This is a genomic window from Burkholderia seminalis DSM 23518, assembly GCF_902832885.1.
Lineage (GTDB): Bacteria > Pseudomonadota > Gammaproteobacteria > Burkholderiales > Burkholderiaceae > Burkholderia > Burkholderia seminalis.
Genome location: NZ_CADFDK010000015.1, coordinates 1 through 113,802 on the forward strand (window position 1 = coordinate 1; position 113,802 = coordinate 113,802).

Genomic DNA, 113,802 nt, shown 5'->3' on the forward strand with positions numbered 1-113,802 from the left:
CGCGTCCGCCGGAATGTGCGCCATCTTGTTGTACGCGCCGCGCAGCTTGAACGAGAACACCGGCTGGTTGTCCTCGCGCTTCAGGTAAACGGCATTGCGCAGCCGGGCCGACAGGTTGCGGGCGGGTTCGAGTTCCGTCTCGATCGCGACGTCGTAGACGCGCGCGGTGAGGATTTTCTTCAGGTAATCGTGGGATGCCATGGACGCTCGCGTGCAGTGCGGATGCAGACGGTAAAGGATCAATGATAGCGCCAAGGGTCCGCCCGCATGCAAGCGGCATGCCGGGCGGGCGGCCGCGAAGGGGGGGGCGGGCCGGGCGTTCGCGGCGCCGGGCGCGCCTTCTCTGCCGGCTTAACCGCACGGTTACCGACCGGACGGACGGCGAATGATCGAGCCAAACCGCGCCGAGCCCCGTCCGGTGCGGCTCGCGGCGATAGCCCCACGACCTGTCCGGCGTGCCACGGACGGGCCGATCATGGGTTAGAATTCCGTTTTGAATCAAGGATCGGAAGATGCAGAGGCACCCTCGGATCGCACCGTTGAAGCCGACGCCGCGCGCAGCCAGCCCCGCGGCCGAACGGCATGCGCGCCGCGCGCGATCGTGCTGATCGTTCCGAGTGCCACCAGGCCCTGTCGCCGGCCAGGAGGGGCGAACCGCCCGCTCCGGCCCCATGAAGGACAGCCGCGCGCCTGGTAACAGAACAGATTTCCCCAAGATTGCGCCCACGCGCTTGCCGACGCCCGTGCACGGTGTATCGGCCCTCCGAGTCGTCCGAACATGAACGCACCACAAGTTTTCGATCCGCATGGCGCGGCCGCCGCCGTCGCCGCCGACCCCGCGCCCCGCTTGCGCGAGATTCCCTATAACTACACGTCCTTCTCGGATCGCGAGATCGTGATCCGCCTGCTCGGCGAAGAGGCGTGGTCGGTGCTCGACGAACTGCGTGCCGAGCGCCGCACGGGCCGCTCGGCACGGATGCTGTACGAAGTGCTCGGCGACATCTGGGTCGTGCGCCGCAACCCCTACCTGCAGGACGACCTGCTCGACAATCCGAAGCGCCGCGCGCTGCTGATCGAGGCGCTGAACCACCGCCTGACCGAGATCGGCAAGCGCCGCAGCGCGGATCTCACCGAGCACCGCGACGAGGCGGGCCGCGAGCGCGCATCGCGCGTCGAGATGCTCGAAACCGCCGCGCAGCGGGCGGTCAACGAGTTCGCCGACGAATTCGAGAAGATGGCCGACCTGCGCCGCCGCGCGACCAAGGCGCTCGGCCGCTGCACGGAGAAGGACAATATCCGCTTCGACGGGCTGTCGCGCGTGTCGCACGTGACCGACGCGACCGACTGGCGCGTCGAATACCCGTTCGTCGTGCTGACGCCCGATACCGAGGCCGAGATCGCGGCACTGATCAAGGCCTGCTTCGAGCTCGGCCTGACCGTGATCCCGCGGGGCGGCGGCACCGGCTACACGGGCGGCGCGGTGCCGCTCACGCCGTTCTCGGCCGTCATCAACACCGAAAAGCTCGAACAGCTCGGCGCGGTCGAGCTGACCGAACTGCCGGGCGTCGCGCACAAGGTGCCGACGATCTTCTCCGGCGCGGGCGTCGTCACGCGCCGCGTGACCGAGGCGGCCGAGGCGGCCGGCTACGTGTTCGCGGTCGATCCGACGTCGCTCGATGCGTCGTGCATCGGCGGCAACGTCGCGATGAACGCGGGCGGCAAGAAAGCCGTGCTGTGGGGCACCGCGCTCGACAACCTGGCCTGGTGGCGGATGGTCGACCCGGACGGCAACTGGCTCGAAGTCACGCGCCACGAGCACAACCAGGGCAAGATCCACGACATCGCGGTCGCGCGCTTCGAGCTGAAGTGGTTCGACGGCGCGTACGCGCCGGGCGAGAAGCTGCTCAAGACCGAAATGCTCGAGATCGAGGGCCGCCGGTTCCGCAAGGAAGGGCTCGGCAAGGACGTGACCGACAAGTTCCTCGCCGGCCTGCCGGGCGTGCAGAAGGAAGGCTGCGACGGGCTCATCACGTCCGCGCGCTGGGTGCTGCACAAGATGCCCGCGCACACGCGCACCGTCTGCCTCGAGTTCTTCGGCCAGGCGCGCGAGGCGATCCCGAGCATCGTCGAGATCAAGGACTACCTGTTCGAAACGTCGAAGCAGGGCGGTGCGATCCTCGCGGGCCTCGAGCACCTCGACGAGCGCTACCTGCGCGCGGTCGGCTACGCGACCAAGAGCAAGCGCAACGCATTCCCGAAGATGGTGCTGATCGGCGACATCGTCGGCGATGACGCCGACGCCGTGGCGCACGCGACGTCCGAAGTGATCCGGATGGCGAACGGCAAGAGCGGCGAAGGCTTCGTCGCGATCAGCGCGGAGGCGCGCAAGCGCTTCTGGCTCGACCGCAGCCGCACGGCCGCGATCGCGAAGCACACCAACGCGTTCAAGATCAACGAAGACGTCGTGATCCCGCTGAACCGGATGGGCGAGTACACCGACGGCATCGAGCGGATCAACATCGAGCTGTCGCTGAAGAACAAGCTGCAGCTCGTCGACGCGCTCGAGACGTTCTTCCGCGGCGGCAACCTGCCGCTCGGCAAGACCGACGACGCGAACGAGATCCCGAGCGCGGAGCTGCTGGAAGACCGCGTGCAGCAGGCGCTGGAGCTGCTCAAGCGCGTGCGCGCGCGCTGGGAATTCGTGCGCGACCGGCTCGACCAGCCGCTGCGCGAGGCGCAGCACTACCTCGTGCAGCTCGGCTACGAGGCGCTTGCCGAGAAGTTCGCGGATCGCGCGGACGAACAGCCGGGCGCGACCGTGTTCCACGTCACGCAGGACCGCACGGTCCGCATCTCGTGGAAGCAGGAGATCCGCGCGGAACTGCGCGCGATCTTCAACGGCGGCGCGTTCAAGCAGATCCTCGACGAGGCGCAGGCGATCCACAAGCGCGTGCTGCGCGGCCGCGTGTTCGTCGCACTGCACATGCACGCGGGCGACGGCAACGTCCACACGAACCTCCCGGTCAACTCCGACAACTACGAGATGCTGCAGGACGCGCACGCGGCGGTCGCGCGCATCATGAAGCTCGCGCGCTCGCTCGACGGCGTGATCTCCGGCGAGCACGGGATCGGCATCACGAAGCTCGAGTTCCTGACCGACGACGAGATCGCCGAATTCCGCGCATACAAGCAGCGCGTCGACCCGAACGGCCGCTTCAACAAGGGCAAGCTGCTCGACGGCGCCGACCTGCGCAACGCGTACACGCCCAGCTTCGGGCTGATGGGCTACGAATCGCTGATCATGCAGCAGTCCGACATCGGCGCGATCGCCGATTCGGTGAAGGACTGCCTGCGCTGCGGCAAGTGCAAGCCGGTGTGCGCGACCCACGTGCCGCGCGCGAACCTGCTGTACAGCCCGCGCAACAAGATCCTCGCGACGTCGCTGCTGGTCGAGGCATTCCTGTACGAGGAGCAGACGCGCCGCGGCGTGTCGATCAAGCACTGGGACGAGTTCAACGACGTGGCCGACCACTGCACGGTGTGCCACAAGTGCGCGACGCCGTGCCCGGTGAAGATCGACTTCGGCGACGTCACGATGAACATGCGCAACCTGTTGCGCAAGATGGGCAAGAAGAAGTTCAACGCCGGCAACGCGGCGGGCATGTTCTTCCTGAACGCGACCAATCCGCAGACGATCAACGCCGCGCGCACCGTGATGATGGGCGTCGGCTACAAGGTGCAGCGCTTCGCGAACGACATGCTGAAGAAGGTCGTGACGAAGCAGACGCAGCACCCGCCCGCGACGACCGGCAAGCCGCCCGTCGTCGAGCAGGTGATCCACTTCGTCAACAAGAAGATGCCGGGCAACCTGCCGAAGAAGACGGCGCGCGCGCTGCTCGACATCGAGGACAACAAGATCGTGCCGATCATCCGCAACCCGAAGTCGACGACCGTCGATTCGGAAGCGGTGTTCTACTTCCCGGGCTGCGGCTCCGAGCGCCTGTTCTCGCAGGTCGGCCTCGCGACGCAGGCGATGCTGTGGGAAGCGGGCGTGCAGACGGTGCTGCCGCCGGGCTACCTGTGCTGCGGTTATCCGCAGCGCGGCTCGGGCCAGTACGACAAGGCCGAGAAGATCGTCACCGACAACCGCGTGCTGTTCCACCGGGTCGCGAACACGCTGAACTACCTCGACATCAAGACGGTCGTCGTGTCGTGCGGCACCTGCTACGACCAGCTTGCCGGGTATGAATTCGACAAGATCTTCCCGGGCTGCCGGATCATCGACATCCACGAGTTCCTGCTCGAGAAGGGGATGAAGCTCGACGGCGTGTCGGGTACGCGCTACATGTATCACGACCCGTGCCACACGCCGATCAAGACGATGGACCCGGTGAAGCTCGTCAACGAGCTGATGGGCTCGGAGAAGGACGGCTACAAGATCGAGAAGAACGACCGTTGCTGCGGCGAATCGGGCACGCTCGCGGTCACGCGCCCGGACGTGTCGACGCAGGTGCGCTTCCGCAAGGAAGAGGAGATCCGCAAGGGCGCCGCGAAGCTGCGTGCGATTCCCGTGGTGGCCGGCGCTGCGCCGGCGCCGGCCGCCGCGGCCGCGGCCGCGAACGGGCCGGACGTGAAGATCCTGACGAGCTGCCCGTCGTGCCTGCAGGGCCTGTCGCGCTACAGCGAGGACGCGAATCTCGAGGCCGACTACATCGTGGTCGAAATCGCGCGCCAGGTGCTCGGCGAGAACTGGATGGCCGATTATGTCGCACGTGCGAACAATGGCGGGATCGAGCGCGTGCTGGTCTAATGCGGGCATGACGACCGCCCGACCGGGCCGGAAATGAGCGGGCGCCGGCGCAGTCATGCCGGCGCCCGTCCACATGGGAGCGACGATGGAATGCGTGTTTTGCCGTGAAGACGGCGGCGAGGTGCTCTGGCAGGACGACGTGCTGCGCGTCGTCCTCGCGACGGGCGAGCACGACTATCCGGGCTTCTGCCGGGTGATCTGGGGCACGCACGTGGCCGAGTTCTCCGATCTCGGCGAGCCCGAGCGGGCACATCTGATGCGCGTGGTCTACGCGGTCGAACGGGCCGTGCGCCGCGTGATGCAGCCGAACAAGGTGAATCTCGCGAGCCTCGGCAACATGGTGCCGCACGTGCACTGGCACGTGATCCCGCGCTTTTCCAACGACGCCCATTTCCCGCAGCCCGTCTGGGCGCCGCGCCAGCGCAGCGTGTCCGAGGCGCTGTTGCGCACGCGCGCCGCGCAGGCCTCGCTGCTGCACAATGCGGTGCGCGAGGAAATTCAACGCATGACCGATTCGAGGCAGCCATGAGCGGTTTGACTTCCACGACGCCGATTCCGTCCGGCGTCGTCGTGCACGCGGTATCGCGCGTGCTCGAATTGCAGTACCCGAACGGCGACAGCTACCGGATTCCGTTCGAGCTGATGCGCGTCTATTCGCCGTCGGCCGAGGTGCGCGGCCACGGGCCCGGCCAGGAGACGCTGCAGACCGGCAAGCGCGAGGTGACGATCACGGCGCTCGAGGGCGTCGGCAACTACGCGCTGCAGCCGACGTTCTCCGACGGCCATTCGACCGGCATCTACTCGTGGGACCTGCTGTACGAGCTGGCGACGCAGCAGGACGCGCTGTGGCGCGACTATTTCGACAAACTGAAGGCGGCAGGCGTCGAGCGCGACGCCCCGATGCAGGCGGCCTCCGCGTCGCACGGCCACTGCCACTGAAATCGACGGCGCCCGCTCGGCGCCGTCCTGCCATTTACTGAGGATCAACGCGATGAGCAAAACCCACTTCGGCTTCGAAAGCGTCGAGGAAAACGAAAAAGCGAAGAAAGTGGCGGGCGTGTTCCATTCGGTCGCGAGCAACTACGATCTGATGAACGACCTGATGTCGGCGGGCATGCACCGCGCGTGGAAGGCGTTCACGATCGCGCAGGCGAACGTGCGCCCCGGTTTCAAGGTGCTCGACATCGCGGCCGGCACCGGCGACCTGACGAAGTCGTTCAAGAAGGCGGCCGGCCCGACGGGCGAGGTGTGGCATACGGACATCAACGAATCGATGCTGCGCGTCGGCCGCGACCGGCTGCTCGACAAGGGGATCGTGACGCCGTCGCTGCTGTGCGACGCGGAGAAAATCCCTTTTCCGGACAACTACTTCGATGTGGTCACGGTTGCATTCGGGCTGCGCAACATGACGCACAAGGACGTCGCGCTGGCCGAGATGCGTCGCGTGACGAAGCCCGGCGGCCGCGTGATGGTGCTGGAATTCTCGAAAGTCTGGGATCCGCTGAAAAAAGCGTACGATCTGTATTCTTTCAAAGTATTACCGTGGCTTGGCGACAAGTTCGCGAAAGATGCTGAAAGTTATCGGTATCTTGCTGAATCTATCCGGATGCACCCCGATCAGGACACGCTGAAGACGATGATGGAACAAGCGGGCCTCGATGCCGTCAAATATTACAATTTGTCAGGTGGCGTGGTAGCTTTACACCTAGGAACCAAGTACTAAGGGGTTCTTTCCATACATTCGCCTTACATCTGGAGAAGCTGATGTCCGAAACGCGTCCGTTGTTCAACCGTAGCAAGCCGTCGAAGCCGTGGGCTCGACGGGTCGGCACGCTGCTGATGGTCGGCCTGCTCACGGCCGGCACGTTCGCATCGCTCGACGCTGAAGCCAAGCGCATGGGCGGCGGGCGCAGCATCGGCCGCCAGAACTCCACCGTCACGCAGCGCCAGGCCACGCCGCCCGCGCAGCAGCCGATGCAGCAGGCCGCGCCGTCGCAGGCGCAGCGTGCGAACCCGGCGGCGCCCACGCCGGCCGCGCAGCCCAACCGCTCGCGCTGGCTCGGGCCGATCGCCGGCCTCGCGGCCGGTCTCGGCATCGCGGCGCTGCTGTCGCACTTCGGCCTCGGCGGCGCGTTCGCGAGCATGATGGCGAACGTCATCGTGATCGCGCTGCTCGCGGCGATCGGCATCTGGCTGATCCGCAAGTTCATGAACCGCCGTCGCCCGCAGGAGCCGGCGTACTCGGTCGGCGGTTCGGCGTCGTCGTCGGGCGGCTACTCGCAAAGCCCGTCGTTCCAGCAGGGCAATGCCGGCGGCAGCTACGCGGGCAGCGGCAGCAGCTATGCGAACGAAGCGCAGGGCGTGTTCGGCGGCGGTGCGGCGGCCGCCGGCGCGGCAGCGGCTGCGGCGGCGCCGCTCCAGGTGCCGGCCGGTTTCGATACCGAAGCGTTCCTGCGCAGCGCGAAGGTCTACTTCGTGCGCCTGCAGGCGGCGTGGGACCAGGGCAACCTGGCCGACATCCGCGAGTTCACGACGCCCGAAATGTTCGCGGAGATCAAGATCGACCTCGATTCGCGCGGTAACGAGGCGAACCAGACCGACGTCGTGCAGCTCGACGCGGAGCTGGTCGCAATCGAGGATCGCGGCATCGAGCAGTCGGCGAGCGTGCGCTTCCACGGCCTGATCCGCGAATCGGCGAGCGCGTCGGCCGCCCCGTTCGACGAGGTGTGGAACCTGTCGAAGTCGGGCAGCCAGGGCTGGCTGCTCGCGGGCATCCAGCAGATCAACACGCACTGAGCGTGACCGGCGGCCCGCGCCGCCGGGCACCCGGGCACCCGGGCGACGGCCGCCGCACTGCGACCGCTTGCCGCCCGGGTGTACGGTCGGGCACGGTCTGCCGACGATCCGACGTTACAATAGAAACCCGCGTGGGCGCCCGGCCTGCGCGGGTTTTTTCTTTCCCAGCCCGATGACCTTTGCCGCCAAGCCTTTTGCTGCTGCCGTCAATCACCTGCTCGCGCGCGAATCATGGGCGCGCGATCGCCTGATTCCCTATGCGGGCAAGACTGCCCGGATCGACGTGCCTCCCGTCACGCTCACGCTGCTGGTGCAGCCCGACGGTTATCTGTCGGCCGTCGACGCGCACGATGCGCAACAGGTCGACGTGTCGATCGCGCTCGCGGGCGACACCGTCGCCGCGTTCCTGCAGGGCGGCCAGGCGGCCGTGATGAAGCACGTGAAGATCGAGGGCGACGCGGAGTTCGCGACGCAGATCGCGAAGCTGGCCGAGCACCTGCGCTGGGAACCTGAAGAAGATCTCGCGAAGCTGGTCGGCGACGCGGCGGCATACCGGATCGCGACGGTCGTGCGCGATGCCGGCGCCCGCGCGCGACGCACCGGCCGCAACGTGCTCGAATCCGTCGCCGAATACTGGCTCGACGAAAACCCGCAAGTCGTCCGGCGCGCGTCGCTCGGCGGCTTCGACGCCGATCTGGCGCGCGCACGCGATGCGCTCGCGCGGGTCGAAAAGCGGGTCGAGCGACTCGAACAAAAAATCGGCGCGCGCACGGGCCCAGGCCCGCGCGGCGCGCACTGAGGGCCGCAGGGCATGCGCATTTTCCGTTTCATCAAGATTGTCTACACCGTCATCCGCTTTGGCCTCGACGAAGTGATGCTGTCCCGGATCGACGACCGGCGCGTGAAGCTGCTGCTGCGGATCACGACGATCGGCCGCCGCTATTCCGATCCGCCCGCCGTGCGGCTGCGTCACGCGCTCGAGAGCCTCGGCCCGATCTTCGTGAAGTTCGGCCAGGTGCTGTCGACGCGCCGCGACCTGCTGTCGGTCGATTTCGCGAACGAACTCGCGAAGCTGCAGGACCAGGTACCGCCGTTCGATTCGGCCGTCGCGATCGCGATCATCGAGAAGTCGCTCGGGGCGCCGGTCGACGAGCTGTTCGACGAATTCGAGCGCGAGCCGATCGCGAGCGCGTCGATCGCGCAGGTGCATTTCGCGAAGCTGAAGCAGGGCGTGCACGCGGGCAAGGCCGTCGCGGTGAAGGTGCTGCGCCCGAACATGCTGCCGGTGATCGATTCCGACCTCGCGCTGATGCGCGACATCGCGACATGGACCGAGCGCATGTGGGCCGACGGCCGCCGCCTGAAGCCGCGCGAGGTCGTCGCCGAATTCGACAAGTACCTGCACGACGAGCTCGACCTGATGCGCGAGGCCGCGAACGGCAGCCAGCTGCGCCGCAACTTCGCGGGCCTCGACCTGCTGCTCGTGCCCGAGATGTTCTGGGATTTCTCGACGTCGCAGGTGCTCGTGATGGAGCGCATGACCGGCGTGCCGATCAGCCAGGTCGAGACGCTGCGCTCGGCCGGCGTCGACATCAAGAAGCTCGCGCGCGAAGGCGTCGAGATCTTCTTCACGCAGGTGTTCCGCGACGGCTTCTTCCATGCGGACATGCACCCCGGCAACATCCAGGTGAGCCTCGACCCGAACACGTTCGGCCGCTATATCGCGCTCGATTTCGGGATCGTCGGCGCGCTGTCCGATTTCGACAAGAACTACCTCGCGCAGAACTTCCTCGCGTTCTTCAAGCGCGACTACCACCGCGTCGCGACGCTGCACCTCGAATCGGGCTGGGTGCCGCCCGAGACGCGTGTCGAGGAGCTCGAAAGCGCGATCCGCGCGGTGTGCGAGCCGTATTTCGACCGTGCGCTGAAGGACATCTCGCTCGGCCAAGTGCTGATGCGCCTGTTCTCGACGTCGCGCCGCTTCAACGTCGAGATCCAGCCTCAGCTCGTGCTGCTGCAGAAGACGATGCTGAACGTCGAAGGGCTTGGCCGCTCGCTCGACCCGGAACTCGACCTGTGGAAGACCGCGAAACCGTACCTCGAGCGCTGGATGACCGAGCAGATCGGCCTGCGCGGCTGGTATGAGCGTTTCAAGGTCGAGGCGCCGCAGTGGAGCAAGACGCTGCCGCAACTGCCGCGGCTGATCCATCACGCGATGGCGGCGCGTCACGACGCACCCCGCGCCGCCAGCGAGGAACTGATGCGCCAGATCCTCGTCGAGCAGAAACGGACCAACCGGCTGCTGCAGGCGCTGCTGATCTTCGGCCTGTCGGTCGGTGTCGGGGCGCTGGTCGCGCGGGTGCTGTTCGCGCTCGCATACGGCGCCTGACCGAAAGGAGCACCGCGATGTCCGATCCGAAGCAACCGCCTGTCCCGACCGCCGCCGAGTTCGCGACGCGCGACCCCGGCCACGCGTCGTTCTGGGACGAGCGCTTCGAGCGCGGCGTGACGCCGTGGGAATTCGGCGGCGTGCCCGGCGGCTTTCGCGCGTTCGCGCACCGGCTCGAGCCGTGCACGGTGCTGATTCCCGGCTGCGGCAGCGCGCAGGAGGCGGGGTGGCTCGCGCAGGCCGGCTGGCCGGTGCGCGCGATCGATTTCGCCGCGCAGGCGGTGGCCGCCGCGAAGGCGCAGCTCGGCGCGCATGCGGACGTCGTCGAGCAGGCCGATTTCTTTACGTACCGGCCGCCGTTCGACGTGCAGTGGGTGTACGAGCGCGCGTTCCTGTGCGCGTTGCCGCCGGCCATGCGCGCCGACTATGCGGCACGCATGGCCGAGCTGCTGCCCGCGGACGGCTTGCTGGCCGGCTATTTCTTCGTGACGGCGAAGCCGAAGGGGCCGCCGTTCGGGATCGAGCGCGCGGAACTCGACGCGTTGCTCACGCCGTACTTCGAGCTGATCGAGGATTTGCCCGTGACCGATTCGCTGGCCGTGTTCGAAGGACACGAGCGCTGGTTCACGTGGCGCCGCCGCTGATGCGCGGGCGTCGCTGCGATTGCCGGAGCGCGCCGGGGTTTCAGCTATAATTCAAGGTTTTGCAAGCCGTTTCCAGTTTCTGCGGGAAAAATATCATGCCGATCTACGCCTATCGATGCGAAGCGTGCGGTTTCGCGAAGGACGTGCTCCAGAAGATGAGCGCCGCGCCGCTGTCGCAATGCCCTGAATGCGGGAAGGATGCTTTTCGCAAGCAGGTGACCGCCGCCGGGTTCCAGCTGAAGGGCTCGGGGTGGTATGTCACCGATTTCCGCGGCGGCTCGGGCGGCACCAGCGCACCGGCGACGGCGTCGGGCGACGCGGCGCCGGCAGCACCGGCGGAAGCCGCGCCGGCCGCCGCCGCACCGGCTGCGGCAAGCCCTTCCGCCAGTACGACGACGAGCGCGGCGCCGGCACCGGCTGCAGCGCCCGCCGCCAGCAGTTGACCGTCGCGGCCCGGCCGGGTCGCGACCAACCCGCGCCGCTGGCGCGGTTCATTGACGGCAGATGATGAAAAAGACGACCCTGAAAACGGTGTTTCTGACCGGCCTGCTGGTCCTCGTCCCGCTCGCGATCACGCTGTGGGTGCTCGGCCTCATCATCGGCACGATGGACCAGACGCTGCTCCTGCTGCCCGAATCGTGGCAGCCCGAGCGGATGCTCGGCTTCCATCTGCCGGGAATCGGCGCGGTGCTGACGATCGCGTTCATCTTCGTCGTCGGGCTGGCCACGCAGAATTTCATCGGCCAGAAGCTCGTCACGTGGTGGAATGCGGTCGTGCGTCACATCCCGGTCGTCGGGCCGATCTACACGAGCGTCAAGCAGGTGTCGGACACGCTGCTGTCGAGCAGCGGCAACGCGTTCCGCAAGGCGCTGCTGATCGAATACCCGCGCCGCGGCTCGTATACGATCGCGTTTCTGACCGGTACACCCGGCGGCGACGTGGTCAACCATCTGACGGAAGAGTACGTGAGCGTGTACGTGCCCACGACGCCGAACCCGACGTCGGGCTTCTTCCTGATGCTGCCGAAGAGCGAAGTCGTCGAACTCGACATGTCGGTCGATGCCGCGCTCAAGTACATCGTCTCGATGGGCGTCGTGGCGCCTCCGGCGCCGGTACCGGCGCCCGCCCGCCGCCCCGTCGAGCCGCCGCTGTAAGTAAAGAATCATCGCCCGGGCCGCGCGTTGCGGCGCCCGTTGATCAAACCGAACGAAAGCAAACATCATGTCGATGCGTACTGAATACTGCGGTCTCGTGACCGAACACCTGCTGGGCCAAACCGTGTCGCTGTGCGGCTGGGTGCAGCGCCGCCGCGATCACGGCGGTGTGATCTTCATCGACCTGCGCGATCGTGAAGGCCTCGTGCAGGTGGTGTGCGACCCGGATCGCGCCGAGATGTTCGCGACCGCCGAAGGCGTGCGCAACGAGTTCTGCGTGCAGATCAAGGGCCTCGTGCGCAATCGTCCGGAAGGCACGGTCAACGCCGGCCTGAAGAGCGGCAAGATCGAAGTGCTGTGCCACGAACTGAACGTGCTGAACGCGTCGGTCACGCCGCCGTTCCAGCTCGACGACGACAACCTGTCGGAAACGACCCGCCTCACGCACCGCGTGCTCGACCTGCGCCGTCCGCAGATGCAGCACAACCTGCGCCTGCGCTACCGCGTCGCGATCGAGGCGCGCAAGTACCTCGACGAGCAGGGCTTCATCGACATCGAAACGCCGATGCTGACGAAGAGCACGCCGGAAGGCGCACGCGACTACCTCGTGCCGTCGCGCGTGAACGCGGGCCAGTTCTTCGCGCTGCCGCAGTCGCCGCAGCTGTTCAAGCAGCTGCTGATGGTCGCGAACTTCGACCGTTACTACCAGATCACCAAGTGCTTCCGCGACGAAGACCTCCGCGCCGACCGTCAGCCGGAATTCACGCAGATCGACTGCGAAACGTCGTTCCTCGGCGAGCAGGAAATCCGCGACCTGTTCGAAGACATGATCCGTCATATCTTCAAGACGACGATCGACGTCGAGCTCGACGCGAAATTCCCGGTGATGCCGTATTCGGAAGCGATGGCGCGTTTCGGTTCGGACAAGCCGGACCTGCGCGTGCAGCTCGAGTTCACCGAGCTGACCGACGCGATGAAGGACGTCGATTTCAAGGTGTTCAGCACGCCGGCCAACGCGAAGGACGGCCGTGTCGCGGCGCTGCGCGTGCCGAAGGGCGGCGAGCTGTCGCGCGGCGACATCGACGGCTACACGGAATTCGTGCGCATCTACGGCGCGAAGGGCCTCGCCTGGATCAAGGTCAACGAGAAGGCGAAGGGCCGCGACGGCCTGCAAAGCCCGATCGTCAAGAACCTGCACGACGCATCGATTGCGGCGATCCTCGAGCGCACCGGCGCTGAAGACGGCGACATCATCTTCTTCGCGGCCGACCGCGCGAAGGTCGTCAACGACAGCCTCGGCGCGCTGCGCCTGAAGATCGGCCACTCGGAGTTCGGCAAGGCGAACGGCCTCGTCCAGGCCGGCTGGAAGCCGCTGTGGGTCGTCGACTTCCCGATGTTCGAATACGACGACGAAGACGCCCGCTACGTCGCCGCGCACCACCCGTTCACCAGCCCGAAGGACGAGCATCTCGAGTACCTCGAGACCGACCCGGGCCGCTGCCTCGCGAAGGCGTACGACATGGTGCTGAACGGCTGGGAAATCGGCGGCGGCTCGGTGCGTATCTACCAGGAGGAAGTGCAGAGCAAGGTGTTCCGCGCGCTGAAGATCGGCGCGGAAGAAGCGCAACTGAAGTTCGGCTTCCTGCTCGACGCGCTGCAGTACGGCGCGCCGCCGCACGGCGGTATCGCGTTCGGTCTCGACCGCATCGTCACGATGATGGCCGGCGCCGATTCGATCCGCGACGTGATCGCGTTCCCGAAGACGCAGCGTGCGCAGGATCTGCTCACGCAAGCGCCGAGCCCGGTCGACGAGCGTCAGCTGCGCGAACTGCATATCCGCCTGCGCCAGCCGGAGCAGCCGAAGGCATAACGCGTTCGGCATCCGGTCGCGTGTGCGGTCATGCCCACACGACGCAGATGAAAAAGGCGCAGCGATGCGCCTTTTTCGTTTTTTGCGGTACAGTCGCAGCACTTGCCGTACGTTCGGAGCACATTGCCGTCGCACGGCCCCGTGCCGCATGAAACAACGATGACGAAGCCGCCGAAAATCCCCGAATCCGTTCTTGTCGTGATCTACACGACCGACCTCGATGTGCTCGTGATCAAGCGTGCCGACCAGCCCGATTTCTGGCAATCGGTCACCGGCTCGAAGGACGCACTCGACGAACCGCTCGCGGTGACGGCCGCGCGCGAAGTGGCCGAGGAAACCGGCATCGCCGTCGGCACGCCCGGCGTGCCGGCCGCCGCGCTCGTCGACTGGCGTCACCGGATCGAATACGCGATCTATCCGCAATACCTGCACCGCTATGCACCGGGCGTCACGCGCAACGTCGAGCACTGGTTCGGCCTGTGCGTGCCGGGGCGCGTCGACGTCACGCTGTCGCCGCGCGAGCATGTCGACCATGCGTGGTTGCCGTTCCGCGAGGCGGCCGCGCGTTGTTTCTCGCCGTCGAACGCCGAGGCGATCCTGCAACTGCCCGCGCGCGTGGCCCTGTCGCGCGCGCCGCACGGCTCGTCCGCATGACGGCGGAGGCCCGCAAGCGCTTCGCGCAATTGCGGCAGATGTTCCTGCAGGAACGCGGCTCCGCATCGCGGCTCGCGTTCACGACCGGCAATACCGTGCGGCTGTGCGAAACCGGCGGCGAATTCTTCCACGCGCTGATCGAGCGGATCGATGCGGCGCGCGAGCAGGTGATGCTCGAAACCTACATCTTCTGCGACGACGCGGCCGGCCGGCCGGTGTCGGACGCGCTGATCCGCGCGGCGCAGCGCGGCGTACGTGTGCGCGTGATCACCGACGGCGTCGGCACCGCGCGCCTGCCGCTGTTCGACACGTGGGCCGAGGCCGGTGTCGAGCACTGCATCTACAACCGCTTCCTGTTCGGCCGTTTCGGCTTCTCGCGCACGCACCGCAAGCTCGCGGTGATCGATCATGCGGCCGCGTTCTGCGGCGGCATCAACATCGTCGACGACTACACGCAGGGCAGCGCGACGCTGCCGTTTCCGCGCTGGGATTTCGCGGTCGAGATGGCCGGGCCGGCGGTGTCCGACGTGCGCGCCGCGTTCGAGCTGCAGTGGCACCGGATCCAGTTCGGCCACAAGCCGTATGCGCAGTACGCGGCCGGCCTGCACGGCGGCGAGGCGTTTCCCGACATGTTCCGGCGCTGGATGCGCAGCCACCGGTGGATCAAGGCCGGCGCGCTCAGGGTCGTGACGGAGCCGAGCGTCGCGTTCGTCGCGCGCGACAACGTCGTGAACCGCCGCGCGATCGAAAAGGCGTATCTCGCGGCGATCGGCCAGGCGCGCCAGCGGATCCTGCTCGCGAATCCGTACTTCATGCCGGGCCGCAAGCTGCGCCGCGCGCTGACGGGCGCGGCGCGGCGTGGCGTCGACGTGCGGATCCTGATCGGCCGCAAGGAGTTCGCGGCGCTCGACACGGCCGTGCCGTTCCTCTATCACGCGCTGCTGCGCGCGGGCGTGCGGGTGGCCGAATACGACAAGACGATGCTGCACGGCAAGGTCGCCGTGATCGACGACAACTGGGCGACGGTCGGCTCGTCGAACCTGGACGCGCTGAGCCTGATGCTGAACAATGAAGCGAACGTCGTGCTGGTGCGCTACGATGCAGTCACGAACGAATTGCGCGACGCGATCGCCGCCGCGTTCGCCGATGGCCGGGAAATCGACGCCGCGCGTTTCGCGGCGCGCCCGCGCCTCGAGCGTCTGCTGAACTGGCTCGCGTACACCGCGTATCGTCTCGTGATGAAGGCGCTGACGGTCGGCGGTTACGACTGACGCAGACTAAGCATTCGCTTCAGAATATCTGTCCGCACGTTCGTGCGGAAAAGCCGCTCCGGTCCCGCCGGAATCGCGCAAAATAGCGGCTCGGTTAGACACCGGTTTCTAATAATTTCCTTGTTTCGCGAGCGGCCGCACTCAATAATAGTACGGCCGTTCGATTTTATTCGAACCCCCGAACGGTTACAGAAATAGCTATGCGAAAAGGCGAACAGACGCGTGCCGCGATACTTGAAGCTGCTTTGGACCTCGCCAGCCGTGACGGGCTGGAGGGGCTGACGATCGGCCTGCTGGCCGAGCGCATGCAGATGAGCAAGAGCGGTGTGTTCGCGCACTTCGGATCGCGCGAGGACCTGCAGGTCGAGGTCGTCCGCGAGTATCACCATCGTTTCGAAAACGAGGTGTTCTTTCCGAGCCTGCGCGAGCCGCGAGGCTTGCCGCGCCTTCGGGCGATGCTGGCCCGCTGGACGGAGAAGCGCATCCAGGAGGTGACGACGGGATGCATCTACATCAGCGGTGCCGTCGAGTACGACGACCGGCCTGACAGCCCCGTGCGCGAGCAGTTGATCGCGAGCGTGACGGCCTGGCGTGCCGCGATGCTGCGTGCCATTTCGCAGGCGAAGGAAGAAGGCCATCTGCGTGCGGATACCGATCCGGACCTGATGCTCTTCGAGTTGTACAGCTTCACGCTCGGCCTGCATCACGACGCGCGCTTCCTGCATTCGCCGGACGCCGTGCGCCTCACGTGGGCCGCGCTGGAAAAGACGATTGTTTCGTATCAGAGCGAGAGCCGTTAGCGGCGCGTGACCCGCCCGCCAGGAGCTCGAGCCGTTTTGCCCACCTTTGGAGAGAGTCATGGGACAGTACGCCGCGCCGCTGCGCGACATGCAATTCGTGTTGCACGAGCTTCTGAACGTCGAAGCCGAAGTCAAGCAAATGCCCAAGCATGCGGACCTCGACGCCGACACGATCAACCAGGTCCTCGAGGAAGCGGGCAAGTTCTGCTCCGAGGTACTGTTCCCGCTGAACCAGGTCGGCGACCGCGAAGGCTGCACGTATGAAGGCGACGGCGTCGTGAAGACGCCGACCGGCTTCAAGGAGGCCTACCAGCAATACGTCGAGGCCGGCTGGCCGGCGCTCGGCTGCGATCCGGACTACGGCGGCCAGGGCCTGCCCGCGTTCGTGAACAACGCGCTCTACGAAATGCTGAACTCGGCGAACCAGGCATGGACGATGTATCCGGGCCTGTCGCACGGCGCGTACGAATGCCTGCACGCGCACGGCGCGCCGGAACTCCAGAAGCAATACCTGCCGAAGCTCGTGTCGGGCGAATGGACGGGCACGATGTGCCTGACCGAGCCGCACTGCGGCACCGACCTCGGCATCCTGCGCACCAAGGCCGAACCGAACGGCGACGGCTCGTACTCGATCAGCGGCACGAAGATCTTCATCTCGAGCGGCGAGCACGACATGTCGAAGAACATCGTCCACCTCGTGCTCGCGCGCCTGCCGGACGCGCCGCAAGGCACGAAGGGGATCTCGCTGTTCATCGTGCCGAAGTTCATCCCCGACGCGGCGGGCGAGCCGGGCGAGCGCAACGGCATCAAGTGCGGCTCGATCGAGCACAAGATGGGCATCCACGGCAACTCGACGTGCGTGATGAACCTCGACGGCGCGAAGGGCTGGATGGTCGGCGAGCCGAACAAGGGCTTGAACGCGATGTTCGTGATGATGAATGCCGCGCGCCTCGGCGTCGGCATGCAGGGCCTCGGCCTCACGGAAGTCGCGTACCAGAACTCGCTCACGTATGCGAAGGAACGCCTGCAGATGCGTTCGCTGACGGGCCCGAAGGCACCGGACAAGCCGGCCGACCCGATCATCGTGCACCCGGACGTGCGCCGCATGCTGCTCACGCAGAAAGCCTACGCGGAAGGCGCGCGCGCGTTCACGTACTGGTCCGCGCTGCAGATCGACAAGGAACTGTCGCACGCCGACGAAGCGGTGCGCAAGGAAGCGGCCGACCTCGTCGCGCTGCTCACGCCGATCATCAAGGCGTTCCTGACCGACAACGCGTTCGAGTCGACCAACCACGCGATGCAGATCTACGGCGGCCACGGCTTCATCTCCGAGTGGGGCATGGAGCAGTACGTGCGCGACGCGCGGATCAACATGATCTACGAAGGCACGAACTCGATCCAGTCGCTCGACCTGCTGGGCCGCAAGGTGCTCGGCGACATGGGTGCGAAGCTGAAGAAGTTCGGCAAGCTCGTGACGGAATTCGCGGAAGCCGAAGGCGTGAAGCCGGAAATGGCCGAGTTCATCAACCCGCTCGCCGACATCGGCGACAAGGTGCAGAAGCTGACGATGGAAATCGGCATGAAGGCGATGCAGAACCCCGACGAAGTCGGTGCCGCCGCCGTGCCGTACCTGCGTACCGTCGGCCACCTGGTGTTCTCGTACTTCTGGGCGCGCATGGCACGCCTCGCGCTCGACAACGAAGCGTCGGGCGACCCGTTCTACAAGTCGAAGCTCGCGACGGCCCGCTTCTACTTCGCGCGCCTGCTGCCCGAGACGGCGTCGACGATCCGCGCGGCGCGCGCCGGCTCGAAGACGCTGATGGAAGTCGACGAATCGCTGTTCTGACGCGAGTCCGGGCGGGGCGCGCCGCGCGCCGCCCGAACGCAACGGTTCCTGGTACTCACTTCGCCGTGCAGCCCTCACATCCCGCGCTGCACGACACTATCCGGAGACATCCCGTGAGCAATTTCCTGATTCGCAAGGTCGCCGTGCTGGGCGCCGGCGTGATGGGCGCGCAGATCGCCGCGCACCTCGTCAACGCGCGCGTGCCGGTGCTGCTGTTCGACCTGCCGGCCAAGGAAGGCCCGAAAAACGCGATCGCGCTGAAGGCGATCGAGAACCTGAAGAAGCTGTCGCCCGCGCCGTTCGGCGTGAAGGACGACGCGAAATACCTCGAAGCGGCGAACTACGAGGACGACATCGCGAAGCTGGCCGAATGCGACGTCGTGATCGAAGCGATCGCCGAGCGGATGGACTGGAAGCACGACCTGTACAAGAAGGTCGCGCCGCACATCGCGCCGAACGCGATCTTCGCGACCAACACGTCGGGCCTGTCGATCACGAAGCTGTCCGAAGGGTTCTCGGACGAGCTGAAGTCGCGCTTCTGCGGCGTGCACTTCTTCAACCCGCCGCGCTACATGCACCTCGTCGAACTGATCCCGACCGCGCACACGCGCCCGGAGATCCTCGACCAGCTCGAGACGTTCCTGACGAGCGTCGTCGGCAAGGGCGTCGTGCGCGCGAAGGACACGCCGAACTTCATCGCGAACCGCGTCGGCATCTTCTCGATCCTCGCGGTGATCACCGAGGCCGCGAAGTTCGGCCTGCGCTTCGACGAAGTCGACGACCTGACGGGCAGCCGCCTCGGCCGCGCGAAGTCGGCGACGTTCCGCACCGCGGACGTGGTCGGCCTCGACACGATGGCGCACGTGATCAAGACGATGCAGGACAACCTCGCCGACGATCCGTTCTTCCCGGTCTACCAGACGCCCGCCGTGCTCGCCGAACTGGTGAAGCAGGGCGCGCTCGGCCAGAAGACGGGCGGCGGCTTCTACAAGAAGGAAGGCAAGGCGATCAAGGTGCTCGACGCGAAGACCGGCACCTACGTCGACTCGGGCGCGAAGGCGGACGAAACCGTCGGCCGCATCCTGAAGCGTCCGCCGGCGGAACGCCTGAAGCTGCTGCGCGAAACGGATCATCCGCATGCGCAGTTCCTGTGGTCGATCTTCCGCGACGTGTTCCACTACATCGGCGTGCATCTCGAATCGATCGCCGACAACGCGCGCGACGTCGACCTCGCGATCCGCTGGGGCTTCGGCTGGAACGAAGGCCCGTTCGAAGGCTGGCAGGCCGCCGGCTGGAAGCAGGTCGCCGAGTGGGTACAGGAAGACATCGCGGCCGGCAAGGCGCTGGCAAACGTGCCGCTGCCGTCGTGGGTGCTCGAAGGCCCGGTCGCCGAGAAGGGCGGCGTGCACACGGCCGAAGGCTCGTGGGCGCCCGCCGCGAAGCGCTTCGTGCCGCGTTCGGACCTCGCGGTCTACGACAAGCAGGTGTTCCGCGCGCCGCTCATCGGCGAAGCCGGCGCCGATCCGAAGACCTACGGCAAGACCCTGTTCGAGACCGATGCCGTGCGCGCATGGGTCGACGACCGTGCGGGTGAGGACGACGTCGTGATCGTGTCGTTCAAGTCGAAGATGAACACGATCGGACCGAGCGTGATCGACGGCCTCGTGCAGGCGATCGAGCTCGCGGAGAAGGACTACAAGGGCGTGGTGATCTGGCAGCCGACGTCGCTGAAGCTCGGCACGCCGGGCGGCCCGTTCTCGGCCGGCGCGAACCTCGAGGAGGCGATGCCGGCGTTCATGATGGGCGGCGCGAAGGGTATCGAGCCGTTCGTGAAGAAGTTCCAGGAAGGCATGCTGCGCGTGAAGTACGCGAACGTGCCGGTCGTCGCGGCCGTATCGGGCATCGCGCTCGGCGGCGGGTGCGAGCTGATGCTGCACAGCGCGAAGCGCGTCGTGCACGTCGAGAGCTACATCGGTCTCGTCGAAGTGGGCGTCGGCCTGGTGCCGGCGGGCGGCGGCCTGAAGGAAGCGGCGCTGCGCGCGGCGGATGCCGCGACGGCCGCCAACGCGACCACCGACATCCTGAAGTTCGTCACGAAGTCGTTCGAGAACGCGGCGATGGCGAAGGTCTCGGCGTCCGCGCACGACGCACGCGCGATGGGCTACGTGAAGCCGTCCGACACGATCGTCTTCAACGTGTTCGAACTGCTCGACACCGCGAAGAAGGAAGCGCGCGCGCTGGCCGCCACCGGCTACCGCGCACCGCTGCGCGCGAAGGACGTGCCGGTGGCGGGCCGCTCGGCGATCGCGACGATCAAGGCATCGCTCGTCAACATGCGTGACGGCCGCTTCATCAGCGACCACGACTACCTGATCGCGAGCCGCATCGCCGAAGCCGTGTGCGGCGGCGACGTCGAAGCCGGCAGCCTCGTCGACGAGCAGTGGCTGCTCGCGCTGGAGCGCCGCGCGTTCGTCGAGCTGCTCGGCACGCAGAAGACGCAGGAACGGATCATGGGCATGTTGCAGACCGGCAAGCCGGTGCGTAACTGAGCGAGCAGACAAGGAGTCTGAAATGAGCAAACAACTGCAAGACGCATACATCGTCGCCGCCAGCCGCACCCCGATCGGCAAGGCTCCGCGCGGTGTCTTCAAGAACACGCGCCCCGACGAGCTGCTGGTTCACGCGATCAGGTCGGCGGTCGCGCAGGTGCCGGGCCTCGACACGAAGGTGATCGAGGACGCGATCATCGGCTGCGCGATTCCCGAAGCCGAGCAGGGCCTGAACGTCGCGCGCATGGGCGCGCTGCTCGCGGGCCTGCCGCAGACGGTCGGCGGCGTGACGGTCAACCGCTTCTGCGCGTCGGGCATCACCGCGCTCGCGATGGCGGCCGACCGCATCCGCGTCGGCGAATCGGACGCGCTGCTCGCGGGCGGCTGCGAATCGATGAGCATGGTGCCGATGATGGGCAACAAGCCGTCGATGTCGCCGCACATCTTCGATCGCAGCGAAGACTTCGGCATCGCGTACGGGATGGGCCTGACGGCCGAGCGCGTCGCCGAGCAGTGGAAGGTGAGCCGCGACGACCAGGACGCGTTCTCGGTCGAGTCGCACCGCAAGGCGCTGGCCGCGCAGCAGGCCGGCGAGTTCAACGACGAGATCGCCGCGTACACGATCAGCGAGCGTTTCCCGAACCTCGCGACCGGCGAAGTCGACGTGAAGACGCGCGAGATCAAGCTCGACGAAGGTCCGCGCGCGGACACGTCGCTCGAAGGCCTCGCGAAGCTGCGCACGGTGTTCGCGAACAAGGGCTCGGTCACGGCCGGCAACAGCTCGCAGACGTCGGACGGCGCGGGCGCGCTGCTCGTCGTGTCGGAGAAGGTGCTGAAGGAATTCAACCTGACGCCGCTCGCGCGCTTCGTGAGCTTCGCGGTGCGCGGCGTGCCGCCGGAAATCATGGGGATCGGCCCGAAGGAAGCGATTCCGGCCGCGCTGAAGGCCGCCGGCCTGAAGCAGGACGATCTCGACTGGATCGAGCTGAACGAGGCATTCGCCGCGCAGTCGCTGGCGGTGATGCGCGATCTCGGTCTCGACCCGTCGAAGGTCAACCCGATGGGCGGCGCGATCGCGCTCGGCCACCCGCTCGGCGCGACCGGCGCGATCCGCGCGGCGACCGTCGTGCACGGCCTGCGCCGCCGCAACCTGAAGTACGGGATGGTCACGATGTGCGTCGGCACCGGCATGGGCGCCGCGGGCATCATCGAACGCCTGTAAGCGGGACGCGACGAAAGGCGACGACGGTGCGCGGGCCACGAGCTCTCGCACCGTTTTTTCATTCCGATAGAGGAAAGTCAAGGAGACGGTTGTGGCCGAAATTCAAGTGGAACGCGCCGAAGGCGTGATGACGATCACGATCGCGCGCCCGGCGAAGAAGAACGCGCTGACGGCGGCGATGTACCAGACGATGGCCGATGCGCTCGCCGACGCGCAGGAAGACAAGGCGATTCGCGTGATCCTGCTGCGCGGCAGCGACGGCAATTTCAGCGCGGGGAACGATCTCGAGGATTTCCTGAAGTCGCCGCCGAAGGACGACACCGCGTCGGTGTTCCAGTTTCTCGCGCGGATCAGCAGCGCGAGCAAGCCGATCGTGGCCGCGGTGCCGGGCCTCGCGATCGGCGTCGGCGTGACGATGCTGCTGCACTGCGATCTGGTCTACGCGGCCGACACCGCGACGTTCTCGCTGCCGTTCGCGCAGCTCGGGCTTTGCCCGGAAGCCGCGTCGAGCGTGCTGCTGCCGCGCCTGGCCGGCCATCAGGTCGCCGCCGAGAAGCTGCTGCTCGGCGAGGCGTTCGACGCGCTGGAAGCGCACCGGATCGGCATCGTCAACCGCGTGCTGCCGGCGGCCGAGCTCGACGCGTTCGCGGCGAAGCAGGCGGCCAAGCTCGCGGCGCTGCCGGCGTCGTCGCTGCGGGTGACGAAGGCGCTGCTGAAGGAGACGGGCGGCGTGGCGACGTCGGCGCGGATGGCCGAGGAAGCGGGCCACTTCGCCGCGATGCTGCGCGCGCCGGAAGCGCGCGAGGCGATGACGGCGTTCTTCGAGAAGCGCAAGCCGGATTTTCGTCAGTTCGACTGACGGAGCAGGCCGTGCCGGCGGCGGATCGCCGGCCCGCGCCCGCGCTTGCGGTCACGCCGTGCCGTAGTCGACGTAGCCGGTTTCGCGGCAGAAGCTGACGAGCCGCAGGCCGGCCGCCTTCGCGATCTCGATCGCGAGCGACGACGGCGCGGAGATCGTCGCGACCAGCGGGATGCCTACTCGCGCGGCCTTGCGCACCAGCTCGTAGCTCGCGCGGCTCGACAGGAACACGAAACCGTCGGTGGCGTCGGCGCGCGACAGCACGAGCGAGCCGATCAGCTTGTCGAGCGCGTTGTGGCGGCCGACATCCTCGAATGCCATCCGGATCGCGCCTGTTGCATCGCACCACGCGGCCGCGTGCAGGCCGCCGGTCAGTTTCGTGAGCGCCTGGTGCGACGGCAGCCCGTGCGCCGCGCGCGCGAGCGCGTCGGGCGCGAGGCGTGCCAGAAAGCCGGTGTCGGGCACGCGCTCCGGCGCGAGGTCGAGCAGGTCGATGCTTTCGATCCCGCATACGCCGCAGCCGGTGCGCCCGGCGAGCGCGCGGCGCCGGTCCTTCAGCGCGGCGAATGCCTGCTGGACGACCTCCAGATGCACTTCCGCATGCGGCAGCGGTGCATCGGCGTGCAGGATCACCTCGATGTCCTTGATGTCGCTGCCGCGCGCGACGATCCCTTCCGAGATCGCGAAGCCGACCGCGAACGCCTCGAGGTCGCACGGCGTACACATCATCACCGCGTGCGAAATACCGTTGAACACGAGCGCGACCGGCCATTCCTGGCCCACGTGGTCGTGCGCGGTTTCCACGGTGCCGCCGCGCGTGCGGCGCACGGGCAGTTCGATCGCGCCGCGCGGTTCGTCGCGCAGCGCGTCGCGCGGTTGATCGATCTTGGTCGGATTCACGAGCACTCCCGTTGATTCGAGGCACGGCCGGCGACAATCGTGCCGCCGCCCGCGCGCAGAGGTTCTAAAATACCCCAGGCAGGCCGGCCGCGCCGGCATCCGCCACGTCAGGTAACGACCATGGGACTCAGCGACGCTCCGTTGCTCTTCAACTTCGAACACGATTCGTCGGAAAACTTCACGTACATCCCGATGATCGTGCGTTTCAATCTCGACCGCTTCGGTCTGCGGATTTCGCTCGAACAGTGGCAATTGTTGCCGCTCGAGGACCGCAAGCTGCTCGCGCGCTTCCCGGCCGACGACGACACCGCGATCGAGCCCAACTTCGATCATGCGCTGTTCGAAATGCTGCGCACGCATGCGGATCTGGAACCGTCATGGTTCCAGCCGGACGAGCAGCCGGCCTGGCGCACCGTCGACGCGGTGCCGGAATCGCTCGTGCAGCAGAGCGCGCTGGCCGGGCTGACCGCGCCCGCGCTCGCGCAGTGGCAGCGGCTCGCGCCGTTCCAGCGCTACGTGCTGGTGAAGCTGTCGCGCAAGCCGAAGCTGAATCACGATTTCCTGCCCGCGATGCGGGAGTTCGGGCTGACGGCCACGCACTGACGCGGCCATGCGCCGCGCGGCCGCGGCGCGCGCCGGTCAGAGCGGCGGCAGTGGCCGCGGCTTGCGGTCCGTGCCGGTCGCGACGTACGTGAGCGTCGCTTCGGTGACCTTCACGACTTCGCCCATCAGGCGCATGCGCTGCGCGTACACCTCGACGTCGACCGTGATCGACGTGTTGCCGGTGCGCATGATGGTGGCATAGAAGCTCAGCAGGTCGCCGACGAACACCGGCTGCTTGAACACGAACGAGTTGACCGCGACCGTCGCGACGCGGCCGTTCGCGCGCTGGCTCGCGGGGATCGAGCCGGCGATGTCGACCTGCGACATGATCCATCCGCCGAACACGTCGCCGTGGACGTTCGCGTCGTGCGGCTGCGGGACGACGCGCAGCGCGGGCTGCTTCTGCGGGAGTTCGAGGGTCGAATCGGTCATGACGGGGGCTTTCATCCTGTAATAAATGGGCCGCCGCGCGCAGGCGGGCCGGCGAGGCCGCCGGCAGCGGCGCGAAGCGGCTTCTGCGACAATACAACGTTCGCAAATTGTACGAGAAAGCGCGCGAGCCGGCCGTCGAACCACGTGCCGTGCCTCGCCACAGAGACTCCCCCATGCGCCGATTTCCTGCTTCCGGCGAGCCCGCGCCGGCTTCGACCGGGCCTCGCAACGACTGGCAGACCATCCGGTCGCTGCTGCCGTACCTGGCCACCTACAAATGGCGCGTCGCGCTCGCGCTCGGCTGCCTGATCGGCGCGAAGGTCGCGAACCTCGGCGTGCCGATCGTGATGAAGCGCATCGTCGACCACCTGTCCTACGTGCAGCAGATCACCGCGCTCGGGCGCGCCGAGCAGTCGGCCGGCATCGTGCTCGCGGGCGGCGTCGGGCTGCTGGTCGTCGCGTATGCACTCGTGCGGCTGTCGACGTCGCTGTTCACCGAGCTGCGCGAGATCCTGTTTTCGAAGGTCACCGAAAGCGCGGTGCGCCAGCTCGCGCTGCAGGTGTTCCGGCACCTGCACGGGCTGTCGCTGCGATTCCATCTCGAACGCCAGACGGGCGGCATGTCGCGCGACATCGAACGCGGCACGCGCGGCATCCAGCAACTCATTTCGTATTCGCTGTACAGCATCCTCCCGACGCTCGTCGAGGTCGGGCTCGTACTCGGCTTCTTCGTGGTCAAGTACGAGGCCTATTACGCGTACGTGACGTTCGCGGCGCTGGTCACGTACATCGTGTTTACCGTGAAGGTCACCAACTGGCGCACGCATTTCCGCCGCACGATGAACGAACTCGATTCGCGCGCGAACTCGCGGGCGATCGATTCGCTGATCAACTACGAGACGGTGAAGTACTTCGGCAACGAGGAGTGGGAGGCGCAGCGCTACGACGAGAACCTCAAGCGCTACCGCAAGGCCGCGATCCGCTCGCAGAACTCGCTGTCGGTGCTGAACTTCGGCCAGCAGGCGATCATCGGCACCGGGCTGGTGTTCATCCTGTGGCGCGCGACGCAGGGCGTGCTCGCGGGCAAGCTGACGCTCGGCGATCTCGTGCTGATCAACACGTTCATGCTGCAGCTGTACATTCCGCTGAACTTCCTCGGGGTCGTGTATCGCGAGCTGAAGCAGAGCCTCACCGACATGGACCGGATGTTCGGGCTGTTGTCGGCCGCGAAGGAAGTGGCCGACCGGCCCGATGCGCGGCCGCTCGCGGTGGCCGGCGCGCAGGTGCGCTTCGAGCACGTGAACTTCGCGTACGAGCCGGCGCGGCCGATCCTGCACGACGTGACGTTCACGATCGATGCGGGCACGACGACCGCGGTGGTCGGCCACAGCGGTTCGGGGAAATCGACGCTGTCGCGCCTGCTGTTCCGTTTCTACGATCTCGACCGCCAGGCGGGCGGCGCGATCCGGATCGACGGCCAGGACATCCGCGACGTCACGCAGGATTCGCTGCGCGCGTCGATCGGGATCGTGCCGCAGGACACCGTGCTGTTCAACGACTCGATCTACTACAACATCGCGTACGGCCGGCCGACCGCGACGCGCGACGAGGTGGTCGCGGCGGCGCGCGCCGCGCACATCCACGATTTCATCGAAAGCCTGCCGAAGGGCTATGACACGCCGGTTGGCGAGCGCGGGCTGAAGCTGTCGGGCGGCGAGAAGCAGCGCGTCGCGATCGCGCGCACGCTGCTGAAGGATCCGCCGGTGCTGCTGTTCGACGAGGCGACGTCGGCGCTCGATTCGCGCTCGGAGCGCGCGATCCAGCACGAACTCGACCAGATCGCGCGGCATCGCACGACGCTCGTGATCGCGCACCGGCTGTCGACGGTCGTGCACGCGCAGCAGATCCTCGTGATGGATCACGGCCGGATCGTCGAGCGCGGCACGCACGACGAACTGGTGCGCGCGGACGGGTTGTATGCGCAGATGTGGGCGCTGCAGCAGCAGCGCGCGGCGGCCGGCGGCGAGGAGGCCGAGGCCGTGTAACAACGGGCGGCGCTGCACGACGCGCTGTCGTGCGGGGCGGCCCGCCGTCCGGTCAGCCCGCGGCGCGCAGCCGCGCGTCGAGCTCGCCGAGCTGCGCGGGCGTGCCGACGTTCTCCCAGATACCTTCGTACAATTCGCCGGTCGCGCGGCCGGCTTCGATCGCCGCGCGGTAGTACGGCGTCAGCGCGCGCCGCGTGCCGGGCACGAGATCGCGGAACATCCGCGTGTCGTACAGGCCGATGTTGCCGAATGTGACGCGCGCGGCGCCGTCGAGCGCGAGGCGGCCATCGCCGCCGAGCGCGAAATCGCCGGCCGGGTGGAACGGCGGGTTTGGCACCATCACGAGGTGCATCGCGGGCGTATCGAGCGTGGCCATCCGCGCGGCGTCCGGCGCGAGCGTCCGGTAGTCGAACGCGCAGTACACGTCGCCGCTGACCGCCGCGAACACGGCCGGCTGCCCGTCGCGCTCGATGAGCGGCAGCGCCTGCGCGATGCCGCCGGCCGTTTCCAGCGCGTCGCCCTCGGCGGAATACGCGAGCCGCACGCCCCAGCGCGAACCGTCGCCGAGCGCGGCTTCGATCTGCTCGCCGAGCCACGCGTGGTTGATCACGATCGTCTCGATGCCCGCGCGTGCGAGCGCCTCGATCTGCCACACGATCAGCGGCTTGCCGCCGGCTTCGAGCAGCGGTTTCGGGCGGGTGTCGGTCAGCGGGCGCATCCGTTCGCCGCGCCCGGCGGCGAAGATCATCGCCGTGGTCAGGGTAGTGCTCATGTTCGACTGGGCGTGAGGACGGTCAGAACGTATAGCCGACGTCGGCCGGCGCGTTGCCCTCGAGCTCGTCGAGCAGCTTCGCGAACGGCACGAGCGGGCGGTAGCGCAGCGCGACCTTGCGCGCATAGGTCAGGAAGCGCGGCAGGTCGTTCAGGTAGTGCGGCTTGCCGTCGCGGTAGTTGATGCGCGCGAACAGGCCGAGCACCTTGATGTGGCGCTGCAGCCCCATCCATTCGAGCTGGCGGTAGAACTCGCCGAAATCGGGATCGACCGGCAGGCCGGCCTTTTTCGCCTTTTCCCAGTAGTACGCGAAGCAGTCGAGCTCGAACTCCTCGTCCCAGCTGACGAACGCGTCGCGCAGCAGCGACACGACGTCGTACGTCAACGGCCCGTAGACGGCGTCCTGGAAGTCGAGCACCCCCGGATTCGGCTCGCAGACCATCAGGTTGCGCGGCATGAAATCGCGCAGCATGAAACCCTGCGGCTGCGCATGGGCGCTCGCGACCAGCAGCGCGAACGTGCGGTCGAGCGTGCCGCGCATCGCGTCGGTGACGGGCTTGCCGAGATGACGGCCGACGAACCATTCGGGCAGCAGCTCCATTTCGCGGCGCAGGAACGCTTCGTCGAACGGCGGCAGCACGTCGGGTTTCGACGTGAGCTGGAAGCGGATCAGCGCGTCGAGCGCGTCGCGCATCAGCGGCCGCGCGGCGACCGGGTCGGCCGGGTCGAGCACCGAGATGTACGACGTGCGGCCGAGGTCCGTCACGAGCATGAAGCCCGCGTCGAAATCGTGGGCCAGCACGTCCGGTACGTGGTCGCCGGCCGCGGCGAGCAGCTGCGCGACCTGGACGAATTCCCGGCACTTCTCGGGCGGCGGCGCGTCGACGGCGATCAGCGTGCCGCCGGGGCTCGCGGCCGAGGCGACACGGAAATAGCGGCGGAAACTGGCGTCCGACGACGCGGGCGCGAGGGTCGACAGGTCGAGGGCATAGCGCTCGGCGAGCGGTTGCAGCCACGCGGTCAGGGCGTCGAGGCGGGCGTCGGGCTGGGATGCGGCGGATGGGGGCGTCATGAAACTCGGCGGAGGGGGGAACGTCTTGCCATATAATACCCCACGACTTTTTTGACGCGCCCCGCGTCAGCTTCCGCCGTGCAGGCCCGCTGCCTGTCGCGCCGCCCGCCCGATCGCCTCCCCGGTTTGCGCTCAGCCGCAGTCGCGGTGCGACGGCGCGGCCCGCCGTGCGCGCATGTGCCGTGAAGGCGCGGTTGACAAGGGGCGATTCGCCAAACGATAGATGCCGCCCAAACCGCTATTCCCGAATGTTTTCCCCGGTGACGGGGCGCCGCGCAAACGGCGGCTCGCGCTCGCGCTCCTGGCCGTGCCCGGCCTCGTGCCGGCCGTGTCGTACGCGCAGCTGTCGGGTGCGGCCGCGCAGCCGCAGCCGCTCGACTCGCCGTGGGATCTGCGCCTCGCGCCCCAGCTCGAGGATCATCCGCTGAAGGACGGCGCGAAGCCGGCCGCCTTCGTGATCGCCGACCACACGAGCGGCACCGCCGAGCAGGACCTCGCCGCCAAGGGCTCCGCCGAGCTGCGGCGCGGCGACGCCGTCGTGAAGGCCGACGCGCTCCACTACGATCAGGATACCGACATGGCCGATGCGTACGGCCAGGTCAAGGTGATCAATGGCGGTACGTCGTTCGCGGGCCCCGAGGCGCACCTGAAGATCGAGGCGAACCAGGGCTTCATGACGGCGCCGAAGTACCACTTCAACATGACGGGCGGCTCGGGCAGCGCCGAGCGCGTCGACATGGTCGACAACGAGCGCTCGGTGTTCGTCAACGGCACCTACACCGCGTGCCAGTGCTCGACGAACCCCGCGTGGTACATCAAGGGCAGCCGCTTCGACTTCGATACGGGCGCCGACGAAGGCACCGCGCGCAACGGCGTGCTGTTCTTCCAGGGCGTGCCGATCTTCGCGAGCCCGTGGATGACGTTCCCGCTGTCGGGCGAGCGGCGCAGCGGCCTGCTGCCGCCGACGTTCTCGGTGAACTCGAGCAACGGCTTCGAGCTGACGCTGCCGTACTACTTCAACATCGCGCCGAACCGCGACCTGACGCTCACGCCGCGCATCATCTCGCGGCGCGGCGTGATGACCGAGGCGACGTTCCGCTACCTGTCGCCGTCGTATTCGGGCACCTTCACGGCCAACTACCTGCCGGACGACCGGCTCGAGCACCGCAACCGCTACGCGATCTACTGGCAGCACCAGCAGAACTTCGGCGGCGGTTTCGGCGGCTACGTCTACTACAACAAGGTCTCGGACAACACGTATCCCGAACAACTGGGTTCGATGAACCAGTTCATCAACGGGACGCAGACGTTGTACCAGCAGGAGGCGGGCCTCACGTACAACAACGGTCCGTGGTCGGTGCTCGCGCGCTACCAGCACTGGCAGACGCTGCCGCCGTCGATCGCGCCGTACAGCCGCGAGCCGCAGTTGAACGTGAAGTACACGAAGTACAACGTCGGCGGCTTCGACTTCGGCGCGGAAGCCGATTATTCGCGGTTCCGCATCACGACGGCCGACGCGACCGAAGGCGACCGCATCGTCTTCAACCCGTATATCGCGTACGGCGTGTACGGCCCCGGCTACTTCGTCGTGCCGAAGGTCCAGTATCACTTCGCGTCGTACGACCTGAACTACCTGTCGTCGACCACGCCGAACAACCCGAAGCGCTTCACCGAGTCGATCCCGACCGTGACCTTCGATTCGGGCCTGATCTTCGATCGTTCGGTGCGCCTGTTCGGCCAGGACTTCATCCAGACCCTCGAGCCGCGCCTGTACTACGTGTACACGCCGTATCGCAACCAGTCGAACGCGCCGCTGTTCGACACCGCGGAATCGGATTTCGGCCTCGCGGAGATCTACCAGCCGAACACGTTCGTCGGCAACGACCGGATCGCCGACGCGAACCGGATCACGGCCGGCCTGACGTCGCGCTTCATCGATCCGCGCACCGGCGACGAGCGCGCGCGTTTCGTGATCGCGCAGCAGTACTACTTCGCCGATCAGCGCGTCACGCTGAACCCCGGGCAGAGCGCCGTGCTGGCGCGCCATTCGGACCTGATCGTCGGCGCCGCGCTGAAGCTCGGCTCGGGCTTCATGTCGGAGACGGCGTTCCAGTACAACCAGAACAACAACCAGCTCGTGAAGTCGAGCGTCGGTTTCGGCTACAGCCCGGGCGAGCGCCGCGTGATCAACGTCGGCTATCGCTACACGCGCACGAACACCACGCTCGACAACCAGCCGATCAACCAGTTCCTGGTGTCCGCGCAATGGCCGCTCACGCGCCGCCTGTATGCGATCGGCCGCTTCAACTACGATCTGGCCGGCGATCGCGTGGTCGACGGTCTGGTCGGCTTACAATACGACGCGGATTGCTGGGCGCTCGGGGTCGGGGTGCAACGGGCGGCGAACGGCATCAATTCGTCGGGACAGCAGAACTCGTCGACGCGATTCATGATGCAGCTGACGCTCAAGGGCCTGTCGACCGTCGACAACGGCCTCGTGTCGGCATTCCGCGCCGGGGTACCGGGCTACACGCCGCTGCCGCCGCCGCCGCCGCCGATGTCCCGCTTCAGCAACTACGAGTAACGCCGGCTTGTCTGCACCGGTCAGCACGATTTCAATGGAGTTTCAGTGGCAATGAAGAAAAACCTTCGTTTCGCGGCAGTCGTGTCCAGCCTCGCCGCGTCCGCCGCGCTGCTCGCCGCCGCGCCGGCCGCGGCGCAGGCGCTCGGTTCGCCAGGTGCGCAGCTCGCCGACGAAGTCGTCGCGGTCGTCAACAACGACGTGATCACGGGCCGCGAACTCGACCAGCGTGCCGGCCTGATCGCCCGCCGGCTGCAGCAGCAGAACGCGCCCGTGCCGCCGACCGACCAGCTGCGCGCGCAGGTGCTGAACCAGATGGTGCTCGAGCGTATCCAGGTGCAGAAGGCGAAGGACGACGGCATCCGCATCGACGACGCGACCGTGCAGTCCACGCTGCAGCGTCTCGCGCAGGCGAACGGGATGACGCTCGAGCAGTACCGTGCGCGTCTCGAGGCGCAAGGCGTGCCCTGGAGCATCTTCACGAGCGATGCACGCACCGAGCTGATGCTGTCGAAGCTGCGCGAGCGCGAGGTCGACGGCAAGATCACCGTGTCGGACGCCGAAGTCGCGAACTACATCGCGAGCCAGCGCGGGCCGAACGCGTCGCAGCAGCAGGACCTGCGCTTCCAGCACATCTTCATCAAGGCGCCGACCAACGCGCCGCAGGCCGACATCGAGGCCGCGCAGAAGAAGGCCGAGGCGCTGCTGCAGCAGGCGAAGTCCGGCGCCGACTTCGAGCGCCTCGCGAAGAACAACTCGGAAGCGAACGACGCGAAGAAGGGCGGCGACCTCGGCTTCAAGGCGCCGAGCGCGCTGCCGGCCGACGTCGTCGACGCCGCCTCGAAGCTGCGCCCGGGCCAGGTCAACCCGACGCTGATCCGCGTGCCGGACGGCTTCGAGATCGTGCGTCTCGTCGACCGCCGCCAGAGCCAGGGTGCGACCGCCGCCGCGCCGAAGATCGTCCAGACGCACGTGCGCCACATCCTGCTGCGCGTCGGTGAAGGCAAATCGGAAGGCCAGGCGCGCCAGCAACTGGTCGACATCCGCAACCAGATCGAGGCCGGCGGCGATTTCGCGAAGTTCGCGCGCACCTACTCGCAGGACGGTTCGGCGTCGCAGGGCGGCGATCTCGGCTGGATCAGCCCGGGCGAGACCGTGCCGGAATTCGAGCGGGCGATGAACAGCCTGCAGGACGGCCAGGTCAGCCAGCCGATCCGCACCGAGTACGGTTACCACCTGATCCAGGTGCTGAACCGCCGCGAAGCGGAAGGGTCGGTGCAGCAGCAGATGGACATCGCCCGCCAGGCGATCGGCCAGCGCAAGGCCGAGCAGGCCTACGCCGACTGGCTGCGCGAACTGCGCGATTCGTCGTACGTTCAGTACAAGATCGGCGGCGTCGCCCCGGCGAACTGAGCGAGCTTCGGATGACCACGCCCGCGCTGCAGATCGCGATCACGACCGGCGAACCCGCGGGGGTCGGCCCGGAGCTGACCGTGCAGGCGCTGCGTGACGCCGCGCAGCGCTGGCCCGACGCGCATTTCACCGTGCTCGGCGATGCGGCGCTGCTCGACGCGCGTGCGGCGGCCGTCGGCGCCGAGCGCACCGTGCTGGCCGGCGGTGCACCGGTATCGGTCGCGCACCACGCGCTGGCCGTTCCCGCGCGGGCAGGTACGCTGGACGCGGCGAACGGCCGGTACGTGCTCGGGCTGCTCGACGCGGCGATCGACGGCGCGCTGGCCGGCCGGTACGACGCGATCGTGACCGCGCCGCTGCAGAAGAGCACGATCAACGATGCGGGCGTGCCGTTTACCGGCCATACCGAATACCTGGCGGAGCGCACGCATACGCCGCGCGTCGTGATGATGCTGGCGGGCACCGGCGACAAGCCGCTGCGCGTCGCGCTCGCGACGACGCACCTGCCGCTGAAGGATGTGTCCGCCGCGCTGACGATCGACGGTCTCGTCGAGACGCTCGCGATCATCGACCGCGACCTGCGGCGCGACTTCGGCCTCGCCGCGCCGCGCATCCTGGTGACGGGCCTGAACCCGCACGCGGGCGAGAACGGTTATCTCGGCCGCGAGGAGATCGACGTGATCGCGCCGGCGCTGGCCCGTGCGAACGCGCTGCGCATCGACGCGCGCGGCCCGTATCCGGCCGACACGCTGTTCCAGCCGCGCCATCTGGCCGATGCCGATTGCGTGCTCGCGATGTTCCATGACCAGGGCCTGCCCGTGCTGAAGTATGCGACCTTCGGCGAGGGCATCAACGTGACGCTCGGGCTGCCGATCATCCGTACGTCGGTCGATCACGGTACCGCGCTCGATCTGGCCGGCACGGGTCGCGCCGATCCGGGCAGCATGATCGCCGCGCTCGATACGGCCGTCACGATGGCGCGCCATCGCCGCGCGGCCTGACGCGGCCTCACCTCTTTCGTCGTATTTTTCGTCTTACTCAGTCGATGTCGAACAGCAGACAGCATCAAGGCCATTTCGCGCGCAAGCGCTTCGGGCAGAACTTCCTCGTCGATCACGGCGTGATCGATTCGATCGTGGCGACGATCGGCCCCGCGCGCGGCCAGCGCATGGTCGAGATCGGCCCCGGGCTCGGCGCGCTGACCGAGCCGCTGATCGAGCGCCTCGCGACGCCCGAGTCGCCGCTGCACGCGGTCGAGCTCGACCGCGACCTGATCGGCCGCCTGCAGCAGCGCTTCGGCGCGCTGCTCGAGCTGCATGCGGGCGACGCGCTCGCGTTCGACTTCCGTTCGCTGGCGGCGCCCGGCGACCAGCCGTCGCTGCGCATCGTCGGCAACCTGCCGTACAACATTTCCAGCCCGCTGCTGTTTCACCTGATGACGTTCGCCGATGCGGTCATCGACCAGCATTTCATGCTGCAGAACGAAGTCGTCGAACGGATGGTCGCGGAGCCCGGCACGAAGGCGTTCTCGCGCCTGTCGGTGATGCTGCAGTACCGCTACGTGATGGAAAAGATGCTCGACGTGCCGCCGGAATCGTTCCAGCCGCCGCCGAAGGTCGATTCGGCGATCGTCCGGATGATTCCGTACGAGCCGCACGAACTGCCGGACGTCGATCCCGTGCTGCTCGGCGAAATCGTCACCGCCGCGTTCTCGCAGCGCCGCAAGATGCTGCGCAACACGCTCGGCGACTATCGCCAGACGATCGATTTCGATGCGCTCGGTTTCGATCTCGCGCGTCGTGCCGAGGACGTGAGCGTGGCCGAATACGTCGGCGTCGCGCAGGCGCTCGCGGCAGTGCGCAAGGCCGGCTGACGCGCGGCGCGCGAAGCCGGACCGCAGGTGACGAAAGGGCTGCCCGACGGGCAGCCCTTTTCATTGCACGCGTGTATGTGGCCGGTCGCCTACGCCCGCCTGCGCGGCGGCGCGTTGACGAGCGCGATGCCGGCCAGCACGAGCGCGGCCGCGGACATGAAGCGCCAGCCGACCGACTCGCCGAGCAGCAGCACGCCGAACGCGACGCCGAACAGCGGCGACAGGAACGTGAAGACGGACAGCCGCGACGCACTGTAGCGCGTCAGCAGCCAGAACCACGACAGGTAGCTGACGAACGCGACGATCACCGACTGGTACGCGAGGCTCGCCACCGCGATCGGCGTCACGTGCGCGAACGACACCTGGCCGAACAGCGCGGCGAGCGCGACCAGCACGACCGCCGACACCGCGAGCTGGTAGAACAGCGTCTTGCTCGCGCTCGCCCGCGCGAGCGCCGTCGAGCGCACGACGACCGTCGTCGCGGCCCACATCGCGCCGCCGAGAATCCCGAGCGCGTCGCCGGCCAGCCCGGCCAGCACCGAAGCGCCGGGCGCGCGCGGCGTCAGGAAGCCGTCCGCGAACGCGAGCGCGATGCCGGCGAACGCGAGGCCGACGCCGGCCCATTGCGTGCGCTGCAGCCGCTCGCCCGGTGCGAACAGGTGCAGGCCGAGCGCGGTGAAGCACGGCGCCGTGTACAGGAAGATCGCCATGTGCGATGCGCTCGTCAGCGTGAGCCCGAAGAACACGCAGATGAATTCGCCGGCAAACAGCGCACCGGCCGCGAGGCCCGCGCCGAACGTGCCGTCGGCCCGGAACAGCGGTGTGCCGCGCGCGCGGGCCCAGCCCCACAGCAGCGCGGCGGCGATCACCGAGCGCAGCCCGGCCTGGAACATCGGCGCGATCGCGGCGTTCGTGTACTTGATCGCGACCTGCTGGAAACCCCAGATCGCGCACAGCAGCAACATCAGGCCGGCGGCGCGCAGGTCGAGCGCGCGGCGCACGTGGGCGGCGGCGAGTGGGGTCATCGGCGCGCCTCGCTCGATCGGGACGGCGGCAGCGAGGCCGGGCGGGCGGCGCGTCGGGCGCGCTCGAATTGGCGGTTTCGCACGGCAGTGTGGCGTCAGGGAAGGGTGGGTGGTCGCGTTCGGGTGGTGCGTGGCATGCCCGCTTTTGGTGCGAAGTGGAGGGATGTTACCCGATCGGCACGATCGACGGGGCGAGCCGGACCGTGCCGTTTTCCGCCATTGCGCGCGTGCCCCGATGCGCGGTATCGGCCGCCCGGTCTAGGCGCCCCCGGCTAGGCGCCCCCGGCGAGTTTCACCCGACTCTGGTAGAGTTTCCGGTTCTGGAAAGTCCCCACAGGAGTACAAGACATGCGTTTGCTGCATACGATGCTGCGAGTTGGCGATCTCGACCGCTCGATCAAGTTCTACACCGAATTGCTCGGCATGAAGCTGCTGCGTCGCGAGGATTATCCGGAAGGCAAGTTCACGCTTGCGTTCGTCGGCTACGAAGACGAACGCACCGGCACCGTGATCGAGCTGACCCACAACTGGGATACGCCGTCCTACGATCTCGGCAACGGCTTCGGCCACCTGGCCGTGGCGGTCGAGGATGCGTACGCCGCGTGCGAGAAGATCAAGGCGCAAGGCGGCAAGGTCACGCGCGAAGCAGGCCCGATGAAGCACGGCACGACCGTGATCGCGTTCGTCGAGGATCCGGACGGCTACAAGATCGAGTTCATCCAGAAGAAGTAAGCGCCGGACGAACGGGCCGCCGCGTGCGATGCGCATGGCGGCAAAAAGGGCGATGCGGGGTGACCCGCATCGCCCTTTTGCATCGACGGCGCTGCCGCGCGCGTCATGTCAAAGCGACGGCAGCAGCTCGGGCGGGTGGTGCTTGAGCGTGTGCCGCGCTTCGCGGAACTCGGGGAAGATCGATTCGACGGTCTGCCAGAAGGCCGGGCTGTGGTTCATCTCGCGCAGGTGCGACAGCTCGTGCGCGACGACGTAGTCGATGATCGACATCGGGAAATGGATCAGCCGCCAGTTCAGGCGGATCTTGCCGTCGCTCGAGCAGCTGCCCCAGCGCGTCGCGGCCGACGACAGCGCGTACATCGAATACGTGACGCCCAGTTTTTCCGCGTAGACCGGCAGGCGTTCGCCAAAGATGCGTTTCGCCTCGCCCTGCAGCCAGCCCTGCACGCGATCCTTGATCTGCTGCATGTCGGCCTGCACGGGCAGTGGCAGCGACAGCCGCAGCGCATCGGCGTCGAATGCGACGGCGCCCGCGCCGAGCGCGATCGTCACCGTCTTGCCGAGATACGGCAGCTGCGCGCCGTCGCGCCAGTCGATCTGCGGCAGCGCGCGCTGTTCGGTGCGCGTCTTCCACTCCGCGAGCTTCGCGAAGATCCAGCGCTGCTTCTCCGAGATCGCCGCTTCGATGTCGGCGAGCGTGACCCAGCGCGGCGCGGTGATCGACAGCCCGCTGCCGTCGATCGTGAAGCCGATCGTACGGCGTGCCGACCGCTTCAGCCGGTATTCGAGCACGCGGCTGTCGAGCGCGAACGTGCGCACGCGCGAGCGGTCGGGTGCCGCGCCCGGAGCGGGCGGGGCGGTGGGAGCGGCTTCAGGCGGCGCCGGCGGCGTGGCGGGCGCCGACGGTGCGGCGGCCGGCCCGTCGAAGAGCGGCAGATCCATCTGGCGATGATCGAGGGCCACGACGGCAGGCCGTGGCCGCGGACGCTGTTTCATCAGTTCGCTTCTTTTTGTCGTACGCAACGGCTGCAATCCGGGGGCTTCAGGCACGCGCGGCATCGCGCGTGCCGGCATTGCCCGCCTGGCGATAGGAATCGGGATCGATGCGGCGCATTTCCGCTTCGATCCATGCTTCGACCTGCGAGTTCAATGCATCGGGCGTCAACCCGTCGCTGGGGATCGGCTTGCCGATCGACACGGTGACGATACCCGGAAATTTCGTGAACGAGTTGCGCGGCCAGACCCGACCTGCATTGTGCGCGATCGGCACGACCGGCGTGCCGGTTTCGATCGCGAAGCGTGCGCCGCCCGTCTTGTACTTGCCCTGCTTGCCGACCGGCGTGCGCGTGCCTTCGGGGAACATGATCATCCAGGCGCCTTCCGACAGGCGCTTCTTGCCCTGGCGGATCACCGACGCGAACGCGTTCTTGCCTTCCTTGCGGTTGATGTTGACCATGTGCAACATGCCGAGCGCCCAGCCGAAGAACGGCACGTACAGCAGCTCGCGCTTGAACACGTAGCAGAGCGGCTTCGGCATCAGCGCCGGAAACGCGAGCGTCTCCCACGCCGACTGATGCTTCGACAGCAGCACGGCCGGGCCGTCGGGCAGGTTTTCCATCCCCTCGATCCGGTAGCGGATGCCGTTCAGCCAGCGCACGACCCACAGGGTCGACTTGCACCAGCCGGCGGCCATCCAGTAGCGCGCGTCGGGGCGCATGAACGGGAACGCGATGAAGCACGCGGTGGCGTACGGCACCGTGTACAGGATGAAGTAGATCAGCAGCAGCAGGGAGCGGACGAAGCGCATCGGCGTGAGTCTGGTGTGAGGGAGGATGCGCGCGGCTGCCGCATCACTCGTGTTCGTGTGAAAGAAAGTCGAGCGCGAACGCGCGCAGGTCGTCATGGACCTTCGTGCCGGGCGGCAGGTTGCCCGCGGCGAGCGTCTTCTTGCCCTTGCCGGTCAGCACGAGGTGCGGCTGGAAGCCGACCGCGACGCCGGCCTGCAGGTCGCGCAGCGAATCGCCGACCACCGGCGTGTGACCGGGATCGATCTCGAAGCGCTCGGCGACCATCTGCATCATGCCGGGTTTCGGCTTGCGGCAGTCGCAGTGATCCTCGGCCGTGTGCGGGCAGAAGAACACCGCGTCGATGCGCGCGCCGACCGCGGCCGCCGCGCGATGCATCTTCAGGTGCATCTCGTTGAGCGCGGCCATGTCGAACAGCCCGCGACCGATGCCGGACTGGTTGGTCGCGACGACCACGCGATACCCCGCGTGGTTGAGCCGGGCGATCGCCTCGAGGCTGCCGGGCAGCGCGATCCATTCGTCGGGCGTCTTGATGAACGCATCCGAATCGACGTTGATCACGCCGTCGCGGTCGAGGACGACGAGCTTTCGGTTGGGGCTGATCGGCATCGTGCGGCCCTTATGCGGCGAGCTTCGAGATGTCGGCGACGCAGTTCATCTGCTGGTGCAGCGCGGACAGCAGCGCGAGACGGTTGGCTCGCAGTGCCGGATCTTCCGCATTGACCATCACGTCGTTGAAGAACGTGTCGACCGGCGCGCGCAGCGCGGCGAGCGCCGACAGCGCGCCCGTGTACGCGCGCGCCTCGAGCTGCGACTGCACGTGCGGCGTGACGGCCGCGAGCTGTTCGTGCAGCGCCTTCTCGGCGGCCTCGACGAGCAGCGCCGGCTGCACCGTGCCGTTCGCGCCGCCTTCCGACTTCTTCAGGATGTTCGAGATCCGCTTGTTCGCGGCCGCGAGCGCTTCGGCTTCCGCGAGGCGCGTGAATTCGCGCACCGCGTCGAGGCGCGCGACGAGATCGTCGACGCGCGTCGGGTTCAGGCTCAGCACCGCGTCGATTTCGCCGGCCGAATAACCGCGCTCGCGCAGCAGGCCGCGCAGGCGATCCATGAAGAACGCGAGGATCGCGTCGGTCGATTCGGCGACGCCCGGCACGCCTTCGAAGCGCGCGTGGGCCGTGCGCAGCAGCGACACGAGATCGAGCGGCAGCTGCTTCTCGAGCAGCAGGCGCAGCACGCCGAGCGCGTGGCGGCGCAGCGCGAACGGGTCCTTCTCGCCGGTCGGCGCGAGGCCGATGCCCCAGATGCCGACGATCGTCTCGAGCTTGTCGGCCAGCGCGACGGCCGTCGACACGGGCGTGGTCGGCAGCGCGTCGCCGGAGAAGCGCGGCTGGTAGTGCTCGGCGCACGCGAGCGCGACGTCGTCGGCTTCGCCGTCGTGGCGCGCGTAGTACGTGCCCATCGTGCCCTGCAGTTCGGGGAACTCGCCGACCATGTCGGTCAGCAGGTCGGCCTTCGCGAGGCGCGCGGCGCGCTTCGCGTGCGCGGCGTCGGCGCCGATCGCGGGCGCGATCTCGCCGGCCAGCGCCTCGAGGCGCTCGACGCGCGCGAGCGCCGAGCCGAGCTTGTTGTGATACACGACGTTCGCGAGTTGCGGCACGCGGTCGGCGAGCGGCTTCTTCTTGTCCTGCTCGAAGAAGAACTTCGCATCGGCGAGGCGCGGGCGCACGACGCGCTCGTTGCCTTCGATGATCTCGCCCGGCGTCTTCGTCTCGATGTTCGACACGATCAGGAAGCGCGAGCGCAGCTTGCCGGCGACGTCGGTCAGCGCGAAATACTTCTGGTTCGTCTGCATCGTGAGGATCAGGCATTCCTGCGGAACCTGCAGGAATTCGTCCTCGAAGCGGCACGGGTAGACGACCGGCCATTCGACCAGCGACGTCACTTCGTCGAGCAGCGATTCGGGCATCACGACGGTATCGCCGTTCGCGTGTTCGTTCAGTTGCGTGCGGATCGTTTCGCGGCGATCGGCGAAGTGCGCGATCACGCGGCCCTTGTCGCGCAGCGTGTCGGCGTACGCGCGCGCATGCTGGATCGCGACGAGGCCGTCGGACAGGAAGCGGTGGCCGAGCGTGGTGTCGCCGGCATCGACGCCGAACGCGGTGACGGGCACGATGCGGTCGTCGTGCAGCACGGTCAGGCGATGGACCGGGCGCACGAACTTCACGTCGGAGCCGTCCGGGCGCTGGTACGTCATGAACTTCGGGATCGGCAGCTTCGCGAGCGCTTCGTCGAGCGCGGCCTGCAGGCCGTCCGCGAGCGTGGCGCCGGCCGCAGAGTAGTTGATGAAGAACGCTTCGGCCTTGCCGTCCTGCGCGCGCTCGAGATCGGCGATCGACAGGTTCGGGTGGCCGAGCGCCGCGAGCTTCTTCGCGAGCGGCGCCGTCGGCTTGCCGTCGGCGTCGAGTGCGACCGACACCGGCAGGACTTTTTCGCGGACCTGCTTGTCAGGCGCGACGGCGCGCACGTTCTGCACGACGACGGCGAGGCGGCGCGGCGTGGCGTAGCGTTCGAACACGAGTTCGCCTTCGACGAGGTCGCGCGCCGCGAGGCGTTGCGCGAGACCTTCCGCGAATGCGTCGCCGAGGCGCGCGAGGGCCTTCGGCGGCAGCTCTTCGGTCAGCAGTTCGACGAGCAGGGGGGCGGGATGATTGTGCGTCATGGTTGGAATGATTCTCGTCTCGTCAGTCCTGATCGATCTTGCGTTCGACCTTGAGCGGCGGCGCCCATGCCGGCTGCGCGGCGTCCTGGGCGTCGGTGGTGAGGCCCGGCACGCCCGGCGGGTTGCCGAGCATCGGGAAGCCGAGCTTCTCGCGCGAGTCGTAGTAAGCCTGCGCGACGAGACGCGACAGTGCGCGGATGCGGCCGATGTACGCCGCGCGCTCGGTGACCGAGATCGCGCCGCGGGCGTCGAGCAGGTTGAACGTGTGGCCGGCCTTCAGCACGAGCTCGTACGCGGGCAGCGCGAGCTGCGCGTCGATCATCTTCTTCGCTTCCGCTTCGTAGCTGTTGAAGAACGTGAACAGCAGGTCGACGTTCGCGTGCTCGAAGTTGTAGGTCGACTGCTCGACTTCGTTCTGGTGGTACACGTCGCCATACGACAGGCGGCGCAGCTCGGGGCCGTTCGGGCCCTGCTCTTCCCACTCGGTCCACACGAGGTCGTACACGTTCTCGACCTTCTGCAGGTACATCGCGAGGCGTTCGAGGCCGTACGTGATCTCGCCGAGCACCGGCTTGCATTCGAGGCCGCCGACTTCCTGGAAATACGTGAACTGCGTGACTTCCATCCCGTTCAGCCACACTTCCCAGCCGAGCCCCCACGCGCCGAGCGTCGGGTTTTCCCAGTCGTCCTCGACGAAGCGCACGTCGTTCTGCTTCAGGTCGAAGCCGAGCGCTTCGAGCGAGCCGAGGTACAGGTCGAGGATGTTTTCCGGCGCCGGCTTGAGCACGACCTGGTACTGGTAGTAGTGCTGCAGGCGGTTCGGGTTCTCGCCGTAGCGGCCGTCCTTCGGGCGGCGCGACGGCTGCACGTACGCGGCGCGCCACGGCTCGGGGCCGACCGCGCGCAGGAACGTGTGGACGTGCGACGTGCCCGCGCCGACTTCCATGTCGATGGGCTGGAGCAGGGCGCAACCCTGCTTGTCCCAGTAGGACTGCAGCGTCAGGATGATTTGCTGAAACGTAAGCATGAAGAGCCTTCGTGGCGCTGGCGCTCCGTTGCGGGCGGCGCTCCGGGCGGGGCCCGGAGGGTCGGCTCGCGCGGCGGCGCGGCTTGTTAGTGTGCTGAAACGCGTAATTTTACCGGATCGGCGAGCGGATGCGGCCGGAACGCGGGCGAGGCCGCCGCCGGCGCGCTTCCGGAAGGGGCGCACGAGCGGGCGGCGCGGTCCGTGCGGCCGCCCGCGGGGTTGTCGCGACGCGCATGCCGTGCCGCTTCGCGCGGGCGTTAAGATGCGCATATTGCGGCGCGCGCCACGCGTGCCGCGTCACCGCTTGCCGACGCCGATCGCATGGACGACCCGACCGACCTCCTCATTCCGCTGCTTCCGCCGCTGCTCGCGCTGCTCGGCCAGGCCGCCGACGCGCAGGCGCGCGGCGAGCGCGCCGCGCACGATCTGTGGCTCGCCGCTGCCGCCCATCTGCACGCGGTCGACGCCGATGCGCTCGCGCAGCTCACGACGACGCTCGTCGCGCGGCAGCGCACGGCCGATGCGCTCGCGCTCGCCGAATGCGCGGCGCGCGTGCGGCCGGGCGCGACCGCGTACTTCAATCACGGTTACGCGCTGCAGATGGCCGACCGCCACGCGGATGCCGTCGCGCCGTACCGCGCGGCGCTGGCGATCGATGCGGGCCGGCCGTCGTTGCGCAATAACCTCGCGATCGCGCTGCGGTTGTCGGGCGGCGACCGCGCGGAGGAGATCGCGCTGCTCGACGCGGCCGTGAAGCACGATCCGCAAGACGTGCAGGCGTGGATCAATCTGGTCGTCGCGCGGATCGCGGCGCACGACCTCGACGGCGCGCTCGCGTGCGCCGCGCGGCTGGCCGACCTCGCGCCCGGCAACGCGCTCGCGATGAACAACGTCGCGATGGCGATGAAGGAGGCGCAACGCTGGGACGATGCCGAGCGTTACGCGGCGCGTGCATGCGAGCTGGCGCCCGACGACGCGTCGTTCCGTTTCAACCTCGCGATCATCCAGCTCGTGCGCGGCAACTACGCGGCCGGCTGGCGCGGCCACGAGGCGCGCTGGGACGGCGCGGGCGAACTGCGCGGCCGCCGGCCGGCGCTGCCGGGTCCGCGCTGGCAGGGCGAGCCGCTGGCAGGCAAGACGCTGCTGGTATGGGGCGAACAGGGGCTCGGCGACGTGCTGCAGTTCTGCCGCTACGTCGCGCCGCTCGCCGAGCGCGTGCATCGCGAAGGCGGCCGGCTCGCGTGGAATACGTTCCCGCAGGTCGGCACGCTGATGCAGCGCAGTCTTGGCGCGCACGTGGACGTATTCGGTGCGGGCGGCGGCGTCGACGCGCTGCCGGCATTCGATTACGAGGTGCCGCTGATCGGCCTGCCGCTGATGCTCGGCATGGAGAACGAGACGCTCGGATCGTCGGTGCCTTACCTGCGGGCCGATCCGCACGCGCGCGATGCGTGGCGCGCGCGGCTTGCGGGCGAGCGCCGGCTGAAGGTCGGGCTCGTGTGGACGGGCAGCGCGGGCCACCAGCGCAACCCGTTCCGGCGCGTCGGGCTCGAGCGCTATGCGGACGCGTTTCGCGGGATCGACGGCGTCGCGTTTTATTCGCTGCAGCCGGGCGCGCACGCGGATGTCGCGGCGGCGCGCGCGGCCGGTTTCGCGATCGAGGATTTCACGGCGGAGCTGACGAGCTTCGACGATACGGCCGCATTCATCGGCGCGCTGGATCTGGTGATGACCGTATGCACGTCGGTCGCGCACCTGGCGGGCGCGCTCGGGGCGCGCACGTGGGTGCTGCTCGACGTGAATCCGCACTGGCCGTGGATGCTCGAACGCACGGACAGCCCGTGGTATCCGAGCGCGACGTTGTACCGGCAGCCGGCGTTCGACGCGTGGCAGCCGGTGATGGAGGCGGTGAGTCGCGACCTGCGCAGCCTCGTCGCGCAGCCGGATCGACCGGGTCAGCCGGCCCGGCAGGCCTGAACGGCCGGCAAGCGGTCACCGGCCGCCGCTTGCGTCATTCGGGTTGATCGCCGCCGTTGTTGCGGCCATTGCGCCGGCGCAGCCCCGGCCCGAACGTGAAGCCGAACGCGAGCAGCACGAACGACACCGCGAGCACGATGTTGTTGCCGCTCGTCACGTAAGGCGTGAAGCCGCTCGTGCCTTCGATCCGCACGTCGAGCGAGCCGATCGTGAACGGCTTCAATTGGCCGAGCACGCGCCCGTGCGCGTCGATCGCGGCGGTCATCCCCGTGTTGGTCGAGCGCAGCATCGGCCGGCCCGTTTCGAGCGAGCGCATCCGCGCGATCTGCAGGTGCTGGTCGAGCGCGATCGTGTCGCCGAACCACGCGAGGTTCGTCACGTTGACGAGCACGCCGGGCGGCTGCGGGTTGTCGCGGATCGTCGCGGCGATTTCCTCGCCGAACAAGTCCTCGTAGCAGATGTCGGCCATCACGGGCTGGTTGTGCACGAGGAACGGCTTCTGCACCGGCGCGCCGCGCGCGAAATCGCCGAGCGGCATCTTCATCAGGTCGACGAACCATCGGAAACCCCACGGGATGAATTCGCCGAAGGGCACGAGATGGTGCTTGTCGTAGTGATAGATATCGCGCGAGTTCGGCGTCACGCCGTACAGGCTGTTCGTATAGTCGACGTAGTGGCCGTCCTCGGTCACCGACGCGCCGACCGCGCCGAACAGCACGGCCGAGCCCGTCGTGTCGCTGAACTTGCGGATCGCGACGGCGAACGGCTCGGGCAGTTCCTGGATCATCACGGCGATCGCGGTCTCCGGCGTGACGATCAGGTCGGCCGGCTTCTCGATGATCATCCGCTGGTACATCTTGATCGCCGCGTCGATGCCTTCCTGCTCGAACTTGATGTCCTGCTTCACGTTGCCCTGCAGCAGCCGCACGGTGAGCGGCGCATTCGCGGGCACCGTCCACGTGACCTGCGACAGCCCGAGGCCGGCCGCGACGAGCGCGACCGCCGCGCCGGCCGGCGCGGCGATGCGCACGCGCGGGTTGCCGCCGGCACTCCCGGCGCCGTTGTCACGCGCGGGCGCCGGGCGCGCGGCGACGAGCGCCTGCACGACCAGCGCCGCGAACAGCGCGAGTACCCACGCGATCCCGTATACGCCGACCACCGGCGCGAAGCCCGCGAACGGGCCGTCGACCTGCGGGTAGCCGCTGGCGAGCCACGGAAAGCCGGTAAACAGCGTGCCGCGCAGCCATTCGCCGAAGGCCCACGCGCTCGCGAACGCGAACGCGCCGTGCCAGGTCGGCGAGAACGGACGTGGATCGGGGGTACGGCGATGCCACGCATGGCCCGCGCAGAACGACCACAGCCCGGCCGAGAACGCCGGGTACAGCGACAGGTACAGCGCGAACAGCACGAGCGCGCCGCCCGCGAGCGGCGCGGCCATCTCGCCGTACACGTGCATGCTGATGTAGAGCCACCAGATGCCGCTGATGAAGTTGCCGAAGCCGAATGCGCCGCCGGTGAGCGCGGCGCCGCGCCAGCTCGACGTGCGCGTCAGTTGCGCGAAAAACCAGACGAATACGACGAGTTGCAGCCAGCCGCCGTGCGGCGTCGGTGCGAAGCTGAGCGTATTGGCCGCGCCCGCGAGCAGCGCGGCCGGGTAGTGCCAGCGCGGCAGCGCGCGACCGGGCGCCGGCGCGAGGAGGCCGCCAGCCGGGCGGGACGGGATCGGATCGTCCATGTGAAGCGGAAGTGGGCGAGCGGTTGAAGGAAACGCGGCTGGCGCGGAACGGTCAGTCTTCGTGCGAGGTTTCGGCGCGACGGCTGGCGAGCGGGTTGCGGCGCACCAGCAGCACATGCACCTGGCGTGCATCGCCGCGCTGGATCTCGAACACGAGGTTGCCGAGCTGCAGCTTCTCGCCGCGATGCGGCACGCGTCCGAAATGATGGGTGATCAGGCCGCCGATCGTGTCGACTTCGTCGTCGGGGAAATCGGTGCCGAACGCCTCGTTGAACTGTTCGATCTCGGTGAGCGCACGCACGCGGAAGCGGCCGTCCGGCCCCGAGATGATGTTGCCGGCTTCCTCGTCGAAGTCGTATTCGTCCTCGATGTCGCCGACGATCTGTTCGAGCACGTCCTCGATCGTGATCAGGCCCGCCACGCCGCCGTATTCGTCGACGACGATCGCGAGGTGGTTGCGGTTCACGCGGAAGTCGTGCAGCAGCACGTTCAGGCGCTTCGATTCCGGAATGAACACGGCCGGGCGCAGCATCCCGCGCACGTCGAACTCTTCTTCGGCATAGAAGCGCAGCAGATCCTTCGCGAGCAGCACGCCGATGACGTTGTCGCGGTTCTCCTCGTACACGGGGTAGCGCGAGTGCGCCTTTTCGAGGACGAACGGGATGAAATCCTCGGGCTTGTCGGCGATGTTGATCGCGTCCATCTGCGCGCGCGGCACCATGATGTCGCGGGCGCACAGATCGGAGACCTGGAACACGCCTTCGATCATCGACAGCGAGTCGGCGTCGATCAGGTTGCGTTCGTGGGCGTCCTGGAGGATTTCCAGCAGCTCGCCGCGGGATTCGGGCTCGGGCGAGATGAAGTCGGTCAGGCGCTCGAGCAGCGAGCGCTTTTCTTGCGGTTTGTCGGTTGGCTTACGACTGGGATACGAATCGTTCATGGTGGTGCGCCCGGGTCATGCCGGGGCGCGCTGTCACGGAGTAGGCAAGGATACACCAAGGGCACGACGCGACCGTGTCACCCCGGCCGCACGGCCAGGGCGGGCGGCTCGCGGGCCCCGCTCGCGGACGGCCGCGCCGGGCGCGACCTCGTCCTCGGGTCCATCCTATCCCAGAAAAGGGCGAAGGCGCAGCAGCGCAAAAAACAGGTTCGGGCAGGACGGGGCGGCGCAACGGGGAAAACGACCGGCCGGCCGGTTGGCATCGGCGGCAATCCGCCGCATGCGATCGCGGTCGAAGACGGGGGCGAAAGGGGGCTCGGAAGCGGAAGGGGGGCTCAGAAGCGCATGCCGGCCGAGCAGCCGCCGGCGGCCGCTCCGTTGGTCGCGGCGCCGCCGCAGCCCAGGATCCCGCAGCCGGACAAGGCGACGCTCGCGGCGACGAGCAGCGCGGCGACCTTGCAGCGCGACCAGCGTGACGGTTTCATCGGTGGGCGCCTCGTTCGAATGCGCGGGCGGTGCGGGATCGCGTCACTTGCATCGCGCGAGCAACCCTTCCAGCGCGCGATCGGGAATGCCGCTCGCGCGCAGCGCGTCGACCGTGCGGCTCACGTAGTCGAGCGTCGTGCCGTAGCGGCCGGCCGCGCAGCTGAACACTTCCTTCACGACGGTGTCGGACAGCTTGCCCGTATAGGTCGGTACGTCGCGGCGCATCACGAACGCGAGCGCGTTCACGCGTTCGCCGCTCTCGAGCGTGCAGGGCAGCCACGCGGGCCGGTACGACCCCATCGGCATCTCGCGCTTCCACAGTGTCTCGAGGTGCGGCTGCGCGGTCGGGCCGGACAGCCGGAACGCGATGCCCGAGCACGAGCCGCCGCGATCGAGCGCGAGCACGAGGCCCGGGCGTTCGGGCGTGCCGCGGTTCACGCGCGACCACAGGTAGAGCCCGCGGTGGTAGCCGTGTACCTTGCCGCGCACGGCGGCGACGGTCGGGAGACCGGGGTTCCAGATCAGCGAGCCATAGCCGAACAGCCAGAGATCCTGCCGGCCGTCCCAGTCGCGCATCGTGTGCGCGAGCGAGGCCGCGAGCTCGTCTTCCGTCAGCAGGCGCCCGTCGCCGATCGACGGCGGGTAGGCGGGCGGGAGCATCGCGGCGTTGCGCATCGTGCGAAAGGCTTACTGGTACGGGTTCGGGAAGCCCAGCTTCGCGAGGATGTCGACTTCGAGCGCTTCCATTTCGGCCGCGTCCTCGTCGCTCGTCTCGTGGTCGTAGCCCTGCGCGTGCAGCGCGCCGTGCACCAGCAGGTGCGCGTAGTGGGCCAGGAGCGGCTTGCCCTGCTCGTGCGCTTCCTTCTCGACGACCGGGCAGCACAGCACGAGGTCGCCGATCACGGTGCCGTCGGGCGCCGCGTCGTACGCGAAGGTCAGCACGTTGGTCGGATAGTCCTTGTGGCGGTAGCCGGCGTTCAGCGTGCGCCCTTCGCCTTCGCCGACGAAGCGCACGGTGAGCTGCGCGCTCGCGAACAGCGCCGGCTCGATCCATTCGGCGATCAGCTTGCGCTTGGGCAGCGTCTTGCGCACGTCGCTCGTGATTTCGTCGCCATACTGCACGGACAGGTCGAGTTCCAGCGCGCGCGGTGCGTCGTCGTGGTCGTCCTCGCGCGGCGCGAGCTCGGCCCCCACGTGCAGCGTTACGCTGTCGTAGTGCTCCGGCTGCAGCGCGAGCTTCGCGCGCATCGCCGGATCGTTGTGCTGCGCGACGATCGCGACGGCCGCGTCGCCGGAGCTGCCCGACAGGTCGAACATCAGGCTGCGGCCGTCCGGGAAGTCGATCCGCAGGCCCTGTGCGTTGACGGTGCGGGCCTTGCCCTTCGCGTCGAACAGCGAAAGACGGGGGGATTCGGGCGCGGCGGACTGGGCGCGACCGGACTTGCGGGAACGGGAAGATTTCATGACGCGTACGGCGATTGGGACGCGTCGAGGATACACCAAACGGCCGATCCCACCCGAATTCGACCGGGCAAAAAAAGCCCGGCGCGCCGTGTGGCGGGCCGGGCCGGCAGGGTGGGGGCAGGGCAGGCTGCCGCTCAGCCGTCCTGATGCTGTGCGTGGAACTCGTCGTACGCCTCGACGATGCGGGCGACGAGCGGATGACGCACGACGTCCGCGCTCGTGAAGCGCGTGAGCGCGATGCCGCGCACGCCGCCGAGCACCTGCTGCGCCTCGACGAGGCCGCTCTTGTGGCCGCGCGGCAGGTCGACCTGGCTCGTGTCGCCGGTCACGACGGCCTTCGAGCCGAAGCCGATTCGCGTGAGGAACATCTTCATCTGCTCGGGCGTCGTGTTCTGCGCCTCGTCGAGGATGATGAACGCGTGGTTCAGCGTGCGGCCGCGCATGTAGGCGAGCGGTGCGATCTCGATCATCTGGCGCTCGAACATCTTCGCGGTCTTGTCGAAGCCGAGCAGGTCGTACAGCGCGTCGTACAGCGGGCGCAGGTACGGGTCGACCTTCTGCGCGAGATCGCCCGGCAGGAAGCCGAGCCGCTCGCCGGCCTCGACGGCCGGGCGCGTCAGCACGATCCGCTTGACCTGGTCGCGCTCGAGCGCATCGACCGCGCACGCGACCGCGAGGTAGGTCTTGCCGGTGCCGGCCGGCCCGATGCCGAACGTCACGTCGTGCGACAGGATCTGCTTCAGGTACTCGCGCTGCGCGGGCGTGCGGCCGCGCAGGTCGGCGCGCCGCGTGTACAGCTTCGGCGCGGGTTCCTCGTCCGGCTCGCTGGCGTCGAGCTGCACGACGGGCTCGTCGAACGGATGGTCGGGGTCGCCGCGGAAGCGCACGTCGAGCGTGTCCTGGCGGCCGTTGCCGGTCGTGTGGCGCACCTCGACCAGCGCGAGCTGGATGTCGTCGACCGACAGCGGATCGCGCGCGGTTGTAGAAGTTCTCGAGCGCGGCGAGCGCGAGCTTCGCGCCGCGCCCGCGGATCGTGATCCGGTGGCCGCGCCGCGCGAGCGTGACGTCGAGCGCCTGTTCGATCTGCCGCAGGTTCTCGTCGAGCGGCCCGCAGAGGTTGGCGAGGCGCGCGTTGTCGTCGCGCGGGGCAGTGAATTCCAGTGCTTGGACGGTCTTCAAAGTAGCGTCGGGCTCCTGTTGAGCGTCAATCAGTGGGTGGCCGCGCTCGCATCGCCGCTGACGAGCACGAGCTCGCCGCGCAGCGAATGCGGGTACGCATGGTTGATCCGCACGTCGATCATCTGGCCGATCAGGCGCGGGTGCGCGGCGAGCGGCGCCGGGAAATTCACGACCCGGTTGTTCTCGGTGCGGCCCGCGAGTTCGTTCGGGTCCTTGCGCGACGGGCCCTCGACGAGGATCCGCTCGACCTTCCCGACCATCGACTGGCTGATGCGTGCGACGTTCTCCTCGATGGTCGCCTGCAGATGTTGCAGGCGTTTGAGCTTCACGTCGCGCGGCGTGTCGTCGTGCAGGTTCGCGGCCGGCGTGCCGGGGCGCGGGCTGTAGATGAACGAGAAGCTCGTGTCGTAGCTCATCTCGTGCACCAGGGCCATCATCTTGTCGAAATCGTCCTCGGTCTCGCCGGGGAAACCGACGATCATGTCGGTCGACAGCGAGAGGTCGGGGCGGATCGCGCGCAGCTTGCGGATCACCGACTTGTATTCGAGCACCGTGTAGCCGCGCTTCATCGCCATCAGGATGCGGTCGGAGCCGTGCTGGACCGGCAGGTGCAGGTGGCTCACGAGCTTCGGCACCTTCGCGTAGGTGTCGATCAGGCGCTGCGTGAATTCCTTCGGGTGCGACGTCGTGTAGCGGATCCGCTCGATGCCCGGGATGTCGGCGACGTATTCGATCAGCGTCGCGAAATCGGCGATGTCGGACGAGCCGGCCGCCAGCGCGCCGCGGTACGCGTTCACGTTCTGGCCGAGCAGCGTGACTTCGCGCACGCCCTGGTCGGCGAGGCCGGCCACTTCGGTCAGCACGTCGTCGAGCGGGCGCGACACTTCATCGCCGCGCGTGTACGGCACCACGCAGTAGCTGCAGTACTTCGAGCACCCTTCCATGATCGACACGAACGCGCTCGGCCCCTCGACGCGCGCGGGCGGCAGGTGGTCGAACTTCTCGATTTCCGGGAACGTGATGTCGACCTGCGCGCGGCCGCTCGCGCGGCGCGCGTCGATCATCTGCGGCAGGCGGTGCAGGGTCTGCGGGCCGAACACGAGGTCGACGTACGGCGCGCGCGACACGATCGACGCGCCTTCCTGGCTCGCGACGCAGCCGCCGACGCCGATCAGCAGGCCGGGCTTCGCTTCCTTCAGCTCGCGCACGCGGCCGAGGTCGGAGAACACCTTCTCCTGCGCCTTTTCACGCACCGAGCAGGTGTTGAACAGGATGATGTCCGCGTCTTCGGGCGTATCGGTCTTCTCGAGGCCTTCGGCGGCGTTGAGCACGTCCACCATCTTGTCCGAGTCGTACTCGTTCATCTGGCAGCCGAAGGTCTTTACGTAAACTTTCTTGGTCATGGGGATTCGCCGTTCGCAGTGGTTGACCTGGGGGCGTCGTCAAGGGTGAATCGGGACGGCCGTGCGCGGCACGCGGATGCGCGCGGCGAGCAGGAAAGGCCGTCGGAAAAGCCTTCCATTATAGCTTTTCGCGCCGTCCCGGACGGGCGGCGGGTTGCGGCCGCGCGACGCCGGGTGTCAGGTTCCGACCCCTGAAAGGCCGGGTACCGGCCGTCAGCGGCACGCGTTCAGCAGGTCGTCGAGCGCGGTTTCCTCGCGCGCGAAGCGTTCGGCGAGGAAGTCGAGCAGCACGCGCACGCGCGGCGCCATGTAGCGCTTGCTGTGATAGATCGCGTGCAGCGGCGCGTCCTGGTGCCGCCAGTCGGGCAGCAGCACGCGCAGGCGGCCCGCGCGGACGTCGTCGGCGATGTCCCACAGCGACTTCAGCGCGATGCCGTGGCCGCGCAGCGTCCATTCGCGCGTGAGGCCGCCGTCGTTGGTCTCGAACGCGGTCGACACGGGCACCGTATGGATCTGCACCTCGTCGCCGCGCGTGAAATGCCAGGTGTTCATCGGCCCGGACGCGATCGTGATCACGTTGCATGGAAAACGGGCCAGATCGTGCGGATCGGCCGGCGAGCCGTGACGCTCGACGAACGACGGCGCCGCGCACAGCACGCGCCGGTTGGTGGCGAGCCGGCGGGCGATCAGCGCGCCGTCCGGCGGCGCGGCGAAGCGGATCGCGAGGTCGATCTCGTCCTGCCACAGGTTCGACGACGAATCGGATGCCGTCAGCGCGAACGTGACGTCGGGGTGCAGCGTCGTGAATTCGTCGAGCCAGTCGAGCAGCTGGTTGCGGCCGAAATCGGACGTCGACGACAGCCGCACCTTGCCGCCGACGACGTTGCGGCCTTCCTGCAGCATGGCGTCCGCGTCGTCGAGCGCCTGCAGCGCCTGGCGGCAGCAGTTCAGGTACAGCCTGCCCTCGTCGGTGAGCCGCAACTGCCGCGTCGAGCGTTCGAACAGCCGCGTCGCGATCTTCGCCTCGAGCTTCGCGAGGCGCGCGCTCGCGGCGGCCGGCGTGAGGTTCAGCTTGCGCCCGGCGGCCGACAGGCTGCCTAGCTCCGCGGCTTCGACGAACAGCCGGATATCGCCCAGTCGGTCCATGCGATTTTCCAGAAATTTTTGAAAATGGTTCAAATGCCACGCCAATTATCAAATATAGGCGTCTTCGGGACAATGCGCGCACATCCCGCTTCTTGTGCGGTGCGGCACCGATCGGGCGCCGCGGCCGCCGCCTTCCGGAGAACGTCATGCCCATCCCGTTACTGGCGCTCGCGATCAGCGCCTTCGCCATCGGCACCACCGAATTCATCATCATGGGCCTGCTGCCCGAAGTCGCGCACGACCTCGCCGTGTCGCTGCCGTCGGCCGGCCTGCTCGTCACGGGCTACGCGCTCGGCGTGGCGGTCGGCGCGCCGCTGCTCGCGGTGCTCACGAGCCGCATGCCGCGCAAGGCCGCGCTGCAACTGCTGATGGCGATCTTCATCGTCGGCAACGTGCTGTGCGCGACCGCATCCGGCTACGCGATGCTGATGGTCGCGCGCGTCGTCACGTCGTTCGCGCACGGCTCGTTCTTCGGGATCGGCGCGGTGGTCGCCGCGTCGCTCGTGCCGGCCGACAAGCGCGCGAGCGCGATCGCGCTGATGTTCACGGGGCTCACGCTGTCGAACGTGCTCGGCGTGCCGTTCGGCACCTTCGTCGGCCAGCTGCTCGGCTGGCGCGCGTCGTTCTGGATCGTCGCCGCGCTCGGCGTGCTGTCGCTCGGCGGCGTGGCCGCGCTGGTGCCGAACCGCCACGACAGCGGGCCGGTCGGCCTCGGCCACGAAGTGCGCGTGCTGAAGGAGCCGCAGGTGTGGCTCGCGCTGCTGATGACGGTGCTCGGCTTCGGCGGCGTGTTCGTCGTGTTCACGTACATCGCGCCGATTCTCGAAACCGTGTCGGGCTACGCGCCGCGTTCGGTCGCGCTGATCCTCGTGCTGTTCGGCGCCGGGCTGACGATCGGCAATACGCTCGGCGGCAAGCTCGCCGACCGCGCGCTGATGCCGTCGCTGATCGCGATCCTCGTCGCGCTGATGGCCGTGATGGCCGTGTTCGCGAAGACGAGCCACCTGCCGGTCGCGGCCGCCGTCACCGTATTCGTGTGGGGGATCGCCGCGTTCGCGACGGTGCCGCCGCTGCAGGCGCGCGTGGTCGAGAAGGCCGCGAGCGCGCCGCATCTCGCGTCGACGCTGAACATCGGCGCGTTCAACGTCGGCAACGCCGGCGGCGCGTGGCTCGGCGGCCTCGCGCTGGAGCACGGCCTCGCGCTCGACGCGCTGCCGTGGGTCGCCGTCGCGGTCACGTTCGCGGCGCTGGTCGTCACGTGGCTCGCGATGCGGCTCGACGCGCGCGGCCCGGCACGCGGCGCGGCGCCGGCAGCGCAGTGAGCGCGTCACGGGGCCGGGCGGCGACGCGATAGCGGCAGGAAAAGGTTCGCGAGAAACGCATTCCTCCGCAATGCTGATAACGGTGTGAAGATAACTTCGTTTGCCCGTGCCAGGCCGGGTGATAGCGTCTCGATACGCGCCATGGCTGGCGCAACCCGATTCCGATCCCGGCTTACCCCCTACGCAGGGCCGCACGGCGGCCCGGAGGCAATGCTATGTCTTCATCCCTGGCGCTCGTGCGCGACGTGTCTTCCTTCGAGTCCGGCAACGCGGCCGACCTGCACGCGTCCGCGTCGCTCGACGCCCTCGAGCAGGTCGTCGGCGTGAACCTCGCGCGTTTGCGCGCCGAGCGGCAATTGTCGCTCGATGCGCTCGCGCGGCTGTCCGGCGTATCCCGCGCGATGCTCGCGCAGATCGAGTCGGCGCGCAGCGTGCCGTCGATCAAGGTGCTTTGCAAGATCGCCGCGGCGCTGAAGGTGTCGGTCGCCGCGTTCCTGCGCCGCCACGCGGTAAACGGCTTCGAGCACCTGGCGGCGGAGCGCGCGTCGCGCGTCGTCAGTTCGAACGGGCGTTTCTCCGCACGCGCGCTGTATCCGGAAGGCGAGCCGGCCGCGGCCGAATTCCACGAACTGCGGATCGCGCCGCTGCATACGGAGCCCGGCGCGCGCCGTGCCCCCGGCACGACGATCAACCTCGTCGTCAGCGAAGGCACGCTCGAAGTCAGCGTGCATGACCGCCGTCAGTTGCTGGCGACCGGCGACGCGATCGTGTTCGATGCCGACCAGCCGTACAGCCTGCGCAACCCCGGCGACAGCGAAGCGCGCGCGTTTCGCGTGACGGTGAGCCCCGAGGTGCCGCCGCGCTGGCTCGTGCCCGATGCGGCGCATGCGGCCCACTGACCGCGCGGGCGCGACGCAACGGCCGCTTTGCCGTTGTCTCGCGGGCGTGCGGCCGGAGAGTCGGCCGTTCGGACGATGCCGTTAGACGGAGTCGTCAGTAAGGTTTTAGGTGTGGTGCGCTGCGCTTCGTGCGCAGCTGTTGTATGCTTGGCCCGCCGTTGACGGGGAACCCCCGTCCGGCAATCAGTGCGTCTTCAGGGCGGGGCGAAAATCCCCACCGGCGGTAGGCTGGCGTAAGCCGGCGAGCCCGCGAGCGCCCGCGCATCCGCGCGGGGTCAGCAGATCTGGTCGAATGCCAGAGCCGACGGTCATAGTCCGGATGAGAGAAGATGTGCAGATAGTCATGTCCGTCAGGGCCGCTTCGCGATGCGTGCGAAGCGGGTTGTCGTTCTGTCTGTTTGCAATGCCCTGGAACGTTTTTCGCCCAAATCGTATTTGCGAGGAGCGTTTCACATGTCCTTGATGTCCCGTTCGTCGGCACCGGCCGACGCCTTTGCCGATCTCCCGTTGCTGGATTCCGAACCGGTGCCGCCGCGCATCGCCGCTGCGCTCGACGCGATGCGCGCCGGCCGCGCGGTCGTGCTGCAGGACGACCACGACCGCGAGAACGAAGCCGACCTGATCGTCGCCGCCGAGCGCATCACGCCCGAGACGATGGCGCTGCTGATCCGCGAGTGCAGCGGCATCGTGTGCCTGTGCCTGACCGACGACACGGTGCGCGCGCTCGAGCTGCCGCCGATGGTGCAGACCAACGAGAGCCGCAACGGCACCGCGTTCACGGTGTCGATCGAAGCGCGCGAAGGCGTGCATACCGGTGTGTCGGCGGCCGACCGCGTGACGACGATCCGCGCGGCGATCGCGGAAGGCGCGAAGCCGCACGACATCGTGCGCCCCGGCCACGTGTTTCCGTTGCGTGCGCAACCGGGCGGCGTGCTCGCGCGCCGCGGTCACACCGAAGGCACGGTCGACCTGTCGATCCTCGCGGGCCTGAAGCCGGCCGGCGTGCTGTGCGAGCTGATGAATCCCGACGGCACGATGACGCGCGGCGACGACGTCGAGCGTTTCGCGCAACGGCACGGGCTGCCGATGCTGACGATCGCGGAACTCGTCGAGTTCCGCGAGGCGCTGGCGGCCGCGCGCGAGCGCTGCTGCGAGCCGGTCTGAGTGACGGGAAAGCGGGTGCGTTCGCGCACCCGTAGCGGGCCGGATCGACCTGATCCGGCTTGCATGAATCTCAGGACTGCACGTCGCCGAATTCGCCGCGCATGCCGGCCTCGACAAGCGACGGCAGTTCGTCCATCTTGCGCATGATCCGTGTGATGCCCATCGCGCGCAGCGCGTCCGCGTAATTGTCGGGGATGTGGCTCGCACCGACGAACGCGATCGTCTTCATCCCGGCCGCCCGCGCGGCATTCAACCCCGATACGCTGTCCTCGACGACGATGCAGCGCGCCGGCGCGACGCCGAGCGTCTGCGCCGCGTGCAGGTAAACGTCGGGGTAGGGTTTCGGTCGTGCCACCTGTTCCGAGCTGAACACGCGCTCGCCGAAGATCTCGGTGAGCGACGCGCGCTTCAGCGAATTGCGCACTCGCACGAGCCGGCTGTTCGAGACCACCGCCGCCGGCAGCGTGACCTTCAGCAGCGCATCGCGCACGCCGGAGATCGGTGCGAGCGATTGCGCGAGCGCGACCTCGATGTTGTGTTCGATGGTCTCGATGAAGTTCGCGGGCATCTCGATGCCGAAGCGGGATTCGATCCCGGTGAGGAAGCGCGACGTCTGCTGGCCGAATGCCGACTTCGCGGCGGCTTCGAAATCGAGGTTCGGGAACGTGGCGGACAGCGTGTCGAGCAGCACGCGGTCGGCAATGACTTCGCTGTCGACGAGCACGCCGTCGCAGTCGCAGATGAGGTGATCGAGCATGATGGTGAACAAGCGGACAATCGGCGACGCCGATCAATTCGCCATCATACGTGCTTTCATGCGCGCGCCGCGTGACGTTTCGGCAAATTTGCCCGATGCGGCCGGGTCGTGCCGATCGGTGCGGAGGCCCGCCTGTCAGGCGCGCGGCCGCCGTTGTCGAAGGGCGTGCCGACGGGCGGGCGCGTGCTCGACGAGGACGCGGAAATCCACTCCCATCCGATGCGCATCGCGCGGCTCGCCGCCGCAAGCGGCTTCGGGCGTGCATCGGGATTCGTCTGGGAAATGCGGCTGGAGAGAATGCCGGTCGAGCGCGTGATCGACGTGACGCCGGTCGTAGTCGTGGAGACGAACGTGAAGCGGAAATCGCGGGTGACGGCCGCGAGCGACCGCTAGCGAAAAGGGGGGGGGCGGGGCGAGAGAAGGACGAAGCGCGCGGCGCCGAACGCCACGCGCTTCGTTCAGGCCGCGATCAGATCGTGGCGTGCAGGTGCAGATACAGGCCGGCTGCGGCGGCGCCGCCGAGCAGCGGGCCGACGACGGGCACCCACGCATAGCGCCAGTCGCTGTCGCGCTTGCCGGGGATCGGCAGCAGCGCGTGCATGATGCGCGGCGACAGGTCGCGCGCGGGGCTCATCGCATAGCCGGTCGGGCCGCCGAGCGAGATGCCGATGCCCAGCACGAGCAGGCCGACGGGCAGCGCGTCGAGTGCGCCGAGGCCGACCTGCGGCGACGCGAGGTACAGCACGCCGAGGATCAGCACGAACGTGCAGATCGCTTCGGTCAGTACGTTGTGCGTGACGCTGCGGATCGCCGGCGCCGTGCAGAACACCGCGAGCTTCAGGTCCGCATCGGCTTCCTTCGCGAAGTGCTGGCGATACGCGAGCCACACGAGCAGCGCGCCGGCCATCCCGCCGAGCATCTGCGCGAGGACGTAGCCGCCGACTTTCGACCACGCGAACTTGCCCGCGAGCGCGAGGCTGATCGTGACGATCGGGTTCAGGTGCGCGCCGCTGAACGACGCGGTCACGTACACGGCGACGAACACGGCCATCGCCCAGCCCATCACGATCACGATCAGGTCCGCGCCCTTGCCCTTGGTCTTTGCAAGCAGCACGTTTGCGACCGCGCCGTTGCCGAGCAGCACGAGGATCGCCGTGCCGATGAATTCTGCAATATAAGGTGACATGTTGTCTCTCGTATGTCGCGGCGGACTCGCGCGTGGCGCGGTCCGCCGGTGTTGTTGTATTTCGTTCGGATACCGGAGGATTACTGGGCGTCGTCGGCCCATGCCTTCGCGGCGCGCACCGCGCGTTGCCAGCCGGACATGCAGCGATCGACCTGCTCCTTCGGCATCGACGGCGAGAAGCGGCGATCGAGCTGCCACTGGTCGCGCACTTCGTCGAGGTTCTTCCAGTAGCCGATCGCGAGGCCCGCGAGGTAGGCCGCGCCGAGCGCGGTCGTCTCGGTGATCTGCGGGCGCACCGCATCGACGCCGAGCAGGTCGGCCTGGAACTGCATCAGCAGGTTGTTCGCGCTTGCGCCGCCGTCGACGCGCAGCTCGCCGATGCTGATGCCCGAATCGGCTTCCATCGCGGCCAGCACGTCGAGCGACTGGTACGCGATCGCGTCGAGCGCCGCGCGCGCGAGATGCGCGGAGGTCGTGCCGCGCGTGACGCCGAATACCGAACCGCGCGCCCGTGCGTTCCAGTGCGGCGCGCCGAGGCCGGCGAACGCGGGTACGAGGTAGACGCCGTCGGTATGCGGCACGCTCGCGGCGAGCGCTTCGATTTCCGCGGCCGTCTTGATGATGCCGACGCCGTCGCGCAGCCACTGCACGACCGCGCCCGCGATGAAGATGCTGCCTTCGAGCGCGTACTGCACGTCGTCGCCGATCTGCCACGCGATCGTCGTGACGAGGTTGTTCTTCGACTCGATCGGCTTGTTGCCGGTGTTCATCATCAGGAAGCAGCCGGTGCCGTAGGTGTTCTTCACCATGCCCGACGTCGTGCACATCTGGCCGAACAGCGCCGCGTGCTGGTCGCCGGCGATGCCCGCGAGCGGGATCTTCGACGCGAACACGGTGGTCTTCGTGTGGCCGTAGATTTCCGACGACGCCTTCACTTCCGGCAGCATGCTGCGCGGGATGTCGAGCAGCTCGAGCAGCTCGCTGTCCCACTCGCGCGTGTGGATGTTGAACAGCATCGTGCGCGATGCGTTCGTCACGTCGGTCACGTGCAGTTCGTGCTTCGTGAAGTTCCACACGAGCCAGCTGTCGACGGTGCCGAACGCGAGCTTGCCCTGGCGCGCCTTCTCGCGTGCGCCCGGCACGTTGTCGAGGATCCAGCGGATCTTCGTCGCGGAGAAGTACGAGTCGATCGGCAGGCCGGTCTTCGCGCGCACCTTCGCCTCGAGCCCCTGCTTCTTCAGCGAGTCGCAGAAGTCGGCCGTGCGGCGGTCCTGCCAGACGATCGCGTTGTAGACGGGCTGGCCCGTCTCGCGATCCCAGACGATGGTCGTCTCGCGCTGGTTGGTGATGCCGATCGCGGCGATCGACGTGCCGTTCAGGCCCGTGCGCGTGACGGCTTCCGCGGCGACGCCGGCTTGCGTCGACCAGATTTCCTGCGGGTCGTGCTCGACCCAGCCGGGTTGCGGGTAGATCTGTTCGAATTCCTTCTGGGCGATCGAAACGATATTGCCCTGGCGATCGAACAGCATCGCGCGGGAACTCGTGGTGCCCTGGTCAAGCGCGAGGATGTACTGGTCCTGCATGTCTCTCATCTCCATCCGTGGATTGGCGTAGTTGTGATGCGCGCCGCATGTGGGGCGGCGCGTCGGTGAATCAACGTCGGTACGGCAACTGCAACAGCATCCGGATCACGCGTGCGGCGCGTGCGCGGCGGCGAACCATGCGTCGACCGCGGCCGTCACCGCGTCGAGCGTGCCCGGCGTCACGTGCAGGCCGAGCTTCGAGCGGCGCCACAGCACGTCCTGCGCGCAGGTCGCCCATTCGGCGTCGCGCAGGTAGCGCAGTTCGGCTTCGTGGATGCCCGGCGCGATTTCGGCGCCGAGGTCGGCGAGCGACTTCGCGCCGTCGATCACGCGCTCGGCGCGCGTGCCGTACGCACGCGCATAGCGGCGGGCGAGCGCGGCGGGCAGCCACGGATGGCGTTTTGCGAACGCGTCGGCGAATACGTCGAACTTCGCGTCCGCGATGTCGCCGCCCGGCAGCGCGACGCCGGCGGTCCAGGTTTTCGCGTCGCGGCCGAGCGCGCGGCACAGCATGTCGCCGGCTTCTTCCGCGAGCTTGCGGAACGTCGTGATCTTGCCGCCGAACACCGACAGCAGCGGGGCGCCCGCGCCGTCGTCCAGCTCGAGGCGATAGTCGCGCGTGACGGCCGACGCGTTCGCCGCGTTCTCGTCCTCGAGTAGCGGGCGCACGCCCGAGTAGGTCCAGTGCACGTCGGCCGGCGAGATCTTGCGCTTGAAGTAGCGGTTGATCGAATCGCACAGGTACTGCGTCTCGTCGCGATCGATCGCGACCTTCGCGGGATCGTTCGTGTACTCGACGTCGGTCGTGCCGATCAGCGTGAAGTCGTGCTCGTACGGAATCGCGAAGATGATCCGCTTGTCCGGGTTCTGGAAGATGTATGCGTGATCGTGATCGAACAGGCGGCGCGTGATGATGTGGCTGCCCTTCACGAGCCGCACGCTGTGATGCGCGCCGCGGCCGAGCGCGCCGTGCAGCACTTCGCCGACCCACGGGCCGGCCGCGTTCGCGATCGCGCGCGCATGCACGACCTGGATCGAGCCGTCGGCGTGCTGCAGCCGCGCTTCCCATTCGTCGCCGCGGCGTTCGGCGGAGACGAGCCGGGTGCGCGTCAGGATCTCGGCGCCGCGCTCCTTCGCATCCATCGCGTTCAGCACGACGAGGCGCGCATCGTCGACCCAGCCGTCGGAATAGACGAAACCGCGCTTGATCGAGTCGATCAGCGGCGCGCCGGCCGCGTGGCGGCGCATGTCGATGCCGCGCGAGCCGGGCAGCAGTTCGCGTTTCGCGAGGTGATCGTAGAGGAACAGGCCGATGCGGATCAGCCAGGCCGGGCGCAGGTTCGGCATGTGCGGCATCACGAAGCGTAGCGGCCACATGATGTGCGGCGCCGCGCGCAGCAGCGTCTCGCGCTCCTGCAGCGCCTTGCGCACCAGCCCGAACTCGTTGTACTCGAGGTAACGCAGGCCGCCGTGAATCAGCTTCGTGCTGGACGACGACGTGTGCGACGCGAGGTCGTCCTGCTCGCAGAGCAGGACCGACAGGCCGCGGCCGGCCGCATCGCGCGCGATGCCCGCGCCGTTGATGCCGCCGCCGACGACGAGCAGATCGTAGCGATTCGGTTGGATCACCTGCTGTCCTTATCGTCTGTTGAAATAGAGTGAACACAAAAATGTTCGAATTCGAAATTTAACGAACGAAATCGAAAAAGTAAAGTTCGAAAAAGCGGGGCCAGTAGCGCGTGGCGCGATCCCGGACGATACTGGCGGAATCGACCGTTTCGCGAGGTGAATCATGCGTATTGGGATGTGGACTGGCGTGTGCGCAGTCCTTCTGGCGGGCTGCAGCGCCGGCACGCCGCCGCTCGCCGGCAACTGGCGGGCGCCGTCGTTCGTCGACCTGCAGACGTCGTGCGGCGGTCCGGCGCGCGACTGGGGCGCGGACGCGCAGCCGGTCTACTCGACGCTGTACGACGCGTATGTGGCGAAACGGTATCGCGGGCTGACCGAGGCGAACTATTGTGCGTTCGTAAACGAACTTTCGACCCACTATGTGGCGCCTGACGCGGCGGCGCGCGCCGGCTGGATCGCGTATTTCAACGGGGCGCGCGCGCAGGCCATCAGCTGGCGGGCGGCGGTCGATCCGACGCTGCGCGGCGGTTGAAGCCGGCCGCGGCGAACGGGCGGGGCAAGCGGAAACGACCGCGCGGCCGGAGTCGGCCGCGCGGACGGGTCAGGTCAGGAACAGCGGAATGTCACGAATAGCGGTACTTGATGGATCGCAGCGCGGCGTCGCCGGTCTCGGTCACGCAGTATTTGCGTCCCGAGCCGAGCCCTTCCAGGCGAACGAGCTGCTGTTCGAGCAGGATGTCCAGTTCATCCCGATCCATATCGCGCTGATCAGGCGCGTCCTTCACAAGCAATAGCGTGGCGAATTCATGCGGACTCAGCATCGTTCTCTCCATGGCAATCGGACTGCCCGCGCAGCCGGCGCAAACGCCGGCGCGCGATACCCCGCGGGGTATGGCTTGGGGGGAAAAGCTGCATTCGCCGGCCCTGCAGTTCGCACCGCCCTGGCACAGGCGGATCAGGCGAACGGGCCGGGGAACTGGAGTCTAGTCGAGCGCGCGGGCAACGACAAATCGTGCCCCGTTAATTTTCCGTTTGACAGGAACGGGGGCCGCAAGCGGTTCGCGCGCGGCGCCAACTTCTTGATTTCACTTGAAGTTTCAGGTGCGGTGCAGCATCACGATCGTCATTCCGCGACGTACACCTGGGTGCCGGCCGCGGCCACCGTGTCGGCCATCTCGGGCGGCAGCGGCTTGTCGGTGAAGAGCGCGTGCACCTGGCTCAGGTGGCCCTGGCGCACGAGCGCCGGGCGGCCGACCTTCGAATGATCGGTCACGAGGTAGACCGTGCGCGCATGCTGCATGATCGCCTCGGCCACGCGCACCTCGCGCGTGTCGAAGTCGCGCAGCGTGCCGTCGGCCTCGATCGCCGACGTGCCGATGATCGCGTAGTCGACCTTGAACTGCCGGATGAAGTCGATCGCGAGCTCGCCGACGATGCCCTTGTCCCACGGCCGCACGATGCCGCCCGTGATCAGTACCTCGCAGTCGGGATAGCCGCTCATCATCGACGCGACGTTCAGGTTGTTCGTGATCACGTGCAGCCCGTGATGGCGATTCAGCGCGCGGGCGACTTCCTCGGTCGTCGTGCCGAGGTTGATGAACAACGACGCCTGGTCGGGAATGTGCGACGCCGCGAGCGCCGCGATGCGCCGCTTCTCGTCGTGGAACATCCGCTGGCGCGCGGTGTATGACACGTTCTCCGAACTGGTCGGCAGGCTCGCGCCGCCGTGGTAGCGGCGCAGCAGGTTCAGGTCGGCGAGCCAGTTCACATCGCGGCGGATCGTCTGCGGCGTCACGGCGAAGTGCGCGGCGAGATCGTCGACGGTCACGAAGCCGTCGCGCTGCACCCATTCGAGCAATTCCTGCTGGCGCGCGTTGAGGGTGAGGCGGGGATCTCGGGTCATGGCTCGATGGTCGTGTCGTGAGACGGAGCGGGTATTGTAAGGGCGGCAACGGCATTCGGCCGGCGCGGCGGGCGTCGCGGCGCGTAATTCATGCGGAAATAGCATGGATTCATGTGACAAATGAATTTGTGCGATCGCGCTGATCGCGCTGCAATGGCGGATTGCCTGCGCACGCGGGCGCGCGTTCACTCAGCTTTCGACGAGGTGGCATCGATGACTGGCTTCAACTGGCACAACCCGTATCCGACGACCCGCATTCCGGTATTCGCGCGCAACGTCGTGTCGACGTCGCACCCGCTGGCCGCGCAGGCCGGCCTGCGGATGCTGTGGAAGGGCGGCAATGCGGTCGACGCGGCGCTGGCCGCCGCGGCCGCGATCACCGTCGTCGAACCGGTGTCGTGCGGCCTCGGCGGCGACGCGTTCGCGCTCGTGTGGGACGGCGAGCGGCTGTCCGGGCTGAATGCGTCGGGCGTCGCGCCGGCCGCATGGAACGTCGACTACTTCCGCAAGCGCCACGGCGAGAACGCGCACGGCTTCGCGAACAAGCCGACGCGCGGCTGGGATACCGTGACCGTGCCGGGCGTGATCGCGGGCTGGGAAGCGCTGCACGCGAAATTCGGCTCGCTGCCGTTCGCGGACCTGCTCGAACCGGCGATCGAGATCGCGGAGCGCGGTTATGCGGTGCCGCCGATCGTCGCGCACAAGTGGGCCGCGGCCGTGCCCGAACTGCAGGGCCTGCCGGGCTTCGCGGACACTTTCATGCCGCACGGCCGCGCGCCGCACGTCGGCGAACGCGTGTGCCTGCCCGGTCATGCGCAGACGCTGCGCACGCTGGCGAAGGACGGCGCCCGGGCGTTCTACGAAGGCGCGCTCGCCGAGCGCATCGCCGCGTTCGCGCGCGAAGGCGGCGGCGCGATGACCGAAGCCGACCTGCGTGCGTACCGGCCGGAATGGGTCGAGCCGATCGGCAAGCGCTTCGGCCGCCACACGATTCACGAGATCCCGCCGAACGGGCAGGGCATCGCCGCGCTGATCGCGCTCGGGATCGCCGAGCAGGCGGGCGTGACCGAATGGCCGCTCGATTCGGTCGACTCGCAGCATCTGCAGATCGAGGCGATGAAGCTCGCGTTCGCGGACGTCTATCGTTACGTCGCCGATCCGCGCGCGATGGACGTCACGCCCGAGCAGATGCTCGACGACGCGTATCTCGCCGAACGCGCGAAGCTGATCGATCCCGCGCGCGCGACGCACTTCGGCGCCGGCCGGCCGCATTCGGGCGGCACGATCTACCTGTCGGCCGCCGACGAGCGCGGGATGATGGTGAGCTTTATCCAGTCGAACTACATGGGCTTCGGTTCGGGGCTCGTCGTGCCGGGCACCGGCATCGCGCTGCAGAACCGCGGGCACGGCTTCTCGATGGATCCGGCGTCGCCGAACGTCGTCGCGGGCGGCAAGCGGCCGTTCCACACGATCATCCCGGCGTTCGTCACGGAGGAAGTCGACGGCCGCACCGAGGCCGTGATGAGCTTCGGCGTGATGGGCGGCGACATGCAGCCGCAAGGCCATCTGCAGACCGTCGTGCGGATGCTCGGCTACGGGCAGCAGCCGCAGGCCGCGTGCGATGCGCCGCGCTGGAAGGTCAACCGCGACTTCACGCTCGACGTCGAATCGACGATGAACCGCGCGACCGTCGACGCCCTGGCCGCACGCGGCCATACGATCCAGTCGATCGACGATCCTTACATGGATTTCGGTTCGGGGCAGTTCATCTGGCGTCTCGACCGCGACGATCGCGAGCGCGGCTACGTGGCGGCGAGCGACAGCCGGCGCGACGGCCTGGCGGCCGGTTTCTGACGGATCGCCGCCGTTTTGCGTGCTCGACGGGCGGCCGAACGGCCGCCCGTTTCGTTTGGCGCGGCCCCGTACCGTCGACCGGGCGCAAGCGGTTTGAAGGACTCATCTAACGAACGGCAACGGACGTCGCGGAACTGCGCCTGTCGGGTATGGTCAGTGCTCTGGAGCACGAACCGCAAAGTCCGGCTAAGATGCCAGCATGGTTCGGCCGGACCAATTCACTATAAACGACGTAAAACGCCGCCTGCGGGAAGGCGGGCGCCTGTGCCGAAGGCATGGGCCGGCCCCCGCGCGACGACTGGGAGCGCACCACCATGGACACGAAAACGACGCATGTCATGCCGTGGCGTATCGAGGACATCGACCTGAACCGGATCGATCGTCAGCGTGCCGCCGCGAACGAGGATCTGCTGCTGCTGCTGTGCGCGTCGTCGTTCATCGAAAGCGGCTCGGATCTCTACACGAGCAATCTGAGCACCTTCTTCAATGACGATCCGGAAGTCTCCGCATGGCTCAACAATGCATGGGAGCACGAAGAATTGCAGCACGGCCGCGCGCTGAAGGCGTACATCGCGCACGTGTGGCCCGAGTTCGACTGGGATACCGCGTTCGCGAATTTCTTCGCCGAGTATTCGAAGACCTGCTCGGTCGAGGCGTTCGAGAAGACCCGCGCGCTCGAGATGGTCGCGCGCTGCGTCGTCGAGACGGGTACCGCCACGCTTTATCGCGCGATCAACGAGTGCTCGGACGAGCCGGTGCTGAAGGAAATCACCGACAACATCCGCACCGACGAAGTGCGTCACTACAAGCACTTCTTCAAGTTCTTCAAGAAGTACAACCAGGTCGAGGGCAACGGCCGGCTCGCCGTGCTCGGCGCGCTGGCGCGCCGCGTGATGGAAATCAAGAACGAGGATTCCGAGATCGCGCTGCGCCATGTGTTCGCGATCCGCTATCCCGATCGCGTCGGCGACAATCAGTACAACCGCGAGCGTGCCGCGCGCATCAATTCGCTCGTGCGTCGCAACCTGTCGGCCGACATGTGCGTGAAGATGCTGCTCAAGCCGCTCGACCTGCCCGCGAAGATCCAGCCGGGCGTCCACTATCCGCTCACGAAGATCACGCGGCACGTTTTCCTGCGCTGATCGACGCGGTACGGCCCGTCGCGCGTACGCTGGCGCCTCCTCGTCCGATCCGCTCCAGGGCCACGCCATCATGACCGATACCCCTCGCCACGCACTCGAACAATGGACGTTCGATGCGTGGCCGTCCGCCATCGTGGCGCTGTTCGACGGCACCGCGCTCGAGCGTCATGCCGACCTCGCCGCGTCGCTGATCGTCGCGACCGACGACGGCCAGTTGCGCACGACGCTGCTCGGCGTCGGCGAGATCTATGCGCACGATGCGCGCACGCTGCTGATCGCGCTTTGGCCGCAGTCGCGGGCCGCGCGCGCGATCGCGCAGCGGCGCACGGCCGCGTTGACGCTCGTCGCGGACGGAGCGTTCTTTCAGGCGCAATTGAAGATGACGCCGCTCGAAGGAGACTTCGGCGGCCTCGCCGGATTCGCCGCGACGATCGCGCGGGGCGAGGCGCAGCGGGTCGGCTATGCGCGACTCGCGACGGGTGTCACGTTCACGCTGGAAGGGGAGCGCGCCGCGGTGCTCGCACGCTGGCAACGCCAGGTCGAGCACCTGCGGCGCGCAGCCGCGCGGCTTCAGTGACCGCGCTGGCCGCTGCGCGACGAACGATTGCGGTTCGGGTGCGCGGCGTTGCCATTCGCCGGGCGGGCGCTGTTGCCGCCGCCCGCCGGACGTCCGCCGGTACCGCCGGCGGCGCCTTGCGTGCGCGGCTTCGCGGCCTTCTGCTGCGAGGCTTTCGGTTGCGCGTTGCCGTCGCGTTTCGCGGCCGGCTGGCCTGAGCCGCCCGCCCGCGGCTGGCGATTGCCGCCGCCACCGCCGCCGCCATTACCACCACCGCGCGGCTGTTGCCCGCGACGCTGCTGGATCGGCTCCGGCTTCGCGTTCGGATCGGGTTCGAAGCCCGCGATCACTTCCTGCGGAATCTCGCGCTTGATCAGCCGCTCGATGTCGCGCAGCAACTGCTTCTCGTCGACGCACACGAGCGACACCGCTTCGCCGGTCGCGCCCGCGCGGCCCGTGCGGCCGATCCGGTGCACGTAATCCTCGGGCACGTTCGGCAGGTCGAAGTTGACGACGTGCGGCAACTGGTCGATGTCGATCCCGCGCGCGGCGATATCGGTCGCGACGAGCACCTGCAGCGTGCTGTTCTTGAACTCGGCCAGCGCGCGCGTGCGGGCCGACTGGCTCTTGTTGCCGTGGATCGCCATCGCGCTGATGCCGTCCTTCGTCAACTGCTCGGCGAGCCGGTTCGCGCCGTGCTTGGTGCGCGTGAACACGAGTACCTGGAACCAGTTGTGTTCGCGGATCAGGTGCGTGAGCAGCTCGCGCTTGCGATCGCGGTCGACCGGGTGGATCTTCTGCGCGACGCTTTCGGCCGTCGTGTTGCGGCGTGCGACCTCGATCAGCGCGGGCGAATCGAGCAGGTTGTCCGCGAGTGCCTTGATTTCGTCGGAGAAGGTGGCGGAGAACAGCAGGTTCTGGCGCTCCGGCGGCAGCTTCGCGAGCACGCGCTTGATGTCGTGGATGAAGCCCATGTCGAGCATCCGGTCGGCTTCGTCGAGCACGAGGATGTCGAGATCCGACAGGTCGATGGTCTTCTGCTGCATGTGGTCGAGCAGGCGGCCCGGCGTCGCGACGACGATGTCGACGCCGCGCTTGAGCGCATCGATCTGCGGATTGATGCTGACGCCGCCGAACATCACGGTCGAGCGCAGCTTCAGGTACTTGCTGTACGCACGGACGCTTTCCTCGACCTGCGCGGCGAGTTCGCGTGTCGGCGTGAGGATCAGCGCGCGCACCGCGCGCTTCGCCCCGCGATTGTCGGCGTAGAACGTATGCAGGCGTTGCAGGATCGGCAGCGTGAAGCCGGCGGTCTTGCCGGTGCCCGTTTGCGCGCCGGCGAGCAGGTCGCCGCCGCCGAGGACGGCAGGGATCGCCTGCTGCTGGATCGGGGTCGGCGATGTGTAGCCGAGCTCGTTGACCGCCTTGACCAGCGGTTCGGCCAAGCCGAGAGATTCGAAAGACATAGATACCACTCTTGAGTTTTATGATCGGCGACACCTCGCGCGGCCCGCGCGGGGACTGGCGTCGCAAAAAGCAAAGGGGCGCGGCTGCGGTTTCCCGCAGCCGCGCCCCGTTTGCGTCACGCGTTATTTAGTCAAGCGGCGCGGAACGCAGGTCACTCACCTGTTGCGGCGAGATCGGCGTACCGTTGTTGCCCCACGACATCCGGATGTACGTTACTACAGCTGCGACTTCCTGGTTCGACAGCGACTGCGCGAACGGCGGCATGCCGTACGGACGCGGGTTCTTGAACGTGCTCGGCGGATAGCCGCCATTCAGCACCATGCGGATCGGGTTGACCGCCGATTCCATCATGATCGAGTGGTTGCCCGCGAGCGGCGGATAAGCAGGCGGCTTGCCCGCGCCGGTTTCGGCGTGGCAGGTCGCGCAGTTGTCTGCGTAGATCTTCTTGCCCTGGTCGAACAGCGCGTTGCCGAATTGCTTCGACGGCTCGTACTGCATGTTCTTCGGCGCTTCAGCCTTCTGCGGGATCGACTTCAGGTACGTCGACATCGCGCGCGTATCTTCGTCGGTCATGTACTGCAGGCTGTTGTGGACCACGTCCGCCATCGGGCCGAACACCGCGCCCTTCTGCGACACGCCGGCCTGCAGCAGGTCGGACAGCTCCTGCACGTGCCAGTCGCCGAGGCCGAGTTCCTTGTCGTTCGTCAGCGACGGCGCATACCAGTTCTGCAGCGGGATCAGGCCGCCGGCGAACGCCGACGAACTCACCGGGCCGCCCATCATGTTGATCGAGGTGTGGCACATCGAGCAGTGGCCGAGGCCTTCGACGAGGTACGCGCCGCGGTTCCATTCGACCGACTTCGTCGGATCCGGCTTGTATTCGCCTTCCTTGAAGAACAGCGTGCGCCAGCCGATCAGCAGGTTGCGGTTGTTGAACGGGAACTTCAGTTCGTGCGGACGGCTCGGCACCGACACCGGCGCGACCGAGCGCAGGTACGCGTAGATCGCGTCCGAATCCGCGCGCGTGACCTTCGTGTAGCTCGCGAACGGGAAGCCCGGGTAGAGCAGGCTGCCGTCCTTCGAGCGACCCGTGTGCATCGCGCGGTAGAAGTCGTCCGACGTCCACTTGCCGATACCGTTCTGGTCGTCCGGCGTGATGTTCGGCGTGTACATCGTGCCGAACGGCGTCGCCATCGGCAGGCCGCCCGCGAACGACTTGCCGCCGCGCACGGTGTGGCACGCGATACAGTCGCCGACGCGCGCGAGGTATTCGCCCTTCTTGATCAGCGCGGCCTGGTCGGCCGGCGTGGCCGCGACGGCGGAAGCGCCGTGCAGCGTGTCGTTGCCCGGCCACAGGACCGGCACGAGGGCGGCGGCCGCGACGATCGCGGCGGCCGAGAGTGCAAACAGGGACTTGCGTTTCATTGTGTCTGTCTCCCTTGCCTTATTGCGGTTCGCTGCCGCAGGCGAGCGGAGTCTTCATCGAACGCGCCGGGGCCGGCACGGGGTTGGCGGGCGCCGGTTGCGCGGCGAGCCATGCGGTCACGGCCGTCACGTCTTCGTCGGAAAGCTTCGACGCGATGTCGTGCATGCAATCCGGCGCCTTCGCGTGACGGTTGCCCGAGCGCCAGGCGCCGAGCTGCGCGCTCAGGTAATCGGCGTGCAGGCCGACGAGGCCCGGGATCGCCGGCTGCATGCCGGTCAGCCCTGCGCCGTGGCAGGCCACGCAGGCCGGCAGCTTGCGGGACGGATCGCCCTGCGTGACGAGCTGCTTGCCGCGTGCGAGCGTCGCAGCCGGCAGCGTCGGCTTCGCCGGCGTCGGATACGGCGGACGTTCGGCCGAGAAGTGCTCGGCGATTTCGCGCAGGTAGTCGTCGTTCAGGTACGTCAGCAGGTAGTTCATCGGCGGGTACTTGCGCCGGCCGTCACGGAAGTTGACGAGCTGGTTGTACAGGTACTCGGCCGGCTTGCCGGCAAGACGCGGGAAATAGTCGTTGTCGGTGCCCTGGCCGTGGACGCCGTGGCATGCAGTACAGCCGCGCACACGCTCGGCCATGGTATCGGGTGCCTTGAGCGGCGCCTGCTGGGCGTGCGCTTGCTCCGTGGGCTTGGTCTGCGCTTGGGCAGCGCTCATAAGGCCCGCGCCGCCGATCATCAGAACGGCGAGCAGCGGACGGAAGAGGCGTCTTGAAGACACACGAGACTCCATGATTATTCGTCGGGGACCTTGTCCGGGCTACGATCGGCTCGGCGCATGGACGGCAGGACAGCCGGGCTGCTGCGACGCGGCATTCTATCATCGATGGGTAATGACGGCTATTTGGCAAAAGGACATCGGTTCCTGTCTGTTTGCGACTTGCGACAATTTGACGCGTATTGCGACGCCGCTGTGTGAACCGGCGTGCGTTTTCCCCATCGAAGACCGTACACTCGCGGGTCGCGCGGCGCCGCCTCCGCCGCTGGTCCAGTCATTTCTCCCGTTTCCGGATTCATCAATGACGTTTTCTACCGTGCCGTTGCCTTCCTCACGCCGTCCGTCCCGTTGCCGCCTCGCCGGCCCGTCGCTTTCGGGAGGGTGCGCGCGATGAAGTTCGACAGCTTGTGGATCGGTCAGGTCGCGCTCGCGGCGCTGATGGACGCCGCGTTCGCGATGGCGGTCGGCTCGGCGCTGCTCAAGGCGTGGCTCGGCAAGGACGGCGCACGGCCGGTCATCTCGCCGTCGCATCCGGCGTGGCTGCGCGCGCAACATTCGCTGGTCGCGGCGGCGCTGGCGCTGGTGCTCGCGGATCTCGGCTGGCTCGTCTACGAGGCCGCGACGATGAGCGGCGCGGGGCTCGGCGGCGCGTTCGCCGCGATCCCGGTCATGCTGATGCAGACGCATACGGGCTTTGCGTGGAGCGTCGCGTTCGCCGGCGCCCTGGTGCTCGCGATCGTCGCGCTCGCGAAGCCGGACGGCCCCGTCGCACACGCGGTGCTGTGGTTCGCGGTGATCGTGATCGCGGCCGGCAAGGCTTCCCTCGGCCATGCGGCCGATACGGGCGCACTGTCCGCGGCGGTCGGCGTACAGACGCTGCACCTGCTCGCGACGGCGGTGTGGGGCGGCCTCGTGCTCGCGGGCGGGCTCGCGGTGCTGCCGGCACTCGGCTCGTCGGTCGCGCGCGGCGCGCTGATCCGCATCGGCCAGCACCTGTCGCGCACGTCGATCGCCGCGGTCGTGTTCGTGCTCGGCACGGGCGCGCTCAACGCGATCCGCGGGCTCGGCGGCTCGCTCGCGCCGCTCGACGGCAGCACGTGGGGGCGCGTGCTGTTGCTGAAGCTGCTGCTCGTCGCGCTCGCGCTCGTGCTCGGCGGCCTGAACCGCTTCTCGGCGCTGCCGCGCCTGCGCCGCACCGCGTCGACCGAGGACGCGCACACGTTCCGCAATATCCTGCATCTCGAAGGGATGACGATGATCGGCGTGTTCGTCGCGGCAGCCGTGCTGTCGTTCAGCGTGCCGGGCTTCGCGGCGCTCGGCTGACGGCCCGTTGCGCGCGGCGCCACGCAACGGTGCCGCGCATGCAGGCACGGCCGCCTGTCGGGCGGCCGTGCCGACATCGGGGCGTACCGCGCGGGCCTCGGCCGCGCGCGATGGGCGTCGCGCTTACCACTCGGCGACACTGCCGTCCGCATGGCGCCACACCGGATTGCGCCAGCGGTGGCCGGTCTTCGCCATCTCGCGCACCTTCTCCTCGTTCACGTCGATGCCGAGCCCCGGGCCCTGCGGGATCGCGACGAAGCCGTCCTCGTAGCGGAACACCTCGGGGTTGCGCAGGTAGTCGAGCAGGTCGTTGCCCTGGTTGTAGTGGATGCCGAGGCTTTGTTCCTGGATGAATGCGTTGTAGCTGACCGCGTCGAGCTGCAGGCACGCGGCGAGCGCGATCGGGCCGAGCGGGCAGTGCAGCGCGAGCGCGACGTCGTAGCTTTCCGCGAGCGTCGCGATCTTGCGGCACTCGGTGATGCCGCCCGCGTGCGATGCGTCGGGCTGGATGATGTCCACGTAGCCGCCCGCGAGGATGTGCTTGAAGTCCCAGCGCGAGTACAGCCGTTCGCCGAGCGCGATCGGCGTGTTGGTCTGGTTGACGATGTCGCGCAGTGCCTCGGCGTTCTCCGACAGCACCGGCTCCTCGATGAACATCAGCTTGTACGGGTCGAGCTCCTTCGCGAGCACCTTCGCCATCGGCTTGTGCACGCGGCCGTGGAAGTCGACGCCGATCCCGACGTGCGGGCCGACCGCGTCGCGCACGGCCGAGACGTTCGCGATCACCTGCTCGACCTTGTCGTAGGTATCGACGATCTGCAGTTCCTCGGAGCCGTTCATCTTGACGGCCTTGAAGCCGCGCTCGACGACCGCGCGCGCATTGTTCGCGACGTCGCTCGGCCGGTCGCCGCCGATCCACGAATACACCTTGATGCGATCGCGCACCTGGCCGCCCAGCAGCGCGTGCACCGGCACGCCGTGATGCTTGCCCTTGATGTCCCACAGCGCCTGGTCGACGCCGGCGATCGCGCTCATCGTGATCGGGCCGCCGCGGTAGAAGCCCGCGCGGTACATCACCTGCCAGTGGTCTTCGATCAGCAGCGGGTCGCGGCCGACGAGGTAGTCGGCCAGCTCCTGCACGGCGGCCTCGACCGTGTGCGCGCGGCCTTCGACGACCGGCTCGCCCCAGCCGACGATGCCCTCGTCGGTTTCGATCTTGAGGAACAGCCAGCGCGGCGGGACGACAAAGGTTTCGAGGCGGGTGATTTTCATGACGCGAGTCTCCATGGTTGACCGGCGCGGCCGCTCGGGCGCGGCGCACGGTCGCGTGCTTTCACGGTTATCCTAGCGTAGCCCGATAAAAAATAGTATTAATAGCATTATTGTGCAGATAGTGGGCAGCCGGCCTGCCGGATCAACGGAGAACGACCATTCAACGCGACCTGCATGGACAGACGGCCTTCCAGCTGGCGACGGCGATCCTGCGCGGCGACCATCCGCCCGAATCGCTGCTGCCGAGGGAGCCCGACCTGATGGAGAGGTACGGCGTGAGCCGCACGGTGATGCGCGAGGCGTTGCGCACGCTGACGTCGAAGGGGCTCGTCGAGTCGCGGCCGAAGGTCGGCACGCGCGTGCGGCCGCGCCGTGCGTGGAACCTGCTCGATGCCGACCTGCTCGACTGGTATGCGCGCGTCGCGCCGCCGCTCGCCTTCGCGCTGAAGCTGCAGGAGATGCGCGAGATGATCGAGCCGTACGCGGCCGCGCTGGCCGCGCGCGCGCATACGCCGGAAGCGTTCGCCGCGATCGACGGCGCGGCGCGCGCGATGGCCGCCGCACGCACCGTCGACGAATGGGTGCGCGCCGACCTGCGCTTTCACCTGAGCGTGCTCGAGGCCGGCGGCAACGAACTGCTGGTGCCGCTCGGCACGCTGATCGACCGCACGCTCGAGGCGCAACTGCACCTGAATGCGCGCCGGGCCGACGTCTACAACGCGTCGCTCGCCGAGCACCTGGCCGTCAGCGACGCGATCCGCGTGCGCGACGAGGACGGTGCGCGCCGCGCGATGGCGTCGTTGCTCGCGGTGACGCGCGCGCGGATCGAGATGTCGTGACGGAAAGAGGCGGGCGGCGCGGCGCCGTCAGGCGTTCGCGCAGCCGCCCGGCTTGACGACGCGTTCCGTCGACGCCGGGTATTTCGCGAGCAGGCTCGCCGGCCGGCGCGGGCGCGCGACCAGGTCGCCGCCGCAGTTCGGGCAGCGACCCTTCAGCACGTCGTCGGCGCAGGTCGCGCAGAACGTACATTCGAACGTACAGATGCGCGCCTCCGCCGAATCGGGCGGCAGGTCCTTGTCGCAGCATTCGCAGCCGGGACGCAGTTCGAGCATGATGGTTTTTCCTGGGTCGACGAGGGGCGGGACGCGTGCCGCCCGACGTCGCGGGCGGCGCATGCGAGCGCTACTGTACGCGTTTGGATCGGCCTGGCCAACGGTGTTCGCCCGGATGCCGTGCGAGGCGCGCGCCGCTCCGGGAGACGAACGTGCTGGATCGCGGAAACCGCCGCCGTGCGGCGGCGGCCAACGTCTGCCGTCTCGAGAATGTCTACCTCGACGCGCCGCCCGCCGGGCACGACGATGGCCGCCCGCGCCGAGCGGCGCGCGGCGGCGCGACCGGTCGTGCAGTCATCGGGAATCAGGACGGTTGCGCCGACGCGGCGTCCGGCGCGGGCGTTTCCGCTTGCGGCGCCGGGCCGGCCGTCCGCGTGCCGGTGCCGGCCGGGCGCTCGATCAGCGGCGCGAGCGCCGGCGCCATCGACTTCAGCAACTGCACGGCCATCGCGCTCGTGAAGTCGTAGCGGGCCGCGTAGGGTTCGTGCGCGGTTGCCGTCAGGACCCCGAAGAACCGGTCGCCGATCACGAACACGAACGTGCCGCTGCGGTTGACCTTGCGCGACTCGATCAGCCGCGCGCCGCGCGCGTAGACGTTGAAGCGCTGGTCGCCCGTCCCCGTCTTGCCGTACACCGGGAGCGTCTTGCCGTCGGGCAGCGTGAGGCCGCCCGCGAGGCGGCGCGCGGTGCCGTTCAGCACGACGTCGCGCAGCAGCGTGTGCGCCACGTTGACGACCTCCGGCGGCAGCATCGGCTGCGGTTGCGCGGCCGCGCGCACGAAGCGCGTTTCGTACGGCGTGCCCTTCGCGAAGTCGAGCCGCGTGATCGTCTCGGTCGGCGCCTTCTGGCCGCCGTTCGCGATCAGGCCGATCAGTTTCGCGAGTGCGTCGGGCTGGTCGCCCGACGCGCCGATCGCCGCCGCATAGGACGGCGTGACTTCCGCGAACGGGTAGCCGAGGGCGCGCCACGACTTCGTGATCTCCGCGTACGCGCGCAGCTCGACCATGCGGCGGATGCGCCGGTCCTGCGTCGCGTGGTAGCGCGTCTTGTACAGCCACGAGTACGTGTAGAAACGCGCATCGCGGCTGTCGCGCTGGACCTCGCCGAGCGACGCCGTCGGGTGCGCGCGCAGGTAGTTGAGCGTCCACAGCGCGAGCGGATGCACGCTTGCGATATAACCGCGGTCGTTGAGGTTGAAGCGGCCGATCGCGTACTTCGCGTAGAGCGCGGCGAGATCGTCGTCGGACAGCGTCGCCGCCGGCGTGCCCTTCAGCTGCGCGCGCATCTGCGCATCGAACCAGGCGAGCGATTCGTTCGGCGCGACGCTGCGCAGCACGGTCGCGATCTTCGGCGGCGACTTGCGCACGTCGCGCAGCAGCAGCGCGAGCGCATCGTCGGGTGCCTTGCCCGCGTAGCGCGTGTAATAGCGCCTCACGTAGACCTGGCTTTCGCCGTCGACGAACTGCTGCAGGTAACGCCGGCGCTGGTCGGGATCGCCGAGCCACGACGACGAGGGGCCGGCCGCCTGCAGCATCTCGTAGTGGACGATGTCGCGCATCAGCCGCACGAACACGAGGTTGACCGAGTGCTCGAACGCCGCGTGCAGCGTCAGGATGCGGCCGTTGTCCGACTTTTCGAAGTTCGAGAACACCTGCGCGCCGCCGCCCGTGTAGAACACGTCGGGGCTCGCCGAGTACTTGCGTTCGACGGCCGCGTCGAGCATCGCCTGCAGCGAGCGGTCGCGCGTATGCGACAGGTAGTCGAGCGCCCAGCGCGACAACTGGTCGATCGGGTCGGGCTTCACGCGCGCGAGCTCGGCGTTCGACAGGCTCGCGTAACGCGCATGCAGGTCGGACACGATCTGCAGGTACGTGATCAGCGTGCGCAGCTTCGCGGTCGAGCCGAGGTTGATGCGGCCGCCGCGATTCACGTCGAACGGCTGGTTCACGCTGTCGGTCTGCACGCGCAGCAGGTTCGCGCCGTTGCGGTGTTCGTACAGCGTGAAGCTGTACGTGAGGTGCGACGGGTCGTCCTTCGGCGCGAGCATCTCGAAACCGTACAGGCCGGCGGCCTGCGCGCCGTCGCGCGTCGACGCCTGCGCGAGCCGTTCGGCGACGGCCTGCTGCACGCCGTTGTCGAGCGTGCTGGTCGCCTGCAGGTCGAGCTGGTCGAGCTGGTACAGGTCGCTGATGCCGAGCGCCGACAGCAGCGATGCGCGCGCGGACGTCACGGCCTTGCGCGACACGAACGACTGCACGTGCGCGGCGGCGGGCGGCGCGCTGCGCTCGATCTGCGCGGCGAGCGCGGCATCGCGCAGCGCGGGAGAAATCACGCCGCCGTTCGACAGCAGCCGCAGATAGCTGTCGGTCAGCTTCTGCAGTGCCGGATAACCGCGGTTGAGGAAATACGACGGCGCGCGCTGCGCGATGATCAGCGACAGCACCTCGCGGAACGTCTTGCCCTGTTCGTCGATGTTGTCGCCGGTCGTCGGCGCGGACAGGATCCGGTTCACGTCGTTGAAGTCGCGGCCGTACCACGCGGCGAGACCGTCGCCGATGCCGGTGATTTCGCCGACATGCGGCCGGGCGGCGAGCGGCACCGAGTTCAGGTAGCGCACGACGATCGTGCGGCGCGCGAGCATCGTCTGCGGGCCGTTCAGGTACGCGCGCACCGACGCGGACGCGATCTGCCGCAGCTTTTCGGGCGGCGTCGCGGTGCGGCCTTCGGGCGAATGGCGGAACTTCTCGATCTGCGTCGCGAGCGTGCTGCCGCCCGGGCGCGCCTGGTGACGGTTGACGACGTGCAGCGCCTGGTCGGCGAGCGCGCGGCTGAAGCGACCCCAGTCGATCGCCGGGTTGCGGTTCGGCTCGTTCGCGTCGAGCAGATAGCGATCCTCGATGAACAGCAGCGAATCGACGACCACACGCGGCACCGTGTCGAAGTCGGCGTACACGCGCTGCGGGAACACGGTCGCGAACAGCGGTGCGCCGGTCGAATCGAACAGCATCAGGCCGGCCTGGTCCTTCTCTTCGTAAGGGAGGAACAACCCGCGATCGCCGAGCGACAGCATCCGCTGCGAATCGCGCGCCTGCTTGCCGACGACGAAACCGCGCGCGAGCAGCCGCTGCTGGAATGCCGGAAGCAGCGCGTAGCCGAGGCGCTGGTCGTAGGGGCCGTTCGCGGGGAAGCGGATGTGATCGCTCGGGCCCGTTTCGATCGTGTAGCCGACGTCGCGGGTGAGTTCGGACAGGTAATGCGCCTGCATCCGGGACGTTTCGATCTCGGTCTGCACGAGCCGCGCAACGATCGCCACCGCGATCAGCAGTGCGGCGAGCAAAGACCACTTGACCCACGTCCAGACCGATGCGGGACCGGTCACGCGCGGCAGGATACGATTCAGCGGCCGATTCATGGCGGCGTCTCCCTGAGGGCGCGGTTGTCCGGCCGCACCCCATTAAGGATTAGTGTAGTCCTCCGCAGCGGGCTGCCAAGGGCGTCGACTACCGAGATGCGCCGATGCAACGCGCGTGCCCGTGAGGCGCGGCAACGGGCGCCGCGCCGCGATGGTGCGCGCCGCCGCGGCGTAACGTTTGCGCGTGGCGCGCGGCGTAGCCCGCGCGGCAGGAAGCGGCGGCGGGCAGGCCCGCGTGGCCGGGCCGCCGGACGATGCACGGATTTCGTGCGTCGCGGTGCCGCTGCAATTCGGGCCGGAACCCGCGCGTGGAACGCGCGCCGTCGCCCAGCGACGCTACGGGTTTCCGCGATAGCCGCGCGCGCCGACGGCGAGTACGATCGCCGGAGGTACGGCGCATTTCCGCTTACGCCCGGCGTCCCATGACGATCCATCCCGTCGCGCTCGTGTGCACGGCCATCCTCGGGCTGCTGCCGTTCGGCGGGCTCGGGCTCGTCGTGTCCGTCACGCGCTTTCGGCACACCATCGGAGCCGGGTATGCGCCCGACCCGACGAACGGGCTCCACAAGGTCGCGCGCGCATGGCAAGACAGCCGAATATGCGCCGTTTCTCGCCGTGCTGTTTCTCCATGTCGGCGCGCATGATCCGTCGCGCGTGATCCTCGCGCTGATCGTCGCGGCAACCGTGTGCCGCTGCCTGCTGGTCGTCTTATTGCTCGCCTGGCCGACGATGGCCGACCCGAATCCCGTGCGGTTCACCGGCGCGCTCGGCACCTATCCGTGCGGAGCCGCGCCGTGCATCGCGCTGTTCGCCTGAGCGGCGCCGCTACCGCCACAGCAGCGCCGCGCGATCGTGCCGGCGCACGGCTTCGACGAAGCAGTGGATCAGGTAGTCGCAGGCCAGCGTGTTCAGCGCATCGCGGCGCGTGAGCACGCCGACCGACACGGACGGAATCGTTTCCGCCACGTCGATCGCGACCATCCGCTCGCGGATCCAGTCGACTTCCATGAAGCGCTTCGGCACGCACGACACGGTGTCGGTGTGGACGGACAGTGAAAACGCCGCGCTGAACGACGTGCATTCGACGATCGGCCGCGGCGCCGGATAGCCGTGCGCGACGAACACGTCCTGCAGCAGCCGGCCGATGCTTTCCGGCGATGTGTTGAGGATCCATTGCGCGTCCTGCAACTGCGCCAGCGACGTGCAGTGACGCAGCGGATTGCTCGCGCGCGTCATCAGGATCAGTTCCGATTCGAGCAGCGGCCGGAACGTGAATTCCGGCGACAGCCGTGCCGCATCGACGATCGCGATCACGAAGTCGAGCGAGCCGTCGCGCAGCCGCGGCAGCGCGGTGTCGAGAAACCCTTCCCGCACGTCGAGGCGGATCGTCGGCATCCGCTGGCGAAAGGCGTCGAGCGCGGCCGGCAGGAAGCCGAGCGACACCAGCGGCGTCAGCGCGCATGCGAGCGCGCCTTCCTTGCCGCCCGACAGCTGGATCACGTCGTCGCGCGCGTGCTGCATCTCCGCGAGGATCAGCCGCGCGCGTGCGTAGACGGCCTGCCCGAAACGCGTGAGCTGCGCGCCGCGCGCATTGCGCGTGACGAGCGGCACGCCGAGATCGAGTTCGAGTTCGCGAATCGCCTTCGTCAGCGCGGGCTGAGACAGATGGATCGCGCGCGCGGCCGCGCGCAGGCTGCCGTGTTCGGCGATGGCGGCAAGCGCCCGGAGCTGGTGGTGTTTCACGGCGAGGCGGGGCGCGGCGGCAGTGGCGACGTTCGTATCCTACACCGCGTCGCGGCGGGGAAAGCACGCGATAACCGTGCGTTATCACGATCGAAAAATGTCGCTCCGGGCTGCGTATTTTGAATGCCTAGACTGCGTGCGCAGGCCGTCGAACGGGCCGGGCACACGACACGCGTAACCAGTACGGAGACATACCTTCATGAAGGCGCCCCGAGCAGACAGCATGTTCGGCGGGCATGTCGGCGACGTTGCCGCATCCCCGTCCAATCGTCAGCTGATTGTCGCGATCACGATCGGCAACGGCCTCGAATTCTTCGATCTCACCGTGTTCAGCTTCTTCGCGGTGCTGCTCGGCAAACTGTTCTTTCCCGCGGTCTCCGCGCAGCAGCAATTGCTGATGTCGGTCGCGACCTTCGGCGTCGGCTTCATCGCGCGGCCGGTCGGCGGCGTCGTGATCGGGCTCGTCGCCGACCGCTTCGGCCGCGTGCCCGCGATGAACCTCACGCTCGTCACGATGGCGATCGGCACCGGGATGATCGGCGTGCTGCCGACCCATGCGCAGATCGGCCTCGCGGCGCCCGTGCTGGTCGTCGTCGCGCGGCTGCTGCAGGGCTTTTCGGCCGGCGGCGAGGTCGGCGTGTCGACGTCGCTGCTCGCCGAGCGCGCGCCGGCCGGCGAACGCGGCTACTACACGAGCTGGCAGTTCGCGAGCCAGGGCGCCGCGGCGCTCGCCGGCTCGTTCGTCGGCTTCCTGCTGTCGCATTTCCTCGATACCGCCTCGCTCGAAACGTGGGGCTGGCGCGTGCCGTTCCTGCTGGGCGTGCTGATCGCGCCGATCGGCCTCTACCTGCGCGCACGCTTCAGCGCGATCGAACAGCACGCGCCGGCCGCGGCTGCGCGGCGTTCGTCGGCGGTGCTCGGCACCGTGCTGCGGCGCGACGGCGGTGCCGTGCTGACCGCGCTCGGCCTCGTGGTCGGCGGCACGGCCGCGCACTTCATCGTGCTGTATTACATGTCGACGTACGCGATCAAGGTGCTGCACCTGCCGATGGATACCGCGCTGTGGTGCGGGATCCTCTCCGGCGCGGTGATGTTCGTCGCCGCGCCGATCGGCGGGCGGCTGTCCGACCGCACCGGCAGCAAGCGCGTCGCGCTGTGGTCGCGCGTCGCGCTGACCGTGCTGATCCTGCCGGGCTTCTGGCTGATCCGCGCGGTGCCGTCGATCGCGACGATGTATGCGGTCGTGATGCTGCTCGCCGCACTGCACTCGATCAACGCAGGCGCGAACGGCGTGATCCTCGCCGAGCTGTTCCCGAAGAGCACGCGCGCCACCGCGCTGTCGATCGCGTATGCGGGCGGCGTGTCGATCTTCGGCGGCTTCGCGCAGTTCATCGTCACGTGGATGATCGGCGCGACCGGCAATCCGGCTGGGCCCGCGTGGTACGTGATCGTCTGCGGCGTGCTGTCGCTCGTCGCGCTCGCGTTCGCGTCGGATCGCAGCGAACACGATGCGTGATTGCCGCCGTCTCCTTCTTTCCTCCTCGCGCCGAACCGTATGACCGCCACCGTTTCGCTTTCCTCACCGCCCGCCGACGTCACGGCCGGCGAACTGTGCGACCTGTCCGCCCGCACGATGCTCGACCTGCTGATGACGCGGCAGATCAGCGCGTGCGACCTGCTCGACGCGCATCTCGCCCGGATCGCGACGGTGAACCCTCGCGTGAACGCGCTCGTGACCGTCGTCGATCCCGACCTGCTGCGCGCTCGTGCGCGCGACATCGACGCCGGCTGGATGCGCGGCGCATGGCAGGGGCCGCTGCACGGTCTGCCGGTGTCGCAGAAGGATCTCACCGCGACGCGCGGCGTGCGCACGACGTACGGCTCGGCGTTGTTCGCCGCTCACGTGCCGCAGCATGACGCGCTCGTCGCGCGCCGCTGCGCGAGCGCTGGCGCGTTGATGATCGGCAAGTCGAACACGCCCGAATTCGGCGCCGGGTCGCACACGTTCAACGACGTGTTCGGCGCGACGCGCAACCCGTGGGACCTGACGCGTTCGGCGGGCGGCAGCAGCGGCGGCGCGGCCGCCGCGCTCGCGTGCGGGATGAATCCGCTCGCGTGCGGCAGCGACATGGGCGGGTCGCTGCGCAATCCGGCCGCGTGGAACAACGTGGTCGGATTGCGGCCGTCGCCGGGCCGCGTGCCGCGCGCGCCGGACCTGAACGGCTGGGCGACGCTCGGCGTCGACGGGCCGATGGCGCGCGACGTGGCCGATACCGCGCTGCTGCTGTCGGCGATCGCCGGGCCGAGCGGCGAGACCGCGACCGAACTCGCGGAACCGGGCGTACGCTTCGCGCAGCCGCTCGAACGCGACTTCCGCGGCACTCGCATCGCGATGTCGCGCGGCTTGCCTGGCGTGCCGGTCGATCCGGAGATCGGTCGGGCGGTCGATGCGCAGGCGCGTGTGTTCGCGGCGCTTGGCTGCGAAGTCGAATTCGACGATCCCGACCTGTCCGATGCGGAGGACGTATTCCGCATCGAGCGCGCATGGATGATCGGCACGCTGGTCGACGGATTCGACGAAGCGCAGCGTGCGGCGCTGAAGCCCGAGATTCACGATGAATACCGGCTGCATCGGTCGCTGACGGCCGCCGATCTCGGCCGCATGTTCGTGCGCAAGACGCGGCTGTTCGAGCGGATGCGCGCGTTCATGCAGCGCTACGCGTTCTACGTGCTGCCGGCCACGCAGATGATGCCGTTCGACGTCGACCTGCGCTCGCCTGCGCACGTGCAGGGTGTCGCGAGCACGTCGTACATCGACTGGATGCGCGTGTGCTGGTACCTGTCGTCGACCGAGGCGCCGATCCTGTCGGTGCCGTGCGGCTTCGGCGCGACCGGTTTGCCGATCGGCATGCAGATCGTCGGCCGCTACCGCGACGACTGGGGCGTGCTGCAGTTCGGTCACGCGTACGAAGTCGCGGCCGGCCGCCGCCGGGTTTCGCCCGCCGTCGTCGCCGACGCGATGCGCTAGCCGTCTTCCCCGATTCACCGCTGACCGTTCCGGTATGCACCGGAGCAGGCCGCGCGCCTGCGGGGGACGCGCACGCCTGCGTTTTGCCATTCGACCCGCGCAATGGAGACCTTCCGATGAAAAAACGGCTGTTGGCAGGCGCGGGCGTCGCGCTGATCGCGGGTGCGGCGCACGCACAGAGCAGCGTGACGCTGTACGGCATTATCGACGAGGGGCTGACCTACACGAGCAATCTCGCGGTCGCCGGCCCGAACGGTGCCGTGAGCGGCAAGCCGGCGTGGCGGATGCTCGGTGGCGTGCAGCAGGCGAGCCGCTGGGGGCTGCGCGGCGTCGAGGATCTCGGCGGCGGGCTGGCGGCCGTCTTCACGCTCGAGAACGGCTTCGACCCGAGCACCGGCAAGCTCGGGCAGGGCGGGCTGATCTTCGGCAAGAAGGCGTTCGTCGGGCTGTCGGGGCCGTTCGGCACCGTCACGCTGGGGCGTCAGTACGACACCAACGTCGATTTCCTCGGGCCGCTCGAGGCCGCCGCGCTGTTCGGCGGCTACATGGTTGCGCACCCCGGCGATCTCGATAACGTAAACAACGCGAACTCGACCAACAACGCGATCAAGTTCACGAGCCGCGACTACGGCGGATTCCGCTTCGCGGCCATGTACGGCGTGGGCGGCATCGCGGGCGCGGCGACGCGCAACCAGGTGTGGTCGATGACGGCCGGCTACGCGCGCGGGCCGCTCGTGGTCGCGGCCGGTTACCTGAATGCGCGCAATCCGAACGTGTCGTTCTTCGGCACGACCGGCAGCCCCGCGCCGGTCGTCGGCGGCGTGCCGGGCAACAACATGCTGTCGCCCGTGTATGCCGGTTATGCGTCGGCGCGCACGCTGCAGGTGGCGGCGGCGGGCGGCACCTACGCGATCGGCGCGGTGACGCTCGGCGCGATGTACACGAACACGTCGTTCCGTCGACTCGGCGACCTGTCGTCCGGGCCGAACCCCGGCGGCGTGTCCGGCAACGCGGTGTTCAACAACGTCGAGGCCAGCGTGCGCTACCAGTTCACGCCTTACCTGTTCGGCGGCGTCGCGTACGACTACACGCGCGGCGGTGGCGTGAACGGCCGCGACGGTGCGACGTACCACCAGGTCGCGGCCGGGCTCGACTACTTCCTGTCGAAGCGCACCGACGTGTACCTGACCGCCGTTTATCAGCGCGCATCGGGCACCGACTCGACGGGGCGCGCGGCGGTCGCCGCGATCAACGGCCCCGGCGCGTCGGCGAACGACCGCCAGTTCGAGGCGCGGATCGGCATCCGGCACAAGTTCTGACGGGGGCGGGCGCGGCAACCGGCAGGCGGCCGCCGCGCGCGGTGATATGCTCGCGGAACGTCCGCGACCGACGGGCGGATTCCGATTGCCCGCATGCGGCCGCGTTGCCGCGCCGCGCGGCGTTTCCGAGGGAAGAACCGACACATGAGCCGCAAATTCATTCTGAAAGGCGACACGACCGACCACGGTGGCGTGGTGCTCGAAGGGATCGCCAACTCGTCGTTCGACGGACGCGAACTCGCCTATCTCGGCGCACCGGTGCTCTGCGCCGCGTGCAAGACCACCGGCGTGATCGTGTCGGACGGCGGCGAGCGGACGATGACCGTGATGGGCAAGGTCGTCGCGCTCGAACACGACCTGTGCCAGTGTCTGTGCACGCCGCAGCCGAAGCTGATTCCGTCGCAGGCAACGGGGACGATCACCGGCTGAAGCCCGCCTTCGTCGTACGTCGTCGTCGCGCGGCTGCAGGCCGCCGTCAGACGCTGCCTTCCGTTTCGATCACGAGGATGCGCGCTTCGCCGAGCGGGTGCGCGACATGCTCCATGCCGGCCGTCGCGTGGAAGACATCGCCCGTTTCCAGCACCGCCGCATGCTCGACGCCCGCTTCGCGATAGCGCATCTCGACGCGGCCGTCGAGTACCGCGAACACCTCCTCGCCGTCGTTCACGTGCCATCGATAGGGCGCGTCGGTCCAGTGCAGCCGGACCGTGATGCCGTTCAGTTTCGCGATGTCGAGCGCGCCCCATGCGCGGTCCGCCGTGTAGTCGGCACTCCGGACAATGTTCATCGATGCGTGCTCCGGCGCGAATGCGCGTCGTGTTTCCGTCATTTCATTGGTATCCGCATTCAGCGCGACGTCGCGCGCAGCGCTTGCTCGACGATCGCCTTGCGCTTCGCGAAGCCGGCGGCCGACCGTTCGGTGACGCGCTTCACGACCGCTGCCGGCGCGGTGTCGGGCGAGCCGGCAGCGAACGGCGGCGCGGGCGCGTATTCGAGCTGCAACTGGATCGCCTGCGCTTCTTCGTCGCCCACCAGCTCGGCGGCGATCGTCAGCGCGAAGTCGATGCCGGCCGTCACGCCGCCGCCCGTGATCAGGTTGCCGTCGCGCACCACGCGCTCGCGCACGGGCACCGCACCCAGCGGTTCGAGCAGCGCGTGGAACGCCCAGTGCGTCGTCGCGCGCCGCCCGTGCAGCAGGCCGGCCACGCCGAGCAGCAGCGCACCCGTACAGACCGACGTCACATAGCGTGCGGCGGCCGCGCGCTGCTGCACGAACGCGATCGTTTCGGCGTCGAGCAGCAGTTCGTTGATCCCGATGCCGCCCGGAATGCAGATCACGTCGAGCGGCGGACAGTCGTCGAACGTGCAGGTCGGCGTGAGGGCGAGGCCGCTGCTCGACGCGACGGCGTCGCGCGACTTCCAGACCAGGTGGACGGCTGCGTCGGGCAGCGACGCGAGCACGTCGTGCGGGCCGGTGAGGTCGAGTTGCTGGACGCCCGGAAATACGAGAAGGCCGATATGCAGGGTCATGCGAAGACTCCGAGTGGAAGTGGAGCGCGCCGTTGCCGGCACGGGATGGACAGATCGATTCTAGGCGCGTAGTGTTTGGCGAAATTGCCATATCACCCACGTTTTCAGCCAATCGCCATGCCTGCCGCTCCGCGTTCGATCCTGGTCCTCGCGTTCCCGCGCGCGCAACTGCTCGACGTGTCGGGGCCGCTGCAGGTGTTCGCCTCCGTCAACGAGCTCGCGCTGGAGCGCGGGCAGCCGGCGCCGTATGCGCCGCGCGTCGTGGCGGTCGACGCGGGGCCCGTCGAGACGTCGTCGGGCCTCGTCGTGATGGCCGAGTCGCTGCGCTCGGCTGCCCGCCCTCCCGATACGCTGATCGTCGCCGGCGGCAAGGGTGTGCATGCGGCGTCGAAGGATGCGCGGCTGGTGCGCTGGGTGCGGCAGCAGGCCGGGCGCGCGCGGCGTGTGGCGTCGGTCTGTACCGGCGCATTCCTGCTCGCCGAGGCCGGGCTGCTCGACGGGCGGCGCGCGGTCACGCACTGGGCGCGCTGCGACGAATTCGCGGCGCGCTACCCGAACGTGCGCGTCGAGTCCGATCCGATCTTCATCCGCGAAGGCGCGCTGTGGACGTCGGCCGGCGTGACGGCCGGCATCGATCTCGCGCTCGCGCTGGTCGAGGAGGATCTCGGGCGCGCGACCGCGCTCGACGTCGCACGCGAACTCGTCGTGTTCCTGAAGCGTCCGGGCGGGCAGGCGCAGTTCAGCGCGATGCTGTCGATGCAGCGCACCGACGACCGGTTCGGCGAACTGCATGCATGGATGGCCGAGCACCTGACGGCCGACCTGTCGGTGCCCGCGCTGGCCGAGCGCGTACGCATGAGCGAGCGCAGCTTCGTACGCCACTATCGCGCGGGAACGGGCCGTACGCCCGCACGCGCGGTCGAGCAGATCCGCGTCGAGGCCGCGCAGCGCCTGCTCGGCGAAACGGCGTGGCCCGTCAAGCGGATCGCCGCGCGCTGCGGCTTCGGTTCGGAGGAGACGCTGCGGCGCAGTTTCGTGCGCGTGCTCGGTGTGTCGCCGCAGGGCTATCGCGAACGCTTCGTGCGATGACGTGCGGGGCGTGATCGAGGACGGAGCGGCTGCTGTCCGGAACTGAACGGAAACCGGTCGGTTTCGAATCCGAAATGCCAAAACTATTCAGGATCGGAGAACAATAGGCGGGGGCTTGTGCCGCGCCCGTCGCGCGCTCTATTCTGTTCCGTTGGCGATTCGAAGGGGGAAGCAGGATGGACCGAATCCAGGCAATGGAAGTTTTTACCCGTGTGGTCGACGCGAACAGCTTCACGCGCGCGGCCGATACGCTCGCGATGCCGCGCGCGTCGGTGACGACCATCATCCAGAATCTCGAGGCGCTGCTCGGCGTGCGCCTGATGCACCGGACGACGCGCCGGCTGTCGCTGACGCCGGAGGGCGCCGCGTACTACGAGCATTGCACGAAGATCATCTCGGAGATCGCGGAAGCCGACGCGAGTTTCCAGGCCGGCAACCGCAAGCCGAGCGGCGTGTTGCGCGTTCACATGCCGAGCTCGCTCGGGCGGCGCATCGTGCTGCCGTCGCTGTCGATTTTCCGGCAGCGCTATCCGGACATCACGCTCGAGCTGGGGCTGTCCGATCGCTATGTGGATCCGGTCGAGGAGGGCATCGACTGCATGATCCGCGTCGGGCCGCTCGAGGATTCGTCGATGGTCGCGCGGCGCATCGGCATGCTCAAGCGCGTGACCTGCGCGTCGCCGGAATATCTGGAGCGTCACGGCGAGCCGCACGAGATCGCTGATCTCGCCGAGCACCATGCGGTGAATTTCCGTTCGAGCCACGGCGCGCGGGCGATTCCGTGGGTGTTCATGATCGACGGCAAGCCGTTCGAGGTGCGGATGAACGGCAGCGTGACGGTCAACGATTCGGATGCCTACGTGACGTGCGGGCTCGAAGGGTTCGGGATGATCCAGCCGACGCTGTTCATGGTGCTGCCGAACCTGCTCGACGGTTCGCTGGTCGAGGTGCTGCCGGACTGCAATCCGAAGCCGAAGCCGATTTCGATCGTCTATCCGCACAACCGGCATCTGTCGCAGAAGGTGCGGGTGTTCGCCGACTGGATCGCGGAGGTGTTCGAGTCGACGCCGGCGCTGGAGGGCGGGGAGAACTGGCGGGGGCGGGTGGGGGCGCAGGCGGCGAAGCAGCAGAGAGGGGCGGTAGCGGCGTAAGGCGACGAGACTTGCCGTGAATGCCTCATCCGTCGATCGTCGGGCAGCTGAACCGTCACGTCTTATGGCGGGCCTACCAGCGGATCGCGTACGGATTTTCTCCGAGCGTCCAGTGCCCGTTGTCGTCCCGTTCGAGGAGAATGCCCTTGTGCGCCCAGCCGTCCTCTTCGGGATAAAACGTCAGCGAGCCCAGCAGGTCCGGGTCGGCCAGCCACGGCGTGGCTGGCCGACCCGGCTTCCACAGGAAATTGACCCACGAGACCAGGTGCGGATTGTCGTCGAACGGATTCTTGGACGGCTCCATGAATTTTTTGACGCCACCATAGGTCACGTGCGCGCAGAACAGGTTCACCATGAGCAGCGCCCGTCCACCGGGAACCGACCCGTCGGTCGTCTCGAGTTCCTCGTACCGGTAGAACGACTTTCCGACGGAGGTGAGCGCGATGGGGCTCAACGGGACATGGGTGTCGCGTGATTCGTAGTCCGGATTTCTCACGGTCGGTCGTCCTTTGCCTGCATTGAATTTCGCGGTAATCAGTCCGCGGTTGATCAATGCCTGCACGTCTGATCTCACTACGCCGTCGACCCTCGGCAAATCCTTCGCATTGACGTCCGCAGGAAGTTCGGCGCCGGCCAGGCTGACGCAGGCGTCGGTCGGAGCGGTGTTCTTGTCCGCGAGCGCGGCCTTCAGGATTGCGTCGATCTTGCTTTTGTCCAGGTCGTCTCGCGGTGAAACGACCCGCATGCCAACCAGCACGGCCACCACACCTGCCACCGATCTCGACCGGATTTCGTCGTGGCCGGTTCGCGATCTTGCCTACAGCCGGCGGATGCTGGCGGAGACCGGAGCGGTCGACGCGATGTGATTTCGCCGCGGGAGCGACGAACGTCGGGAAAAAACGGGATGGGTGGGCGGTCGCGACACGCCGGAACGGGCCATGCTGGCGGATGCCATTAAGCGCATGACGGATCCCGATTGCGGAACCCGCTGGACCGGGCGTACGCGATGTTTATCGGCGGGGGCTGCTGCCGGAGCCACGCAGCAATGAAAAAAGCCGCTGTTTCTTTCGAAACAGCGGCTTTTCGCATTTGGTGGCGAATCAGGGATTCGAACCCCGGACCTGCGGATTATGATTCCGTCGCTCTAACCGACTGAGCTAATTCGCCGTGAAGAATTGAATTATGTCGGTCGGCCGCCTGGCTGTCAACAGCTTTTTACATCTCCCGTGAAAAAAGTTGCCGGATGACCCACGACGCCCTCGCGGCAGGGCGGTTTGCCGGTCGCCGGAACACCCGTCCGGCAACCCGCATCCGCCCGCCCGGACAACCTCAATCCTGCGCGTAGATGTTCGAGTCCTTCGTCTCCTTGACGAACAGCAGGCCGATCACGAAGGTGGCCAGCGCGATCACGATCGGATACCAGAGGCCCGAATAGATGTCGCCCTTCGCCGCGACGATCGCGAACGCGGTCGCCGGCAGGAAGCCGCCGAACCAGCCGTTGCCGATGTGATAGGGCAGCGACATCGACGTGTAGCGGATCCGCGTCGGGAACATCTCGACCAGCATCGCGGCGATCGGGCCGTACACCATCGTCACGTAGATCACGAGGATCGTCAGGATCACGATCGTCATCGGCCAGTTGAGCTGCGCCGGGTCGGCCTTCGCCGGGTAGCCGGCCCCCTTCAGCGTCGATGCGAGCGTCTTGTCGAACGCCGCGCCCTGCGCCTTCGCGTCGGCCGCCTTGCCGTCGTAGGTCTGGATCACCGTGTCGCCGACCTTGATCTGGGCCAGCGTGCCGGCCGGTGCCGCGACGTTCTCGTAGTTCAGGCCGGCCTTCGAGAGCGCGCTCTTCGCGATGTCGCACGAGCTGGTGAACTTCGACGTGCCCACCGGGTTGAACTGGAACGAGCAGGTGGCCGGGTCGGCCAGGACCGTGATCGGCGCCTTCTGCGTCGCGAGCTCGAGCTGCGGGTTCGCGTAGTGCGTGAGCGCCTTGAACAGCGGGAAGTAGGTCAGCGCTGCGATCAGGCAGCCCGCGAGGATGATCGGCTTGCGGCCGATCTTGTCCGACAGCGAACCGAAGAACAGGAAGAATGGCGTGCCGATCAGCAGGGCGATCGCGATCAGGATGTTCGCGCTGGCCCCGTCGACCTTCAGCGTCTGCGTCAGGAAGAACAGCGCGTAGAACTGGCCCGTGTACCACACGACGGCCTGGCCGGCCGTCAGGCCGATCAGCGCGAGGATCACGATCTTCAGGTTCTTCCACTGGCCGAATGCTTCGGTCAGCGGCGCCTTCGACGTCTTGCCTTCCGCCTTGATGCGCAGGAACACCGGCGATTCGTTCAGCTGCATCCGGATCCACACCGACACGGCGAGCAGCAGGATCGACGCGACGAACGGCACGCGCCAGCCCCAGCTGCCGAACGCTTCCTCGCCGATGAACGTACGCACGCCGAGGATCACGAGCAGCGACAGGAACAGGCCGAGCGTGGCGGTCGTCTGGATCCACGCGGTGTAGAAGCCGCGACGGTTCGCCGGCGCATGTTCGGCGACGTAGGTCGCCGCGCCGCCGTACTCGCCGCCGAGCGCGAGGCCCTGCAACAGCCGCATCGCGATGAAGATCACGGGCGCGGCGATGCCGATCGACGCGTAGCCGGGCAGGAAGCCGACCACGAACGTCGAGACGCCCATGATCACGATCGTCACGAGGAACGTGTGCTTGCGGCCGACGAGGTCGCCGAGCCGGCCGAACACGATCGCGCCGAACGGCCGCACCGCGAAGCCGGCTGCAAAGCCGAGCAGCGTGAAGATGAACGCGGCGGTCGGATTGACGCCGGAGAAGAAGCTCTTGCTGATGTAGGCCGCGAGCGAGCCGGCCAGGTAAAAGTCGTACCACTCGAACACGGTGCCGAGCGACGACGCGAAGATCACCTTCTTTTCTTCGCCCGTCATCGGCGAGTGCGAAATTTGCCCGCCTAACGTTGCCATGAATCGTCTCCAAGTCCCTTGATATAGATATGCGGCCGCCTTGGGAGGGGCGGGCCTGACGACGATTATTGGCACGGAAACTTACGGCGGACTGACTCGCGCGCACAAAACGACTGCACGTTAACCCGTGCCGAATCGGCCGCTACACGCGTCGATTGTGGCGCGATCGTCCGGTAAATCGCCGGTTTCGACGCATTTGCGCCGGCCGCCGGCGGTGCGCGTCAGGGTTAATCCGGGGCGGTGCCGGTCAGCGGCAGGCTGACACGCACGAGCGTGCCGGCCAGGCGGGGCGCCTGCTGGTAGACGTGATCGTCGAGCGTCAGCGTGCCGCCGTGCTGGGTGGCGATCTCGCGCACGATCGCGAGCCCCAGGCCGCTGCCGTCGCCTTCGCGGCCGAGGATCCGGTAGAAGCGCTCGACGACGCGTTCGCGTTCGGCGGCCGGGATGCCGGGGCCCGTATCCTCGACTTCGAGATGCACGAGCCGCGCCGCCGGGTCGGCATGCACGCGTACGGTGATGCGGCCGCCTTCGGGCGTGTAGCGGATCGCGTTGTCGATCAGGTTGCCGAGCATCTCGCGCAGCATGACCGGATTGCCGTCGACGTCGAGCGGCGCGTCGTCCGGCGGCCCTTCGTAGCCGAGATCCATCCGCTTCGCGAGCGCGGCCTGCACCCAGTCGCGCACCGCGCGCCGCGCGAGCGCGGCGATCTCGACCGGCTCGAACGTGAGGCCGCTCGCGCGGTTCTCGGCGCGCGCGAGCGCCAGCAGCTGCGTGACGAGCCGCGCGGCCTGCTCGGAACTCGTCGCGATCTGTTCGAGCGAGCGCTGTACGTCGGGCGGGACCGGGTGGCGCAGCGCGAACTCGGCCTGCGTGCGCAGGCCCGCGAGCGGCGTCTTCATCTGGTGCGCGGCGTCGGCGATGAAGCGCTTTTGCAGCGCCATGTTCTGTTCGAGGCGCGCGAGCAGGTCGTTGAACGACGTGACGAGCGGTTCGATCTCGGGCGGCGCGCGCTGCGCCTCGACGGGCGACAGGTCGTCGGGCCGCCGCGCGCGGATGTGCGCCTGCAGCGCGTTGAGCGGCGCGAGCCCGCGCGACAGCCCGAACCACACGAGCAGGATCGCGAGCGGCAGGATCACGAACTGCGGCAGGATCACGCCCTTGATGATGTCGTTCGCGAGCGCGTTGCGCTTGTCGAGCGTCTCGCCGACCTGCACGAGCACGGGCTGCGCGCCGCTCGATTGCGGCAGGGCGACCGTCGTATAGGCGACGCGTACGTCGTTGCCGCGCAGCAGGTCGTCGCGAAACACGACGACGCCGGGCGGCGGGCGGTCCTCGTCGCGCGGCAGCGGCATGTCGGCTTCACCGGCGACCAGTTCGCCGCGCGTGCCGAGCACCTGGAAGTAAACGCTGTCGACGTTGTCCGCGCGCAGGAAGTCGCGCGTCTGCTCCGGCAGCGTCAGCTCGGCGACGCCGTTGACCGGATGAATCTGCCGGGCGAGCACGTACGCGTTGGTTTCGAGCGCACGGTCGAACGGGCCGTTCGCGATCGTCTTCGCGACGAGGTAGGTGACGGCGATGCTCATCGGCCACAGCAGCAGCAGCGGCGCGAGCATCCAGTCGAGGATCTCGCCGAACAGCGAGCGCGGGCGCGGCGCCTCGGGCGATTCGGTTTCGTCGGGCGGCGCGAACGGGTTCTCGTAGCGCGCGTCGCGCGCCTCGTCGGCGGCCGACGACGGCGCGCCGGTCGGATGGCGGGAATGGGCCGGCGTGGCCATCGCGGCGCCGCCCGCCGTCAGCGCAGCGGCGTGCCGGCCGTCGCGGGCTGGGGCGCTGCCGTATCGGCCGGCGCGGCGGGCGCGGCCTTCTCGAGGCAATAGCCGAGGCCGCGCACGGTCGAGATCCGCACGCCGCTCGGTTCGATCTTCTTGCGCAGCCGGTGCACGTAGACTTCGATCGCGTTGTTGCTGACTTCCTCGCCCCATTCGCACAGGTGATCGACCAGCTGCTCCTTCGACACGAGCCGGCCGATCCGCTGCAGCAGCACTTCGAGCAGGCCGAGTTCGCGCGCGGAGAGATCGAGCACGTGATCGTTCGCGTACGCGATGCGGCCGACCTGGTCGAACGCGAGCGAGCCGTGGCGCACGACGGTCGGGCCGCCGCCCGCGCCGCGCCGGGTCAGCGCGCGCACGCGCGCCTCGAGCTCGTTGAGCGCGAACGGCTTGGCCATGTAGTCGTCGGCGCCGAGGTCGAGCCCCTTCACGCGTTCGTCGACGCTGTCGGCGGCCGTCAGGATCAGCACGGGGAGGTTGGAGTTGCGCGCGCGCAGGCGCTTGAGCACTTCGAGCCCGGACATTTTCGGGAGTCCGAGATCGAGGATCAGCAGGTCGAAAGTCTGCATCGACAGCGCGGTGTCGGCATCGACGCCGCTCTTCACGTGATCGACCGCATAGCCCGATTGGCGGAGTGACCGGGTGAGGCCGTCCGCGAGTATGCTGTCATCTTCGGCGATGAGGATTCGCATGTTGCTGACCGATGGCCGGCGAGGCGTTCGCGCCGACGCGGCTGTCTCCGGAGTTATTCGTGTACAACGCCCCGCATTGCGGGCTTGCATAAACTACTGTTTTTTTATACAGTGTCTGCATTCGTGGGCGGCGCTTGGAAGCGGGCGCGCCTTTAACAGACGCTGCTCATCATAGCAAAGGACGATTCATGGAAGATAGCAAGAAGGGCTCCGGGATGACCGCCGAGAAGAGCAAGGCGCTGGCGGCCGCACTCGCGCAGATCGAGAAGCAGTTCGGCAAGGGGTCGATCATGCGGATGGGCGACGGCGAAGCGGCCGAGGACATCCAGGTCGTCTCCACGGGCTCGCTGGGTCTCGACATCGCGCTGGGCGTCGGCGGCCTGCCGCGCGGCCGGGTGGTCGAGATCTACGGTCCGGAATCGTCGGGTAAAACCACGCTCACGCTGCAGGTCATCGCCGAACTGCAGAAGCTGGGCGGCACCGCGGCGTTCATCGACGCCGAGCACGCGCTCGACGTCCAATACGCGTCGAAGCTCGGCGTGAACGTGCCGGAACTGCTGATCTCGCAGCCGGACACCGGCGAGCAGGCGCTCGAAATCACCGACGCGCTGGTGCGCTCGGGCTCGATCGACATGATCGTCATCGACTCGGTCGCGGCGCTCGTGCCGAAGGCCGAAATCGAAGGCGAGATGGGCGATTCGCTGCCGGGTCTGCAGGCCCGCCTGATGTCGCAGGCGCTGCGCAAGCTGACCGGCACGATCAAGCGCACGAACTGCCTCGTGATCTTCATCAACCAGATCCGGATGAAGATCGGCGTGATGTTCGGCAACCCGGAAACCACGACGGGCGGCAACGCGCTGAAGTTCTATGCGTCGGTGCGTCTCGATATCCGCCGGATCGGCTCGATCAAGAAGAACGACGAGGTGATCGGCAACGAAACCCGCGTGAAGGTCGTCAAGAACAAGGTGTCGCCGCCGTTCCGCGAAGCGATTTTCGACATCCTGTATGGCGAAGGCATTTCGCGCCAGGGCGAGATCATCGATCTCGGCGTGCAGGCGAAGATCGTCGACAAGGCGGGCGCCTGGTACAGCTACAACGGCGAGAAGATCGGCCAGGGCAAGGACAACGCGCGTGAATTCCTGCGTGAAAATCCGGAAATCGCACGCGAGATCGAGAACCGCATCCGTGAATCGCTCGGTGTCGCCAGCATGCCCGATGGCGTAGTCGGCAACGAAGCCGAGGCGGTGGACGAAGAAGAGTGATGGTTGCGCGCCGAGGTCAGGCTGGCGAGCCGGCGGAGAGCGACGCGCCCGAAGCGGCGGGTCGCTCCGGCCGGCGAGCCGGATCCTCGGGCGCCGACCGGCGGGCCGCGGGCAGCGATGCCGCGAACCGCACCGCGACGAGGGCATCCGGCGATGCCCTCGTTTCGTTTGAGATTGCCGCGCCCGACGATCCGTTCGACGACGACGAATCGTTCGACGCGCACGACCGGTCACGCCGTCGCGTGTCCGGTGTCCGCTTCCCGGGCGATCGCGCAGCCGATGCGTCGGCGCCGGCACGGGAAGACGTCTATACCCGCAGCAGCCAGCATCCGCGCCGCACGCGCCGTGCGTCCGGTGCGTCTTCCGGTACTTCATCCGGCGACACGCCGGGCACCGCCGAACGCAAGTCGTCGAAACCGCCACGTTCATTGAAGGGCCGTGCGCTTGGCTATTTGTCGAGGCGTGAATACAGTCGCGTGGAACTCGCGCGCAAGCTCGCGCCTTACGTCGGCGAAGAAGAATCCGTCGAGCCGGTGCTCGATGCGCTGGAAAAGGACGGCTGGTTGTCCGATGCGCGCTTCGCCGAGAGCCTCGTGCATCGCCGCGCATCGCGCGTCGGCGTCGCGCGCATCGTCAGCGAGCTGAAGCGTCACGCAGTTGGCGACACGCTCGTCGAGGAAGTGAACGCGCAGTTGCGCGAGACCGAATGGGCCCGTGCGCAGGCCGTCTGGCGCAAGAAATTCGGTGCACTGCCGCAAACGCCGGCCGAGCGTGCGAAGCAGGCCCGCTTTCTTGCCGCGCGCGGCTTCTCGAGCGCGACCATCGTGAAGTTGCTGAAGGTCGGCGACGATTTCCCGATCGACGACTGACCGGCCGGTCGCGCGCGTGGCGCGCGATTTTGCTGCAATGCAACCGCCTCCGGACAGGCGGGAATACCCGCCGTCGCGTCAAACTGTCTCAAATACCCAATATGCTAAAATCCATGGGTTTTCCTCTTCGGCCTCAACCTCCAGCATGCCGCTATCCGAGCCCGTGCCCCGTCAGTTGCGACATCGACGCGCAATCCGAGCGGAAGCTTACGAGCGCGGCGACGGCTTGTGGGACATCGAAGCCTGCCTGACCGACCACAAGCCGCGCGATGTCGCGCTTGCGTCGGGCATCCGGCCCCAAGGCCTGCCGATCCACGAACTCTGGCTGCGCGTGACTATCGATCGTGAACTCAATGTCGTCGACGCCGAAGCGTCTTCGGAATGGGTGCCGTATCCCGGTCACTGTCAATCCGCCCCGCCTGCCTACCGGGCCCTCATCGGGCTCAATCTCTTCCGCAATTTCCGCCGCAACGCGAACCGGCTGCTCGCCGGCGTCGCAGGCTGCTCCCATCTCACCGAACTGTGCGCCGTGCTGCCGACGGCGGCGATCCAGGCGTTCGCCGGTGACGTGTGGAACGTGCGCGAGGAGGGCGGCGAAGGGCCGGATCACGACGGCGCGCCCGCCGAACCGCCGTTCCAGCTCGGCCGCTGCCGTGCGCTGCGGTTCGACGGCGAGGTCGTGCGGCAGTACTACCCGCGCTGGTACGGCCCGATTCGGCCGGATATGCCCGGTGACGGCAGCACGAAGGAATGAACGGAAATCATTCGAAGAAGCGTCTTAAGCGACTTTTCATCCAACTCTCAGACTGAAGGGAATCACGCATGAAGATTCACGAGTACCAGGGTAAGGAAATCCTGCGGAAATTCGGAGTCGCGGTACCGCGCGGCAAGCCGGCGTTCTCGGTTGACGAAGCCGTCAAGGTGGCGGAAGAGCTCGGCGGCCCGGTATGGGTCGTGAAGGCTCAGATCCACGCGGGTGGCCGCGGCAAGGGCGGCGGCGTGAAGGTGGCGAAGTCGATCGAGCAGGTGCGCGAATACGCGAACCAGATCCTCGGCATGCAGCTCGTCACGCACCAGACCGGTCCGGAAGGCCAGAAGGTCAACCGTCTGATGATCGAAGAAGGCGCCGACATCAAGCAGGAACTGTATGTCAGCCTCGTCGTCGACCGCATCTCGCAAAAGATCGTGCTGATGGGTTCGAGTGAAGGCGGCATGGACATCGAGGAAGTTGCCGAGAAGCACCCGGAACTGATCCACAAGGTCATCGTCGAGCCGTCGACGGGCCTGCTCGACGCCCAGGCCGACGACCTCGCCGCGAAGATCGGCGTGCCGGCTGCTTCGATCCCGCAAGCGCGCGCGATCCTGCAAGGCCTGTACAAGGCCTTCTGGGAAACCGACGCATCGCTGGCTGAAATCAACCCGCTGAACGTCTCCGGCGACGGCAAGGTCACCGCACTCGACGCGAAGTTCAACTTCGACTCGAACGCGCTGTTCCGCCACCCGGAAATCGTCGCTTACCGCGATCTGGACGAAGAAGATCCGGCTGAAATCGAAGCGTCGAAGTTCGACCTCGCGTACATCTCGCTCGACGGCAACATCGGCTGCCTCGTGAACGGCGCAGGCCTCGCGATGGCCACGATGGACACCATCAAGCTGTTCGGCGGCGAGCCGGCGAACTTCCTGGACGTCGGCGGTGGCGCGACGACCGAGAAGGTCACGGAAGCGTTCAAGCTGATGCTGAAGAACCCGGACCTGAAGGCGATCCTCGTGAACATCTTCGGCGGCATCATGCGCTGCGACGTGATCGCGGAAGGCGTGATCGCCGGTTCGAAGGCCGTGAACCTGAACGTGCCGCTCGTCGTGCGCATGAAGGGCACGAACGAAGACCTCGGCAAGAAGATGCTGGCCGATTCGGGCCTGCCGATCATCTCGGCCGACAGCATGGAAGAGGCTGCGCAGAAGGTCGTCGCGGCTGCCGCAGGCAAGTAAGCACGCGCTAATGAACACGTAGGGCGGCGCGGTTTGCACGCGACGCCCATCGAACAGAGGTCAAAATACATGTCGATTCTGATCAACAAGGACACGAAGGTCATCACGCAGGGCATTACCGGCAAAACCGGTCAGTTCCATACGCGCGCCTGCCGTGAATACGCAAACGGCCGCGAAGCATTCGTCGCGGGCGTGAACCCGAAGAAGGCCGGCGAAGACTTCGAAGGCATTCCGATCTACGCGAGCGTCAAGGAAGCGAAGGCGGAAACCGGCGCGACCGTGTCGGTCATCTACGTTCCGCCGGCAGGCGCGGCGGCTGCGATCTGGGAAGCGGTCGAAGCCGACCTGGATCTCGCGATCTGCATCACGGAAGGCATCCCCGTGCGCGACATGATCGAAGTGAAGGACCGCATGCGTCGCGAAGGCCGCAAGACGCTGCTGCTTGGGCCGAACTGCCCGGGCACGATCACGCCGGACGAGCTGAAGATCGGCATCATGCCGGGCCACATCCACCGCAAGGGCCGCATCGGCGTCGTGTCGCGTTCGGGCACGCTGACGTATGAAGCGGTCGCGCAGCTGACGGCACTGGGCCTCGGCCAGTCGTCGGCGGTCGGTATCGGCGGCGACCCGATCAACGGTCTGAAGCACATCGACGTGATGAAGATGTTCAACGACGATCCGGACACGGATGCGGTCGTGATGATCGGCGAAATCGGCGGTCCGGACGAAGCCAATGCGGCGGAGTGGATCAAGGACAACATGAAGAAGCCGGTGGTCGGCTTCATCGCGGGCGTCACGGCGCCTCCGGGCAAGCGCATGGGCCACGCCGGCGCGCTGATCTCGGGCGGTGCGGATACGGCCGAAGCGAAGCTGGAAATCATGGAAGCGTGTGGCATCACCGTCACGCGCAACCCGTCGGAAATGGGCCGTCTGCTGAAGAAGGCGCTGTAATATTTCCCCGGGGTTCGTCCTGCAGAAAACGCCGGCTTTGCCGGCGTTTTTTGTTATGCTCGCGCAATGAATTCGTAAGCACCGGGCATGCGTCGCGCATGTGCCGGCGATGAACCGGGCCGCCTGCGACGCGGCCGCTGTCCTGTCCTCACCGCCATGCTCGAATTCCTGACATCGCTGCACTGGGGCGCCATTCTCCAGATCATCGTCATCGACATCCTCCTCGGCGGCGACAACGCGGTCGTGATCGCGCTCGCCTGCCGCAACTTGCCGGCCAACCAGCGGTTGCGCGGCGTCGTCTGGGGTACCGCCGGCGCGATCCTGCTGCGCGTCGCGCTGATCACCTTCGCGGTCGCGCTGCTCGACGTGCCGTTCCTGAAGCTCGGCGGCGGGCTGTTGCTGCTGTGGATCGGCATCAAGCTGATGGCGCCGGCCGCCGACGCGCACGACGACATCAAGCCGGCCAGCCGGCTGTGGGACGCCGTGAAGACGATCGTGATCGCCGATGCGGTGATGAGCCTCGACAACGTGATCGCGATCGCCGGCGCGGCCGAGCAGGCCGATCCGTCGCACCGGATCGCGCTGGTGATCTTCGGGCTCGTCGTCAGCGTGCCGATCATCGTGTGGGGCAGCACGCTGGTGCTGAAGCTGCTCGACCGTTTCCCGATCGTCGTGGCGTTCGGCGCCGGGCTGCTCGGCTGGATCGCGGGCGGGTTGATCGTCAACGACCCGGTCGGCGACCGCTGGGCGGTGCTGGATACACAGCCGGTGCTCTACGGCGCGAGCATCGCGGGCGCGCTGTTCGTCGTGGCGATCGGCTACGCACTCAGGAAGCGCCACGGCGCGCCGCACGCGCGCTGACTGGCCGTCCGGCCGACTGCCGGCTTCACGGCCCGCTGGCTACGATCGAAACGCCTGCCTTGATCGGCAGGCGTTTTTCGTTTCCGGAGCCTGCCATGTTCGAAGCCTTTTCCGTTTCCCTGTTCCGTCGCGTGGCCGCCGATCTGCGGCGCGCGAACCGGCCCGCGCCGCGCTGGCGGCCGGCCGGCTTCACGCTGATCGAATTGATGATCGTGCTGGCGATCGTCGGCGTCGTCGCGGCCTATGCGATTCCCGCGTATCAGGATTACCTCGCGCGTTCCCGGGTCGGCGAGGGGCTTGCGCTTGCGTCGTCCGCTCGGCTCGCGGTGGCCGACAACGCGGCGAGCGGCGCGAGCCTCGATGGCGGCTACGGCCCGCCGGCCGCGACCCGCAACGTCGAATCGGTGGCCATCGACGGCAACACCGGCCAGATCACCGTCGCGTTTACCCCCCGCGTCGCCGCGGCCGGCGCGAATACGCTGGTGCTCGTGCCGTCCGTACCCGACAAGGCCGATGCGCCCACCGCGCGCGTGGCGCTTAAAAAGGGTGCGATGCAGGCCGGTGCGATTGCGTGGGAGTGCTTCGCCGCCGGCAAGGACGCGTCGTCGCTGCCGGCGCCGGGGGCCGGGCCGTTGCCGAGCGCCACCGCGACGCTGCCCGCGAAATTCGCGCCCGCGGAGTGCCGCGCATAGCGCCGGAGGCGGCGGTCGGCGGCGCGTACGGCGTGCGGGCCGCCGCTTCGGCCGGCCGGGGGCGTCGTTTCGCGCCCGGCTGCGGCGCGACGGCCCCGCACAGAGGGGGGAAAGTTTTGTATAGTGCGCCGGTTGCTGACATCCGGTTCGCTCATGCCTTCTACTTTTTCCCGTTCGTTGTCGCTCGTTGCGCTGGCTGTCGCCCTGATCGTGCCGTACGCGATCACGAATCACACGTATCCGATCCCGACCTTCTATTCCGAGTTTTCCGCGCTGGTGCTGTATCTGCTGGTGGGGCTGTCCGTCGTGCTGCTCACGCGCACCGACCGGCCGGCCGAGCCGTTTGCCGCGCCGGCCGCGTTCGTCGTGCCGCTCGGGTTTGCCGCCGTGCTGATCGCGCAGACCGCGCTGATCCCGCTCAAGGTGCCGTCGATGAACTGGCTGGCGGTCGGCTACCTCGCGGCCGCGCTGGTCGCGATGCAGGCCGGGTATGCGCTCGCGCGCGACGGGATGGCCGAAGCGGTGTCGCGGATGATGGCCGGCGCGTTGATCGTCGGCGGCGTGTTCGCGGTCGGCACCCAGATCGTGCAGCTGTTTCACCTCGAATCGTCCGTTTCGCCGTTCGTCGTGATGTACAACATCGCGGTCGACCGCCGTCCGTACGGCAACATGGCGCAGGCGAACCACCTGGCCAGCTACATCGCGTTCGCGCTCGCGGGTGCGCTGTACCTCGTGCAGACGCGCCGGCTCGCGGTGTGGGCATGGCTCGCGCTGTCGCTGGTGCTGTCGGTCGGCCTCGCGCTGACGGTGTCGCGCGGGCCGTGGCTGCAGGTCGCGGTGATGGTCGTCGCGGGCTTCTGGATGGCGTGGCTCGAATCGCGCCGTGCGCCGGGCAATGCGCGAGCGTGGCTGATCCCGGTCGTGCTCGCGGTCGCGTTCATCGCGGTGAACGTCGCGGTGCGCTGGGCGAACGTGCACTATCACCTGAATCTCGCGGAATCGGCGGCCGACCGCATGCGCGACGCGGGGCAGATCGCGCCGCGCCTCGCGCTGTGGAAGTACGGGCTTGCGATGTTCCGCGAGCATCCGCTGCTCGGCGTCGGCTGGGGCGAATTCCCGTCGCATCAGTTCGCGCTCGTGCGCACGCTCGGCGGCGTGGAGATCGCGAACAACTCGCACGACATCTTCATCGACCTGCTCGCGAAGTCCGGCCTCGTTGGCCTCGGCATCCTCGTCGTCACGCTCGTGGCGTGGTTCGTGCGGGCGGTGCGCGCGCCGCAGTCGAGCATGCGCGTATTCGGCTTCGCGCTGATCGGCATCCTGCTGATGCACGCGCTGGTCGAGTATCCGCAACAGTACATGTTCTTCCTGCTGCCGGCGATGTTCGTGATCGGGCTGCTCGACGTGAAGCCGTTGCGTATCCTGCCGGGCCGCGCCGCGTTCGGGCTGTTCGCGGTGCTGTCGTTCGGCGGCGTGCTGGCGGCGGTACCCGTGCTGCGCGACTACCAGCGCGCGGAAGTGCTCTATTACGGCAGCGATCCGGCCGCGCAGTACCGCGAGGCGCCGTCGCGGCTGTTCGGCGCGTGGGGCGAGTACGGTGCGGCCACGCTGCTGCCGATTTCGGCGGATGACCTGCCGGCCAAGCTCGCGGCGCACGAGCGCGCGATCGCGCTGCTGCCCGGCGAGACGGTGCTGCGTCGCTACGCGGCGCTGCAGGCGCTGGCGGGCCGCGAAGCCGACGCGCTCGATACCGTCGCACGCCTGCACGTGTTCGCGAAGGAACTGAAGGACTGGCCGCAGCAACTGGCGCTGTTGTACAAGCTTTGCGACCAGCAGCCGGCGCTGAAGACGTTCAAGGCGGCCGTCGTCGCGAAGTACGGGGAAGTGCCGGCCGATGCGGCCGACGATTCGGACGACGACGATTCGGATTGAGGTGCGCCGCGCACGCCGGCGCGTGCCGCAGTGTGATGCAGCGGCGGCGGGCATCGGGCGGGGCGGCCCGGGGAAACGGGACGAACGGGGCGAAGCCCGCCGCATGTCGATTACGTCGCGAATCGTGTGGATTCCGGCTGCATGCGCGCCGATTCGCGTCAACCATTGTCAAATTGCCGCCGTTGACCGGGCGGCGCGTGCACAATGCGCGGAAGCGCTCGCGTGCCCGCGGCCGTCGGGGTTGGCCGGCGGGAAGACAGGCAGCATCCCGGTCATCCGGGAGCGCCGCCGGACAGGATCGCGGCCGAGCATCGTCGGCCGCGCGGCCGTAACGGGGCGCCGGTCCGCTGGCCGCGGCGCAGTGTGACGCACGTGATGCGGCCCGGGGCACGCTTGCGCGGGATGGCGCGTTCGTCCGGAACGGAACAATACCCAGAACGATATTCGACCATGGCTATTCGCTCGACCTACCTGATCCTGCCCGCCGTCGCAATGCTGTTGTCCGGTTGCGCGATGCTGTCGTCGTCGCAGGAGAGCAAGCTGACCTGTCACATCCCGCGCGCCGTCTATCCGGATACCGCGAAGCCGCTCACCCGCCCAGCGACCGTGCTCGTGCGCGCGCTGATGACGACGTCCGGCGAAGCGCAGAACGTCACCGTGACGACGAGCAGCCGCAACGCGGCGGCCGATCGCGCGGCCGTCGACGCGATGACGCACGCGACCTGCGTGCAGACGGGCGCGACCGCGAATCCGTTCCTGCTGACCCAACCGTTCGTGTTCGAGCCGTCACGCGGCCAGTGAAGCGCGGGCAGTGCACGTCGTGCGTCGGCGGCTGCACCGGTTGTGCGTGGCTATCGAAAGTCGATATACGCGGTAGGGGTGCCGAGCGCTCGCGGTTCGTGTGCGCAGCATCTCGGGCGAGCCGTAGCGGGCCGGCTCGCCGTATCGGCGCAGACCGGCCGGCAACGCCCCCAGCACGCGCTCAGAAGGTCCGCTTCTTCAGCGTGAATCCGTGCAGCCAGTACAGCGTATTGGTCTGTGCGTCGAAGTAGCCGCCCTGTGCGGACTTGTCGGTCGTTTTATTCCAAGTCTTGCCGGCGTCGGTGCTGCTGAACGTCAGGTCGATCGGTGCGCCGCCGCCGGTACCGCCGCTTCCGGAGTTCGGATCGGTTGCGTGGACGAGCAGGAGGCCGTTGCGACCGATGCTCATACTGGCGAGCGTGAGCTTCTCGTCGAACGTGCGCAGTTGCTGCACGACCTTGGGATGGTCGGTCGTCCACGTGGAAATGGCGCCCGTCCGGTGGCCATTGTCGTGCCCCTTGCCGTTTTGCGGCTCGTCGAGATGCGACAGCGCGTACACTGAATGACGTGATCCCTTCGGCGTGGTGCCGGGCGCTGTGATGACCTGGCCTGGCATCACGGTATCCGTCACGAATGCGTGCTGCCCCCAGTCGAGCCGGTCGACCGAGCTGTGAGCCGGTGCTTCGGCAGTCTGTGCGACAGGGCAGGCGATCCGCAGAGCACCGTCCGGGCCGAGGCTGATTGCATTGAAATTCTGACGCGTTCCGCTGCCGACGTGCGCGTCGGCCGGCGGATCGATCGCTTGCCACGTGTTTCCGCCGTCCGAAGCCCGCCATATGCGGGGCCCCAGCCGGCCGCGGAGCCGACGCCCGAATCGCGACGGGGGCCCCGCGGTAACCGCATCGGGACGGTCAGAACTGCCGCTTCTTGAGCGTATAGGCGACCAGCGAATACAGCGTGTTCGTTTGGGCGTTGAAATATCCTCCCTGAGTCGGTTTCTCCGTGCTCGAGCTCCAGGTCTTTCCCGCGTCGCTGCTGACGAACGTGAGATCGAGCGGTGTGCCGTTGCGGCTGGAGTCGGTTGCGTAGACGAGCAGCAATCCGTCCCGGCCGACGCTCAGGCTATCGAGCGTCAGCTTGTCGTCAAACGTATGCAACTGCTGAACCTGCTCGGGTGCACTGTTCGTCCAGGTGGAAATGGCACCGACGCGTTGTCCTTTGTCGGCGGGATTGCCGGAATTGAGCGGTTCACCGAGGCGCGACAGGGCGTAGAGCGCATAGCGATTCGACGCGACCGGTGACGAGGACAGGTTGACGATCACCTGTTCAGGCAAAACGGCATCCAGGGCGAACGCGGATTGCTCCCAACCGAGCCGATAGACGACGCTTCCGGCGAAAGCGTGCGCGGATTTCTCGACGTGGTATGCCACGCGCAAGGTACCGTCCGGGCCGAGGTCGATGCCGTCAAATGTGCGGCGAGGTTTGCCGGCCTCCGCGGCGCCCGGCGGCAGTTCGACTTCCCGCCACGATTGACCGCCGTCGGACGTGCGCCACACGTGCGGGCCCCAGCCGATCGCATAGCCGCGCTGCGGATCGAGAAACAACAGGCGACCGATGTTCCGGTCTTCTGGCCACGCGAGCTGCACCCAGTCGCGTCCGCCGTTGGATGACTTCCAGAGCTTGGTCACTTGCGGCGTCAGGCCGTCGGCAGGCTGAGGGGACTTGTAGTCCATCCAGCCGGTGCTGATGAATTCGACCGTCCAATCCTTCGCGTGCCACCAGGCGGCGTTCTGGCCTGCCTGGTTGAAATGGCGCGTCATGTCACCGTTTACCGGGCCCCGCCAGAATTCGACCGACGTCCGGTTCAGCGTTTCACGGCTGTCGTTCATCCAGGCTTCGGTCGGCTCGGCCTTTTCCTTGTCCTTCCATTCGGCGTATGGCTTGAAGGTGATTTCAGGATCGCTGATCTTCAGCGTGATCGCCTCGTTTCCCGATATCGCGAAGTCGCCCCCGCCATAGGGCTTGCTGTTCTTCATGAAAGTGTTGGAAACGACCTGCCAGTCATTCGACATATATGAGTACCCGACAATCAATACAATGAGCGCGACTGCCGCACCCAGCGACAGCTTCAGGAGTTTTCTCGTCATTTCATTTCGGCATCAGTTTTTCGATTGCCTGTGCAACAGGGTCGATGACATGTTCGTTGACCGCATCACCTGCTTTTTTCGCGTATTCCACGGTATTGTCGACGTATTGTTTGCCCACGCCGACACCACTGTCGAATGCTTGGTAGAGCGTTCTGACATCCCCCCATTCCTGAGTGTTGGGTTGCTTCAGGATATAGAACATATCGACAGGCCCGAGCCCGGCCAGACCACCGTCGAGATAGGCGAGAGGATGGGTCTTGAACGCGTATGTCTTGAACGTTTCGTCGTCCAGTTCGAGCGTGTACTGCGGCACGTTCATCACGCAGGCGCCGCTGTTCGGCTTCTTGCCCCTGATGGAAATGGTGTCGCCACGCATGTTCTGCTGCAAACCCTGTTCCAGATAGTGCTGCAGGAACCAGCGTGCGCTTGCCAGCCATGCCTTGCCTTTGTCGCTCAACTCTGGAAGCAGGTATTTACCGTAATTCGAGCAGTAGTAGTAACCATAGCTGACATAGTATCCCGGCGGCTTATGTCCGCACCCGATATGACGCATCATGAAATTACCGTGGCGTGACCAGTCGGAATCAGTGCTTGCGGCTTCTATCAGATTCTCCCGCCGATGCAGCAACTCACGGGCAACTTTCGTGTCTTTCCACGGATCCCATGACGTGGCGAATTTCTTGACGGTCGCCCAGATACTCGATTTGCTGACCTTTTCGACCGTTTCCCAGTACTCGCCATGCAGTGGCCGGTAGTAGTATGGACAGGTTCCGATAATGGAATCGGCCGCCGGCGTTACGTGCTTGTCGCAGATGTTGATCTGCACCTTCGGCCGATCCTGATATCCCGTCGGGGTTAGCATCCCCGCACCGGTGCCGAGCACCTTCTCCTGTTGTCCGTCAGCCATTCGATTTCCCTAGAAACTTGACGACGACGTCATGCGGCACGTGGCTCTGCGTGAGCCCGGTTTCGCCTGCCGCGTTGGTGACGCCTTCCGAGAGCAGCTTGCCGTTCGAGAACATCTGGTACCGCGTGTTCGCGACCGGAATGTCGGTGCCGGCCCAGTGCGCGATGAAGGCCTGGTCGTAGTTGCCGGACGAGTTCGGCAGCGTCGGCATCGTTTGCGACAGGTGCGTGGAGCCGCTGAACGCATGCTGCGCGCCCTTGATGTCGATCGTGCCGGGCGCGTGCACCTCGATGTTGCCGTCCGCGATGCGGATGTAGGCGCCGCCGGACGTCAGTAGGATCTCCTTTGCCGCGGCGCCTTCGATCGATTGCGTGACGGCGATCAACTTCAGCGCCTTCTGCGCGGTCAGCTCGATGTTGTCTGCCTGCGCCTGCACTTCGACCTTGCCCTTGCCGGCGAACAGCTTGATCCCCGCGTTCTGCGCGAACAGACTGATACGGTCGAGGACACTCGCGATCAGCGATTTCCCGGCGGCGACGTGCGTGCTTTGCCCGCTGACGAGGTTGATGTGCTGGTCCGCGGCAAGTTGCGCGGACTGCTGCGTGGACATCCCGATGCCGGCTGGGCTGCCGAACAGCATCACGGGCTCCTTGAACGCATTGGCGCTGCCGGTCCCGCCGCCGGCGGTTCGGCCGCCCGACGTGCCGCCGCTCACGCTGTTCTGCGTCGCGTCGGTGAACTGCTTGAGCGCCGAGTGGCCGGGGTCGAGCGACTCGCCCTGATGCTGCGCGCTGACTTCCGACATGGCCTCCATCAGGCCTTCCGCCCTGACGAGCTGCTGCTGCGTCTCCTGGACGTCGAGTGGCTGGCTCGCCGGCGGTTTCGGATACGTCGTGACGTACAGGCCGCGGTTCGCACGAACCGCACCAAATGCGTCCGAGCGCAGGTCGAAGCCGCTGCCGAGATAACTGCCGCGGTTGTTGCCCGTGTGGTCGATCAGGTAGCCGAGATGCAGATGCGCGTTGGTCTGGCTGCTGTACAGGTGCGCGCGGTTCTGCGAGGTCGCATCGTCGAGCACCAGCTGGTTGTAGCCGGCACCCGCGTATTCCTTCGACCGGTATCCGGACAAGATGCCGTTGCTGTGCCACTGCGGGCTCGTCGCGCCGTTGTACAGCTTGCCGACGACGATCGGGCGATCGCAGTCGCCGCCGAGGAAATCGACCAGCACTTCCTCGCCGGCGCGGTGCGGGTGGACGGCGCCGTAACCGTTGCCCGAGTCCGCCGTCGCGGCGCGCAGCCAGCACGACGCTCGCTCGTCGCCGTCGTTTAGGCGGTCCCAGTGGAAGCGGACCTTGACCCGGTTGAGCTCGTCGGTGTGGACTTCCTCGCCTTGCGGCGCGACGACGATCGCCGATTGCAGCTGCATCGGCGGTTTCGCATGCTCGAGCGGGCTGCGGAACGGGATGGTCGTGCGCTGTACTTCGACGCTGACCTGGAAAAAGCCCTCGCTGCCGTCGGAATGGCGAACGCGCGATGCGTCGCCGGCGCGTGCCTGCGTGATGCCGTCGACTTCGGCCCGCAAGCTATGCGGGAATGTGGCATGGGCGCTTCCGTCCGCGACAGGCAGGTTGTTGACGATGACCCACGCCGTCTCGATTACGGCGAATTCGCGTTGGCCGGCGTCGTCCTTGTCGTGTTCGGGGTGTTCGGTGAACTCGAACGTACGTCCCGCGTCCATGCGCCGCACGCCGCCGACACCGTGAAAGCGCTTGGCGTGCGATTCCTGCTCTTCCATCCAGATCTTCGACAGATGGTCGCCGCGTGACTGCTCGGGATACGTGTAGGCACCCGTATATTCGTAGACTTCGAGCTGCGGCGGCAAATCTCCCTGGTTGGCGATCGTCGGCGTATGGGTGGCTTTCGGATTCGACGCGGTGGGCGGCTGCTTGTAGTCGAACGTGCGCGTGGTGCGCGCGACGCTTCGCAGCGTGCGCGTACCGGTGAACTGGACGAGCGTGTCGGCTTCGTCGCCCATGCCCGCGTGATGAAAGCGCACGGTTCGCGGCGACAGCGCGGGCAACGCGTCGATGCGATCGACGATGACGAGCCGGTGCGACTTGCCGTCCTTGTCCTGTTCCCAGAAACCGTACAGGCCTTCCGATTCCATCAGGCGATGCACGAAATTCCAGTCGTCCTCGTGTTGCATGCAGAACGAGCGAGACGGCAGCGGCTGGTAGAGCTTGAACGTGAAGCGGCCTTTGGCCTGCGGGTGCTGGTTCAGCACGTCGGCGATGATGTCGTCCGCCGAGCGGTTCTGCCAGATGCGCTGGTCGCGGCGGAACTTCAGGAAGTGGAGGAACGACGCAAAGGCGATCTGATAGTGCGTGACGCCGCTGTCCGAGCCGAGTCGGCGCGCCGCATGCACGTAGCCGTTGTGCGGCGCGTACGACCGATCGGTCTGCTGGATCCACAGCGTCACCGGCTGCGCGATCAGTTTCTTGAGTTCGAGGTTATCGGATACCGACACGGTATCGACGGTGAACTCGAAATGGCGTCCGAGCCGTGATCGCCCCGTGACGCGATGCGGCAGCAGGACGTCGGGGCCGAGCGGAGTATCCAATTTGACCAGGCGCTCATGCTGGACCGGTCCGGCCAACAAGGCGCTTCTTAACGCTTGCGAATTCATCACCAGTGCTCGCTTTTGTTGTGCTGGTTCGCACGCTCTCTCGTGCGGAATCCGGTAATTGTATGAGATAAACGGTTTTATCTCGCAATAACGGGCAGGCGGCGCCCGGGCGCTCACTCCGCCGCGTCTCCCGCCTTCCAGTCCCCCGACTTCCCGCCGCGCTTCTCGCGCACGCTCACCTCCGTGATCACCATCCCGCGATCCACCGCCTTGCACATGTCGTAGACGGTCAGCAGCCCGACCTGCACGGCGGTCAGCGCTTCCATCTCGACCCCGGTGCGGCCGAACGTCTCGACCTGCACGACGCAGTGGACGCCCGGCAGCGCGTCGTCGAGTTCGAAGTCGACGGCCACGCGCGTCAGCGCGAGCGGGTGGCACAGCGGGATGAGGTCGGCCGTGCGCTTGGCGCCCTGGATCGCCGCGATGCGTGCGACGCCGAGTACGTCGCCTTTCTTGGCCTTGCCGTCGCGGATCAGCGCGAACGTGGCCGGCAGCATCCGGATCGTGCCGCGCGCGATCGCGATGCGCCGGGTTTCCTGCTTGTCGCCGACATCGACCATGTGCGCATGGCCGGCGGCGTCGAAATGGGTGAGTCCTGACATGTCATGCTCCGTCTCAACGGGCGCTTATCATAGCAGCGGCGTTCGCGTCCTCGGGGGCGCAGATGGCGCATGCGCGGCACGGGACAGTGGCCGCCGCGCCGGTACAATGACCCGAATATTCAGACCAGACGCCGCGATGCGCGCCGGGCGCGCGGGACGGCGTCGTTTTCATCCTGCCATGCGTGTCAAACAGTTGCTTGCCGTGTCGCTGTCGGCCGCGCTCGCGCTGCCGCCGGGCGGCCATGCGCAGAGCACGCCCGCGCCCCCGCTCGAGCCGGCGACGGGCGGCTCCCCGGCGATTTCCACCGTGCCGTCCGGCATCGCGACCGGCGTGTTCGGCACGTACGGCGGCGCGGAGAGCCGGTTCTCGGGCGCCGGCGGCGCGTCGGCGCCGGCCGCGAGCCTGCGCGCGCCGCTTCGTGCGCTGGAGCTGCCCGACCTCGGCGACGGTTCCGGCGGTTCGCTGACGCCGCAGGCCGAGCGCCGGCTCGGCGAGCGCGTGATGCGCGAAGTGCGGCGCGATCCCGACTATCTCGACGACTGGCTCGTGCGCGACTACCTGAACGCGATGGCGGCACGGCTCGCGGCGGCCGCCGCCGCGCGCTTCATCGGCGGCTACACGCCGGATTTCGACCTGTTCCCGGTGCGCGATCCGCAGATCAACGCGTTCTCGATGCCGGGCGGCTTCATCGGAATCAACAGCGGGCTCGTGGTCACGACGCAGACGGAGTCGGAGCTCGCGTCGGTGGTCGGCCACGAGATGGGTCACGTACTGCAGCGGCACATCGCGCGGATGATCGGCGCGAGCGAGAAGAGCGGCTACACGGCGCTCGCGACGATGCTGCTCGGCGTGCTGGCCGGCGTGCTCGCGCGCAGCGGCGATCTCGGCAGCGCGATCGCGATGGGCGGGCAGGCGTACGCGGTCGACAACCAGCTGCGCTTCTCGCGTTCGGCCGAGCGCGAGGCCGATCGCGTCGGTTTCCAGCTGCTCGCGGGCGCGGGTTATGACCCGTACGGGATGCCGGGCTTCTTCGAACGGCTCGACCGCGCGTCGACGGGCGACGCGGGCGTGCCGGCCTACGCGCGTACGCACCCGCTGACCGGCGAGCGGATCGCGGACATGGAGGATCGCGCGCGCCGCGCGCCGTACCGGCAACCGCGCCAGTCGGCCGAATACGGGTTCGTGCGCGCGCGGCTGCGCATCCTGCAGAACCGCGCGCCGACCGACATCTCGGCCGAGGCTCGCCGGATGCAGCTCGAGATCGACGACCGGACGGCGCCGAACGTCGCGGCGAACTGGTACGGCATCGCGCTCGCGGACCTGTTGCTCGGCGAATACGACGCGGCCGGCAACGCACTCGCGTCGGCGCGCGCGGCGTTCGATGCACGCGAGCGGCGCGAGAACGATCCGGACACGAGTTCGCCGAGCCTCGACGTGCTGGCCGCCGAGATCGCGCGCCGCGCGAGCCGGACCGACGACGCGGTGCGGCTCGCGGCGCTCGCGCAGCGGCGCTGGCCGGCGTCGCACGCGGCGATCGTCGCGCATCTGCAGGCGCTGATCGCCGCGCGCCGTTTTGCCGACGCGCAGACGCTCGCGCGGGCGCAGGCGAAGGCCGATCCCGAGCAGCCCGACTGGTGGGACTATCTCGCGAAGGCGAGCGACGGCAAGGGGGACGTGCTCGCGCGGCGCCGCGCGCTCGCGGAGAAACTGGCGCTCGACGGCGCGTGGCCGTCGGCGATCCGGCAGTTGAAGGAAGCGCGCGACGCGAAGGACGTGTCGTTCTACGAGCAGTCGATCATCGGCGCGCGGTTGCTGGAGTTCGAGGCGCGCTACAAGGAAGAGCGCGAGGACGAGAAGAACGGCCACGGATAGCGGCCGTCGCGCGGCTTGTGCGGCTTGTGCGGCTTGCGTGGGCGAGACGGCGGTGCGTCAGTTGCCGCTGCCGGCCGCCTGTCCTGCGTGATGCGCGGGGCTCGCGACATAGCCGAACCGGGCGGGCACGTCCGCGCAGGCGATGCTGCCGAGCGGCAGCGTGCGGTCGTCGCGCCAGCGCAGCACGGGCGGCTCCGCATCGAAATCCGCGTGATCGGCGAACAGCCCGAGGTCGTGATCGTGCAGCGCCGCGATGCGCCGCGTGCCGCCGTCGCGAAACAGCACGCCGCCCGCATCGTCGAGCCACGCTTCGTCCGGCTCGAACGGCGCGCCCGTCTGGTCGGCGAGCACGAGTCGTCCGTCGCGCTCGGCGAGCCGGACGACCCACGGCGTATAGGCGAGCTCGACGTAGACGCGCTGCGGGCCGTTCTGGAAGAACCACTGGCCCTGCGCGTCGCATTCGTAGTTGCGGCCGATGAACGCGTTCAGCGCCGCATGCCGGATCGGCGAGCCGAGCTCGCCGGCCGCCTGGGCCGCGTCGTCGCGCAGCCGCCATTCGCCGCGCCGGTCGAGCAGCAGCCAGCCGGTACAGTGCGGCACGTTGGGCCATTTGGCGAGCGCCTGCCGGACGATGTCATCCATGGTCGACGAATTTCGCGCAATAGCCGAACACCCGCGCCGACAGCCAGTCGAGGCGGCCGGGGAACGGCCCGGTCATGAAGCCCGCGTGCCCGCCGTCCGCCGGCTGGTCGAGCTCGACGGCCGGCGACACGTCGGCCGGGCCGGGCAGCGCCGATTCCGGCAGGAACGGGTCGTTGCGGGCGTTGAGGATCAGCGTCGGCACGTCGATCGCGGGGAGCAGCGGCCGTGTGGTCGCCTTCGTCCAGTAATCGTCGGCGTCCGCGAAGCCGTGCAGCGGCGCGGTCACGACCTCGTCGAAGTCGCGCATCGTCACGGCCTGCAGCATCGCTTCGCGGTCGAACAGCCCCGGGTACTGGTCGAGCTTCGCCAGCGCCTTGCGCTTGAGCGTCTTCAGGAAGCTGCGCGTGTAGACCATCGCGAACCCCTGCGACAGCGCGCGGCCGCCGGCGTGCACGTCGATCGGCGTCGAGATCGCGGCGGCGGCGCGCAGGATCGACGTGTCGCTGCGATGCTCGCCGAGCCAGCGCAGCAGCACGTTGCCGCCGAGCGACACGCCGGCGGCGACCAGCGGCCCGCGATGCTGCGCGGCGAGCCGGCGCAGGATCCAGTCGACTTCGGCGCTGTCCGCGAGATGGTAGAAGCGCGGCTGGCGGTTGAGCTCGCCGCTGCAGCTGCGGAAGTGCGGCACGACGGCGTGCCAGCCCTTCGCGCGCGCGGCGGCCATCATCGCGAGCGCGTAGTGCGAGCCGGAACTGCCTTCGAGGCCGTGGAACAGTACGAACAGCGGCGCGTCGGGCGCGGGCGCCGCGCTGTCGAGATGGGCGACCCAGTCGAGATCGATGAAGTCGTGGTCGGGGGTTTCCCATCGCTCTCGTCGGTAGGCGACGACCGGACGCCGCGCGAACAGCGCGGGCACGATGGTTTGCGCATGGCTGTTCGGCAGCCAGCGCGGTGCGCGATAGCGCAGTGTGTCGTTGTCCGGAGCCGGAGCCCCGGTCAGCGGCGAGGTGGGCGGAGAAGCCGTACTCATGATCGCCCCGCGTATGCGTTGCTTCGTCTTTTCGTCAGTGCAGCGGACCCTGACCGTGACGGATCTTGGCGGCGAACTGCCCGGCCGCCTGTTCGGGAATCGGGCTCGCGTGGATGTGCGCGATGCGCCATTCGCCGCGTTCGTGAATCATCACGTACGTCGCGAAAACCATGTCGGGTTCGGCCGTCAGGTCGGCCTGCTGATGCGCTTCGGCGATCGTATAGACGACCGTGCCGAGGCTGTCGTACACGCGGATGTCGAGCGGCTCGATCGTCACGGGGCGCGTGGCGAGCCGGTTCGCGAGCCCGCTGCGGATCTGGTCGAGGCCGTGCAGATGCTCGCCGTCCGCCCATACGCAGCTGGCGAAATCCTCGTCGATCCACAACGCCAGCAGCGCGTCGAGATTGGCATCGGCGACGGCCTGGTAGTAGGCGTTGAGCGTATCGGCAGCGGCTTCGAAAAGGCGGGCAAAACGTGGCATCGGGGTTATCTCTCGCGCGCGTCGCGCGCCGTATTCAGCACGGCGGCCCGGATGGAGCCGCCGTACACCGGTGAATCGGATTGCCCGGCGCGCCGTGCGACGCTGCCGGTCAGGGTCAGCGCTGCCCGACGAGCATGCCGCGCAAATCGCCGAATACCTGCTCGGGACCGAGTTCGCGCAGGCACTTCAGGTGGCCGAGCGGGCACTCGCGTTCGAAGCAGGGACTGCATTCGAGATGCAGCCATTGTACCTTCGCCAGGTCCGACAGCGGAGGGGTGTGGCGCGGATCGGTCGATCCGTACAGCGCGACGAGCGGCCGGCGCAGCGCGGCCGCGACGTGCATCAGCCCCGAATCGTTGGTGACGACCGCGTTCGCGCGCGCGATCAGCGCGCACGCCTCCGACAGCGACGTCTGCCCGCACAGGTTGCGCACGTTCGGCGCGTGGTCGGCGATCGCCTGCGCGGCGGCCGCGTCCTTCTGCGAGCCGAGCGCGACGATCTGCGTGTACGGGAACGACTGGTGGACGATCGTCGCGAGCGTCGCGAAGTGCTCGGGCGGCCAGCGCTTGGCCGGGCCGTATTCGGCGCCCGGGCAGAACACGACGAGCGGCTTGCGCGTATCGAGATTGAAACGCGCGGACACGCGCGCCGTCTCGTTCAGGTCCGCGTCGAGGCGCGGCGCGGGCAGCGTCTTCATCGACTCGGGCAGCTTCGCGCCCGGCGCGTACGCGAGCGCCGCGTAGTGGGTCGTCATCGGCGGGCGTTCGCCCGACTTGGCCGGATTCGCGTGCCGCACGTTCAGCAGCCCGTAGCGGTGCTCGCCCGTGTAGCCGATCCGCAGCGGAATGTTCGCGAGCCACGGGATCACCGCGGATTTCAGCGAATTCGGCAGCACGTACGCCGCGTCGTAGCCGACGTCGCGCAGGTCGCTCGCGAGCTGCCAGCGGCGCAGCAGCTGCAGCTTGCCGTGGGCGAGATCGGTCGCGTAGACATCGTGGATCTCGGGCATCCGCTCGAGCACGGGCGCGACCCATGAGGGTGCGACCGCATCGATCGCGATGCGGGGATGGAGTTTCTTCAGCAGCGCAAAAAGCGGCTGCGCCATCAATGCGTCACCGATCCAGTTCGGTGCGATAACCAGCGCTCGACGCATCAGGTGGACTTCCGATGTCGTAATGAAGCACGGCGCGCGTCGCGTCGCGTTCGGGTTGCCAGAATGGGGAAGGGCGGCGCGCCGGCTGTCCGGCTGCGCCGCCTTGCGGTCGGCGGGCCCGCGGGCCCGGCCGGCCGGGCTCAGTGGCCCTTGACGACTTCGCCGTCGCGCAGCTTGTAGCGCGTGCCGCAGTACGGGCAGCGCGCCTCGCCGTGCGACACGTCGATGAAGACGCGCGGGTGCGCGCTCCAGCGTGCCATCGCCGGGTTCGGGCAGTAGGCGGGAAGATCCTTGGCCGTCAGCTCGACCAGCGGCATTTCCTTGATTTCACTCATGAGACTTTCTCTTATCACTCTTGTGTGGGGCGGTCGGTGGCGCGGCGCGCTCAGACCTTCGTCAGCCAGTGCGCGTACTTCGCGTTCTTGCCCGACACGATATCGAAAAACGCCGACTGGAGCTTTTCCGTGACGGGGCCGCGCGCGCCGCTGCCGATCGTGCGGTTGTCGAGTTCGCGGATCGGCGTGACTTCGGCGGCCGTGCCGGTGAAGAACGCTTCGTCGGCCGTGTAGACCTCGTCGCGCGTGAT

At 67.8% G+C, this 113,802-nt stretch carries 100 protein-coding genes, 1 tRNA gene, 2 pseudogenes and 1 riboswitch (1 of these 104 only partly in view); of the genes and pseudogenes, 53 read left to right on the forward strand and 50 right to left on the reverse strand.

The features are described from left to right. On the reverse strand, positions 1-201 hold a 201-nt coding region (locus HWX00_RS30770), incomplete at its 3' end, for a pyridoxal-phosphate dependent enzyme (RefSeq protein ID WP_175868170.1). 577 nt (positions 202-778) lie between these two features. Between HWX00_RS30770 and HWX00_RS30775 the strand changes: the two genes are divergently transcribed. From HWX00_RS30775 to HWX00_RS30860, 18 genes are all read left to right on the forward strand, one after another. Continuing rightward, positions 779-4,810 (forward strand): DUF3683 domain-containing protein, encoded by a 4,032-nt coding sequence (locus HWX00_RS30775; RefSeq protein ID WP_175027331.1) that lies wholly within the window; start codon positions 779-781, stop codon positions 4,808-4,810. Between the two features lie 85 nt (positions 4,811-4,895). Next, positions 4,896-5,339 carry an HIT family protein gene (locus HWX00_RS30780; RefSeq protein ID WP_049030829.1) on the forward strand — a complete coding sequence of 148 codons (444 nt, stop codon included), beginning with the start codon at positions 4,896-4,898 and terminating at the stop codon, positions 5,337-5,339. After that, positions 5,336-5,749 carry a gamma-butyrobetaine hydroxylase family protein gene (locus HWX00_RS30785; RefSeq protein WP_034188995.1) on the forward strand — a complete coding sequence of 138 codons (414 nt, stop codon included), beginning with the start codon at positions 5,336-5,338 and terminating at the stop codon, positions 5,747-5,749. The genes HWX00_RS30780 and HWX00_RS30785 overlap by 4 nt, the downstream gene beginning before the upstream one ends. 52 nt (positions 5,750-5,801) lie before the next feature. Next, positions 5,802-6,533, forward strand: a complete 732-nt coding sequence (gene ubiE, locus HWX00_RS30790; RefSeq protein ID WP_049030826.1) for a bifunctional demethylmenaquinone methyltransferase/2-methoxy-6-polyprenyl-1,4-benzoquinol methylase UbiE — start codon at positions 5,802-5,804, stop codon at positions 6,531-6,533. Between the two features lie 41 nt (positions 6,534-6,574). Continuing rightward, complete coding sequence (locus HWX00_RS30795) at positions 6,575-7,606, forward strand: Tim44 domain-containing protein (RefSeq protein WP_069706263.1); 1,032 nt, start codon at positions 6,575-6,577, stop codon at positions 7,604-7,606. Between the two features lie 172 nt (positions 7,607-7,778). Beyond that, entirely contained in the window at positions 7,779-8,405 is a 627-nt protein-coding gene (locus HWX00_RS30800; RefSeq protein ID WP_059560521.1) for a ubiquinone biosynthesis accessory factor UbiJ, read from the forward strand. A gap of 12 nt (positions 8,406-8,417) precedes the next feature. Further along, complete coding sequence (gene ubiB, locus HWX00_RS30805) at positions 8,418-9,995, forward strand: ubiquinone biosynthesis regulatory protein kinase UbiB (protein WP_034188999.1); 1,578 nt, start codon at positions 8,418-8,420, stop codon at positions 9,993-9,995. A 17-nt stretch (positions 9,996-10,012) separates the two neighbouring features. Beyond that, a complete protein-coding gene (locus HWX00_RS30810; protein ID WP_034189000.1) occupies positions 10,013-10,639 on the forward strand; it encodes a class I SAM-dependent methyltransferase in 627 nt (208 codons plus the stop codon). A gap of 95 nt (positions 10,640-10,734) precedes the next feature. Next, the gene (locus HWX00_RS30815) at positions 10,735-11,082 is read left to right on the forward strand and encodes an FmdB family zinc ribbon protein (protein WP_175027332.1); all 348 of its coding nucleotides are present in this window, start codon (positions 10,735-10,737) and stop codon (positions 11,080-11,082) included. A 61-nt stretch (positions 11,083-11,143) separates the two neighbouring features. Further along, on the forward strand, positions 11,144-11,794 hold the full coding sequence (locus HWX00_RS30820; RefSeq protein ID WP_034189002.1) for a DUF502 domain-containing protein: 651 nt from the start codon (positions 11,144-11,146) through the stop codon (positions 11,792-11,794). Between the two features lie 67 nt (positions 11,795-11,861). Further along, the gene (gene aspS / locus HWX00_RS30825) at positions 11,862-13,664 is read left to right on the forward strand and encodes an aspartate--tRNA ligase (protein WP_034189003.1); all 1,803 of its coding nucleotides are present in this window, start codon (positions 11,862-11,864) and stop codon (positions 13,662-13,664) included. 159 nt (positions 13,665-13,823) lie between these two features. After that, on the forward strand, positions 13,824-14,318 hold the full coding sequence (gene nudB, locus HWX00_RS30830; RefSeq protein WP_175027333.1) for a dihydroneopterin triphosphate diphosphatase: 495 nt from the start codon (positions 13,824-13,826) through the stop codon (positions 14,316-14,318). Beyond that, positions 14,315-15,589: a cardiolipin synthase ClsB gene (gene clsB, locus HWX00_RS30835; RefSeq protein WP_034189005.1), complete on the forward strand. Its 1,275-nt coding sequence runs from the start codon at positions 14,315-14,317 to the stop codon at positions 15,587-15,589. Before nudB ends, clsB begins: the two co-directional genes overlap by 4 nt. A 200-nt stretch (positions 15,590-15,789) precedes the next feature. Next, positions 15,790-16,389 carry a TetR/AcrR family transcriptional regulator gene (locus HWX00_RS30840; protein ID WP_006751498.1) on the forward strand — a complete coding sequence of 200 codons (600 nt, stop codon included), beginning with the start codon at positions 15,790-15,792 and terminating at the stop codon, positions 16,387-16,389. A gap of 58 nt (positions 16,390-16,447) precedes the next feature. Further along, complete coding sequence (locus tag HWX00_RS30845) at positions 16,448-18,235, forward strand: acyl-CoA dehydrogenase C-terminal domain-containing protein (protein ID WP_034189006.1); 1,788 nt, start codon at positions 16,448-16,450, stop codon at positions 18,233-18,235. A 113-nt stretch (positions 18,236-18,348) separates the two neighbouring features. Then, positions 18,349-20,784: a 3-hydroxyacyl-CoA dehydrogenase/enoyl-CoA hydratase family protein gene (locus tag HWX00_RS30850; RefSeq protein WP_069706266.1), complete on the forward strand. Its 2,436-nt coding sequence runs from the start codon at positions 18,349-18,351 to the stop codon at positions 20,782-20,784. Between the two features lie 22 nt (positions 20,785-20,806). Continuing rightward, a complete protein-coding gene (locus HWX00_RS30855) occupies positions 20,807-22,006 on the forward strand; it encodes an acetyl-CoA C-acyltransferase (protein ID WP_034189008.1) in 1,200 nt (399 codons plus the stop codon). Positions 22,007-22,097: 91 nt separating this feature from the next. Continuing rightward, complete coding sequence (locus HWX00_RS30860; RefSeq protein WP_059560510.1) at positions 22,098-22,865, forward strand: enoyl-CoA hydratase; 768 nt, start codon at positions 22,098-22,100, stop codon at positions 22,863-22,865. Positions 22,866-22,916: 51 nt separating this feature from the next. On the opposite strand, the gene fdhD is transcribed toward HWX00_RS30860, so the two are convergent. Beyond that, complete coding sequence (gene fdhD / locus HWX00_RS30865) at positions 22,917-23,771, reverse strand: formate dehydrogenase accessory sulfurtransferase FdhD (protein WP_059560508.1); 855 nt, start codon at positions 23,769-23,771, stop codon at positions 22,917-22,919. A gap of 114 nt (positions 23,772-23,885) precedes the next feature. Between fdhD and HWX00_RS30870 the strand changes: the two genes are divergently transcribed. Continuing rightward, complete coding sequence (locus tag HWX00_RS30870) at positions 23,886-24,368, forward strand: nitrate reductase associated protein (protein ID WP_034189010.1); 483 nt, start codon at positions 23,886-23,888, stop codon at positions 24,366-24,368. Positions 24,369-24,404: 36 nt separating this feature from the next. Here the strand turns inward: HWX00_RS30870 and HWX00_RS30875 are convergent, their stop codons facing one another. Then, positions 24,405-24,800, reverse strand: coding sequence for an acyl-CoA thioesterase (locus tag HWX00_RS30875; protein WP_049032057.1), 396 nt, complete (start codon positions 24,798-24,800; stop codon positions 24,405-24,407). Positions 24,801-24,973: 173 nt separating this feature from the next. On the opposite strand from HWX00_RS30875, the gene HWX00_RS30880 reads away from it, so the two are divergent. Further along, positions 24,974-26,845 carry an ABCB family ABC transporter ATP-binding protein/permease gene (locus HWX00_RS30880; protein ID WP_059560505.1) on the forward strand — a complete coding sequence of 624 codons (1,872 nt, stop codon included), beginning with the start codon at positions 24,974-24,976 and terminating at the stop codon, positions 26,843-26,845. Positions 26,846-26,897: 52 nt separating this feature from the next. On the opposite strand, the gene murU is transcribed toward HWX00_RS30880, so the two are convergent. Together murU and HWX00_RS30890 are read right to left on the reverse strand one after the other, a co-directional pair. Continuing rightward, complete coding sequence (murU, locus tag HWX00_RS30885) at positions 26,898-27,617, reverse strand: N-acetylmuramate alpha-1-phosphate uridylyltransferase MurU (RefSeq protein WP_175027334.1); 720 nt, start codon at positions 27,615-27,617, stop codon at positions 26,898-26,900. 22 nt (positions 27,618-27,639) lie between these two features. Continuing rightward, on the reverse strand, positions 27,640-28,689 hold the full coding sequence (locus tag HWX00_RS30890; protein WP_059560502.1) for an aminoglycoside phosphotransferase family protein: 1,050 nt from the start codon (positions 28,687-28,689) through the stop codon (positions 27,640-27,642). Between the two features lie 223 nt (positions 28,690-28,912). Here HWX00_RS30890 and HWX00_RS30895 point away from each other — a divergent pair, with 223 nt between their 5' ends. Genes HWX00_RS30895 through rsmA form a run of 4 tightly spaced genes read left to right on the forward strand, consistent with a single transcriptional unit; the run spans position 28,913 to position 34,556 of the window. Continuing rightward, complete coding sequence (locus HWX00_RS30895; RefSeq protein WP_034189015.1) at positions 28,913-31,273, forward strand: LPS-assembly protein LptD; 2,361 nt, start codon at positions 28,913-28,915, stop codon at positions 31,271-31,273. A gap of 51 nt (positions 31,274-31,324) precedes the next feature. Then, positions 31,325-32,683 carry a peptidylprolyl isomerase gene (locus HWX00_RS30900; protein WP_069706270.1) on the forward strand — a complete coding sequence of 453 codons (1,359 nt, stop codon included), beginning with the start codon at positions 31,325-31,327 and terminating at the stop codon, positions 32,681-32,683. Positions 32,684-32,694: 11 nt separating this feature from the next. Continuing rightward, positions 32,695-33,684, forward strand: coding sequence for a 4-hydroxythreonine-4-phosphate dehydrogenase PdxA (pdxA, locus tag HWX00_RS30905; RefSeq protein WP_034189017.1), 990 nt, complete (start codon positions 32,695-32,697; stop codon positions 33,682-33,684). 44 nt (positions 33,685-33,728) lie between these two features. Then, a complete protein-coding gene (rsmA, locus tag HWX00_RS30910) occupies positions 33,729-34,556 on the forward strand; it encodes a 16S rRNA (adenine(1518)-N(6)/adenine(1519)-N(6))-dimethyltransferase RsmA (protein ID WP_034189018.1) in 828 nt (275 codons plus the stop codon). 89 nt (positions 34,557-34,645) lie between these two features. Here rsmA and HWX00_RS30915 read toward each other — a convergent pair whose 3' ends face one another. Further along, positions 34,646-35,581 (reverse strand): DMT family transporter, encoded by a 936-nt coding sequence (locus tag HWX00_RS30915; RefSeq protein ID WP_124671106.1) that lies wholly within the window; start codon positions 35,579-35,581, stop codon positions 34,646-34,648. Between the two features lie 348 nt (positions 35,582-35,929). On the opposite strand from HWX00_RS30915, the gene gloA reads away from it, so the two are divergent. Beyond that, positions 35,930-36,313, forward strand: coding sequence for a lactoylglutathione lyase (gene gloA, locus HWX00_RS30920; RefSeq protein WP_034189019.1), 384 nt, complete (start codon positions 35,930-35,932; stop codon positions 36,311-36,313). Between the two features lie 108 nt (positions 36,314-36,421). Here the strand turns inward: gloA and HWX00_RS30925 are convergent, their stop codons facing one another. The 5 genes from HWX00_RS30925 to glyQ are packed head-to-tail and all read right to left on the reverse strand — an operon-like array spanning position 36,422 to position 41,864. Then, the gene (locus tag HWX00_RS30925; protein ID WP_034189020.1) at positions 36,422-37,309 is read right to left on the reverse strand and encodes a M48 family metallopeptidase; all 888 of its coding nucleotides are present in this window, start codon (positions 37,307-37,309) and stop codon (positions 36,422-36,424) included. A gap of 46 nt (positions 37,310-37,355) precedes the next feature. Further along, complete coding sequence (locus HWX00_RS30930; protein ID WP_034189021.1) at positions 37,356-38,120, reverse strand: lysophospholipid acyltransferase family protein; 765 nt, start codon at positions 38,118-38,120, stop codon at positions 37,356-37,358. 43 nt (positions 38,121-38,163) lie between these two features. Then, on the reverse strand, positions 38,164-38,727 hold the full coding sequence (gene gmhB, locus HWX00_RS30935; protein ID WP_034189022.1) for a D-glycero-beta-D-manno-heptose 1,7-bisphosphate 7-phosphatase: 564 nt from the start codon (positions 38,725-38,727) through the stop codon (positions 38,164-38,166). Positions 38,728-38,737: 10 nt separating this feature from the next. Continuing rightward, entirely contained in the window at positions 38,738-40,837 is a 2,100-nt protein-coding gene (gene glyS, locus HWX00_RS30940) for a glycine--tRNA ligase subunit beta (RefSeq protein ID WP_034189023.1), read from the reverse strand. A gap of 22 nt (positions 40,838-40,859) precedes the next feature. After that, positions 40,860-41,864, reverse strand: a complete 1,005-nt coding sequence (gene glyQ / locus HWX00_RS30945) for a glycine--tRNA ligase subunit alpha (RefSeq protein WP_006477868.1) — start codon at positions 41,862-41,864, stop codon at positions 40,860-40,862. Between the two features lie 321 nt (positions 41,865-42,185). Here glyQ and HWX00_RS30950 point away from each other — a divergent pair, with 321 nt between their 5' ends. Then, the gene (locus tag HWX00_RS30950; RefSeq protein WP_175027335.1) at positions 42,186-43,841 is read left to right on the forward strand and encodes a tetratricopeptide repeat protein; all 1,656 of its coding nucleotides are present in this window, start codon (positions 42,186-42,188) and stop codon (positions 43,839-43,841) included. Between the two features lie 34 nt (positions 43,842-43,875). On the opposite strand, the gene lnt is transcribed toward HWX00_RS30950, so the two are convergent. From lnt to HWX00_RS30990, 8 genes and pseudogenes are all read right to left on the reverse strand, one after another. Next, positions 43,876-45,576, reverse strand: a complete 1,701-nt coding sequence (gene lnt, locus HWX00_RS30955) for an apolipoprotein N-acyltransferase (protein ID WP_124671110.1) — start codon at positions 45,574-45,576, stop codon at positions 43,876-43,878. 52 nt (positions 45,577-45,628) lie between these two features. Next, entirely contained in the window at positions 45,629-46,516 is an 888-nt protein-coding gene (locus tag HWX00_RS30960) for an HlyC/CorC family transporter (RefSeq protein ID WP_034189026.1), read from the reverse strand. A gap of 335 nt (positions 46,517-46,851) precedes the next feature. Then, positions 46,852-47,001, reverse strand: a complete 150-nt coding sequence (locus tag HWX00_RS30965) for a hypothetical protein (RefSeq protein WP_167361875.1) — start codon at positions 46,999-47,001, stop codon at positions 46,852-46,854. A gap of 43 nt (positions 47,002-47,044) precedes the next feature. Then, a complete protein-coding gene (locus HWX00_RS30970) occupies positions 47,045-47,677 on the reverse strand; it encodes a gamma-glutamylcyclotransferase (RefSeq protein ID WP_034189027.1) in 633 nt (210 codons plus the stop codon). Positions 47,678-47,689: 12 nt separating this feature from the next. Then, complete coding sequence (ybeY, locus tag HWX00_RS30975; RefSeq protein WP_034189028.1) at positions 47,690-48,466, reverse strand: rRNA maturation RNase YbeY; 777 nt, start codon at positions 48,464-48,466, stop codon at positions 47,690-47,692. A 134-nt stretch (positions 48,467-48,600) separates the two neighbouring features. Next, positions 48,601-49,645, reverse strand: a pseudogene (locus HWX00_RS30980) (PhoH family protein). Positions 49,646-49,674: 29 nt separating this feature from the next. After that, positions 49,675-51,048 (reverse strand): tRNA (N6-isopentenyl adenosine(37)-C2)-methylthiotransferase MiaB, encoded by a 1,374-nt coding sequence (gene miaB, locus HWX00_RS30985; protein ID WP_034189030.1) that lies wholly within the window; start codon positions 51,046-51,048, stop codon positions 49,675-49,677. Positions 51,049-51,261: 213 nt separating this feature from the next. Continuing rightward, a complete protein-coding gene (locus tag HWX00_RS30990) occupies positions 51,262-52,194 on the reverse strand; it encodes a LysR family transcriptional regulator (protein WP_034189031.1) in 933 nt (310 codons plus the stop codon). Between the two features lie 146 nt (positions 52,195-52,340). Between HWX00_RS30990 and HWX00_RS30995 the strand changes: the two genes are divergently transcribed. The 3 genes from HWX00_RS30995 (at position 52,341) to ribB (ending at position 55,579) form a co-directional block, all read left to right on the forward strand. After that, positions 52,341-53,516: an MFS transporter gene (locus HWX00_RS30995; protein ID WP_069706293.1), complete on the forward strand. Its 1,176-nt coding sequence runs from the start codon at positions 52,341-52,343 to the stop codon at positions 53,514-53,516. 215 nt (positions 53,517-53,731) lie between these two features. Then, entirely contained in the window at positions 53,732-54,415 is a 684-nt protein-coding gene (locus tag HWX00_RS31000; RefSeq protein WP_049031911.1) for a helix-turn-helix domain-containing protein, read from the forward strand. Between the two features lie 186 nt (positions 54,416-54,601). Continuing rightward, positions 54,602-54,750: riboswitch (FMN riboswitch) on the forward strand. 118 nt (positions 54,751-54,868) lie between these two features. Continuing rightward, entirely contained in the window at positions 54,869-55,579 is a 711-nt protein-coding gene (gene ribB, locus HWX00_RS31005; RefSeq protein WP_175027336.1) for a 3,4-dihydroxy-2-butanone-4-phosphate synthase, read from the forward strand. 70 nt (positions 55,580-55,649) lie between these two features. Here the strand turns inward: ribB and HWX00_RS31010 are convergent, their stop codons facing one another. Then, a complete protein-coding gene (locus tag HWX00_RS31010) occupies positions 55,650-56,336 on the reverse strand; it encodes an HAD family hydrolase (protein WP_034189103.1) in 687 nt (228 codons plus the stop codon). Between the two features lie 108 nt (positions 56,337-56,444). On the opposite strand from HWX00_RS31010, the gene HWX00_RS31015 reads away from it, so the two are divergent. Then, complete coding sequence (locus HWX00_RS31015) at positions 56,445-56,729, forward strand: hypothetical protein (protein ID WP_049033882.1); 285 nt, start codon at positions 56,445-56,447, stop codon at positions 56,727-56,729. Positions 56,730-56,805: 76 nt separating this feature from the next. On the opposite strand, the gene HWX00_RS31020 is transcribed toward HWX00_RS31015, so the two are convergent. The 3 genes from HWX00_RS31020 to glpD form a co-directional block, all read right to left on the reverse strand. Continuing rightward, the gene (locus tag HWX00_RS31020; RefSeq protein ID WP_027785355.1) at positions 56,806-57,522 is read right to left on the reverse strand and encodes an MIP/aquaporin family protein; all 717 of its coding nucleotides are present in this window, start codon (positions 57,520-57,522) and stop codon (positions 56,806-56,808) included. Between the two features lie 80 nt (positions 57,523-57,602). Continuing rightward, entirely contained in the window at positions 57,603-59,105 is a 1,503-nt protein-coding gene (gene glpK, locus HWX00_RS31025) for a glycerol kinase GlpK (protein WP_034189035.1), read from the reverse strand. A 105-nt stretch (positions 59,106-59,210) separates the two neighbouring features. After that, a complete protein-coding gene (glpD, locus tag HWX00_RS31030; protein ID WP_034189036.1) occupies positions 59,211-60,734 on the reverse strand; it encodes a glycerol-3-phosphate dehydrogenase in 1,524 nt (507 codons plus the stop codon). Between the two features lie 163 nt (positions 60,735-60,897). Between glpD and HWX00_RS31035 the strand changes: the two genes are divergently transcribed. After that, positions 60,898-61,266, forward strand: coding sequence for a hypothetical protein (locus HWX00_RS31035; protein ID WP_034189037.1), 369 nt, complete (start codon positions 60,898-60,900; stop codon positions 61,264-61,266). Between the two features lie 91 nt (positions 61,267-61,357). Here HWX00_RS31035 and HWX00_RS31040 read toward each other — a convergent pair whose 3' ends face one another. Both HWX00_RS31040 and HWX00_RS31045 read right to left on the reverse strand, forming a co-directional pair. Continuing rightward, positions 61,358-61,555 carry a hypothetical protein gene (locus HWX00_RS31040; protein ID WP_006477892.1) on the reverse strand — a complete coding sequence of 66 codons (198 nt, stop codon included), beginning with the start codon at positions 61,553-61,555 and terminating at the stop codon, positions 61,358-61,360. Between the two features lie 302 nt (positions 61,556-61,857). Then, positions 61,858-62,637 (reverse strand): DeoR/GlpR family DNA-binding transcription regulator, encoded by a 780-nt coding sequence (locus HWX00_RS31045; RefSeq protein ID WP_006493999.1) that lies wholly within the window; start codon positions 62,635-62,637, stop codon positions 61,858-61,860. Between the two features lie 213 nt (positions 62,638-62,850). Between HWX00_RS31045 and HWX00_RS31050 the strand changes: the two genes are divergently transcribed. The 3 genes from HWX00_RS31050 (at position 62,851) to HWX00_RS31060 (ending at position 66,210) form a co-directional block, all read left to right on the forward strand. Continuing rightward, positions 62,851-64,491 (forward strand): gamma-glutamyltransferase family protein, encoded by a 1,641-nt coding sequence (locus tag HWX00_RS31050; protein WP_034189038.1) that lies wholly within the window; start codon positions 62,851-62,853, stop codon positions 64,489-64,491. 314 nt (positions 64,492-64,805) lie between these two features. Beyond that, the gene (locus HWX00_RS31055) at positions 64,806-65,633 is read left to right on the forward strand and encodes a ferritin-like domain-containing protein (RefSeq protein WP_034189104.1); all 828 of its coding nucleotides are present in this window, start codon (positions 64,806-64,808) and stop codon (positions 65,631-65,633) included. Between the two features lie 70 nt (positions 65,634-65,703). Then, the gene (locus HWX00_RS31060; RefSeq protein WP_175027337.1) at positions 65,704-66,210 is read left to right on the forward strand and encodes a hypothetical protein; all 507 of its coding nucleotides are present in this window, start codon (positions 65,704-65,706) and stop codon (positions 66,208-66,210) included. Here the strand turns inward: HWX00_RS31060 and HWX00_RS31065 are convergent. The 3 genes from HWX00_RS31065 to HWX00_RS31075 form a co-directional block, all read right to left on the reverse strand. Continuing rightward, positions 66,204-67,655 carry a DEAD/DEAH box helicase gene (locus HWX00_RS31065; protein ID WP_069706278.1) on the reverse strand — a complete coding sequence of 484 codons (1,452 nt, stop codon included), beginning with the start codon at positions 67,653-67,655 and terminating at the stop codon, positions 66,204-66,206. The two genes, HWX00_RS31060 and HWX00_RS31065, sit on opposite strands and share 7 nt — an antisense overlap. Before the next feature lie 127 nt (positions 67,656-67,782). Next, a complete protein-coding gene (locus HWX00_RS31070; RefSeq protein WP_034189041.1) occupies positions 67,783-69,081 on the reverse strand; it encodes a c-type cytochrome in 1,299 nt (432 codons plus the stop codon). 19 nt (positions 69,082-69,100) lie between these two features. Next, positions 69,101-69,865 carry a c-type cytochrome gene (locus HWX00_RS31075; RefSeq protein ID WP_034189042.1) on the reverse strand — a complete coding sequence of 255 codons (765 nt, stop codon included), beginning with the start codon at positions 69,863-69,865 and terminating at the stop codon, positions 69,101-69,103. A 375-nt stretch (positions 69,866-70,240) separates the two neighbouring features. On the opposite strand from HWX00_RS31075, the gene HWX00_RS31080 reads away from it, so the two are divergent. Continuing rightward, on the forward strand, positions 70,241-71,173 hold the full coding sequence (locus HWX00_RS31080; RefSeq protein WP_034189043.1) for a CopD family protein: 933 nt from the start codon (positions 70,241-70,243) through the stop codon (positions 71,171-71,173). Between the two features lie 123 nt (positions 71,174-71,296). Here the strand turns inward: HWX00_RS31080 and dgoD are convergent, their stop codons facing one another. Further along, positions 71,297-72,445, reverse strand: coding sequence for a galactonate dehydratase (gene dgoD / locus HWX00_RS31085; protein ID WP_034189044.1), 1,149 nt, complete (start codon positions 72,443-72,445; stop codon positions 71,297-71,299). A gap of 134 nt (positions 72,446-72,579) precedes the next feature. Between dgoD and HWX00_RS31090 the strand changes: the two genes are divergently transcribed. Further along, positions 72,580-73,284, forward strand: a complete 705-nt coding sequence (locus HWX00_RS31090; protein ID WP_034189045.1) for a FadR/GntR family transcriptional regulator — start codon at positions 72,580-72,582, stop codon at positions 73,282-73,284. A 27-nt stretch (positions 73,285-73,311) separates the two neighbouring features. Here HWX00_RS31090 and HWX00_RS31095 read toward each other — a convergent pair whose 3' ends face one another. Beyond that, entirely contained in the window at positions 73,312-73,557 is a 246-nt protein-coding gene (locus HWX00_RS31095; RefSeq protein ID WP_034189046.1) for a DUF1272 domain-containing protein, read from the reverse strand. Between the two features lie 304 nt (positions 73,558-73,861). Then, the gene (locus HWX00_RS31100) at positions 73,862-76,969 is read right to left on the reverse strand and encodes a biosynthetic peptidoglycan transglycosylase (protein WP_175027338.1); all 3,108 of its coding nucleotides are present in this window, start codon (positions 76,967-76,969) and stop codon (positions 73,862-73,864) included. 422 nt (positions 76,970-77,391) lie between these two features. On the opposite strand from HWX00_RS31100, the pseudogene HWX00_RS31105 reads away from it, so the two are divergent. Beyond that, positions 77,392-77,785: pseudogene (locus HWX00_RS31105) on the forward strand (MAPEG family protein). 9 nt (positions 77,786-77,794) lie between these two features. On the opposite strand, the gene HWX00_RS31110 reads toward HWX00_RS31105, so the two are convergent. After that, a complete protein-coding gene (locus HWX00_RS31110) occupies positions 77,795-78,712 on the reverse strand; it encodes a LysR substrate-binding domain-containing protein (RefSeq protein WP_049029828.1) in 918 nt (305 codons plus the stop codon). 199 nt (positions 78,713-78,911) lie between these two features. On the opposite strand from HWX00_RS31110, the gene HWX00_RS31115 reads away from it, so the two are divergent. The 4 genes from HWX00_RS31115 (at position 78,912) to HWX00_RS31130 (ending at position 83,488) form a co-directional block, all read left to right on the forward strand. After that, complete coding sequence (locus HWX00_RS31115) at positions 78,912-80,228, forward strand: MFS transporter (RefSeq protein ID WP_175027339.1); 1,317 nt, start codon at positions 78,912-78,914, stop codon at positions 80,226-80,228. Positions 80,229-80,267: 39 nt separating this feature from the next. Further along, positions 80,268-81,740: an amidase gene (locus HWX00_RS31120; RefSeq protein ID WP_082744749.1), complete on the forward strand. Its 1,473-nt coding sequence runs from the start codon at positions 80,268-80,270 to the stop codon at positions 81,738-81,740. 116 nt (positions 81,741-81,856) lie between these two features. Next, positions 81,857-83,059 (forward strand): porin, encoded by a 1,203-nt coding sequence (locus tag HWX00_RS31125; RefSeq protein ID WP_034189050.1) that lies wholly within the window; start codon positions 81,857-81,859, stop codon positions 83,057-83,059. Between the two features lie 144 nt (positions 83,060-83,203). Beyond that, positions 83,204-83,488, forward strand: a complete 285-nt coding sequence (locus HWX00_RS31130) for a PAAR domain-containing protein (RefSeq protein ID WP_034189051.1) — start codon at positions 83,204-83,206, stop codon at positions 83,486-83,488. A 46-nt stretch (positions 83,489-83,534) separates the two neighbouring features. Here the strand turns inward: HWX00_RS31130 and HWX00_RS31135 are convergent, their stop codons facing one another. Together HWX00_RS31135 and HWX00_RS31140 are read right to left on the reverse strand one after the other, a co-directional pair. Continuing rightward, entirely contained in the window at positions 83,535-83,846 is a 312-nt protein-coding gene (locus HWX00_RS31135) for a cupin domain-containing protein (RefSeq protein ID WP_034189052.1), read from the reverse strand. Positions 83,847-83,905: 59 nt separating this feature from the next. Further along, positions 83,906-84,589 carry a DJ-1/PfpI family protein gene (locus tag HWX00_RS31140; RefSeq protein WP_049034669.1) on the reverse strand — a complete coding sequence of 228 codons (684 nt, stop codon included), beginning with the start codon at positions 84,587-84,589 and terminating at the stop codon, positions 83,906-83,908. Positions 84,590-84,706: 117 nt separating this feature from the next. Between HWX00_RS31140 and HWX00_RS31145 the strand changes: the two genes are divergently transcribed. Together HWX00_RS31145 and HWX00_RS31150 are read left to right on the forward strand one after the other, a co-directional pair. After that, positions 84,707-85,678 (forward strand): GlxA family transcriptional regulator, encoded by a 972-nt coding sequence (locus HWX00_RS31145; protein ID WP_049034671.1) that lies wholly within the window; start codon positions 84,707-84,709, stop codon positions 85,676-85,678. Positions 85,679-85,854: 176 nt separating this feature from the next. Then, entirely contained in the window at positions 85,855-86,829 is a 975-nt protein-coding gene (locus HWX00_RS31150; protein WP_049034673.1) for a LysR family transcriptional regulator, read from the forward strand. Positions 86,830-86,902: 73 nt separating this feature from the next. On the opposite strand, the gene HWX00_RS31155 is transcribed toward HWX00_RS31150, so the two are convergent. The 5 genes from HWX00_RS31155 to HWX00_RS31175 all read right to left on the reverse strand — a co-directional run bounded on the left by HWX00_RS31155 (position 86,903) and on the right by HWX00_RS31175 (position 92,338). Beyond that, positions 86,903-87,595, reverse strand: a complete 693-nt coding sequence (locus tag HWX00_RS31155; protein ID WP_175027340.1) for a hypothetical protein — start codon at positions 87,593-87,595, stop codon at positions 86,903-86,905. 324 nt (positions 87,596-87,919) lie between these two features. After that, positions 87,920-87,996, reverse strand: a tRNA-Met gene (locus tag HWX00_RS31160). A 162-nt stretch (positions 87,997-88,158) separates the two neighbouring features. Beyond that, a complete protein-coding gene (locus HWX00_RS31165; RefSeq protein WP_049029339.1) occupies positions 88,159-89,817 on the reverse strand; it encodes an MFS transporter in 1,659 nt (552 codons plus the stop codon). Between the two features lie 227 nt (positions 89,818-90,044). After that, the gene (locus tag HWX00_RS31170) at positions 90,045-91,592 is read right to left on the reverse strand and encodes a sensor histidine kinase (RefSeq protein ID WP_034189062.1); all 1,548 of its coding nucleotides are present in this window, start codon (positions 91,590-91,592) and stop codon (positions 90,045-90,047) included. Between the two features lie 17 nt (positions 91,593-91,609). Next, positions 91,610-92,338 carry a response regulator transcription factor gene (locus HWX00_RS31175; RefSeq protein WP_034189063.1) on the reverse strand — a complete coding sequence of 243 codons (729 nt, stop codon included), beginning with the start codon at positions 92,336-92,338 and terminating at the stop codon, positions 91,610-91,612. Between the two features lie 188 nt (positions 92,339-92,526). On the opposite strand from HWX00_RS31175, the gene recA reads away from it, so the two are divergent. The 9 genes from recA (at position 92,527) to HWX00_RS31220 (ending at position 101,695) form a co-directional block, all read left to right on the forward strand. Continuing rightward, positions 92,527-93,600: a recombinase RecA gene (recA, locus tag HWX00_RS31180; protein WP_034189064.1), complete on the forward strand. Its 1,074-nt coding sequence runs from the start codon at positions 92,527-92,529 to the stop codon at positions 93,598-93,600. After that, positions 93,600-94,469, forward strand: a complete 870-nt coding sequence (gene recX, locus HWX00_RS31185) for a recombination regulator RecX (protein WP_175027341.1) — start codon at positions 93,600-93,602, stop codon at positions 94,467-94,469. Before recA ends, recX begins: the two co-directional genes overlap by 1 nt. A 145-nt stretch (positions 94,470-94,614) precedes the next feature. After that, on the forward strand, positions 94,615-95,223 hold the full coding sequence (locus tag HWX00_RS31190; RefSeq protein ID WP_034189066.1) for a DUF2889 domain-containing protein: 609 nt from the start codon (positions 94,615-94,617) through the stop codon (positions 95,221-95,223). 68 nt (positions 95,224-95,291) lie between these two features. Beyond that, positions 95,292-96,458: an ADP-forming succinate--CoA ligase subunit beta gene (gene sucC, locus HWX00_RS31195; RefSeq protein WP_006477915.1), complete on the forward strand. Its 1,167-nt coding sequence runs from the start codon at positions 95,292-95,294 to the stop codon at positions 96,456-96,458. Between the two features lie 69 nt (positions 96,459-96,527). Next, positions 96,528-97,409, forward strand: coding sequence for a succinate--CoA ligase subunit alpha (gene sucD / locus HWX00_RS31200; RefSeq protein WP_006477916.1), 882 nt, complete (start codon positions 96,528-96,530; stop codon positions 97,407-97,409). A gap of 156 nt (positions 97,410-97,565) precedes the next feature. After that, the gene (locus tag HWX00_RS31205) at positions 97,566-98,270 is read left to right on the forward strand and encodes a TerC family protein (protein WP_034189067.1); all 705 of its coding nucleotides are present in this window, start codon (positions 97,566-97,568) and stop codon (positions 98,268-98,270) included. A 95-nt stretch (positions 98,271-98,365) separates the two neighbouring features. Continuing rightward, positions 98,366-98,962, forward strand: coding sequence for a pilin (locus tag HWX00_RS31210; protein ID WP_034189068.1), 597 nt, complete (start codon positions 98,366-98,368; stop codon positions 98,960-98,962). Between the two features lie 153 nt (positions 98,963-99,115). Continuing rightward, the gene (locus tag HWX00_RS31215) at positions 99,116-100,894 is read left to right on the forward strand and encodes a PglL family O-oligosaccharyltransferase (protein ID WP_175027342.1); all 1,779 of its coding nucleotides are present in this window, start codon (positions 99,116-99,118) and stop codon (positions 100,892-100,894) included. A 450-nt stretch (positions 100,895-101,344) separates the two neighbouring features. Beyond that, positions 101,345-101,695, forward strand: a complete 351-nt coding sequence (locus HWX00_RS31220) for a TonB family protein (protein WP_034189070.1) — start codon at positions 101,345-101,347, stop codon at positions 101,693-101,695. Between the two features lie 181 nt (positions 101,696-101,876). Here the strand turns inward: HWX00_RS31220 and HWX00_RS31225 are convergent, their stop codons facing one another. The 5 genes from HWX00_RS31225 to moaC form a co-directional block, all read right to left on the reverse strand. Beyond that, entirely contained in the window at positions 101,877-102,311 is a 435-nt protein-coding gene (locus HWX00_RS31225; protein ID WP_226194303.1) for a hypothetical protein, read from the reverse strand. Between the two features lie 295 nt (positions 102,312-102,606). Next, entirely contained in the window at positions 102,607-103,767 is a 1,161-nt protein-coding gene (locus tag HWX00_RS31230) for a WD40/YVTN/BNR-like repeat-containing protein (protein WP_034189109.1), read from the reverse strand. A 76-nt stretch (positions 103,768-103,843) separates the two neighbouring features. Next, positions 103,844-104,749, reverse strand: coding sequence for a hypothetical protein (locus tag HWX00_RS31235; protein WP_034189071.1), 906 nt, complete (start codon positions 104,747-104,749; stop codon positions 103,844-103,846). After that, positions 104,742-107,435, reverse strand: a complete 2,694-nt coding sequence (locus tag HWX00_RS31240; RefSeq protein WP_034189072.1) for a type VI secretion system Vgr family protein — start codon at positions 107,433-107,435, stop codon at positions 104,742-104,744. Before HWX00_RS31240 ends, HWX00_RS31235 begins: the two co-directional genes overlap by 8 nt. 113 nt (positions 107,436-107,548) lie before the next feature. Beyond that, positions 107,549-108,037, reverse strand: coding sequence for a cyclic pyranopterin monophosphate synthase MoaC (gene moaC / locus HWX00_RS31245; RefSeq protein ID WP_034189073.1), 489 nt, complete (start codon positions 108,035-108,037; stop codon positions 107,549-107,551). A gap of 178 nt (positions 108,038-108,215) precedes the next feature. Here moaC and HWX00_RS31250 point away from each other — a divergent pair, with 178 nt between their 5' ends. Then, positions 108,216-109,910, forward strand: a complete 1,695-nt coding sequence (locus HWX00_RS31250) for a M48 family metalloprotease (RefSeq protein WP_175027343.1) — start codon at positions 108,216-108,218, stop codon at positions 109,908-109,910. Positions 109,911-109,967: 57 nt separating this feature from the next. On the opposite strand, the gene HWX00_RS31255 is transcribed toward HWX00_RS31250, so the two are convergent. From HWX00_RS31255 to HWX00_RS31280, 6 genes are all read right to left on the reverse strand, one after another. After that, on the reverse strand, positions 109,968-110,552 hold the full coding sequence (locus HWX00_RS31255; RefSeq protein ID WP_175027344.1) for a DUF2946 family protein: 585 nt from the start codon (positions 110,550-110,552) through the stop codon (positions 109,968-109,970). Next, the gene (locus HWX00_RS31260) at positions 110,545-111,582 is read right to left on the reverse strand and encodes a hydrolase (RefSeq protein ID WP_034189076.1); all 1,038 of its coding nucleotides are present in this window, start codon (positions 111,580-111,582) and stop codon (positions 110,545-110,547) included. Before HWX00_RS31260 ends, HWX00_RS31255 begins: the two co-directional genes overlap by 8 nt. A 34-nt stretch (positions 111,583-111,616) precedes the next feature. After that, positions 111,617-112,063, reverse strand: coding sequence for a nuclear transport factor 2 family protein (locus HWX00_RS31265; RefSeq protein ID WP_034178922.1), 447 nt, complete (start codon positions 112,061-112,063; stop codon positions 111,617-111,619). 115 nt (positions 112,064-112,178) lie between these two features. Next, positions 112,179-113,216: a lipopolysaccharide heptosyltransferase II gene (gene waaF, locus HWX00_RS31270; protein WP_049029287.1), complete on the reverse strand. Its 1,038-nt coding sequence runs from the start codon at positions 113,214-113,216 to the stop codon at positions 112,179-112,181. Positions 113,217-113,356: 140 nt separating this feature from the next. Further along, positions 113,357-113,551, reverse strand: a complete 195-nt coding sequence (locus HWX00_RS31275; protein ID WP_006749970.1) for a zinc-finger domain-containing protein — start codon at positions 113,549-113,551, stop codon at positions 113,357-113,359. Positions 113,552-113,601: 50 nt separating this feature from the next. Further along, a protein-coding gene (locus tag HWX00_RS31280; RefSeq protein ID WP_034189078.1) for a branched-chain amino acid transaminase crosses the window boundary here: on the reverse strand, positions 113,602-113,802 show its 3' end. The gene runs 723 nt beyond the window's last position; the window shows 201 of its 924 coding nt (coding positions 724-924); its start codon lies beyond the right edge, outside the window; the stop codon is at positions 113,602-113,604.

Excerpts from the sequence above, each read along its gene's own strand:
- nudB (WP_175027333.1), top strand. The coding sequence starts at position 13,824 with ATGACGAAGCCGCCGAAAATCCCCGAATCCGTTCTTGTCGTGATCTAC.
- glyQ (WP_006477868.1), bottom strand. The coding sequence starts at position 41,864 with ATGCTTACGTTTCAGCAAATCATCCTGACGCTGCAGTCCTACTGGGAC.
- HWX00_RS31250 (WP_175027343.1), top strand. The coding sequence starts at position 108,216 with ATGCGTGTCAAACAGTTGCTTGCCGTGTCGCTGTCGGCCGCGCTCGCG.
- HWX00_RS31210 (WP_034189068.1), top strand. The coding sequence starts at position 98,366 with ATGTTCGAAGCCTTTTCCGTTTCCCTGTTCCGTCGCGTGGCCGCCGAT.
- HWX00_RS30855 (WP_034189008.1), top strand. The coding sequence starts at position 20,807 with ATGAGCAAACAACTGCAAGACGCATACATCGTCGCCGCCAGCCGCACC.
- HWX00_RS30965 (WP_167361875.1), bottom strand. The coding sequence starts at position 47,001 with ATGAAACCGTCACGCTGGTCGCGCTGCAAGGTCGCCGCGCTGCTCGTC.
- HWX00_RS31120 (WP_082744749.1), top strand. The coding sequence starts at position 80,268 with ATGACCGCCACCGTTTCGCTTTCCTCACCGCCCGCCGACGTCACGGCC.
- HWX00_RS30785 (WP_034188995.1), top strand. The coding sequence starts at position 5,336 with ATGAGCGGTTTGACTTCCACGACGCCGATTCCGTCCGGCGTCGTCGTG.
- ribB (WP_175027336.1), top strand. The coding sequence starts at position 54,869 with ATGTCCTTGATGTCCCGTTCGTCGGCACCGGCCGACGCCTTTGCCGAT.
- miaB (WP_034189030.1), bottom strand. The coding sequence starts at position 51,048 with ATGACCAAGAAAGTTTACGTAAAGACCTTCGGCTGCCAGATGAACGAG.
- HWX00_RS30950 (WP_175027335.1), top strand. The coding sequence starts at position 42,186 with ATGGACGACCCGACCGACCTCCTCATTCCGCTGCTTCCGCCGCTGCTC.
- gmhB (WP_034189022.1), bottom strand. The coding sequence starts at position 38,727 with ATGCCGATCAGCCCCAACCGAAAGCTCGTCGTCCTCGACCGCGACGGC.
- HWX00_RS30995 (WP_069706293.1), top strand. The coding sequence starts at position 52,341 with ATGCCCATCCCGTTACTGGCGCTCGCGATCAGCGCCTTCGCCATCGGC.
- ubiB (WP_034188999.1), top strand. The coding sequence starts at position 8,418 with ATGCGCATTTTCCGTTTCATCAAGATTGTCTACACCGTCATCCGCTTT.
- glyS (WP_034189023.1), bottom strand. The coding sequence starts at position 40,837 with ATGACGCACAATCATCCCGCCCCCCTGCTCGTCGAACTGCTGACCGAA.
- HWX00_RS31060 (WP_175027337.1), top strand. The coding sequence starts at position 65,704 with ATGACCGATACCCCTCGCCACGCACTCGAACAATGGACGTTCGATGCG.
- waaF (WP_049029287.1), bottom strand. The coding sequence starts at position 113,216 with ATGCGTCGAGCGCTGGTTATCGCACCGAACTGGATCGGTGACGCATTG.
- HWX00_RS30960 (WP_034189026.1), bottom strand. The coding sequence starts at position 46,516 with ATGAACGATTCGTATCCCAGTCGTAAGCCAACCGACAAACCGCAAGAA.
- HWX00_RS31255 (WP_175027344.1), bottom strand. The coding sequence starts at position 110,552 with ATGGATGACATCGTCCGGCAGGCGCTCGCCAAATGGCCCAACGTGCCG.
- HWX00_RS31205 (WP_034189067.1), top strand. The coding sequence starts at position 97,566 with ATGCTCGAATTCCTGACATCGCTGCACTGGGGCGCCATTCTCCAGATC.
- HWX00_RS30895 (WP_034189015.1), top strand. The coding sequence starts at position 28,913 with ATGCCGCCCAAACCGCTATTCCCGAATGTTTTCCCCGGTGACGGGGCG.
- moaC (WP_034189073.1), bottom strand. The coding sequence starts at position 108,037 with ATGTCAGGACTCACCCATTTCGACGCCGCCGGCCATGCGCACATGGTC.
- lnt (WP_124671110.1), bottom strand. The coding sequence starts at position 45,576 with ATGGACGATCCGATCCCGTCCCGCCCGGCTGGCGGCCTCCTCGCGCCG.
- HWX00_RS31035 (WP_034189037.1), top strand. The coding sequence starts at position 60,898 with ATGCGTATTGGGATGTGGACTGGCGTGTGCGCAGTCCTTCTGGCGGGC.
- HWX00_RS30990 (WP_034189031.1), bottom strand. The coding sequence starts at position 52,194 with ATGGACCGACTGGGCGATATCCGGCTGTTCGTCGAAGCCGCGGAGCTA.
- HWX00_RS31055 (WP_034189104.1), top strand. The coding sequence starts at position 64,806 with ATGGACACGAAAACGACGCATGTCATGCCGTGGCGTATCGAGGACATC.
- HWX00_RS31170 (WP_034189062.1), bottom strand. The coding sequence starts at position 91,592 with ATGGCCACGCCGGCCCATTCCCGCCATCCGACCGGCGCGCCGTCGTCG.
- pdxA (WP_034189017.1), top strand. The coding sequence starts at position 32,695 with ATGACCACGCCCGCGCTGCAGATCGCGATCACGACCGGCGAACCCGCG.
- HWX00_RS31070 (WP_034189041.1), bottom strand. The coding sequence starts at position 69,081 with ATGAAACGCAAGTCCCTGTTTGCACTCTCGGCCGCCGCGATCGTCGCG.
- HWX00_RS31080 (WP_034189043.1), top strand. The coding sequence starts at position 70,241 with ATGAAGTTCGACAGCTTGTGGATCGGTCAGGTCGCGCTCGCGGCGCTG.
- ubiE (WP_049030826.1), top strand. The coding sequence starts at position 5,802 with ATGAGCAAAACCCACTTCGGCTTCGAAAGCGTCGAGGAAAACGAAAAA.
- HWX00_RS31135 (WP_034189052.1), bottom strand. The coding sequence starts at position 83,846 with ATGAACATTGTCCGGAGTGCCGACTACACGGCGGACCGCGCATGGGGC.
- HWX00_RS30875 (WP_049032057.1), bottom strand. The coding sequence starts at position 24,800 with ATGACCGATTCGACCCTCGAACTCCCGCAGAAGCAGCCCGCGCTGCGC.
- HWX00_RS30815 (WP_175027332.1), top strand. The coding sequence starts at position 10,735 with ATGCCGATCTACGCCTATCGATGCGAAGCGTGCGGTTTCGCGAAGGAC.
- HWX00_RS31190 (WP_034189066.1), top strand. The coding sequence starts at position 94,615 with ATGCCGCTATCCGAGCCCGTGCCCCGTCAGTTGCGACATCGACGCGCA.
- HWX00_RS31115 (WP_175027339.1), top strand. The coding sequence starts at position 78,912 with ATGAAGGCGCCCCGAGCAGACAGCATGTTCGGCGGGCATGTCGGCGAC.
- HWX00_RS31010 (WP_034189103.1), bottom strand. The coding sequence starts at position 56,336 with ATGCTCGATCACCTCATCTGCGACTGCGACGGCGTGCTCGTCGACAGC.
- HWX00_RS30900 (WP_069706270.1), top strand. The coding sequence starts at position 31,325 with ATGAAGAAAAACCTTCGTTTCGCGGCAGTCGTGTCCAGCCTCGCCGCG.
- gloA (WP_034189019.1), top strand. The coding sequence starts at position 35,930 with ATGCGTTTGCTGCATACGATGCTGCGAGTTGGCGATCTCGACCGCTCG.
- HWX00_RS31240 (WP_034189072.1), bottom strand. The coding sequence starts at position 107,435 with ATGAATTCGCAAGCGTTAAGAAGCGCCTTGTTGGCCGGACCGGTCCAG.
- HWX00_RS30915 (WP_124671106.1), bottom strand. The coding sequence starts at position 35,581 with ATGACCCCACTCGCCGCCGCCCACGTGCGCCGCGCGCTCGACCTGCGC.
- murU (WP_175027334.1), bottom strand. The coding sequence starts at position 27,617 with ATGAGCACTACCCTGACCACGGCGATGATCTTCGCCGCCGGGCGCGGC.
- HWX00_RS31075 (WP_034189042.1), bottom strand. The coding sequence starts at position 69,865 with ATGGAGTCTCGTGTGTCTTCAAGACGCCTCTTCCGTCCGCTGCTCGCC.
- HWX00_RS30795 (WP_069706263.1), top strand. The coding sequence starts at position 6,575 with ATGTCCGAAACGCGTCCGTTGTTCAACCGTAGCAAGCCGTCGAAGCCG.
- HWX00_RS31175 (WP_034189063.1), bottom strand. The coding sequence starts at position 92,338 with ATGCGAATCCTCATCGCCGAAGATGACAGCATACTCGCGGACGGCCTC.
- sucC (WP_006477915.1), top strand. The coding sequence starts at position 95,292 with ATGAAGATTCACGAGTACCAGGGTAAGGAAATCCTGCGGAAATTCGGA.
- HWX00_RS31045 (WP_006493999.1), bottom strand. The coding sequence starts at position 62,637 with ATGACCCGAGATCCCCGCCTCACCCTCAACGCGCGCCAGCAGGAATTG.
- HWX00_RS31215 (WP_175027342.1), top strand. The coding sequence starts at position 99,116 with ATGCCTTCTACTTTTTCCCGTTCGTTGTCGCTCGTTGCGCTGGCTGTC.
- HWX00_RS31065 (WP_069706278.1), bottom strand. The coding sequence starts at position 67,655 with ATGTCTTTCGAATCTCTCGGCTTGGCCGAACCGCTGGTCAAGGCGGTC.
- HWX00_RS30870 (WP_034189010.1), top strand. The coding sequence starts at position 23,886 with ATGGGACTCAGCGACGCTCCGTTGCTCTTCAACTTCGAACACGATTCG.
- HWX00_RS30800 (WP_059560521.1), top strand. The coding sequence starts at position 7,779 with ATGACCTTTGCCGCCAAGCCTTTTGCTGCTGCCGTCAATCACCTGCTC.
- HWX00_RS31020 (WP_027785355.1), bottom strand. The coding sequence starts at position 57,522 with ATGTCACCTTATATTGCAGAATTCATCGGCACGGCGATCCTCGTGCTG.
- HWX00_RS31165 (WP_049029339.1), bottom strand. The coding sequence starts at position 89,817 with ATGGCAACGTTAGGCGGGCAAATTTCGCACTCGCCGATGACGGGCGAA.
- sucD (WP_006477916.1), top strand. The coding sequence starts at position 96,528 with ATGTCGATTCTGATCAACAAGGACACGAAGGTCATCACGCAGGGCATT.
- HWX00_RS31125 (WP_034189050.1), top strand. The coding sequence starts at position 81,857 with ATGAAAAAACGGCTGTTGGCAGGCGCGGGCGTCGCGCTGATCGCGGGT.
- HWX00_RS31225 (WP_226194303.1), bottom strand. The coding sequence starts at position 102,311 with ATGCCAGGCCAGGTCATCACAGCGCCCGGCACCACGCCGAAGGGATCA.
- HWX00_RS31220 (WP_034189070.1), top strand. The coding sequence starts at position 101,345 with ATGGCTATTCGCTCGACCTACCTGATCCTGCCCGCCGTCGCAATGCTG.
- HWX00_RS30930 (WP_034189021.1), bottom strand. The coding sequence starts at position 38,120 with ATGCGCTTCGTCCGCTCCCTGCTGCTGCTGATCTACTTCATCCTGTAC.
- HWX00_RS31275 (WP_006749970.1), bottom strand. The coding sequence starts at position 113,551 with ATGAGTGAAATCAAGGAAATGCCGCTGGTCGAGCTGACGGCCAAGGAT.
- HWX00_RS31130 (WP_034189051.1), top strand. The coding sequence starts at position 83,204 with ATGAGCCGCAAATTCATTCTGAAAGGCGACACGACCGACCACGGTGGC.
- HWX00_RS31265 (WP_034178922.1), bottom strand. The coding sequence starts at position 112,063 with ATGCCACGTTTTGCCCGCCTTTTCGAAGCCGCTGCCGATACGCTCAAC.
- HWX00_RS30890 (WP_059560502.1), bottom strand. The coding sequence starts at position 28,689 with ATGACGCCCCCATCCGCCGCATCCCAGCCCGACGCCCGCCTCGACGCC.
- HWX00_RS31150 (WP_049034673.1), top strand. The coding sequence starts at position 85,855 with ATGGACCGAATCCAGGCAATGGAAGTTTTTACCCGTGTGGTCGACGCG.
- HWX00_RS31000 (WP_049031911.1), top strand. The coding sequence starts at position 53,732 with ATGTCTTCATCCCTGGCGCTCGTGCGCGACGTGTCTTCCTTCGAGTCC.
- ybeY (WP_034189028.1), bottom strand. The coding sequence starts at position 48,466 with ATGAAATCTTCCCGTTCCCGCAAGTCCGGTCGCGCCCAGTCCGCCGCG.
- HWX00_RS30810 (WP_034189000.1), top strand. The coding sequence starts at position 10,013 with ATGTCCGATCCGAAGCAACCGCCTGTCCCGACCGCCGCCGAGTTCGCG.
- recX (WP_175027341.1), top strand. The coding sequence starts at position 93,600 with ATGGTTGCGCGCCGAGGTCAGGCTGGCGAGCCGGCGGAGAGCGACGCG.
- HWX00_RS30880 (WP_059560505.1), top strand. The coding sequence starts at position 24,974 with ATGCGCCGATTTCCTGCTTCCGGCGAGCCCGCGCCGGCTTCGACCGGG.
- HWX00_RS31050 (WP_034189038.1), top strand. The coding sequence starts at position 62,851 with ATGACTGGCTTCAACTGGCACAACCCGTATCCGACGACCCGCATTCCG.
- HWX00_RS30820 (WP_034189002.1), top strand. The coding sequence starts at position 11,144 with ATGATGAAAAAGACGACCCTGAAAACGGTGTTTCTGACCGGCCTGCTG.
- rsmA (WP_034189018.1), top strand. The coding sequence starts at position 33,729 with ATGTCGAACAGCAGACAGCATCAAGGCCATTTCGCGCGCAAGCGCTTC.
- HWX00_RS31140 (WP_049034669.1), bottom strand. The coding sequence starts at position 84,589 with ATGACCCTGCATATCGGCCTTCTCGTATTTCCGGGCGTCCAGCAACTC.
- HWX00_RS31040 (WP_006477892.1), bottom strand. The coding sequence starts at position 61,555 with ATGCTGAGTCCGCATGAATTCGCCACGCTATTGCTTGTGAAGGACGCG.
- glpK (WP_034189035.1), bottom strand. The coding sequence starts at position 59,105 with ATGCAGGACCAGTACATCCTCGCGCTTGACCAGGGCACCACGAGTTCC.
- HWX00_RS31095 (WP_034189046.1), bottom strand. The coding sequence starts at position 73,557 with ATGCTCGAACTGCGTCCCGGCTGCGAATGCTGCGACAAGGACCTGCCG.
- clsB (WP_034189005.1), top strand. The coding sequence starts at position 14,315 with ATGACGGCGGAGGCCCGCAAGCGCTTCGCGCAATTGCGGCAGATGTTC.
- recA (WP_034189064.1), top strand. The coding sequence starts at position 92,527 with ATGGAAGATAGCAAGAAGGGCTCCGGGATGACCGCCGAGAAGAGCAAG.
- HWX00_RS31230 (WP_034189109.1), bottom strand. The coding sequence starts at position 103,767 with ATGTCGAATGACTGGCAGGTCGTTTCCAACACTTTCATGAAGAACAGC.
- HWX00_RS31100 (WP_175027338.1), bottom strand. The coding sequence starts at position 76,969 with ATGAATCGGCCGCTGAATCGTATCCTGCCGCGCGTGACCGGTCCCGCA.
- HWX00_RS31145 (WP_049034671.1), top strand. The coding sequence starts at position 84,707 with ATGCCTGCCGCTCCGCGTTCGATCCTGGTCCTCGCGTTCCCGCGCGCG.
- HWX00_RS31260 (WP_034189076.1), bottom strand. The coding sequence starts at position 111,582 with ATGAGTACGGCTTCTCCGCCCACCTCGCCGCTGACCGGGGCTCCGGCT.
- HWX00_RS30775 (WP_175027331.1), top strand. The coding sequence starts at position 779 with ATGAACGCACCACAAGTTTTCGATCCGCATGGCGCGGCCGCCGCCGTC.
- HWX00_RS30970 (WP_034189027.1), bottom strand. The coding sequence starts at position 47,677 with ATGCGCAACGCCGCGATGCTCCCGCCCGCCTACCCGCCGTCGATCGGC.
- HWX00_RS31235 (WP_034189071.1), bottom strand. The coding sequence starts at position 104,749 with ATGGCTGACGGACAACAGGAGAAGGTGCTCGGCACCGGTGCGGGGATG.
- HWX00_RS30780 (WP_049030829.1), top strand. The coding sequence starts at position 4,896 with ATGGAATGCGTGTTTTGCCGTGAAGACGGCGGCGAGGTGCTCTGGCAG.
- aspS (WP_034189003.1), top strand. The coding sequence starts at position 11,862 with ATGTCGATGCGTACTGAATACTGCGGTCTCGTGACCGAACACCTGCTG.
- dgoD (WP_034189044.1), bottom strand. The coding sequence starts at position 72,445 with ATGAAAATCACCCGCCTCGAAACCTTTGTCGTCCCGCCGCGCTGGCTG.
- HWX00_RS30925 (WP_034189020.1), bottom strand. The coding sequence starts at position 37,309 with ATGAAACAGCGTCCGCGGCCACGGCCTGCCGTCGTGGCCCTCGATCAT.
- HWX00_RS30845 (WP_034189006.1), top strand. The coding sequence starts at position 16,448 with ATGGGACAGTACGCCGCGCCGCTGCGCGACATGCAATTCGTGTTGCAC.
- HWX00_RS30840 (WP_006751498.1), top strand. The coding sequence starts at position 15,790 with ATGCGAAAAGGCGAACAGACGCGTGCCGCGATACTTGAAGCTGCTTTG.